Origin of the sequence: Mesorhizobium sp. M0119 (assembly GCF_040322615.1) — a bacterium.
GTDB lineage: Bacteria > Pseudomonadota > Alphaproteobacteria > Rhizobiales > Rhizobiaceae > Mesorhizobium.
The window spans coordinates 55,886-142,955 of record NZ_JAMYTU010000014.1; the positions used below are offsets into that span (position 1 = coordinate 55,886).

89 protein-coding genes and 3 pseudogenes (1 of these 92 only partly in view) are annotated in these 87,070 nt (G+C 62.8%); 35 read left to right on the forward strand and 57 right to left on the reverse strand.

All coding sequences use genetic code 11. The annotated features are described in order from the left end of the window. Positions 1–716: the 5' portion of an NADP-dependent oxidoreductase gene (locus tag NKJ40_RS15585; RefSeq protein ID WP_352466763.1), read on the reverse strand. Its footprint begins 211 nt before the window's first position; 716 of the gene's 927 nt are visible here — the first part of the coding sequence; it begins with the start codon at positions 714–716; its stop codon lies beyond the left edge, outside the window. 91 nt (positions 717–807) lie between these two features. On the opposite strand from NKJ40_RS15585, the gene NKJ40_RS15590 reads away from it, so the two are divergent. After that, positions 808–1,203, forward strand: a complete 396-nt coding sequence (locus tag NKJ40_RS15590) for a winged helix-turn-helix transcriptional regulator (RefSeq protein WP_352466764.1) — start codon at positions 808–810, stop codon at positions 1,201–1,203. A 62-nt stretch (positions 1,204–1,265) separates the two neighbouring features. On the opposite strand, the gene NKJ40_RS15595 is transcribed toward NKJ40_RS15590, so the two are convergent. After that, positions 1,266–1,643, reverse strand: a complete 378-nt coding sequence (locus tag NKJ40_RS15595) for a flagellar export protein FliJ (protein WP_023719275.1) — start codon at positions 1,641–1,643, stop codon at positions 1,266–1,268. Positions 1,644–2,094: 451 nt separating this feature from the next. Between NKJ40_RS15595 and ctrA the strand changes: the two genes are divergently transcribed. After that, entirely contained in the window at positions 2,095–2,790 is a 696-nt protein-coding gene (ctrA, locus tag NKJ40_RS15600; protein ID WP_006203583.1) for a response regulator transcription factor CtrA, read from the forward strand. A 105-nt stretch (positions 2,791–2,895) separates the two neighbouring features. On the opposite strand, the gene NKJ40_RS15605 is transcribed toward ctrA, so the two are convergent. Next, positions 2,896–3,264: a response regulator gene (locus NKJ40_RS15605; protein WP_352466765.1), complete on the reverse strand. Its 369-nt coding sequence runs from the start codon at positions 3,262–3,264 to the stop codon at positions 2,896–2,898. A gap of 238 nt (positions 3,265–3,502) precedes the next feature. Then, on the reverse strand, positions 3,503–4,132 hold the full coding sequence (gene chpT, locus NKJ40_RS15610; RefSeq protein WP_023679558.1) for a histidine phosphotransferase ChpT: 630 nt from the start codon (positions 4,130–4,132) through the stop codon (positions 3,503–3,505). 384 nt (positions 4,133–4,516) lie between these two features. Here chpT and NKJ40_RS15615 point away from each other — a divergent pair, with 384 nt between their 5' ends. Then, positions 4,517–5,053 carry a DUF1134 domain-containing protein gene (locus NKJ40_RS15615; RefSeq protein ID WP_292660010.1) on the forward strand — a complete coding sequence of 179 codons (537 nt, stop codon included), beginning with the start codon at positions 4,517–4,519 and terminating at the stop codon, positions 5,051–5,053. 147 nt (positions 5,054–5,200) lie between these two features. After that, positions 5,201–6,364, forward strand: coding sequence for a coiled-coil domain-containing protein (locus NKJ40_RS15620; protein WP_352466766.1), 1,164 nt, complete (start codon positions 5,201–5,203; stop codon positions 6,362–6,364). A gap of 40 nt (positions 6,365–6,404) precedes the next feature. Here NKJ40_RS15620 and NKJ40_RS15625 read toward each other — a convergent pair whose 3' ends face one another. Further along, positions 6,405–7,202, reverse strand: coding sequence for a TrmH family RNA methyltransferase (locus tag NKJ40_RS15625; RefSeq protein ID WP_352466767.1), 798 nt, complete (start codon positions 7,200–7,202; stop codon positions 6,405–6,407). Positions 7,203–7,517: 315 nt separating this feature from the next. On the opposite strand from NKJ40_RS15625, the gene NKJ40_RS15630 reads away from it, so the two are divergent. Continuing rightward, positions 7,518–8,522: a L,D-transpeptidase gene (locus NKJ40_RS15630; protein ID WP_352466768.1), complete on the forward strand. Its 1,005-nt coding sequence runs from the start codon at positions 7,518–7,520 to the stop codon at positions 8,520–8,522. 55 nt (positions 8,523–8,577) lie between these two features. Here NKJ40_RS15630 and NKJ40_RS15635 read toward each other — a convergent pair whose 3' ends face one another. The 4 genes from NKJ40_RS15635 to NKJ40_RS15650 all read right to left on the reverse strand — a co-directional run bounded on the left by NKJ40_RS15635 (position 8,578) and on the right by NKJ40_RS15650 (position 11,229). Then, complete coding sequence (locus tag NKJ40_RS15635; RefSeq protein ID WP_352466769.1) at positions 8,578–8,916, reverse strand: ArsR/SmtB family transcription factor; 339 nt, start codon at positions 8,914–8,916, stop codon at positions 8,578–8,580. Between the two features lie 173 nt (positions 8,917–9,089). Continuing rightward, entirely contained in the window at positions 9,090–9,896 is an 807-nt protein-coding gene (locus tag NKJ40_RS15640) for a HugZ family pyridoxamine 5'-phosphate oxidase (RefSeq protein ID WP_352466770.1), read from the reverse strand. Next, positions 9,868–10,629: a 3-hydroxyacyl-CoA dehydrogenase gene (locus tag NKJ40_RS15645; protein WP_352466771.1), complete on the reverse strand. Its 762-nt coding sequence runs from the start codon at positions 10,627–10,629 to the stop codon at positions 9,868–9,870. Before NKJ40_RS15645 ends, NKJ40_RS15640 begins: the two co-directional genes overlap by 29 nt. Before the next feature lie 63 nt (positions 10,630–10,692). Next, the gene (locus NKJ40_RS15650) at positions 10,693–11,229 is read right to left on the reverse strand and encodes a GNAT family N-acetyltransferase (protein WP_352466772.1); all 537 of its coding nucleotides are present in this window, start codon (positions 11,227–11,229) and stop codon (positions 10,693–10,695) included. A gap of 270 nt (positions 11,230–11,499) precedes the next feature. Here NKJ40_RS15650 and NKJ40_RS15655 point away from each other — a divergent pair, with 270 nt between their 5' ends. Then, positions 11,500–12,489: a glutathione S-transferase family protein gene (locus NKJ40_RS15655; RefSeq protein WP_352466773.1), complete on the forward strand. Its 990-nt coding sequence runs from the start codon at positions 11,500–11,502 to the stop codon at positions 12,487–12,489. 10 nt (positions 12,490–12,499) lie between these two features. On the opposite strand, the gene NKJ40_RS15660 is transcribed toward NKJ40_RS15655, so the two are convergent. Together NKJ40_RS15660 and NKJ40_RS15665 are read right to left on the reverse strand one after the other, a co-directional pair. Then, positions 12,500–12,973: an ABZJ_00895 family protein gene (locus tag NKJ40_RS15660; RefSeq protein WP_352466774.1), complete on the reverse strand. Its 474-nt coding sequence runs from the start codon at positions 12,971–12,973 to the stop codon at positions 12,500–12,502. An 88-nt stretch (positions 12,974–13,061) separates the two neighbouring features. Then, entirely contained in the window at positions 13,062–13,559 is a 498-nt protein-coding gene (locus NKJ40_RS15665; protein ID WP_352466775.1) for an NUDIX domain-containing protein, read from the reverse strand. Positions 13,560–13,612: 53 nt separating this feature from the next. Between NKJ40_RS15665 and NKJ40_RS15670 the strand changes: the two genes are divergently transcribed. After that, complete coding sequence (locus NKJ40_RS15670) at positions 13,613–14,557, forward strand: metallophosphoesterase family protein (RefSeq protein ID WP_352466840.1); 945 nt, start codon at positions 13,613–13,615, stop codon at positions 14,555–14,557. A 76-nt stretch (positions 14,558–14,633) separates the two neighbouring features. Here NKJ40_RS15670 and NKJ40_RS15675 read toward each other — a convergent pair whose 3' ends face one another. The 4 genes from NKJ40_RS15675 to leuA form a co-directional block, all read right to left on the reverse strand. After that, entirely contained in the window at positions 14,634–15,251 is a 618-nt protein-coding gene (locus NKJ40_RS15675) for a hypothetical protein (protein WP_352466777.1), read from the reverse strand. Between the two features lie 134 nt (positions 15,252–15,385). Continuing rightward, on the reverse strand, positions 15,386–16,189 hold the full coding sequence (locus NKJ40_RS15680) for an alpha/beta fold hydrolase (RefSeq protein WP_352466778.1): 804 nt from the start codon (positions 16,187–16,189) through the stop codon (positions 15,386–15,388). A gap of 208 nt (positions 16,190–16,397) precedes the next feature. Further along, a complete protein-coding gene (locus tag NKJ40_RS15685) occupies positions 16,398–18,188 on the reverse strand; it encodes a tetratricopeptide repeat protein (RefSeq protein ID WP_352466779.1) in 1,791 nt (596 codons plus the stop codon). A 143-nt stretch (positions 18,189–18,331) separates the two neighbouring features. Continuing rightward, positions 18,332–20,068 (reverse strand): 2-isopropylmalate synthase, encoded by a 1,737-nt coding sequence (gene leuA, locus NKJ40_RS15690; protein WP_352466780.1) that lies wholly within the window; start codon positions 20,066–20,068, stop codon positions 18,332–18,334. A 774-nt stretch (positions 20,069–20,842) separates the two neighbouring features. Here leuA and NKJ40_RS15695 point away from each other — a divergent pair. The 3 genes from NKJ40_RS15695 to NKJ40_RS15705 are packed head-to-tail and all read left to right on the forward strand — an operon-like array spanning position 20,843 to position 23,114. Further along, positions 20,843–22,009 carry an ATP-grasp domain-containing protein gene (locus NKJ40_RS15695; protein ID WP_352466781.1) on the forward strand — a complete coding sequence of 389 codons (1,167 nt, stop codon included), beginning with the start codon at positions 20,843–20,845 and terminating at the stop codon, positions 22,007–22,009. Positions 22,010–22,013: 4 nt separating this feature from the next. Next, on the forward strand, positions 22,014–22,790 hold the full coding sequence (locus NKJ40_RS15700; protein WP_352466783.1) for an esterase family protein: 777 nt from the start codon (positions 22,014–22,016) through the stop codon (positions 22,788–22,790). An 18-nt stretch (positions 22,791–22,808) separates the two neighbouring features. Continuing rightward, the gene (locus NKJ40_RS15705) at positions 22,809–23,114 is read left to right on the forward strand and encodes a nuclear transport factor 2-like protein (protein ID WP_352466785.1); all 306 of its coding nucleotides are present in this window, start codon (positions 22,809–22,811) and stop codon (positions 23,112–23,114) included. 26 nt (positions 23,115–23,140) lie between these two features. On the opposite strand, the gene NKJ40_RS15710 is transcribed toward NKJ40_RS15705, so the two are convergent. The 4 genes from NKJ40_RS15710 to NKJ40_RS15725 form a co-directional block, all read right to left on the reverse strand. Beyond that, positions 23,141–24,229: an AbrB family transcriptional regulator gene (locus NKJ40_RS15710; RefSeq protein WP_352466786.1), complete on the reverse strand. Its 1,089-nt coding sequence runs from the start codon at positions 24,227–24,229 to the stop codon at positions 23,141–23,143. 274 nt (positions 24,230–24,503) lie between these two features. Then, on the reverse strand, positions 24,504–24,812 hold the full coding sequence (locus NKJ40_RS15715) for a putative quinol monooxygenase (RefSeq protein WP_352450553.1): 309 nt from the start codon (positions 24,810–24,812) through the stop codon (positions 24,504–24,506). A gap of 49 nt (positions 24,813–24,861) precedes the next feature. Beyond that, positions 24,862–25,659, reverse strand: a complete 798-nt coding sequence (locus tag NKJ40_RS15720; protein WP_352466787.1) for an SDR family NAD(P)-dependent oxidoreductase — start codon at positions 25,657–25,659, stop codon at positions 24,862–24,864. A 72-nt stretch (positions 25,660–25,731) separates the two neighbouring features. Continuing rightward, positions 25,732–26,190, reverse strand: coding sequence for a DsrE family protein (locus tag NKJ40_RS15725; protein WP_352466788.1), 459 nt, complete (start codon positions 26,188–26,190; stop codon positions 25,732–25,734). Between the two features lie 102 nt (positions 26,191–26,292). On the opposite strand from NKJ40_RS15725, the gene NKJ40_RS15730 reads away from it, so the two are divergent. The 3 genes from NKJ40_RS15730 to NKJ40_RS15740 all read left to right on the forward strand — a co-directional run bounded on the left by NKJ40_RS15730 (position 26,293) and on the right by NKJ40_RS15740 (position 28,085). Further along, complete coding sequence (locus NKJ40_RS15730; RefSeq protein WP_352466789.1) at positions 26,293–27,381, forward strand: hypothetical protein; 1,089 nt, start codon at positions 26,293–26,295, stop codon at positions 27,379–27,381. A gap of 75 nt (positions 27,382–27,456) precedes the next feature. Beyond that, the gene (locus NKJ40_RS15735; RefSeq protein WP_352466790.1) at positions 27,457–27,702 is read left to right on the forward strand and encodes an antitoxin; all 246 of its coding nucleotides are present in this window, start codon (positions 27,457–27,459) and stop codon (positions 27,700–27,702) included. Continuing rightward, on the forward strand, positions 27,699–28,085 hold the full coding sequence (locus tag NKJ40_RS15740) for a type II toxin-antitoxin system VapC family toxin (protein ID WP_352466791.1): 387 nt from the start codon (positions 27,699–27,701) through the stop codon (positions 28,083–28,085). The genes NKJ40_RS15735 and NKJ40_RS15740 overlap by 4 nt, the downstream gene beginning before the upstream one ends. A 6-nt stretch (positions 28,086–28,091) precedes the next feature. Here the strand turns inward: NKJ40_RS15740 and NKJ40_RS15745 are convergent, their stop codons facing one another. The 5 genes from NKJ40_RS15745 to NKJ40_RS15765 all read right to left on the reverse strand — a co-directional run bounded on the left by NKJ40_RS15745 (position 28,092) and on the right by NKJ40_RS15765 (position 34,460). Then, the gene (locus tag NKJ40_RS15745; protein WP_352466792.1) at positions 28,092–29,021 is read right to left on the reverse strand and encodes a cation diffusion facilitator family transporter; all 930 of its coding nucleotides are present in this window, start codon (positions 29,019–29,021) and stop codon (positions 28,092–28,094) included. A gap of 32 nt (positions 29,022–29,053) precedes the next feature. After that, complete coding sequence (locus tag NKJ40_RS15750; RefSeq protein WP_352466793.1) at positions 29,054–31,243, reverse strand: anthranilate synthase; 2,190 nt, start codon at positions 31,241–31,243, stop codon at positions 29,054–29,056. A 225-nt stretch (positions 31,244–31,468) separates the two neighbouring features. Continuing rightward, positions 31,469–32,524 (reverse strand): M14 family metallopeptidase, encoded by a 1,056-nt coding sequence (locus NKJ40_RS15755; RefSeq protein WP_352466794.1) that lies wholly within the window; start codon positions 32,522–32,524, stop codon positions 31,469–31,471. A 101-nt stretch (positions 32,525–32,625) separates the two neighbouring features. Further along, positions 32,626–34,002 carry an FAD-containing oxidoreductase gene (locus NKJ40_RS15760; protein ID WP_352466795.1) on the reverse strand — a complete coding sequence of 459 codons (1,377 nt, stop codon included), beginning with the start codon at positions 34,000–34,002 and terminating at the stop codon, positions 32,626–32,628. Then, entirely contained in the window at positions 33,999–34,460 is a 462-nt protein-coding gene (locus NKJ40_RS15765) for a DUF4126 domain-containing protein (protein ID WP_352466796.1), read from the reverse strand. Before NKJ40_RS15765 ends, NKJ40_RS15760 begins: the two co-directional genes overlap by 4 nt. A gap of 148 nt (positions 34,461–34,608) precedes the next feature. Between NKJ40_RS15765 and NKJ40_RS15770 the strand changes: the two genes are divergently transcribed. Continuing rightward, positions 34,609–35,166 carry a sugar O-acetyltransferase gene (locus tag NKJ40_RS15770; RefSeq protein ID WP_352466797.1) on the forward strand — a complete coding sequence of 186 codons (558 nt, stop codon included), beginning with the start codon at positions 34,609–34,611 and terminating at the stop codon, positions 35,164–35,166. Positions 35,167–35,221: 55 nt separating this feature from the next. On the opposite strand, the gene NKJ40_RS15775 is transcribed toward NKJ40_RS15770, so the two are convergent. From NKJ40_RS15775 to NKJ40_RS15785, 3 genes are all read right to left on the reverse strand, one after another. Beyond that, the gene (locus tag NKJ40_RS15775; RefSeq protein WP_352466798.1) at positions 35,222–35,731 is read right to left on the reverse strand and encodes an RES family NAD+ phosphorylase; all 510 of its coding nucleotides are present in this window, start codon (positions 35,729–35,731) and stop codon (positions 35,222–35,224) included. Continuing rightward, positions 35,728–36,213, reverse strand: a complete 486-nt coding sequence (gene parS / locus NKJ40_RS15780) for a type II RES/Xre toxin-antitoxin system antitoxin (RefSeq protein ID WP_352466799.1) — start codon at positions 36,211–36,213, stop codon at positions 35,728–35,730. The genes NKJ40_RS15775 and parS overlap by 4 nt, the downstream gene beginning before the upstream one ends. A 355-nt stretch (positions 36,214–36,568) precedes the next feature. Continuing rightward, positions 36,569–37,558 (reverse strand): helix-turn-helix domain-containing protein, encoded by a 990-nt coding sequence (locus NKJ40_RS15785; protein ID WP_352466800.1) that lies wholly within the window; start codon positions 37,556–37,558, stop codon positions 36,569–36,571. 127 nt (positions 37,559–37,685) lie between these two features. On the opposite strand from NKJ40_RS15785, the gene NKJ40_RS15790 reads away from it, so the two are divergent. Continuing rightward, positions 37,686–38,333: a cysteine hydrolase family protein gene (locus tag NKJ40_RS15790; protein WP_352466801.1), complete on the forward strand. Its 648-nt coding sequence runs from the start codon at positions 37,686–37,688 to the stop codon at positions 38,331–38,333. 72 nt (positions 38,334–38,405) lie between these two features. On the opposite strand, the gene NKJ40_RS15795 is transcribed toward NKJ40_RS15790, so the two are convergent. The 9 genes and pseudogenes from NKJ40_RS15795 to NKJ40_RS15835 form a co-directional block, all read right to left on the reverse strand. Continuing rightward, the gene (locus NKJ40_RS15795) at positions 38,406–40,085 is read right to left on the reverse strand and encodes a formate--tetrahydrofolate ligase (RefSeq protein WP_352466802.1); all 1,680 of its coding nucleotides are present in this window, start codon (positions 40,083–40,085) and stop codon (positions 38,406–38,408) included. 307 nt (positions 40,086–40,392) lie between these two features. After that, positions 40,393–41,518 (reverse strand): annotated as a pseudogene (locus NKJ40_RS15800) (DUF2333 family protein). Positions 41,519–41,533: 15 nt separating this feature from the next. Beyond that, positions 41,534–42,832: a DUF6638 family protein gene (locus tag NKJ40_RS15805; RefSeq protein WP_352466803.1), complete on the reverse strand. Its 1,299-nt coding sequence runs from the start codon at positions 42,830–42,832 to the stop codon at positions 41,534–41,536. Between the two features lie 67 nt (positions 42,833–42,899). Continuing rightward, complete coding sequence (locus NKJ40_RS15810; RefSeq protein WP_352466841.1) at positions 42,900–43,310, reverse strand: endonuclease domain-containing protein; 411 nt, start codon at positions 43,308–43,310, stop codon at positions 42,900–42,902. 69 nt (positions 43,311–43,379) lie between these two features. After that, positions 43,380–45,290, reverse strand: coding sequence for an AAA family ATPase (locus NKJ40_RS15815; protein WP_352466804.1), 1,911 nt, complete (start codon positions 45,288–45,290; stop codon positions 43,380–43,382). Positions 45,291–45,313: 23 nt separating this feature from the next. Further along, complete coding sequence (locus NKJ40_RS15820) at positions 45,314–46,459, reverse strand: hypothetical protein (protein ID WP_352466805.1); 1,146 nt, start codon at positions 46,457–46,459, stop codon at positions 45,314–45,316. 35 nt (positions 46,460–46,494) lie between these two features. Next, positions 46,495–47,583 carry a hypothetical protein gene (locus NKJ40_RS15825; protein ID WP_352450536.1) on the reverse strand — a complete coding sequence of 363 codons (1,089 nt, stop codon included), beginning with the start codon at positions 47,581–47,583 and terminating at the stop codon, positions 46,495–46,497. Positions 47,584–47,799: 216 nt separating this feature from the next. Continuing rightward, positions 47,800–48,189 carry a c-type cytochrome gene (locus NKJ40_RS15830; RefSeq protein WP_352466806.1) on the reverse strand — a complete coding sequence of 130 codons (390 nt, stop codon included), beginning with the start codon at positions 48,187–48,189 and terminating at the stop codon, positions 47,800–47,802. 138 nt (positions 48,190–48,327) lie between these two features. Beyond that, positions 48,328–48,939, reverse strand: a complete 612-nt coding sequence (locus NKJ40_RS15835) for a thymidine kinase (protein WP_352466807.1) — start codon at positions 48,937–48,939, stop codon at positions 48,328–48,330. Positions 48,940–49,175: 236 nt separating this feature from the next. On the opposite strand from NKJ40_RS15835, the gene NKJ40_RS15840 reads away from it, so the two are divergent. The 3 genes from NKJ40_RS15840 (at position 49,176) to choV (ending at position 52,262) form a co-directional block, all read left to right on the forward strand. Further along, entirely contained in the window at positions 49,176–50,111 is a 936-nt protein-coding gene (locus tag NKJ40_RS15840; RefSeq protein WP_352466808.1) for a choline ABC transporter substrate-binding protein, read from the forward strand. Positions 50,112–50,229: 118 nt separating this feature from the next. Beyond that, a complete protein-coding gene (gene choW, locus NKJ40_RS15845) occupies positions 50,230–51,084 on the forward strand; it encodes a choline ABC transporter permease subunit (protein WP_352466809.1) in 855 nt (284 codons plus the stop codon). Further along, a complete protein-coding gene (gene choV, locus NKJ40_RS15850; protein WP_352466810.1) occupies positions 51,081–52,262 on the forward strand; it encodes a choline ABC transporter ATP-binding protein in 1,182 nt (393 codons plus the stop codon). Before choW ends, choV begins: the two co-directional genes overlap by 4 nt. 56 nt (positions 52,263–52,318) lie before the next feature. Here choV and NKJ40_RS15855 read toward each other — a convergent pair whose 3' ends face one another. After that, entirely contained in the window at positions 52,319–53,728 is a 1,410-nt protein-coding gene (locus NKJ40_RS15855) for an ATP-binding protein (protein ID WP_352466811.1), read from the reverse strand. Further along, positions 53,725–54,441, reverse strand: a complete 717-nt coding sequence (locus tag NKJ40_RS15860; protein WP_352466812.1) for a response regulator — start codon at positions 54,439–54,441, stop codon at positions 53,725–53,727. The genes NKJ40_RS15855 and NKJ40_RS15860 overlap by 4 nt, the downstream gene beginning before the upstream one ends. 237 nt (positions 54,442–54,678) lie before the next feature. On the opposite strand from NKJ40_RS15860, the gene NKJ40_RS15865 reads away from it, so the two are divergent. The 3 genes from NKJ40_RS15865 to clpS all read left to right on the forward strand — a co-directional run bounded on the left by NKJ40_RS15865 (position 54,679) and on the right by clpS (position 55,837). Next, positions 54,679–55,023: a hypothetical protein gene (locus NKJ40_RS15865; RefSeq protein WP_023679500.1), complete on the forward strand. Its 345-nt coding sequence runs from the start codon at positions 54,679–54,681 to the stop codon at positions 55,021–55,023. Between the two features lie 36 nt (positions 55,024–55,059). Continuing rightward, entirely contained in the window at positions 55,060–55,275 is a 216-nt protein-coding gene (locus NKJ40_RS15870) for a hypothetical protein (protein WP_352450529.1), read from the forward strand. 256 nt (positions 55,276–55,531) lie between these two features. After that, positions 55,532–55,837 carry an ATP-dependent Clp protease adapter ClpS gene (gene clpS / locus NKJ40_RS15875; protein ID WP_023679498.1) on the forward strand — a complete coding sequence of 102 codons (306 nt, stop codon included), beginning with the start codon at positions 55,532–55,534 and terminating at the stop codon, positions 55,835–55,837. Between the two features lie 40 nt (positions 55,838–55,877). Here the strand turns inward: clpS and NKJ40_RS15880 are convergent, their stop codons facing one another. The 4 genes from NKJ40_RS15880 to NKJ40_RS15895 are packed head-to-tail and all read right to left on the reverse strand — an operon-like array spanning position 55,878 to position 62,706. Then, positions 55,878–57,965 carry a hypothetical protein gene (locus tag NKJ40_RS15880; protein WP_352466813.1) on the reverse strand — a complete coding sequence of 696 codons (2,088 nt, stop codon included), beginning with the start codon at positions 57,963–57,965 and terminating at the stop codon, positions 55,878–55,880. A 3-nt stretch (positions 57,966–57,968) separates the two neighbouring features. Continuing rightward, positions 57,969–60,791 carry a DUF4159 domain-containing protein gene (locus NKJ40_RS15885; protein ID WP_352466814.1) on the reverse strand — a complete coding sequence of 941 codons (2,823 nt, stop codon included), beginning with the start codon at positions 60,789–60,791 and terminating at the stop codon, positions 57,969–57,971. After that, on the reverse strand, positions 60,788–61,702 hold the full coding sequence (locus NKJ40_RS15890; RefSeq protein ID WP_352466815.1) for a DUF58 domain-containing protein: 915 nt from the start codon (positions 61,700–61,702) through the stop codon (positions 60,788–60,790). The genes NKJ40_RS15885 and NKJ40_RS15890 overlap by 4 nt, the downstream gene beginning before the upstream one ends. Then, complete coding sequence (locus tag NKJ40_RS15895) at positions 61,702–62,706, reverse strand: AAA family ATPase (protein WP_352466816.1); 1,005 nt, start codon at positions 62,704–62,706, stop codon at positions 61,702–61,704. Before NKJ40_RS15895 ends, NKJ40_RS15890 begins: the two co-directional genes overlap by 1 nt. 145 nt (positions 62,707–62,851) lie before the next feature. On the opposite strand from NKJ40_RS15895, the gene NKJ40_RS15900 reads away from it, so the two are divergent. The 3 genes from NKJ40_RS15900 to NKJ40_RS15910 are packed head-to-tail and all read left to right on the forward strand — an operon-like array spanning position 62,852 to position 65,392. Next, positions 62,852–63,481, forward strand: a complete 630-nt coding sequence (locus NKJ40_RS15900) for a DUF1285 domain-containing protein (protein ID WP_352466842.1) — start codon at positions 62,852–62,854, stop codon at positions 63,479–63,481. Positions 63,482–63,494: 13 nt separating this feature from the next. Next, a complete protein-coding gene (locus tag NKJ40_RS15905) occupies positions 63,495–64,127 on the forward strand; it encodes a CoA pyrophosphatase (RefSeq protein ID WP_352466843.1) in 633 nt (210 codons plus the stop codon). Further along, positions 64,124–65,392 (forward strand): CCA tRNA nucleotidyltransferase, encoded by a 1,269-nt coding sequence (locus NKJ40_RS15910; protein WP_352466817.1) that lies wholly within the window; start codon positions 64,124–64,126, stop codon positions 65,390–65,392. The genes NKJ40_RS15905 and NKJ40_RS15910 overlap by 4 nt, the downstream gene beginning before the upstream one ends. A 3-nt stretch (positions 65,393–65,395) precedes the next feature. Here NKJ40_RS15910 and NKJ40_RS15915 read toward each other — a convergent pair whose 3' ends face one another. The 3 genes from NKJ40_RS15915 to hemF form a co-directional block, all read right to left on the reverse strand. After that, on the reverse strand, positions 65,396–65,581 hold the full coding sequence (locus NKJ40_RS15915; protein ID WP_292662162.1) for a DUF1059 domain-containing protein: 186 nt from the start codon (positions 65,579–65,581) through the stop codon (positions 65,396–65,398). Between the two features lie 284 nt (positions 65,582–65,865). Then, entirely contained in the window at positions 65,866–66,126 is a 261-nt protein-coding gene (locus NKJ40_RS15920; protein ID WP_023679489.1) for a DUF1344 domain-containing protein, read from the reverse strand. 258 nt (positions 66,127–66,384) lie between these two features. Beyond that, positions 66,385–67,299: an oxygen-dependent coproporphyrinogen oxidase gene (gene hemF, locus NKJ40_RS15925; protein WP_352466818.1), complete on the reverse strand. Its 915-nt coding sequence runs from the start codon at positions 67,297–67,299 to the stop codon at positions 66,385–66,387. A gap of 105 nt (positions 67,300–67,404) precedes the next feature. Between hemF and NKJ40_RS15930 the strand changes: the two genes are divergently transcribed. Next, the gene (locus NKJ40_RS15930; RefSeq protein ID WP_023679487.1) at positions 67,405–67,662 is read left to right on the forward strand and encodes a hypothetical protein; all 258 of its coding nucleotides are present in this window, start codon (positions 67,405–67,407) and stop codon (positions 67,660–67,662) included. On the opposite strand, the gene soxR is transcribed toward NKJ40_RS15930, so the two are convergent. Both soxR and NKJ40_RS15940 read right to left on the reverse strand, forming a co-directional pair. Continuing rightward, positions 67,659–68,105 carry a redox-sensitive transcriptional activator SoxR gene (gene soxR / locus NKJ40_RS15935; RefSeq protein WP_352466819.1) on the reverse strand — a complete coding sequence of 149 codons (447 nt, stop codon included), beginning with the start codon at positions 68,103–68,105 and terminating at the stop codon, positions 67,659–67,661. The genes NKJ40_RS15930 and soxR overlap by 4 nt on opposite strands. A gap of 170 nt (positions 68,106–68,275) precedes the next feature. Then, complete coding sequence (locus NKJ40_RS15940) at positions 68,276–68,734, reverse strand: tRNA (cytidine(34)-2'-O)-methyltransferase (protein ID WP_352466820.1); 459 nt, start codon at positions 68,732–68,734, stop codon at positions 68,276–68,278. 283 nt (positions 68,735–69,017) lie between these two features. Between NKJ40_RS15940 and NKJ40_RS15945 the strand changes: the two genes are divergently transcribed. From NKJ40_RS15945 to NKJ40_RS15960, 4 genes are read left to right on the forward strand one after another with little or no spacing between them, the layout of a single operon-like run. Continuing rightward, positions 69,018–69,560, forward strand: coding sequence for a hypothetical protein (locus tag NKJ40_RS15945; RefSeq protein WP_352466821.1), 543 nt, complete (start codon positions 69,018–69,020; stop codon positions 69,558–69,560). A gap of 26 nt (positions 69,561–69,586) precedes the next feature. Beyond that, the gene (locus NKJ40_RS15950) at positions 69,587–71,476 is read left to right on the forward strand and encodes an ABC transporter ATP-binding protein (protein WP_352466822.1); all 1,890 of its coding nucleotides are present in this window, start codon (positions 69,587–69,589) and stop codon (positions 71,474–71,476) included. Further along, positions 71,473–73,356 (forward strand): ABC transporter ATP-binding protein, encoded by a 1,884-nt coding sequence (locus NKJ40_RS15955; RefSeq protein ID WP_352466823.1) that lies wholly within the window; start codon positions 71,473–71,475, stop codon positions 73,354–73,356. Before NKJ40_RS15950 ends, NKJ40_RS15955 begins: the two co-directional genes overlap by 4 nt. Before the next feature lie 22 nt (positions 73,357–73,378). Beyond that, positions 73,379–73,693 (forward strand): DUF6665 family protein, encoded by a 315-nt coding sequence (locus NKJ40_RS15960; protein ID WP_352466824.1) that lies wholly within the window; start codon positions 73,379–73,381, stop codon positions 73,691–73,693. A 27-nt stretch (positions 73,694–73,720) separates the two neighbouring features. Here the strand turns inward: NKJ40_RS15960 and NKJ40_RS15965 are convergent, their stop codons facing one another. Further along, on the reverse strand, positions 73,721–74,077 hold the full coding sequence (locus tag NKJ40_RS15965; RefSeq protein ID WP_352466825.1) for a cupin domain-containing protein: 357 nt from the start codon (positions 74,075–74,077) through the stop codon (positions 73,721–73,723). Positions 74,078–74,358: 281 nt separating this feature from the next. Here NKJ40_RS15965 and petA point away from each other — a divergent pair, with 281 nt between their 5' ends. From petA to NKJ40_RS15985, 4 genes are all read left to right on the forward strand, one after another. Continuing rightward, entirely contained in the window at positions 74,359–74,919 is a 561-nt protein-coding gene (gene petA, locus NKJ40_RS15970) for a ubiquinol-cytochrome c reductase iron-sulfur subunit (protein WP_352466826.1), read from the forward strand. A gap of 16 nt (positions 74,920–74,935) precedes the next feature. Then, a complete protein-coding gene (locus NKJ40_RS15975) occupies positions 74,936–76,237 on the forward strand; it encodes a cytochrome b (protein ID WP_352466827.1) in 1,302 nt (433 codons plus the stop codon). An 89-nt stretch (positions 76,238–76,326) separates the two neighbouring features. Next, the gene (locus tag NKJ40_RS15980; RefSeq protein ID WP_352466828.1) at positions 76,327–77,199 is read left to right on the forward strand and encodes a cytochrome c1; all 873 of its coding nucleotides are present in this window, start codon (positions 76,327–76,329) and stop codon (positions 77,197–77,199) included. Between the two features lie 214 nt (positions 77,200–77,413). Beyond that, a complete protein-coding gene (locus NKJ40_RS15985; protein WP_254819181.1) occupies positions 77,414–77,959 on the forward strand; it encodes an adenine phosphoribosyltransferase in 546 nt (181 codons plus the stop codon). A gap of 46 nt (positions 77,960–78,005) precedes the next feature. On the opposite strand, the gene NKJ40_RS15990 is transcribed toward NKJ40_RS15985, so the two are convergent. From NKJ40_RS15990 to NKJ40_RS16020, 7 genes are all read right to left on the reverse strand, one after another. Then, positions 78,006–78,476, reverse strand: coding sequence for a MaoC family dehydratase (locus tag NKJ40_RS15990; protein ID WP_352466829.1), 471 nt, complete (start codon positions 78,474–78,476; stop codon positions 78,006–78,008). After that, the gene (locus NKJ40_RS15995; RefSeq protein WP_352466830.1) at positions 78,473–78,934 is read right to left on the reverse strand and encodes a MaoC family dehydratase; all 462 of its coding nucleotides are present in this window, start codon (positions 78,932–78,934) and stop codon (positions 78,473–78,475) included. The genes NKJ40_RS15990 and NKJ40_RS15995 overlap by 4 nt, the downstream gene beginning before the upstream one ends. 135 nt (positions 78,935–79,069) lie before the next feature. Further along, the gene (gene corA, locus NKJ40_RS16000; protein ID WP_352466831.1) at positions 79,070–80,044 is read right to left on the reverse strand and encodes a magnesium/cobalt transporter CorA; all 975 of its coding nucleotides are present in this window, start codon (positions 80,042–80,044) and stop codon (positions 79,070–79,072) included. Between the two features lie 213 nt (positions 80,045–80,257). Then, positions 80,258–81,361 (reverse strand): redox-regulated ATPase YchF, encoded by a 1,104-nt coding sequence (ychF, locus tag NKJ40_RS16005; RefSeq protein WP_352466832.1) that lies wholly within the window; start codon positions 81,359–81,361, stop codon positions 80,258–80,260. 77 nt (positions 81,362–81,438) lie between these two features. Then, positions 81,439–82,002: a hypothetical protein gene (locus tag NKJ40_RS16010; protein ID WP_352466833.1), complete on the reverse strand. Its 564-nt coding sequence runs from the start codon at positions 82,000–82,002 to the stop codon at positions 81,439–81,441. A 3-nt stretch (positions 82,003–82,005) separates the two neighbouring features. Further along, on the reverse strand, positions 82,006–82,740 hold the full coding sequence (gene pth / locus NKJ40_RS16015) for an aminoacyl-tRNA hydrolase (protein ID WP_352466834.1): 735 nt from the start codon (positions 82,738–82,740) through the stop codon (positions 82,006–82,008). 23 nt (positions 82,741–82,763) lie between these two features. Then, the gene (locus NKJ40_RS16020; RefSeq protein ID WP_352466835.1) at positions 82,764–83,408 is read right to left on the reverse strand and encodes a 50S ribosomal protein L25/general stress protein Ctc; all 645 of its coding nucleotides are present in this window, start codon (positions 83,406–83,408) and stop codon (positions 82,764–82,766) included. Between the two features lie 224 nt (positions 83,409–83,632). Between NKJ40_RS16020 and NKJ40_RS16025 the strand changes: the two are divergent. Continuing rightward, positions 83,633–83,719: pseudogene (locus tag NKJ40_RS16025) on the forward strand (alpha/beta fold hydrolase); the annotation flags it as partial. A gap of 58 nt (positions 83,720–83,777) precedes the next feature. On the opposite strand, the gene NKJ40_RS16030 reads toward NKJ40_RS16025, so the two are convergent. Together NKJ40_RS16030 and NKJ40_RS16035 are read right to left on the reverse strand one after the other, a co-directional pair. Next, entirely contained in the window at positions 83,778–84,527 is a 750-nt protein-coding gene (locus tag NKJ40_RS16030; protein WP_352466836.1) for an SDR family oxidoreductase, read from the reverse strand. A 195-nt stretch (positions 84,528–84,722) separates the two neighbouring features. After that, positions 84,723–85,968: pseudogene (locus tag NKJ40_RS16035) on the reverse strand (MFS transporter). Positions 85,969–86,097: 129 nt separating this feature from the next. Between NKJ40_RS16035 and NKJ40_RS16040 the strand changes: the two are divergent. Further along, positions 86,098–86,979, forward strand: coding sequence for an AraC family transcriptional regulator (locus tag NKJ40_RS16040; RefSeq protein WP_502903717.1), 882 nt, complete (start codon positions 86,098–86,100; stop codon positions 86,977–86,979). Positions 86,980–87,070: the final 91 nt, after the last annotated feature.

An 87,070-nucleotide genomic window follows, 5' to 3' on the forward strand; every position in this document is an offset into this window, starting at 1 on the left:
TCGCTGACATCGAGCAGCGACACCAGAACGCCGCCGGCCTTGAGCACTTCCAGCGATTGCTCCGCATGCTCGCCGCCGAACGGGTCCAGAACCAGATCGATGTCGCGGGCCTTCCCGGTGAAATCATCCCTTGTGTAGTCGATCACCTCGTCGGCGCCGAGCGAGCGGACGAAATCGAGCTTTTCCGGGCTCGCGGTTGCGACGACGTAAGCGCCGTGCGCCTTGGCGATCTGCACCGCCAGATGGCCGACGCCGCCGGCTCCGGCGTGGATCAGCACGCGCTTGCCAGGTTCGAGCCGGCCATGGCGGACAAGGCCTTGCCAGGCCGTCAGGCCGGCCAGCGGCAGCGCGGCGGCTTGCGCGTGATCTATGCCTTCAGGTTTCGGCGCAAGCTCATCAGCCGGGACAGCGGCGAGTTCGGCGTAAGCTGCCGCCTGTTTGGGAAAGCGCGTCATGCCGAAGACGGCATCGCCGACCTTGAGGCCGGAGACGCCGGAGCCCAGCGCCTCGACAATTCCCGAAACGTCCCAGCCAAGGACAAAAGGCGGCTCGCCAAGCAGCGGATAGTGGCCGCCCCGCACTGCGCCGTCGACCGGATTGATGCCGGCCGCCTCGATGCGGACGAGCACTTCGCCAGCCTCGGGTGATGGCGCGGGGCGATCGGCAATGACGAGGACGTCGGGTCCGCCGAAGGAATTCTGGATAATGGCACGCATGGAGGCTCTCCTGCTGGTTTGATACGCCACTATCATTTGGATAGTTACATTCTGTTGTCTAGTATGTACCTTTATGATATATACGCAGCTCATGGATAGCGATGATTGTTTCCCTTCTGGTTATGACGCGTTCCGACGAACGTGCCCGTCGCACGCCGTGCTTGAGACGCTCGCCAGCAAATGGGTCTACTTGGTGATCTGTGCGTTGCGCCAGGGCCGGCTCCGCAATGGCGAATTGGCGCGCAAGCTCGAAGGCATCACGCCGAAAATGCTGACGCAGACGCTGCGTATCCTGGAACGCGACGGCCTTGTCCGGCGCGAGGTTTTCCCTGTCATTCCGCCGCGGGTCGAATATGAGCTGACCGAACTTGGCCAGAACCTGGCAGGACTGCTCAATCAGATCAGAGCCTGGTCGGAGCAGCATGTGCCCGACATCAAGAATGCGCGCGCGCGGGCGGCGGAACAGCAAGAAGATCTGGGTGCCTGATGCGGGCACCGTTCGGTGCACAGCAATGGCGCTCGAGCGCGACGTGCGTTAAAGCCTTGTTTTCAGCCGATCATGGCGCTGCGGCCGCCGGCTTCCGTGTCGCGAGCCTTGGTGTCGCGCGATTCGAGCATCTCGGCCTTCGAAAGCTCGGCTTCGGCTTCGCTCAGCAGTGATTCGGCGACATTTCGTTGCTGGGCGAGGTCGCTTTGCGAATTTCTGAGGTTGTCGCGGCGCAGGCGTGCCGCCTTGGCGAAGGTCGGATAGGCAAAATGATTGATGTCGGTGATGCCGGCCTTCTTCTCTTCGGCGGCGATCTGAAGTTCCAGCTCGACGGCCATGCGCTCGAATTCGGCGATCATCATGTCGAGCTGCAGCAGCTGCCGCCGCTTCTCGCTCACCTGAAATTGCTTCAGCCGAACGAGGTTTTCACGTGACTTCATGATTCGGTACTCCCGGAAACGCACACCTGCACATATCGTCCAATTCACCCGGCAAGGCCCAGGCTTCACCCGTTTCCACCGGCTTTCCCGGAACTATGGGAAACAAACTCCTAAAGTTTTTTGCCGGCGGTAACCATTCGTTTACGGGCATTGTTAATCATACGGCTCAGGACTTAAGGGCGGGTAAAAATTCTGCGTCTCGTCGCGAAACCCGGCCAACGAGTCCGAAGAGTCACTTAGTCTGGCTTATTAATGTGCCGCATTAACGGTTTGGGTCTGTGATTCGTTGTTGGATTCAACAAGGTGTAGAAAGGGGTTAAAAAATCTGATACCGTCACGGACGGGGAATTAGGTTTTATTAACCATTCGATGGCAGCCTCTGCTCAGGGCAATCACTGCTCCGGTCCTGGACGGGTCGTGAAATGGTCCGGCAGCAGAAAAGGGGAATGAAATGCGCGTTCTGCTGATAGAAGACGACAGTGCAACCGCACAAAGCATCGAGCTGATGCTGAAATCAGAAAGTTTCAATGTCTATACGACCGACCTTGGTGAAGAGGGCGTCGATCTAGGCAAGCTTTACGATTACGACATCATTCTCCTCGACCTCAATCTCCCCGACATGTCGGGCTATGAAGTTTTGAGAACACTTCGCCTTTCCAAGGTGAAGACGCCGATCCTCATCCTCTCCGGCATGGCCGGCATCGAGGACAAGGTGCGCGGCCTCGGCTTCGGCGCCGACGATTACATGACCAAGCCCTTCCACAAGGACGAACTGGTCGCCCGCATCCATGCCATCGTGCGGCGTTCCAAGGGCCATGCCCAGTCGGTCATCACAACCGGCGACCTGGTGGTCAATCTCGATGCCAAGACCGTTGAAGTCGGTGGCCAGCGCGTCCATCTGACCGGCAAGGAATATCAGATGCTGGAGCTGCTCTCGCTGCGCAAGGGCACCACGCTGACCAAGGAAATGTTCCTCAACCATCTCTATGGCGGCATGGACGAGCCGGAGCTGAAGATCATCGACGTCTTCATCTGCAAGCTGCGCAAGAAGCTCGACGCCGCGTCTGGCGGGCAGAATTACATCGAGACCGTGTGGGGCCGCGGCTATGTGCTGCGTGAGCCTGAAGATATCCGGGTCAGCGCCTGAACCAAGGGCATGATCCCAAAGTGGGCGCCGGTTTTTCGGAAAAGAACCTGGTAAAACAACGAGATAGAGCTCATCCGACTTTCATCGGAATGGAACAGGCTCTGATCAGGCGGCAATCTTCAAGGCGCGGAAGCACTCGAGCAGTTGCGGCCGGTTGAACGGCTTCAGTAGGTAGCCCTGAGCGCCGGCGCGCTTTGCCCGCATGATCGCCCCGACGTCGACCTCGACCAGCGAAATCAAAACTTGCGGCAATACCGGGCTTTCCATGGCGCGCACGCGGCGGATGAGATCCTGCGCCTGCATGTCCGGCAAGGCACCGTCGACGACGATGATATCAGGCATGTCGGCCGCGCACATCTCGATCGCCTCATGGCCGCTGGCGGCTTCGATCACCATCATGCCGGATCCGCCCAGGATACGCCTTGCAACCTTCCTGATGACGCTCGAATTGTCGACGAACATGCAGCGTTTCATTCCCGGACCCTCTTTGCCATGCGGCGAACCGGCAGCGTCGTGGCATCTGCCGGGGAAGATAGGCCGATCTGGTAAAGAAGCCGAAAAGCCGTTAGGTAAAATTTTCCTGAAGATGTTTTAAGCGAAATCTTCTTTCGCAATGCTTCACGCAATCAATCTGAAAGCCGGTCTCACAGATGTTAAGACGACGCCGCAAATATGATTTGGAGAAAATACTTTCCCGGCTCCTAGCAGAACTTCAGACTGCAGAAAGGACGATTTCGTCAGCGGTCGCATGGATCGAAATCGTCATGTTGGCTTCGCGGGCAAGGAGCAGCGTGTAATAGGGCTGCACCGAATGCGCGTCGATCGGCTCTTCCGGCCTGTGGCCGGAATGCAATTCCAGGAATTTGGGCGGCACGCGTAGCATCGGGCCGCTCGCCGCGAGCGCAAAGCGCGGCTCGGTCTCGAGGTTCTCCAGCGTGACCACCAGCCTGCCGCCGCGCGGAATGGCGGCGTTGGCGACGAGGATGAGATTGAGCAGCAGCTTGACCTTGTTCTTGGGCAACAGTGCGCGGGTTCCGTTCCAGATCAGTTCCGGCTTCTCGTTCTTCAGGAAGGCGATGGCCACGGCCTCGGCGTCCCCGGTGTCGATCAGCATGCCGGCGGAACCGGCGGCGCCGAAGGCGATGCGTGCGAATTGCAGGCGGGCGGAGGCGTTTTTGGCGCTTTGGCGGATCAGCTTCATGGCGTCTTCGTCGGCGCCGCCTTCGTCGAGCAGCTCAAGCCCGTTGTTTATGGCGCCGACTGGCGAAATGATGTCGTGGCAGACGCGGCTGCACAGCAGCGCTGCCAGGTCGGGTGCGGAAAGGGTGAAAAGCTCGGCCATCGGCAAAAATCCCTGCAAATTTCACAACACAACGACCGGGCGATCATGATCACGCCTGTCCACACGAATCACGCTCTCTCCCAAGCATTCTGAATACACAGCGCCTGTGCGTGCAGCAACAAATCCAAAATTACGATTGCCGAAAATGGTGTGTTCACGCAGCAGGGTGCTGCGCGGGCGATGCGAAACAGCCTTCGAACCGCCATCTTCATGTGAGAGTTTAATGGTTGAAAAAGGATTACGGCATAGTTTGCCCCTAACAGTCATCCTTAACGGCCGCCAAAGAGCCGTACGGGTGCGAGGCGTCGGCGAAAGTGCTCCCTGACGGAGATTGGAAGCATGGTTTCCCGATTCTACGACCGGACTTTTTTCCGTGTCATCTCAATGACGATCGCCCTGATCGGCCTTGTCGCCTTTTCGGCATCGGCCGCGCGGGCCGACGAATACACCGCACAGGAGATCGTCGATTCCGGTCATAAATTCTTCGGCGCGACATCGGGCGGGCTCGCCACCGTCGTCGAGAAGATTTTCGCCACCTATGGCCTGCCGAACGGCTATCTGCTCGGCGAAGAGGGGTCCGGGGCGCTGATCGGTGGCCTGACCTATGGCGAAGGCACGCTCTACACCAAGAATGCCGGCGATCACAAAGTGTTCTGGCAAGGCCCGTCGCTCGGCTGGGATTTCGGCGGCGAGGGCTCGCGCGTCATGATGCTGGTCTACAATCTCGACGATGTGAGCAGCCTCTATAACCGTTTTGGCGGCGTCGCCGGCTCCGCCTATGTCGTCGCCGGCGTCGGTTTCAACGTGCTGAAGAACAACAATGTGCTGCTTGTGCCGATCCGTACCGGCGTCGGCGCCCGTCTCGGCGTCAATCTCGGCTACCTCAAGCTTACCCAGCGCGCGACCTGGAATCCGTTCTGACCGGCATGACCGAGCCACTGCGATTGGGCCTGTGATCCCGCGGTCCGAGCTTTGCCGCGGCATACTCTTGCCGTGGCGCCGGATTTCCGTCATGCGAAGATGGCAAAGTCGACCTTTGGCGGTTGCCATGCACAACGGATAGTCATCTTGGTCCAGTCGATCCTGTTCTTTGTCCTCGGCTTTCTCTGCGCGGGCTTTCTGGCGCTGATGATTGCCCCGGCCGTGTGGCGGCGGGCGGTGGCGCTGACGCGCAAGCGCGTCGAGGGCTCGATGCCGTTGACGCTTGCCGAGATCCAGGCGGACAAGGATCGCATTCGCGCCGAGTTCGCCGTTTCGGTGCGCCGGCTTGAAATGACCGTCAAGTCATTGCGCGAGAAGGCCGCCGAACAGCTGGTCGAGATCGGCCGCGACCGCGAAGCTCTGAAGGAATTAGCGGCCGAGCGGCAGGACAAGAACCGGGTCGTCGCCGACCTCACAACCAGGGGCGAAGAGCTTCGCAAGCGCGATGAGCAGCTGCAGCAGCTGTCGGAGCGGCTTGCGGAGACCGAGCGCGCGCTCGAAAAGCGCGGGCTCGAACTGCGGAAACTGGAGCACATGTATGACGACGCCAGTTTTTCGTCCAGCAGCCGGCAGATCGAGCTGGTGGCGCGCGAATCCGAGCTGCAGAAGCTGGCAAGCGACATTTCGCTGCTGCGCGGCCAGCGCAAGGAGGCGGACAGGCGCAGCCAGGAATTGGCAGCCGAAAGCAAGGCTTTGCGGGACGCGCTGAAGGCCGAGAAGAAAAGAACCGGCGACCTGGAAAAGAGGGTCGAACGCCTGCTCGCCACGCTGGCCGATCGCGAGGACAGGCTGGAGCGCCGCGAGAAGGAACTGGTGCGCCTTCGCGAAAGGGCGAAAGGCGCTGAAAGGCCGCCTGCGGCGGGTCTTGCCGGCGTGCCAGGCAGTCCGGTCAATGTGGCCGCCAACGGCGACATCGAAAAGACAACCGCCAAGCTCGATGCCGACCGCGAGCGGCTGGAGGCTAGGCTGACATCGCTGGCACGCGAGAACAGACGGCTGAAGACGGATCTTGCTGCCGTCGAAACATCGAGATCGCAGGCCGGAGACGATACCGGCAGCGGCGACGCGGCATTGCGCGAAGAGATGAACGATCTGGCGGCGCAAGTCGTGGCCTTGACGGCAAAGCTCGACGGGCCGGATTCGCCGATCGCCCGGGCGCTTGCAGCGCCTGAGGATACGCGGCCGGGGAGCGGCGGACGCAGCCTTGCCGATCGCGTGCGGGCGCTGCAGAAGGCCGCTTCGACCGACTGAGATTCCGCAGATCCAAGAGCAGGCCCCGACGGCTCTAAATTTAGGCTCCGGAAAAGTGATGCAGCGCGATGGCTGACGCGGCGGCGACGTTCAGGCTGTCGAAACCTTGCGCCATACCGATCCGCAGCGTCTGCAGGCGGGCAAGCAGGCTTTCCGGCAGGCCTTCGCCCTCGGTGCCGAGATAGAGCGCCAGCCGCTCGTTTCTCTTGGCATCGCGAATGTCGATCTGCCCGCGCGGCGACAAGGCGAATTGGCTGAAGCCTTGCCGGTCGAGCATCGCGATGCAGCCGGCGGCATAGGCAAAGCAGGCGAAGGGAATTTTCAAGGCGGCGCCGACCGAGACGCGGATAGCCTTGCGGTACAGCGGATCGCAACAGGTCGGATCGAGAAGCACGGCATCCGCGCCAAAGGCGGCGGCATTGCGGAAGATCGAACCCATATTGTCATGATTGGCGATGCCGACCAGCACCACGATCAGCGTGCGGGCGGGCAGTGCGCCAAGCAAGGCCTCAGCGGAGATGGCCGCACCTTTGCGGCCGATCGCCAATATGCCGCGATGCATGTGGAATCCGGCGATCCTGTCGATGATTTCGCCGGATGCGACATAGATCGGAAGCCCGACAGGCGCCTTGCGCAAGATTTCGTCGAGGCCGGCCAGCCGGTTCTCGAGTACCAGCACCGATTCTGCCTCGAAGCGCCGAGCGGCAAGCAGCGTGTCGAGCACCACCTTGCCTTCGGCGACGAAACGGCCTTGCCGGCCGGCAAGATCTCGCTCCCGGATGTCGAGATAGGCGGCGACGCGGGGATCCTGCGGGTCGTCTATGCGGATCGGATTCATGGCTTCCTCGGCGGACCATGGCGTCGGTCGCGAATCGGGATTCGGTTTCGGAAGGCACGATGCCGGATCCGAAGCTCGGACCGTATCTCAGCGTCCAAATGGATGCACGCCGTTCGAACGGTCAAGCCCAATCAGGTGTATGCCGGGCTCAGATTGGGCCTGCCTGCCTCTTAGCGACAGGGAAATCTAGGTTCCCGCGGCACGGCTCGTCGGCCAAGCCGTTTCAATGCAGAATTTTCGATAGAGCGAAGGAACCGCACGGGGCCATGCCGCGTCATAGAAGCGGGCTCCTGCTGCAGTCCTGGGAGGACATCGATGATCAGGCTCCTCCTCGTCTTTGCCGCCACGCTTGCCCTCGCATGCGGCGTGGCTCGCGCGGCCAAGCTCGATCCAGCCACCGTCAATCAGGCCCAATTCACTGTCGGCGAACCGAAGGGTGTCGATCCGACGCTGCTGAAGGCGCAGATCCTTCTGGATCGCGCCCGCTTCTCGCCGGGCCTGATCGACGGCCGCCTTTCCCAGAACTTCGCCAAGGCCGTTGCCGCGTTTCAGGCGGCAAACGGACTTCCGCCCGATGGCAAGCTCAGTCCACAAACCTGGAGCAAACTCGTCGCAACCTCCGCCAAGCCGGTGCTGGTGACCTATGAGGTGATGCGCAAGGACGTGCGTGGACCTTTCACCAGGCGTATTCCAGCTCGCTTGGAGAGGATGGCCCGCTTGCGGCGGCTCGGCTACCGCAATGCGGTGGAGAGGTTGGCCGAGCGCTTCCATATCAGCGAACAATTGCTGAGAATGCTCAATCCTGGCACCAGCCTCAGGAAACCAGGCAGGACGTTGGTGGTGCCTGATGTCGGCAGGGGCGACCCTCCCGCCGGCGTTGCCGCCGTCGAGATCGACAAGGGCACTCGCCAGGTGCGTGTGCTCGACCGTGCCGGCAAATGGCTGGCGGTCTACCCCGCCTCGATTGGGAGCGAGGAGAAGCCGGCGCCAAGCGGCACGACAGAGGTCAGGCGCGTGGTCCACAACCCTACCTACCACTACGATCCGGACTTCGCTTTCAAGGGGGTCAAAACCAAGCGGCCCTTCACCATCGCTGCCGGGCCGAACAATCCCGTAGGATCGGTCTGGATCGATCTCTCCATCGAAAGCTACGGCATTCACGGCACGCCCGAACCAGGCAAGATCGGCACGACCTTTTCGCATGGCTGCATCCGGTTGACCAATTGGGATGCCGAAGACCTTGCCTCCATGGTGCAGCCGGGCACGAAGGTCGAGTTCAAGGACGAGATGGCGCAGACCGCCGACGAGCGCGTTCAGTAGCAAGGCGGACTTGGCAGCAAAGCGGATTTGGCGGGGCGTTCTCCGCCCCGGCCGCTCAGGTCCCGGCGCGACGCAGCCGGTGAGCCATCTGCGACAGTTCACCTTCGCCGAAAATGCCGTCCAGCATATGCAGCAATTCGCGCACCGCCTCGGATTTGCAGGAATAATAGATCATTTGCCGATCGCGACGGGTCTCGACAAGCTCGGAAGCCCTGAGCTTGGCCAGATGCTGTGACAGGGCGGATTGGCTGAGCGACACCTTCTCCGCTATGGCGCCGACCGACATTTCACCCTCGGCCAGATAGCTCATGATCAACAAACGTTTTTCGTTGCCCATCAGCGTCAGAAACGCAGCCGCGGTTCCGGCGTTGGCGACTAGTTTGTTCGAGACCATAGATCCCCCATGCCTTCTTGCTCATCCGCCGCTATGGGGGCAATAGCGTCGGATTCCATAGACTTTCCCTATAGATGCACGCCAGCGATTCAGCGTCACTCGCAAAGGTAGAACATTTCGCTCAAATCTCAAGGCTTGCTTTCCATGCAAGCCGATTAACTGTGCGGCTGTGATCAATTTGCCGATCGGGCAACCTTTGCCATGTCGACCAGGACAGGCCTGAGGTCGCGTGCCGCTCTCAGCGGCTCGGGGAAGAAAACCCGACAGACATTGTCGCCGGATACGAGATCCATCCCGTCGGCGTCGAACCCGGTGACGATCCAGCCGTCACTCTCGGCCCCGCCGAAATGACTTGCGTAGAGGGCAATCGCATCGAGATGGTCGGCGTTCATGTGGTCGAGTGCCGATTGCTCGCCGGCGGCAAGCTCTTCGACGATCGCTCCCGTCGCGACCAGATCGGTGCGGTCGAGCAGATAGGCCTTGCCGAAGCCGCCGTTCAGGCTGGCGCGCTCCGGTTCGAGCCGGAAGATCGAGAAGTCGCCGAGCCCGGCATAGAGCTTCGCCTTGGGATTGCGGTTGAGGTAGCGCCGCTCGGCGCGGGCGTGTTCGTTCGAGCCGCGTTCGAGCCGCACGGCGCGGCAGACGAGCGTCAATCGCGGATGCGCCAGCGGATCGCCCTTGCCGGGTTCGCCGACGAGCAACGCGCAGCGCGGGTCGGCAAGGATAGCGCCGGTATGGGCGGACAGCATCGACACCAGGATCAATGGCGTGCCGTCGATGTCGGTGGCGACGCCGACCCGGCTGGCCAGCGGCGAACCGGTTCCTGGTTCGAGCACCGCCAGCGCGCCGAAACGGGCGCTGCGGATCAGCGTCTTTGCCAGCCTGATCGCCTCGGCGTCGGTCGCGCGGATCACGTCTTTCCTGGGTTCGTCCAAGGCACCACCGTCGCTTTTATTTCGGCGCCATGCGGATGGCACCATCGAGGCGAATGGTCTCGCCGTTGAGCATCTGGTTCTCGATGATGTGCAAGGCAAGTGCAGCATATTCCGAAGGCTCGCCCAAACGGGAAGGGAAGGGCACCGCGGCGCCGAGCGAATCCTGCACCTCCTGCGGCATGCCGGCCATCATCGGCGTCCTGAAGATGCCGGGCGCGATGGTGCAGACGCGAATACCGGAGCGGGCGAGATCGCGCGCCACCGGCAACGTCATGCCGACGACGCCGGCCTTGGACGCGGAATAGGCCGCCTGGCCGATCTGGCCGTCATAGGCCGCGACCGATGCGGTGCTGACGATGACGCCGCGCTCGCCGCCCTGCAGCGGCTCGAGCCTGGCGGTCCGGTCGGCGACCAGGCGGATCATGTTGAAGGTGCCGATCAGATTGACCTCGATTACCTTGCGGTATTGATCGAGCGGATGCAGTCCGTCCTTGCCGATCGTCTTCATGCCGATAACGATGCCGGCGCAATTGACCAGGATGCGGGGTGCGCCGAGCTTCTCAGCCACTTCCGCGACCGCAGTGGCACCGTTCTCCGCGTCGCTTACGTCGCATCGGACGGCGATGCCGCCGATGGCGGCCGCCACCTTGGCCGCCCGCTCGATACCGAGATCGAGGACGGCAACCCTGGCACCGCCAGCGGCAAGAGCGCGCGCCGTGGCCTCGCCAAGGCCGGAGCCGCCGCCGGTGACGATCGCAATCTGGCCGTTCGGGTTCATCTCGACGTCCTCCTCCGTGCCCAGACTATGCTGCCAAGCCACCGTGCGACAGCACTGGCATGGTCACGCCATCGCGGCGATGTGCTCGGCAATCCTTGCCTGGTCGGCGTGGCAAACCTCGCCCACCAGCCTTGCCACCGCGCCCGGCACGATCTCGTGCGCCAAAAGCCGGTCGGGATCGACCGGACGCGGCATCGAGATATGCCCGCGCGCCAGCCTCCTGAAGCCGAGCGGGCCGTAATAGGGTTCGTCGCCGACCAGCATCACGGCCGGTGCGCCGGCCTTGGCAGCGGCTTCCAGCGCGATTGCCACCAGCCGGCGGCCGATACCGAGATTTTTGAAGGCCGGCCGCACAGCGAGCGGCCCGAGCATCAGCGCGCGGCCGGCACCGGCGGCGATGCGCGTCATCCGCACCGAGGCGACGACGATTGCGCCATCGACGGCCACGAAGGACAAAGCGCGTTCGTGCGGGCCAGCTTGGCGGATCCTGTAGGCGGCAAGCACGAAACGGCCCGGCCCGAAGGCCTCGTCGTTGATGGCTTCGATTTCAGGATCATGCGCCGGAGTTTCCGGCAGGTATTTCACGTCGGCAAGGCTCATGGTCTTTGCGTTCCGGTATACGAGGAAAGGTTTGCTGCAAGCGGCAGCGTTCGCCAGTCAGCGCTTCATCAAGCGCGGGCGCTCTTTCGTCGTCGGTCGAACCGGATCACGGCAAAGTCGAACATGCGGATGTCCGCTAGCACCAATTTTCAGTCGCCGCAATCGGCCGGCGCAATCGACGACGCAGCCGTTGACGATCTGTTCAGCGTCGGTGATTTCCGCGGGGCCGCTTGGTACCCTACATCACGTTGGAACGCGAAAGGATATCTCATGGGATTGCTAGTCGAAGGCCAATGGCAGGACCGCTGGTACGATACCGGGGAGAGCGGCGGCAAATTCGTGCGGGCGCAGTCGCAGTGGCGCGACTGGGTGACCCGCGACGGCGCGCCGGCCGAAGGGCGAAAACGCGGCTTCAAGGCCGAGCCCGGCCGCTATCACCTCTATGTCTCGCTCGCCTGCCCGTGGGCGCATCGGACGCTGATCTTTCGCGTGCTCAAGAAACTCGAGGACGTGATTTCCATCTCGATCGTCCATCATTTCATGGGCGCCGACGGTTGGACGTTCCTGGCCGAGGACGGCGCCACCGGCGACACGCTCTACGGCCTCGATTTCCTGCACCAGATCTACACCAGGGCCGATCCCGGCTATTCGGGCCGGGTCACCGTTCCCGTGCTGTGGGACAAACGCGAGCAGACCATCGTTTCAAACGAATCCTCCGAGATCATCCGGATGCTCGATTCGGCCTTCGACGAATGGGGTGATGCAAAGCTCGATTTCTATCCGCAGCCGCTGCGCGGCGAGATCGATTCGATCAATGCGCTGGTCTATCCCGCGGTCAACAATGGCGTTTACCGTGCCGGCTTCGCCACCACGCAGGCAGCCTACGAAGAGGCATTCGGCGAATTGTTCTCGACGCTCGACATGCTGGAGGACCGCCTGTCAACGCAGCGCTATCTCGTCGGCGGCCGCATCACCGAGGCGGACTGGCGGCTGTTCACGACACTGGTCCGCTTCGACCCGGTCTATGTCGGCCATTTCAAGTGCAATCTGCGCCGCATCGCCGACTATCCGAATCTGTCGAATTACCTGCGCGATCTCTACCAGGTGCCGGGCGTCGCCGGCACGGTGAATTTACACCATATCAAGTCGCATTATTACGGCAGCCACGAGACGATCAACCCGACGCGCATCGTGCCGGTCGGGCCAGAGCTCGACTATTCCGCGCCGCACGACCGCGCGCGATTCAGGAAGGCTGCGTGAGACCGGCGACCTAGCGGAAGGTTTCGGAGTCCATCTTTGCCCTTCTAACGAGTTCAGCTTTCAATATGGTATTTCCAAATCGATTGGAGTAGCCGAGCGACGTTGCCAGGAACGCCACGATGCCGCCGATCATGACGGTCTGGACCGACATCTGGAGCGGGATTGCGCGTAATGATCCCGACAGTAGAATCAGAGCCATTCCCAAAACCATTTCTATCAGGATTGAGAAGCCGACCATTTTCCAGAATTCAGCGTGAGTAAAAAGCCGGACATGTCGCTTTAAAAAAACGAAATATGTCCCGAATGCCGCAACGAATTGTATTAAGAATTGGATGCCTCTTCCAATTCTTTCTAACCTGGATGGATCTACCCCAAGAATCACCGTTGACACTAATGCTGTCGAAAACAATATTATTACATAAATTCCACTGAAAAGTAAGATATATAGTACAATTCTAAATCTATCGTTTTGTGTATGTTCCATTTTTCCCAACCGCTTAGTTATACGTGTCTTGGAGAGCAATGGATGCTGTCATCCTGAATCGAAGCAGCAAGGCTGTTGGAGAGGTGGTCTACCAGTAAGGCGATACCGGATTCCCCTTAAAAACCTCGGCAATCCGCCGCAGCGTCGCCGGCGTCGTTCCCTCGGGCAAGCGGTCGAGCGGGAAGAATCCGGCTTCGGCGATCTCGCGGTCGGGCAGCTTAGGGCTTGGCTGATCGAACTCTTCGACCAGATACAGGCCGACATGGTCGCGGCGGCTGGCGCGGCGGTTGAAATGCAGCGATTTCAGCACCGGCGGTCCGGTCAGCGCGATGTTGCCTTCCTCGAAGACTTCGCGTGTCAGCGCTTCGATCATCGTCTCGCCCAACTCGACGCCACCGCCGGGCAGGTGCCAGCCAGGAACATAGGTGTGGCGGATGAGGAAGACGGAATTGGAGGCTCGGTCGTGGATCAAGCCGCGCGCGCCGAGCGTCATCGGCCGCCGCAGTACGAAGTACAGGTGAAACAGCCTTGCCCTGAGGCCCGGCAAGCCGGTCTGGCGCAGGGCTTGCTCCGGATCCGGCGTCATCGTCCGCGAAACCGTGAGTGGAAAGCCGCGCGCGGCTCGCCTATGAAGAAAAGATGTTCAGGCTCGCGCATATTTCCGATGTCCATCTGGGGCCGCTTCCCGATGTAACCTATCGCGATCTCGCCTCCAAGCGCGTGGTCGGCTATGTCAACTGGCAGCGCAACCGCCGCCGCCACATGCACGACGCCGTCATCGACACGATCGTCGCCGACATGAAGGCCAGCGGGCCGGACCATCTTGCCATCACCGGCGACCTGGTCAATCTGGCGCTCGACGGTGAGATCGAGATGGCCAAGCACTGGCTGGAGACGCTGGGCTCACCCAACGACGTATCGGTGGTGCCGGGAAACCATGATGCCTATGTGCCGGGTGCCTTCGACAAGACCTGCCGGTCCTGGGCGGCATGGATGACCGGCGACGGCGTCAATACGCCGGTCGACCGCAACACCTTTCCGTATCTGCGGGTACGCGGCGATGTTGCGCTGATCGGCGTCTCGACGGCGCGCGCCACGGCTCCCTTCATGGCCAACGGCTTCTTTCTGGAAGGCCAGGCGGAACAGCTGCGCGACATGCTCGACGCCACAGGCACGCGCGGCCTGTTCCGGGTGATCATGATCCACCACCCGCCGGTGCGCGGCGCCGTTTCGCAGAACAAGCGGCTGTTCGGCATCTCGCGTTTTCACAAGGTTCTTCACCGGCACGGCGCCGAGCTTGTGCTGCACGGCCATTCGCATGTGCCGTCGCTCTTCTTCATCGGCGCCCGCAAGACCAAAATCCCGGTGATCGGGGTCGCCGCCGCCGGGCAGGCCCCGGGAAGTTCGCATGCGCCGGCGCAATACAATCTGCTCGAAATCGACGGTGAAAAGGACAATTGGCGGATCAGGCTGACCCGCCGCGGCCTGACCGGGCCGGCATTGCCGCCCAGCGACCTGCAGACGCTGGAGCTTGGCGTCGAGGCCGAGGCGTCGATGGCTAGAGCAATTCCAGGAAAAGTGTGAAACGGTTTTCCGTCCGGAATTGCGTCAAAACAAGGAGATAAAGCGGTTCAGCGTTCCCGTGAAACGCTGAACCGCTCTAGAAGCTGATTTTCATCGCGACGATGCGGTCCCAGAACAGCACGAGCGAAATCGCCAGGCCGACCAGGGCGCCGGCGGCGATCAGGCCGAGGCCCGAGAAGAACGCCGACCAGCCATTGCTGCGCGCAGCGATCTGCAGCGGCGGCTCGGCCTCCGCCACCAGGGCGCGTTTCAGGCCGGCGACGGCCTGCTCGATGCCGCCTTCCATCATTCTCTGGCGTTCGACGACGCGCTCGGCGACATAGCGCGTCACCTGGTCGGCAACGACCTTCATGTCGGTCGACTCAGCGAGGACGACGCGACCGATGCGCGTGTCCTTGAGAAAGCGATAGGTGCGACGGTCGCGTCCCATGGCGACATGGCTGACGGCGTCGATCCACAGCCGTGGTTGCAGGCCGGACGAGACGGCGAAGTCGAAACTGTCCATGTCGGTGGGCACGTCGGCGAAGACCGGCGCGAGTTCGGCGGCAAGCAGATCGAGCCGCATGCGATGCGCTTCGCGCATGTCGACGACGACGTCATCGCGGTCGGCGAAGGCGTTCTTGACGTCGCGAATGGCATCGGACAGTTTTCGCGACTGATCGATCTGGGTGATGTTCTCGCCTGCGTCCTTCATCGGCGTTGCCTCGCGGGGTTTGGTTAACACCGAATTAACACAGCCGCCGGCAAAATGCACTTGCGAGATCGATGGGCCGGCAAGGGTTCGCTGGATGAGCACCAGCGCCGCCGCCGTGCCTGTGCGAAGACCGATCAGCTCGCCGCCGCGGCGAATTCCGGGCGAAGCCGCCTGCTGCGGCGCCGCATATTGCGACGGACGGCCTCGACGACCAGGCCGGGCGCTTCCTCGACCAGCATATGGCCGGCTTCCAGCACGTGGTGCAGATGAAAATGCTTCGGCACGCCGTCCGCCTGGCTGACGGGCAGCATCGCGTCGTCGGTTCCCCAAACAACCATCACCGGCATGTTCAGCGTTTCAAGCCGTTCGCTCGGGATGACGCCTTGCCGATCATCCCTGGTCATTGCGGCTGCAAGCTTGACAAGTGTCCGCAATTGGCCGGGACGCTGCCGCATCCCGTTGAGGAGATCGATCCTATGCAGCGGCGGCCGGCTTTGCGGTCCCGACATGGCGGCTAGACAGGCGCGAATTTCGTCGGTGCCGGCAGCCGCGGCGTAGCGGCGCAGCAGCGGGCCATTGATCTCAGGACCAAGACCGCCCGGTGCCAGCAGCGTCAGCGACGCCATTCTTTCGGGCTCGCTCAATGCCATCAGGGCGGCTACGGCGCCGCCCATCGAATGGCCGACGAGATGGACCCGCTTTATCCCGCGAGCGGAAAGATCCGCAAGGACGGCACGGGCGGCGATCCTGGCCGGACCGCCGCCGGGAAAATCGAGCGACAGCCCGTGACCCGGCAGATCATAGGCCAAGGTCCGCGCGCCGGGCGCCAGAGACGCGGCCACGTCGCGCCAGTCGTCGTGGCAGCCGCCGAAACCATGCAGGAAGGCAATCGTTGTCGGGCCGGTGCCCCGTTCGGCAGCGTAAAGGGATGGGGTCATGCAAACTTTGTGGCTTGGTGCCGGATCAGTCAGGATGCCGGGATCGGTCTTACGCGAGGATCAATCTTTACGGGGGATCAGTCTTATGCGGAGATCTTATGTGGGGATCAGCCGGGCCGGTTCAATGATGTCTGAATTGCGCTTTGGCCGTGCGGATGGCCAGTAAAATTTTCGCGATAAGCTGATGTCGTTCACGCGCCGGGAGACGTCAGCTGGCGCCGCCAAGGCCGGCGGCGCGCAGGGCCTCCACCAGCCGGTTGGTCAGATCGGCGGGATATCTTCGCTCGACGAAGGTTGCGCGCGGATCGGCTGCGAATTTCGGGAATTTGGCGGTCAGTTCCTGCAGCAGCCTGCTCGCCAGCTTCTCGCGGCCGGCAGCCTTGGCGCCGATCAGCCGCGCTGCCAGATAATGCGATTTCATTTCCGTCGTTCGCAAGCCGTCGCTGGCAAGCGTGGCCTTGTTCATGTCGCCCATCATGAACTCTCCGGCGAACAGCCCGTAATCCCACCATGTCGGATGGGCGCTGGCGATGTCCACGGCGTGAGCAAGGATCGGGGTGCCCTCGCTGTACCTGCCGGCGAAAACCAGCCCGTAGCCATAGGCGGCGGCCATTGCGAGATCGTAGGGATTGAGCTCATAGGCCTTGCGCATCCAGCGAATCGATTCCGCGGAATCGCCCATGCGCGAATTGAGATAACCAAGCGCGCGGTGCGCGTAGGGGCTGGTCGGGCCCATCTGGATGGCGCGATGGGCAAACGTCATCGCTTTGTCGATCGTCGCGTCGGCGGGATAGGGATAGTGGTCGGTGACCGCTTCGAGATGCAAGGACGCGAGTTCCGAATAGACGAGCGACGACTTCGCCTCCCGGTTGGCAAGATCTTCGAGGCAGCGGTAGGCGGCTTCGTGCGTCTGGGCGTTCTGGTCGAGATAATATTTGCCGTTGAGCACCAGACACGCCGTCAGCCCGGTCTGGATGCCGCTCTGCTCGATGTAGTTGTAGATCGTGCCCGAGGCGGGAAGAGCCGAGCTCAAAATGCCGGAGATTTGGTCCTCGATGGCAATGTTCGCGCTGTCGCCGGCGGTCAGGTTGCGTGACAGCAGCACGCGGCCGGTCGCCACGCTTTGCAGCTCGAGCATAATGTCGCCGCTGCGCGGCCCGGGCAGGACATCGAACACGAAGCTGGCGGCGTCGGTAAGCGGATCGGGCGGGCTGTCGGCATCACGGCCGATGAAATTGATGGTATCGAAGCCGCTAAGGCCGGCGCGCAGCGATGCAGCGACACGGCGAGCCACATCGCTGTCGGCCTTGATGGCGATGTAGACCTGGGGGAGGGTTTCAACCGGAGGCGCTGCTATGCTGCCGGTCGCCACCGCGGTCTCGACCGCCGTGTCGCCGCCGGTCAGCAATACCACGCTGCCCTGGCGAAGGATCAGCACACCCAGCATGAGGATGACCAGCGCAATCGCCAGCCAGAAGAACTGCAAATGGCGCTGCAGCGAAGGTGCAGCAGGGGCCACGGCTGGAACGCTCAGCAATGCAGCCGGATGTGCCCGGTTGCGGGCATCCTGTGGCGATCCGGGCGGGGCGGTCGCCGCCGCCTCCTCTGTCGCCGGCTGCGGCTTGCCCTCTGCCTCGGCCTCCGCCGGCAAGCGAATGGCGTTGAGTTCGTAGGATGGAACATAGCCGCCGCGCGGAATGGCGATGCGGACCGGTTCGGCAACGCCCTCGTTGGCGAAATACTGCTGCAGCAGGTCGCGCAGCCTGCCGGCCTGCACCCGCACCACCGCATCGGTCGACGGGTCGAAATCGCCGTCCTTGCCGAAGACGTCCATCGCTATGGAGAAGCCCTTGAGCCTATCGGCTTCGCCTGCCTGCTCGCGCTCGACCAGGTAGCGGAGCAGCTTGCGCGCGCGCTCGGATCGTCCGAACGTTTCGCTGGCAAGCAGTCGCTCCAACGTTTCGCGCACTGCGGGGGCGGCAGGCGTGGTATGCTGCAAGTGTCGATCCCTTCGAATTCGGCACAGGTTGAGGTACGATCATATAGCGCTGGCGCCCCCATACAAGCATCTGCTTATGGTGCGATAGCGTACCCACCGGATAAATATCCGGTGGGCTAATGGCGCGAGCCCGGTAGTCTCGGCTAGCCGTCCTTTCGGCCGACGATGCGGTTGGCGGCCGAAACGACGGCTTCGAGCGAGGCGGCGACGATGTTGGTGTTGATGCCGGCGCCGAACAGCTTGCCGCCCGGATGTTCCATCTCGACATAGGAAATGGCCGAGGCATTCGAGCCGCGCTGCATGGAATGCTCGGAATAATCGAGCACCGACATCGGCACCCCGACATGGCGCGACAGCGCATCGACGAAGCCGTCGATCGGGCCGGTGCCGGTGCCTGATATGGTCACCTCCTTGCCTTTGTCGAGGATCACCGCTTCCACAACGCGCCGGCCCTTGACCTCGGTGTCGGGGTAGGTGTGGTGGTCGAGGAACTTCAGCCGCGCGCCGGGCTGGTCGACATAGGTCTCGAGAAAGCGCTCGTAGATGCGCCTGGCCGGCACCTCCTTGCCTTCGGCGTCGGTGATCGCCTGGATGGCCTGGCTGAACTCGATCTGCAGGTTGCGCGGCAGGTTGAGGCCGTAATCCGCATGCAGCACATAGGCGATACCGCCCTTGCCGGACTGCGAGTTGATGCGGATGATAGCTTCATAGCTGCGGCCGACATCGGCCGGGTCGATTGGCAGATAGGGCACCTCCCAGTGCGGCGTGTTGGCCTTGCGCAGCGCCTTCATGCCCTTATTGATGGCGTCCTGGTGCGAGCCGGAAAAGGCGGTGTAGACGAGCTCGCCGACATAAGGATGGCGCTCGGGGATCTTCAGCTGGTTGGAGTATTCGTAGACGTCCTTCATGCGGTTGATGTCGGAGCAGTCGAGCCCGGGGTCGACGCCTTGCGTGTACATGTTGAGCGCCAGCGTGACGATGTCGACATTGCCGGTGCGCTCGCCATTGCCGAACAACGTGCCTTCGACGCGGTCGGCGCCCGCCATCAGGCCGAGCTCGGTGGTGGCGATGCCAGTGCCGCGGTCATTGTGCGGATGCAGCGAGATCAACAGGTTCTCGCGATTGTCGAGGTTGCGGCACATCCACTCGATGCGGTCGGCATAGATGTTGGGCGTCGACATCTCGACCGTGGAGGGCAGGTTGATGATCAGCTTGTTTTCCGCCGTCGGCTTGACGATCTCGGTGACGGCGTTGCAGATCTCCAGCGCCACTTCGAGCTCCGTGCCGGTAAAGCTCTCCGGCGAATATTCGAAACGATAGCCGCCGCCGGCCTTGGCGGCCATGTCGGTGATCATTTTGGCCGCATCGGTGGCGATGCGCTTGATGCCGGCGACGTCCTTCTCGAAGACGACGCGGCGCTGCAATTCGCTGGTCGAGTTGTAGAAATGGACGATCGGGTTGGTGGCGCCCATCAGCGCCTCGAAAGTACGGGTGATCAGTTCCGGCCGGCACTGCACCAGCACCTGCAGCGAGACGTCGGCGGGCACGTTGCCCTGTTCGATGCACCAGCGGGCAAAATCGAAATCGGTCTGCGAGGCCGACGGAAAGCCGATCTCGATCTCCTTGAAGCCCATGTCGAGCAGCAGGGCGAACATGCGCGCCTTGCGTTCCTGGCCCATCGGATCGATCAGCGCCTGGTTGCCGTCGCGCAGGTCGACCGAGCACCAGATCGGCGCCTTGTCGATCACTTTCGAAGGCCAGGTGCGATCGGCAAGGCCGACGGTCGGATAGGGCTGGTATTTGCGGGCGGCGTCCGGCATGCCCCTCGCGGGCTTGGCGGTTTCCTCTACATTCAGACGGATATCTTCTCGTGCGTTCATCGTCGTTTCTCCCGGCGGCTCGCGGATCCAGCTTCAGGCGGATTGGTGGCGAGCGGCGCCTTTACCAGAATTTCGTTCGCTTGATGTGACGTGCCAATTTTGTAACTGGCCAAGGAGCGTGCGCGTGAGCGGCGAATTCGACCGCCGGGCGCTCCTTCAGCGAACCCGGCGATCGCCGATAAGGCCGAGAAGCAGCAGGGTGGAGGCGAGCGCGCGGACGGTCTGGCCGGCAATGCCGGTCGGACGGGACGCAAAAGAGGTGGCGCGCGGGCTCATGGCGGTTTTCATACAGGAGCGGGCAAAGCGAGGCAAGTGGGAGCCTCGCTGTCGCAGAAGCTGCGGATCCAGCCTCAAGACCTGGGTTCCTCGCCCCCGCGAAGCGGGGGAGAGGTGGCCGCAAAGCGGCCGGAGCGGGGGCCTTCGTAGGGCGCAGTCCCCTCTCCGTCTCGGCTTCGCCGAGCCACCTCTCCCCACTTTCATGGGGCGAGGAACCCAAGGTGGAATGAAGGCGCGGCGCCGACATGAAGCGATTTTTCCTGATTACAGCAACTTTGTTCTTGCTTTGTGCCGGCAGCTATGCTACTAATTTGGGTATGGTGCTGATTGGCGCCGAGGACCCGCCGTCGAGGCGGGTTTTTTATTTCACGGTTTTGGCGTCACCTTTCGCGGACCCAGCCGCTCACCTGATCCAGTTGCTCTTCCCCGAGCCCGGCAAATGCGCCAGAGTCCATTGTCGGCGGGGATGCGATGGCTCGCCGCCGGGAGGGATCGTCCATGAACTTCGTGTTCTTCTCACCGCATTTTCCACCCAATGGCGCCGATTTCTGCGACCGGCTGAAGAAGGCCGGCGCCACCGTGCTCGGCATTGGCGACGTGCCGTTCGATGCGCTGGACGGCAAATTGAAGGCAGCCCTTTCGGAATATTACCGCATCGACGACATGGAGGAGTACGAGCCGGTGTTCCGGGCGATCGGCCATTTCATCCACAAATGGGGCCGCGTCGACCGGTTCGAATCGCTCAACGAGCATTGGCTGGAGCTGGAAGCCAATATCCGCACCGACTTCAACATCTTCGGCACCAAGCTCGACTTCGTGAAGAATTTGAAACGCAAGAGCCGCATGCGGGCATTCTTCCGCAAGAGCGGCGTCGAAACCATCCCGCAACGCAAATGCTCCGACCGCGCCGGCGCCATGACCTTCATCCGCCGCGTCGGCTATCCCGTGGTGGTGAAGCCGGATTCCGGCTCCGGCGCCTCGAACACTTTCAAAATCTCCAACGCCGGCGAACTCGACCGGTTCTTCAGGGACAAGCCGGAAGGCGTCAGCTTCGTCATGGAGCAATTCATCGAAGGGCTGGTGGTGACCTATGACGGGCTGGTCAACCGCGACGGCGAGGTGGTGCTGGCCGCCAGCCACCGCTATGACCAGAGCGTCATGGAGGTGGTCAACCGCGACCGCCATATGAGCTATGTCTGTTTTCCCGAGATCAGCCCGGCGGTCGAGGAGGCCGGCAGGAAAATCCTCAAGGCGTTCGACGTGCGCGAGCGCTTCTTCCACATCGAGCTGTTCGAAACCAGGGACGACCGGGTCATCGCGCTGGAGGTCAACATGCGGCCGCCCGGCGCCTGGATGACCGATGCCATCAATTACACCTTCGATATCGATGTCTATGCCGCCTGGGCCGACATGGTGGTCAAGGACGCCGCCGGCGGCCCTTACAGGGGCAAGTATTTCACCGCCTATGCCAGCCGCAAGCGGCACCTCAACTATGTGCACAGCCATGCCGACGTGCTAGCCGCCCATGGCGACATGATCGTCCATCATCACGCCATCGAGGAGGTTTTCAGCCGGGCCATGGGAAACTACGCCTATCAGCTGCGCTCCACGGACCCGAAGGCGCTGCGCCGGGCGGTCGACTACATCCATGCGGAAAAGGCGTGAGGCGATGGACGTTTCCTACCACAAGGGTTTTGGCCGCAACCTCGGCCGCGACATGGAATACAAGCGCTACGGCCATGCCGGCCGACCCGTGGTTGTGTTCCCGACTTCGCAAGGGCGGTTCTACCAGTTCGAGGATTCCGGCGCGGTCTCGGCTCTCGCCGAGTTCGTCGACACCGGTCGCATCCAGTTGTTCACGCTGGACGGCGTCGATGCGGAATCCTTCTTCGACCGCCATGCCGAGCCGGCCCGTCGTATCGCCCGGCATGAAGCGTATTTCCGCTATGTGCGCGAGGAGGCGCTGCCGGAACTCCTGTCTGTCGCAGCCGAGGCCAATGGCGGGCGTACGCTGAAGCCGCTGTTTTGCGGCTGCTCGATGGGCGGCTATCATTCGTCGAATTTCGTCTTCCGCTTTCCGGAACTGGCCAGCGGCGTCATCGCGCTGTCGGGGGTTTACTCGACCCACGATTTCTTCGGCAGCGCGCTCGACGGACAGATTTTCTTCAACTCGCCGCTCGACTACCTGCCGGGTATCGTCGATCCGGGGCTGCTTGTCAGGCTGAAGGCGCTGCGGCTGATCTTCTGCTGCGGGCAGGGTGCCTGGGAGGAACGGATGCTGGCCGATACGCAGGCGCTGGAACAGATCCTGCGCGACAAGTCGATTCCGGCCTGGGTCGACTATTGGGGCGGCGATGTCGCCCATGACTGGCCGTGGTGGCACAAGCAACTGGTCTATTTCTTCGCCCGCTGGCTGGACGACGATCTGATGCACCGGCTGGATTAGTCCACCTGGAGGAAGGAAATGACCACGCCCGATGCCATCCGCCGCTTTGTCGAAGCTACCAATGCCGGCGACACCAAAGCTTTCCTCGAGACGTTCACGGCCGATGCCTTTCTGAGCGACTGGGGCAGGTCGTTCCGGGGCTGCGACCAGATTGCGCGCTGGAACCAGTCGGACAATATCGGCGTGCAGTCCAGGCTCCGCATCCTCGGCATCGCAGCAGCGGACGGCACCTGCCGCGTTGCATCGCCGTCGAAGGCAACGGTTTCAACGGCGAGGGCGATATGGTCTTCACGCTGGACGGCGAGCGTATATCGAGCCTGGTGATCAGCTGACGCGCTGCCGGCTGGTCTTTACTCCCGCAGGCTTCTCGCCACCAGCCGCGCCACGCTTGGGCCGACCAGAAGCACGATCAGGAAGCGTGCCGATTGTAGCGCCATGACGAAGGATAGGTCGACATGCTGCGCGGCGGCGGCGATGATGGCGACGCTCTCCATGCCGCCGGGGCTGGTTGCCAGATAGGCGGTCAGCGGATCGATGCCGAGCAGGCGGCTGATCAGAAAGGCGAGGCCGCCGCAAAAGACGATCAGGGCAATGATCGAGCCGACGATCTGCGGCAGCGCGCGGGCCGCGTGGCGCAAAATGGCCCTGGTGAAATTCAGGCCGATGCTCCAGCCGATCATCGTATAGCTCAAGGCGAGCAGCCAGGGTGGCAACTGCATGGTCACGCCGAGCCCGAGATGGATCACGGTGCCAAAAATGAAGGTGCCGAGGAAGAACGGCGACGGCAGCCGGAAAAGCTTTCCGGCGAGGCCGCCGACCAGCGCCACGCCGAATGTTGCGGCCAAGCCTTGCGTGTCGACCGGTGGGAACCAGACGATGGCCGGCACCTCGATGCCTGAGGTGTCGACCCAAAGCTTGGCCACCAGGGCTGCCGTCATCGAGACGCAGATGACGCGCAGATATAGCATGAAGGCGACGAGGCGCTGGTCGGCGCCGAAGGCACCGGCCATCAGCACCATGGCGGTGGCGGCGCCCGGCGAAGAGCCCCAGACCGCGGTGGTGCCGGGCAGGATGCGCCAGCGGCTGATTAGCCAGCCGAGCAGGCTGGATGCCGCGACCGTTGCCATCACGACGCCGAGGAACAGCGGCCATTCCCTGTAGAAGACGGGAAAGATATCGGCCGAGATCGAACTGGCGACCAGGCAGCCGACGACCGCCTGGGCTGAGCCGAACAGAACCCGCGGCACGCGCACCGTGGCGCCGTTGGTGCCGGCGGCGATGGCAGCCAGCATCGGTCCGATCAAGAGCGCGGCGGGCAGGGCGGCGAGTTCCAGCGCGCCGGCAAACAGCACCGAGACCACCACCAGGACCGGCCACTGCCAAGCCTTGTGGATCCGCGCCAGGTGCTCGATGGCCGGCGGGTTCGGGGAAGAATCCATAGATCGGCTCTTAGACCGGTCGCAGAAAAATGCGAACTTTTTTTGCGGGGGAAAGTGGCGGTGGGTGGTAATGGCACCAACCATCCGTAGCGATCCTTCGCGCCCCCCTCTGTCCTGCCGGACATCTCCCCCTCTAGTGGGGAGATTGGCAGCTTCACCGACAGCGCTCTTCTTTGGAGGTTTGGCGAAGGCCGAAATGACATTCAATCTCCCCACTTGAGGGGGAGATGGCCGGCAGGCCAGAGGGGGGGCGCTGTCCCGCCGGCCTCTCCCTCTATCCCGCCTTCACCGCCGGCAAGCCGAACCCGCCAACAGGATGCGTTTCCACCTGGAACTCGAAGCCGGCGATGATCGGCCGTGCCTTGGCGATTGCCGCCTGGACTTCGGGGAGCTGCAGCGAAGCCTTGTGGCTTTCGGCGTCGGTCCACACTTCGGTCACCCAGATCGCGTCGGCATCGGCCGGGTCGGTGGCGATGATGTAGTTCAGGCAGCCGGGCATGGCGCCGGTGCTGGCGAGCAGGATATCCATCATTGCGTCACGCTGGCCGCGCATCGCCCGCATCTTGCCGATCAGTCCGTACATTCGCTTTGCTCCGTTGAGATGACGCAACCAGGAGTATGCAGTTCGTCGTCTACGGCATCAACTGGCCGCCATTGACCTCGATCACCTGGCCGATGATGTAGCCGCTCAGCAGATCGGAGGAGAGGAACAGATAGGCGCCGACGCACTCCTCGGCGGTGCCGGCGCGGCCCTGCGGGACGGTGGCGATCATGCCTTTCATCTGGTCGTCGGTCGAGTAGCGCTCGTGGAAAGGTGTCGCGATCGTGCCGGGCGCCACCGCGTTGACGCGGATGTTGAAACCGATCAGCTCCTTGGCCATGCCGCGCGTGACGTTGGAGACGAAGGCCTTGGCCGAGCCGTAAAGGCCGGCGCCGCCACCGGCGCCATTGCGCGCGGCGATCGAGGAGGTGTTGACGATGAAGCCGCCCTGCCGCTTCAGCCATGGGATTGCCTTGCGCGAAGCTGTCAGCACCGAACGTGCGTTGAGGTCCATCACTGCGTCGTAATGCGCCTCGGTCTGCTCGGCATAGGGCACGCGGCCGAGCATGCCGCCGGCATTGTTGACGAGGCCGTCGAGCCGGCCGAAATGTTGCGCACTGTCCTCGACGACGCGCTCGACATCGGCGGGGACCGAGAAATCGCCCTGGGTGAGGAACACGTCGCCGCCGCCGTTGCGAATGGTCGCGGCCAGGTTTTCGGCAGCCGTGCGGCTCGAATTGTAATGCAGCGCGACGCGGCATTTCTGCGCGGCGTAGGCAAGTGCAAGCGCCGCGCCGATGCCGGTCGAGGCGCCGGTGACCAGGACCGCCTTTCCGGCAAGGTCGGGGATGACCAGAGAGGGGCTGACAAGGGTGGTGGTGGCTGGCACGTCTATTCCTCCGGGGGACTCTGCCTGCTCTTCGTAGGCCCTCGCAGTCCTCGCGTTCAAGTCCGTAAAAGCCTATGGCCTGAGATAGGCGTAGCCCTGGCGTTGCAATTCGGCGAGCTTGACGACGCCACCCCGGTCGGCTGCATGGAAGCCGTCGAGCAGGTCGGCCAGGCCGATATCCATGCCGTGCATGGTGTTGGCGCAAGCGTGCGGGCTGAGCCCGTCCTGGACAAGGCCGGCGAACCGCCCGGAAATGGCGGCGGATATGCCCTTCGACTTGAAGGCGGCAAGTGCTGGCCCGTGCACGACAAGCGCGATGTCGACCTTGCCGTCGGTGCCTTCGAAGTGGTTCCTGATGTTGCCGAGCACGAAATTGACCTTGTCGAGGTCGCTGAGGTGATAGGCGACCTTTTGCCTTTCCTCTTCGGCAGCCACCGGCTTGACTTCACTAGCTGCGGCCTTGATGGGGCGCAGCCCGAAAAGCCCGGCGGCCCCGGCAAAACCGACGCGGAAAATATCGCGGCGTCGCATGGCTTCATCTCCCATTTATCCGGCCGGCGCAAATTGCGTGGCCTCGGCCTCGATCCTAACATAAGTTGACGCCACGTCTTGTCGGGGCAGGGGGGAGCCAGCATGATATCAAGGACCGTGATGGGCGCCGGAGTTGGGGTTGCCTTGCTTGCCGCCGTCGCCGGCGCTGCTTTCGCCGACGACACACTCAAACTCACCGAGCTCAGCCCCGACGGCAAGGACGCCTGCTTCGGCCGCGTCTACGACGCCGCGCATCTCAAGTCACATCCACACCAGAAGGTGACGCGCATCTTCTTCTATTACGGCCGCGATCCGGTCAGCCGGCCGAACGAGGAGCCAAGCGCCGGCATCGATTCCTCCTACAATGGCTTCATGGCGACGACGGTACGCGGCGCCGAGGCGCCGGAGTGGCTCGGCGGCTGGTGCAGTCATGAGTCGGAGGACGGCAAGACCGGCCCGATCCGTTGCGGCATGGACTGCGATCGCACCATGGCTTCGCTGAAGGTCGACGACAAAGGCCGGCTGATCGTCTCGGACGTGCAGCCCGATCTCTATCTCGACGCCGGATCGGAAGACGAGCTCGGCAAGGCGGAGTACGAAAGGCAGGCGCTGGGCAAGGACGACAACGGCTTCAGGCTCGACCCGATGCCGGCCACCACCTGCAAGGCGGAGTTCGCGCGCATCGACCCGATCGACCCGGCCCTTGGCTCGCCATTGCGCGAGCGACTGAAGCCGGACCAGGCCTTCTGCTACGGACGCGACTACGACGCCGCGCATCTCGGCGCGCATCCAGATCAGCTGACCCAGTCGATCAGGGTTTTCCGCGGACCGGTCGAGCTGGCGTCTTTCGCCAAGGAGGGCGATCCGGCCAATTGGCCAAGCGGCGCCGATATCGCCGTTTCGGTTACCACGCGGCAGAAATCGGCCAAGGTCACGCAGCTCTACAACTGCCAGGGCGAGGGCGACCAGTGGCGCTGCGCGGCGAGCGCGAAGACGGGTGGTGCCTCCTGCGATATCGCGCAAAAGGAGGTCTTCCTTCGCCGCGGCGCCAACGGCACGATGATGCTGGCCAACCCGAACAGTGGCCTGCCGATCGTCGATCTGTGCTCGAAGGCGGCGGAAGGCGATACCAGCTCCGACGACAAGGTCTACCGGCTGGAGCCGATGCCGCAGGCCGCCTGCGGGCCTTGAAATTTGGTCGGCCATCTTGTCATCTATGGGGAGGGTATATATCTTTGCCATATATCATTCGATGAGCTGAGCGCGATGGAAAAGGCAAAGGTATTCTGGTCAGGCCGCTCGCAGGCGGTTCGCCTGCCAAAGGAATTCCGCTTCGAAACCGATGAGGTTTCGATTCGCCGCCATGGCCAAGGTATCATTCTCGAACCCCTTGCGCAGGACTGGGCTTGGCTCGACAAGGTGATCGGTCCGCTCGACGACGACTTCGCCGAGGCAGCGCTGGAACGTCCGGCTGAGCAGGATCGACCGGCTTTGGACGAGGCCTTCGAGTGATCTATCTGCTTGACACCAATGCCGTCATTGCCGTTATGAAGGGCGATGCGGACCTGCTGGCGCGGCTCACGTCTCACAGCCCGCAGGATTTCGCAATGTCGGCGATTGTAGTGCACGAACTCTACTATGGCGCTCAAAAGAGTCAGCGAAAGACCGACAATCTGTCGCGTATCGAAGCACTCCAGTTCCCGGTTCTCGAATTCGATCGGGAAGATGCAAGGCATGCCGGCGAGATACGGGCAACGCTTGCGACGTCCGGAACCCCGATTGGTCCCTATGATGCGTTGATTGGCGCGCAGGCGCGTGCCCGAAATCTCACGCTGATCACCCGCAATGTACGGGAATTTGAACGGATCAAAGATCTCGCAATCGAGACGTGGTGAATTGCTTCACGCGAAGGGCACGGCGGTCGTGCCCTTGGGCAGTTTCGCCTCGTCGTCGGGCTCGACATGGATGATGACACGGACGGAAGGGATCTCTGCCTGCAGCGCGTCCTCGATGCGGTCGCAAATGACGTGGCTGGCGCCGACCGACATGTCGGCGTCGACGACCAGATGGAACTCGATGAAGGTGGCGCGGCCGGCGATGCGCGTCTTCAGGTCGTGGACCTCGAGCGCGCCCTTGCAATTGGCCGAGATGATGTCGCGGATGCGGATATGTTCCTGCGTGTCGACGGCGCGGTCCATCAGCCCGTTCATCGACGAGCCGATGACGTGCCAGCCCTGCCACAGAATGTTAAGCGCCACGATCACGGCAAGAGCTGGATCGAGAACCTGCCAGCCGGTCAGCACGGCGCCGACCAGGCCGATGAAGACACCGACCGAGGTCGCCACGTCGGTCATGATGTGCCTGCCGTCGGCGACGAGAGCCGGCGATTTTTCACTCCGTCCGGTGCGGATCAGCGTCAAGGCCCAGACGGCGTTGATGACCGTTGCGACGCCGTTGACGGCAAGGCCGGTCCATGGCTGTTCCAGCGGGGCCGGATGCTGCCATGACCACCAGACCTCGTTGAGGATCAGCAAGGCGGCAAGCACGATCAGCACGCCTTCCAGGACGGCCGAGAAATACTCGGCCTTATGGTGGCCGAACGGATGGTCCTGGTCGGCCGGCTTGTAGCTGACCTGGATTGCCCAATAGGCGGCTGCCGAGGCAATGACGTTGACGATCGATTCCAGCGCGTCCGAATAAAGCGCAACCGAGCCGGTGATGTACCAGGCGGCCAGCTTCAGGCCGAGCACGACGAAGGCGACAACGATCGACCAGAAGGCGAGGCTGGCGACCTTCTGCCTGGCGGCGGCCTTGATTTCTGCCGCGGTCATTGGGGAAAAGATCCCAACACTGAGCCCTCGAATTAAGCGGCCTTTTCCTTGGCCTTGCGCGGCAGGTGCGCGACGATGTTCTCGATGATGCGCATGCCGGCATTGTGGCCGAGCGTCATGATCGATTCCGGGTGGAACTGCACAGCGGCGATCGGCTCCTTGCGGTGCTCGAAGGCCATGATGATGCCGTCTTCGGTCTCGGCGGTGACGACAAAACCATCGGGCAGCCGCACCGGATCGGCGAAGATCGAATGGTAGCGGCCGACCGTCACCTCCTTGGGCAAGCCGGAGAAGATGATGCCCGGCTTCGACACGCGGATGCGCGACGGCTTACCATGCATCGGGATGTGCAATTGGCGCAGCTCGCCGCCATAAGCCTCGGCCAGCGCCTGCAGCCCGAGGCAGACGCCGAAGATCGGCAGGTCGCGCGCACGGGCCCGCTTGATGGTAGCGGCGCAGTCGAAGTCCTTCGGTGTGCCGGGGCCGGGCGACAGCACGACCAGGTTTGGCTTCAGCCGGTCGAAGATCTCGTCCGGCACCGGTGTGCGCACCGTCGAGACATTGGCGCCGGTCTGGCGGAAATAGTTGGCGAGCGTATGGACGAAACTGTCCTCGTGATCGACCAGCAGGATGTTGACGCCGTCGCCGACACGCGCGGTGCTGCGTTCGGTGCTGGCGGCATTGCCTAATTTGGCGTCGCGGATGGCGGAGAGCATGGCGGATGCCTTCAATTCGGTTTCGGCTTCTTCTTCCTCGGGGATGCTGTCGAAGAGCAGCGTGGCGCCGGCGCGCACCTCGGCGATACCGTCCTTGATGCGGATGGTGCGAAGTGTCAGGCCGGTGTTCATGTCACCGTTGAAGTTGACCATGCCGATCGCCCCGCCATACCAGGCGCGCGGGCTCTTCTCGTTCTGCTCGATGAAGCGCATGGCCCATAATTTCGGCGCGCCGGTAACGGTGACCGCCCAGGCATGCGACAGAAAGGCGTCGAAAGCGTCCATGCCTTCGCGCAGCCGTCCCTCAATGTGGTCGACGGTGTGGATCAGGCGTGAATACATCTCGATCTGGCGGCGGCCGATGACGCGCACCGAGCCCGGCTCGCAGACCCTCGACTTGTCGTTGCGGTCGACGTCCGAACACATGGTGAGTTCGGATTCGTCCTTCTTCGAATTGAGCAGCTTCAGGATCTGCTCGCTGTCGGAGATGGCATCGTCGCCGCGCTTGATGGTACCGGAGATCGGGCAGGTCTCGACGCGGCGGCCGTTGACGCGCACGAACATTTCCGGCGAGGCGCCGATCAGATATTCGCCCTCGCCGAGATTGATGAAGAAGGAATAGGGCGAAGGGTTGATGCTCTTCAGCTTGCGGGAAATCTCGGAGGGCTGGGTTTCGCAGCGTTCGTAGAACATCTGCCCCGGCACCACTTCGAACAAGTCGCCGCGCTCAAAGCTCTTCATCGCCTTGCGCACCAGCTTGGCATATTCGCCGGGCTCGTGGTCGCCGCGCGGCGGGATGCGGTCGGCGGTCATGAACGGCTCGACGATTTCGTCGCGCGGCAGGCCTTCGGTCGAGAAGCCATCGCCGGAATAGTCGTAGCGGTCGGTCCAGGCCTTGGTCGAATAATGGTCGACGACGAGGATCTCGTCGGGCAGGAACAGCACGAGATCGCGCTGGCTTGGCTTGCGCTCGAGCTTGTAGTCGACCGGATCGAACTGGAAGGCGAGGTCGTAGCCGAAGGCGCCATAGAGGCCGAGATTGGCGTCTTCCTCGGTCTTGAACAAAGCGGTGATGGCGCGCAGCACGGTGAAGACGGAGGGAACGCGGCTGCGTTCCTCTTCGGTGAAGACACGGCCGGGCTTGGCGACCTCGAGGCGGATGAGTTTGTTGGACGTCTCGGCGATCGTGACATCGTCAAGGCCGGAAAGCACCGTGCCGATCACCGGCAAAAGCACCTCGCCGCGGCGGTTCAGCGCCTCGATGCGCATGGCGCGGCCGCGTGCCGAGATCACTACGGGCGGATCGATGATGGCGGTGTCCCAGCGCGTATAGCGGCCGGGATATTCGTAATTCGAGGAAAACACGGCGCCGCGGCGCGAATTCAGGCCATCGACATAGCCGTCGATCGCCCCTTCATATGGCCGGTCATGGCGCTGGCGGGTAATCGCCACGCCACCCGCGGTGACGAAGCGCTCGGCGCCATTCTCCAGAATTTTCGTCGTCATTGCCGTCTCCATCAGCGTCTTTGGGGCAACGGACCCGGGAATGGCTTGAAAAAACAAATGGCCGCCCGGACATTCCGCTGCGGCCACCCTCTATTGTCACGCGAACGCGTTCGAACAGGCCGCTGTCAGCGAGCCCACCACCAAATGGTCTTGATCGAACGCATATTCATGGCGATTCCCATAGCGGCGATTGGGCGGCCGCGCAACTGGATTCAATGAAGGCCCTCAGTCCTCCAGCGTCCCCGACCTTGCATCGGCGCTCTTCCTGTCGCCGACCAGCTTCAAGAGGTCTTCGCCGGCGCGGATGATGCGGCGGGAACGCCGTGTCAGGATGAGGCCCGCCTGCGGCGCCAACACGTCCGTGCGGCCGTCGGGCTCACCCGGCGCGTGGACGATGGTGGCAAGGCGCGCACCCTTGGCTACCCGGTCGCCCGGCTTCACGTCGTAGAGGATCGCGCCCGAGCGGGGCGCCGGCATCATCTCGATGTTTTCGATCGGCGCGACGAGCCCTACGAAGCTGCCAGGCGCGGGCAGCGCCTGATCCCGGATGATGCCGCGCGCCACCAGCAGCTGGTAGAGCCCTTCGGCGTCGGCGCAGGCGAGGGCGCCGTCGACATCGAGTATGCCGCGATATTCGACCGTGGTGGCGACGCGCCGGTCCAGGCGCGCGACGTCGGCTTGGACGTTCTGATACGGCATGATCGAGGCGCCTTCGAAGGTGCCGTCGGGGTCTTCATCCCACAGCATCACCGCATCGACGCCCATGGCCGCCGCACAATCCGCCATGACCGGCCACAGGCTGGTGTGGACGTAGAGATAGGCGAGGCCTTCATCGTCGCAATGCAGGTCGAGCACGATGTCGTGGCCGATGGAGAGCTGCAGCAACCGGACCTTAAGCCGCTGATCGGCCGTGCCAAGCGTGGTGTCCGGCAACAGCATCATGTCCGGCGCGGCCAGCAGCGGAAAGCCGCGGTTGAAGTTGGTGCGCGTGCCCAAGTGAAAACGGCCCTGGTGCTCGCCGAAATGATACTGGGCGCGGCCGATGGGATTGGCTTGGGGCACGACGGTGATATTGCCTCTGATGCGGCCTTCCGCTTCGGCTTTTCCGAGCATCGGCATCAGCGCGTCGATGGCGACGACACCCGGCAGTTCGCCGGCATGCAGAGCCGCCTGCAGATAGGCTGAGGGTGCTGCCTTGTCCGTTCCGGTGAAGCGGAAGACGGGGAATTCGTAGGAAACGCCTTCGCTGTCGCCGGCGATGCGTTCGATGGATTTCTGCATAGGATGCCTCCGGGAGAAGAGGCGGAACACATGCCCTTTTGCCGATGGGCTGTCGATTGGTCCAGCCGGCGCCGCTATGGGCGCACGATTCTCCCCGGCCGTCACACCAGCGGCTTGAGTTCCTGGGCGATGGTCGGCAGAAGCTCAGAGACGTTCGGGTGGATGTGCACGGCGCGCGCCAGCGTGCTGACCGGCGCCTTGGCATACATCAGGTCGAGCACGCAGTGCACCGCTTCATCGCCGCCCGGGCCGAGCACCGAACAGCCGAGGATCTCCTTGGTGTCGGCATCGACCAGGATCTTCATGAAACCTTGCGTCTCACCTTTTTCGACGGCACGGCTGACACGCGTCATTGGCCGCTGGCCGACCAGGGCGCGGCGACCGGATTTCCTAACCGCGGCTTCGGTCATGCCGCAGCGGCCGAGCGGTGGGTCGATATAGAGCGCGTAGGCCTCGATGCGGTCGCTGACCTTGCGCGGATCGTTGTCAAGCAGGTTGGCGGCGACGATCTCGTAGTCGTTGTACGAGGTGTGGGTGAAGGCGCCCTTGCCGTTGCAGTCGCCCATCGCCCAGATGCCGGGCACGCTGGTGCGCAGCTGGTCGTCGACGACGATGAAGCCGCGTTTGTCGACCTCAACGCCGGCTTTGTCGAGGCCGAGATCGTCGGTGTTTGGCGTGCGGCCCAGCGCCAGCAGCACATGCGAGCCGACCGCAGCCGCCTTGCCTGGCGAGAAGGTCACGGCGATTTCGTTGCCTCGCCTGGCGAAGCGGATGTCGTCGGCGCCGAGGTGGACGGCAATGGCCTCGTTTTCGAGGATCGACAAAATGGCGTCCGAGACATCCTCGTCCTCGCGGCCGATCAGACGCGGGCTCTTTTCGATGACCGTGACTTCGGAACCGAAGCGACGGAACATCTGCGCGAATTCGAGCGAGACATAGCTGCCGCCGACAACGACGAGATGGCGCGGCAGCACGTCGAGATCCATCATCGACGAGTTGGTGAGGTAGGATACGTCGTTGACGCCGGGCAGGTCCGGCACCGAGGCGCGGCCACCGGTGTTGAGGAATATCCTTTCGGCGCTCAGCAGATCGTCGCCGACGCGCACCGTATTGGCGGTCACGAAGCGCGCATGGCCGCGATAGAGCGTGCATTTGTCCATGCCGGCAATCCAGTCTTCGAGATTGCCGCGTGCGTCGTTGGAGACCTTGTCCTTGCGCGCCTTGATCGCCTTGTAGTTGACGCCGACGGGACCGGAGAGCGTCACCCCGTAGTCCGCGGCGGAGCGGGCGAGATGCGCGGCATAGGCGCTTGCCACCATCGTTTTGGTCGGCGTGCAGCCGGTGTTGACGCAAGTGCCGCCGACCAGCTTTCGCTCGATCAGCGCCACGCTCATGCCGGCCGCATTCAGCCGGCCGGCGAGCGGTGGGCCGGCCTGCCCGGCACCGATGATGATGGCGTCGAATGTCTTTGCCGTCATGCCACCGCCGCCACGATCAGAAGCCCGCCGACGATCGCCACCGCGTCCTCGATGAAGGCGGCGGGCGGGTCCTTGCCGAAGACGGTGGCCAAGCGTTTACGCGCCTCGGCGCCGCCCAGCGTGCCGATCACCGCGCCGACGGCGCCGGCGATCAGGCCGCCGATAGTGGCGCCGCCGGTCGCTCCGATCACCGCGCCGGTGAAAGCGCCCAGGACGATGCGCGTCCCGAATTGCTGCGGCACCTTGCGGCTCGGCGCCGATGGCAGCTGGTCAGTGACCAGTTCGGCGATGGCCAGGATGGTGAAGATGCCGACGGCGATCCAGTGGCCCATGAAGCTCGCCCAGGTGCCGGCGACCGGCAACCAGCCAAGCCAGGCGCCCCAGGCGACCGCGGCGGGCGCAGTCATGGCGCGAAGCCCGGCAACTATGCCAATCAGGAGTGCAAGAGTATACAGCATGATTGATCCCCTCGATGGCCGGCCTGGGACAGGTCCGAGAGGGCAGGCTACCATAGGTCCGATATTTGACCAGAGGTGGTGTCGCCGCCGGCGCTTCCGTATTTTCACCATTTGTGCTTTGGCAAAGATTGAGACTGGAGTTGCGGCCATGACGGGGAGCGAACGCACGAAAATGGCGGCGGGCGAGTGGTATTGCTGCCTCGATCCGGAACTGGAGGCGCTGCGCATCACGGCGCGCGACGCGGTGTTCGAGCACTACAGCCTGCCGCCCCGGCAGCGTGGCGATATCGGGCCTGGATTGCGGGCGCTGCTCGGCGCTGCGGGCGAGGGCGCCCGGATCGAAGCGCCGTTCCACTGTGCCTATGGCTTCAACATCTTCCTCGGCGACCGCGTTTTTCTCAATGCCGGCTGCACCATTCTCGATACGGCGCCAGTGCGCATCGGCAAGGGAACGCTGCTCGGCCCCAATGTGCAGATCTATTGCGCCGAGCACCACAAGGAGGCTGCCGGGCGACGGGCAGGGCTGGAGATCGCCAGGCCGGTCGAGATCGGCGACAGTGCCTGGATCGGCGGCGGTGCCGTCATCCTCGGCGGGGTCAGGATCGGCGATGGCGCCATCGTCGGCGCCGGTGCTGTGGTGACGCGCGACGTCGCGGCGAACACCACGGTGGTTGGCAATCCGGCACGGATAATCAGGAACAGCTGAGCACCGTGCTTCTGTCCCGGTCATGTCCTCGTTCTGATGGACATGGGCGGCTGTGTCACTTGGCCGGAGGTGGATGCAACCGTGTGTCGAGCGCAAACGCCTCCTGGGTCTTCATGGCGTATGCCCCTCTGGCGAGGCTCGCGTCGAAGATCAGGTTCCAGCTATGCTGCGATACGGCGCTCGGAATCACAACGAACCGGTGCCGTTGCAGAAGATCGTCGCCAAACGCCTGTTGTCCGGAGCTCGGAATGCCCGGGCGCAACCAGTTGGGGTTGGGCACGGCGGCGGGGTCGACGATATGCACATCCGCGACATCGCTGACGATTGCTGCCGTCATGACATGTGCAATCGTGTCGAGCGCCCTGAAGCCCTTATGGACCGCAACTTCGAGGATCGCAGTCGACGGATCGATTGAGCAGTAGACGGCGCGCACGCCCTTGCTGTTCCAGCGTCCGCCCACCCTGTATGCGCCCTCGCCACTATCCCATGTAGGCGCAAACGCGGCTTGATCGAGGCGCCATCCGATGAGGTCGGAGCCACCAAGCGCCGCCGGCAGCGGCGTCATGCATAAACGCCATATTCAAGCCGTTCCAGATAGTCTTCTACAAGCTCGATTCCCGCCGGCGTCGCCAGAAGGTCGATTGGACGACGCTGGTCGAGCCCAATCGCCGGGCGCTCCAGCCATTGCTCTGCCTCCGCCTGCGAACCGAACACGTCGGTAGCTTTCGACAGGATCTCCGCGAACTTCCAGGTTCGTCCGCTCTGGTCCTGACTGAGAGGCTTGGAAGGAGCATCCTTGCGGCGCTGGTAGGTGCGCAGGCTCATGCCGACGGCCTTCTCCAGCGAATCGGTCTTCTGGATGAAGACGAGTTGCCCGATAAGATGGTCCAGCGCTGAAGCCGGCAGGCCGTGCAGAAGCAGCTCGTGGGCATCCAAAGCGCTGCTGAGGCGCCTTGCCAGAATGCGGCTGCCGCCTAGCAATCTCGCCACCTTCTGCAGTTCATTGTTTTTTGCTGCTGGCGCAGCCTTTTCCAATGCTATCGCCACGGCAGGCCTCTTCGCGTCATCTGTCGCTTTAATATATGACAGATGACGCAGAGCCTTTCAAGGACGACAGGATCGAGAGCAGGCAATCGCTTCGAGAAAAAAGATAGCCTATAATTCAGGCCAGATGCCAGTTCGACGTCGGCGCCGCCCCTCATCTGCCTGCCGGCATCTTCTCCCCGTATAGTGACGGGGAGAAGGGGCTGGCCGCAACCTCCGCACCCTTTCTCTAACGCTGGTGATTGGCGAAATCCTTTGCGATTTCTCCCCGTCACTATACGGGGAGAAATGCCCGGCAGGGCAATGAGGGCAGCGCAAACCCGAAGCGATTGCCCTGGAATCGAGCGCGAGCCGAATTTCACCTCGGCATGTGCGCCACGCGCTCCTCCTGAGCACTCTTCGAGAATTCGCGCCGGTACTGCGCCGGCGAGGTCCTGAGCCGCGCCGCGAAATGCTGGCGCAGTGAGGTAGCGCTGCCGAAGCCAGCCTCGAAGGCAACCGTGTCCATTGATTTTTCCGTTGCTTCCAGCAGCCGCTGCGCCAGCTGGACGCGCTGGTCGGTCAGCCAGTCACCGAAACTGGTGCCGATCGTTTTCTGGAAACGGCGCGTGAACGTCCGGCGGGTGAGGCCGGCGTGACCGGCAACGCTGTCCAGACTGTGCGGTTCACCCAACGTTTTGCGCACCGTTTCGAGAGCCTGGGTAAAGCGGTCCGCATTGCCGGTCCTGGCGATGGGACGTTCGATGAATTGAGCCTGCCCGCCCTGCCTGTGCGGAGAAAGCACGATCTGCCTGGCGAGGCGAAGTGCCGCCTCCGCGCCGTAACGAGCCCGTACGACGTGCAAGCAGCAGTCGAGCCCAGCGGCGACGCCGGCGGATGTCACGACATCGCCATTGTCGATGTAGAGCACTTCCGGTTCGACGAGGATGTCGGGATAGAGTTCCTGCAGCTGATCCGCGTAGGCCCAGTGCGTCGCCGCTCGCCGCCCCGAAAGCAGTCCGGTCGCCGCGACAGCGAACGTTCCCAGGCACAGTCCGACGATCAGCGCGCCGCGCCGATGCGCGCCAAGCAACGCATCGATCAATGCCGCTGGAGGCGCGCTCCCGAGATCCTTCCAGCTTGGCACGATGACGATGTCGGCGTCATCGAGCGCGGAAAGCCCGTGCGGGACGCTGATGGTCAGCCCGGCATCGGTGCGGATCGGCCCGTCCTCAATCGCGCAGACCCGGAAGTCGAAGCGCGGCAGGCCGAGCGTCGTGCGATCCGCGCCGAACACGAGACACGGCACGGAGAGATGAAACGGGCTGATGCCATCGAAGGCGATGGCGGCAACGGCAGGATCGGTCATGGCAGCACCAACAGGAGTAACAGCTAATTGTCCCAATTCTTTCGAATAATGTCAATCGGGACACTTTTTGCCATCCGGTGCCGAGCCTATCGTCCACCCATCAATGTCCAACGGGAAAGGAAAACCCATGTCGCAACCAGCCAAAGGCAAAGCTCCACGCCGCGCCCTCATCGTTATCGACGTTCAGAACGACTATGATGGCGGCAACCTCGCCATCCAGCATCCGCCCTTCGGCGACAGCGTCGTCAATGTAGCGCGAGCGATGGACGCGGCCACCGAGGCAGGCGTCAAGGTGGTGGTCATCAAACAGTTGGCGCCGGAAACCTCACCGGTCTTCGCCAAGGGCAGCCATGGCGCCGAGTTGCACCCGGAAATCGCCAGGCGAAACCGCGACCACTACATCGAAAAGAACTTGCCCAGCGCCTTCACCGGCACAGACCTCGAGGAGTGGCTGCGCGCCAACTCTATCGATACGATCACGGTCATTGGCTACATGACGCATAATTGCGATCTGTCGACGGTCATCCACGCCGTGCATATGGGCTTTGAGGTGGAGTTCCTGTCGGACGCAACGGGGTCATTGCCGTACGCCAACAGCGCCGGTTACGCTTCGGGGGAGGAAATCCATCGCGTGGTGACGATCGTCCTGCAGTCGCGCTTCGCGGCCGTTCTCAAAACCGCCGAGTGGATCGATTGCCTGAAGACCGGCGTTGTGCCCCAGCACGACACACCCTATGCCTCCAACCAGCGCGCGCTGGCGCGAAGCGCGGCTTAGGAGACTATTGCGAACAGGCAGAAGGGCGCCGCAGCGTTGCGGCGCCCTTTGCCGTTCAAGCTTTGATTATCCCTAGAACAGGCCTTCGATCTGGCCCATTTCGTTCAGGAAAATCTTTTCCGAGGATGGCGCTTTGGGCAGGCCGGGCATGGTCATCACCTCGCCGCAGATGATGACGACGAAGCCGGCGCCGGCAGACAGCCTGACCTCGCGCACCGGCACGGTGTGGCCGGTCGGCGCGCCGCGCAGATTCGGATCGGTGGAGAAGGAATATTGCGTCTTGGCCATGCAGACCGGCAAATGACCGTAGCCGGCGTGCTCCCAGGCGTGGAGTTGGTCGCGCACCGATTTGTCGGCGATCGCTTCGGAACCGCGATAGATGCGCTGGACGATGGTGTTGATCTTCTCGAACAGCGGCATGGCGTCGGGATAGAGCGGGGCGAATTGCGACGCGCCGGATTCGGCCAACGCCACGACTCTTTTGGCCAGTTCCTCGATGCCGGCCGATCCCTGAGCCCAGTGCTTGCACAGGATCGCCTCTTCGCCCATCGAGGCGACGTAGTCCTTCATCGCCTGGATCTCGGCCTCGGTGTCGGAGTAGAAATGGTTGATAGCGACCACGGCCGGCACACCGAACTGGCGGATGTTCTCGATGTGGCGGCCGAGATTCGCACATCCCTTTTTCACCGCCTCGACGTTCTCCTTGCCGAGGTCCTCCTTCTTGACGCCGCCATTCATCTTCATGGCGCGAACCGTGGCGACGATGACTGCCGCTGCCGGCCTAAGGCCGGCCTTGCGGCATTTGATGTCGAAGAACTTTTCGGCACCGAGATCGGCGCCGAAACCGGCTTCGGTGACGACGTAATCGGCAAGCTTCAGCGCTGTCGTGGTGGCAACGACGGAGTTGCAGCCATGCGCGATGTTGGCGAAGGGGCCGCCATGGACGAAAGCCGGATTGTTCTCCAGTGTCTGCACGAGATTGGGCTGCATGGCATCCTTCAAGAGTACGGCCATTGCGCCGTCGGCCTTGAGGTCGCGGGCATAGACGGCCGACTTGTCGCGGCGATAGGCGACGATGATGTCGCCGAGGCGCTTTTCCAGGTCCTTCAGGTCGGTCGACAGGCACAGAATGGCCATGACTTCCGAGGCGACTGTGATGTCGAAACCGGCCTCGCGTGGGAAACCGTTGGCGACGCCTCCGAGCGAACAGATGATCTCGCGCAGCGACCGGTCGTTCATGTCCATGACACGGCGCCAGACGACACGGCGGGTGTCGATGCCGAGCTCGTTGCCCCAATAGATGTGGTTGTCGATCAGCGCCGACAGCAAGTTATGGGCGGTGGTGATGGCATGGAAATCGCCGGTGAAGTGGAGGTTCATGTCCTCCATCGGCACGACCTGCGCGTAGCCGCCGCCAGCGGCACCGCCCTTGACGCCGAAATTCGGTCCGAGCGAAGCCTCGCGGATGCAGACGATGGCCTTCTTGCCGATGCGGTTGAGGCCGTCGCCCAAGCCCACCGTCGTCGTCGTCTTGCCTTCGCCGGCCGGTGTCGGGTTGATGGCGGTAACGAGGATCAGCTTGCCGTCCTTGTTGCCCTTCACCGACTTGATGAACTCGGCCGAGATCTTCGCCTTGTCGTGGCCGTAGGGCAAAAGATGTTCGCTCGGAATGCCGATCTTCTGGCCGATCTCCTGGATCTGCTTCTTCCTGGCGCCGCGCGCGATCTCGATGTCGGACTTCACTTCGGCCATGGACGGCTTCCCTCTGAATTGGACGGATTTGACTAGTATGGTCGCAAGAACAGCCCGGCATTGCAGGCGCAGGCATGTTCTACCTCTGTCGCTGCCGCGGCGTCAACTTTCATGCAACTATGTTTCCTGCGAAGAAAATATCTCTGCGCCCGGCTGCGCTGCTACAGGTTCTTTTTGCGCCGGTTGCAGCGCCGTATAGAAGCCAGAGCAGGCGCGGTTCCGCCGTCTCAAAACAGCCGCCTAATACGCGAAAAGCGACAGAAGCAACGGCGCAAATTCACCAGCGCCGGCTGTGCGGCACGATCCGCTACTGTGTCAGCACGTAGCTGATCTCGACCATGTTCGAGCGCACCCTCAGTATGTAAAAACCCATCGTCGTCAGGTGTGTCGGCAACAGCCAGCCGTCCTCGCGGCCATTGGCGATGATGAAGGGCTGGATGCGCAGCGCCGAGACGAATTGCGCGTCCATCGTATCCCACAGGTTCTGCAGGTGCTTTTCCTTGATGACGTCCTCGAAGTCGGCCTGTGCGCCCTTCATCAGCCCGTAATAGGCATAGAGCTGGCCATAGGCGAACCAGAAGCGGTCGTCGGCGCGAGTGTCGAACCAGCCATTATTGTGGTTTTCGGCACGCTCCTTGAGGATCGCCGAGGTCGAACCGATATCGGACGAAATGCGGTCGATATACTGCTTGAGATTGTCGGCGCGGGCATCGAACGTCGCCTGGCAGGCTGCGAGGCGGGCGTTGAAGGAACGCAGCTTGCGCACCGCGTCGCGATAATAGCTCGGCGTCGGCGTCTTGGGCCCGAACGGGTTCAAGCCGAAATACCAGGTTTCCTCATCGAACTGCAGATTGCCGCGGGCGTCCTGCAGGTCGGCGTCGATCTGCGAGGTGGTGCGGACGCGGCCGAGATTATCGGCAAGCTCGGTCGCCGTGCGCCGCACCGCCTGGTTGATGCCGCGCTGGAACGAAGCCTTGTTGTCCATGAACGGCGTGTGGTCCCAGTCGATGCCGAACAGACCGAGCTTGTAGAGGATCATCGACGACACCCAGGCATTCTGGTTGACGTTGAAGTCGGTCAGGTCGGCAGCAACCTGGGCAATGGCTGAATTTCCGCAGGTCTTGGCCGTGTCGGTGCCGGCGCCGGCGGAAACCTGTTCACCGGCGGAGCTGTTGCGTTTTTCGAACGTGTATTTTGTCGACGTAATTCGGGTCGAAATTGTTCCACCACTGGGTGGCGTAGAAGAAATTGACGTAGAGGCCGATCAGCATGAGGACAGCCAGGCCGAGCACCGCCTTCAGGATCCAGCCGCGTTGCGTGTACCAGCGCCCCGCCCACAGGAACGGCCACAGGATCGCACCGATGAGCAGGCCGATGCCGCGGCCAATCCACTGGAAAATCCGGGTGAAGAAATTCACAATCGGATCAAGCATGGCGATGTCACCCCCTCAGTCAGTCAAGCCGTAGAGGCGTGTGCGAAACGCCACCTTGTCCTTCAAATATGTGGTTTTCAGAACGTCCACAACATGCGATCGCCAAGCGTCGCTGAAGCCGTCATAATCCCTGTAGAAGCCCGGCTTGTTGAAGACGTAACGCGAAACGAAGTCCTGCGGCACGAAGTCCGAGATCAGCTGGTTGGTCAGCCAGGCGTCGGGATGGTCCGGCTTGGCGCGGATGACCAGGAAGCGCTGCTGCGGGAACACATCCTCGATCTTGAGATGGCCGAGTTGGGCGATTTCGCGCTTGGCGGCGTTGAGGAAGGGAAAATTGCCGTCCCTGGTGATCAGATCGGCGTGGCCGTGGATCCAGGTCTGCAGCCAGACCTTATCGACGTCGGTCAGATTGCGGTCGGGCTCGGCGTCGCGGATCAGCGCGCGCACCACCATTTCGGCGCGATGCTCGAGATAACCTGAGGTTTCGATCCATGAGGCGCGCGGCAACTCGATGCGGCCGGTCGAGGCGAGGAACTTGAATACCTTGTCGGCGTCGTGGATCGAAAGGTAGCTCACCTGCCAGGGCCGCGAACGGCGGAAACCCGGCGCTGCCGGGTCGCTGATCACCGTCGTCACGTCCGGATCGACGAACACATAGAGACCGCCGAAATGGCTGGTCCAGTAGGCGTTGTGGCGGAAGATCACCTGGTCCGGCACCAGCGCATTCTCGCGGATGTCGCCGCAGATCTTCGCCAGCTCGACCATGTGGGCCAGCATGGCGTTGTCGCGCCAGGCATCCGGCTCCTGCTTCAGCCGGTCGACCAGCTTGCCGAGTTCGGCGGCCTTGCCGAGCACATCCTCGGCCGACAGCACCTTGAATTCGACCTGGTTGATCGACAGCAGGTCCTCGATGTCGTCGACCTTGGGAACCGAATCCTCGATCTCGCCGTAGATGACGTCCTTGATCGTCAGCGCATCGATGGCGCGCTGGTTCTTGGACATGAATTCGTACATCAGCAGCGAGGTGTTGGAGAAAGCCGTGTGCACCACCGGCAGGTCGATCTGCGACGGCGTCAGGATGATAAAGCGGCGGTTGACCTCGTTAGGATCGAGGTAGCTGTAGTCGCCGCATTCCTCGGCGACCTGCGGCGAGAAGCCAGTGCGATCGATCTCGAAGCTTTTCAACTTGGTCGGCTTCAAGCCGAACGCGACCATCGCCTTGTTGTAGCGCTGGATCAGGTGCGGCTCGTCGATCGTCAGCAGCCGGCCGTAGATCAGCTCGTTGTCGCGCAAAAGGTCAGGTTTCTTGGCCATTATTCCTTCTCCCCGTTCACGGGGAGAAGGTGCCCGAAGGGCGGATGAGGGGCGGCGCAGACGCTCATCATCTTTCACCCAACGGTGACGAGGGCAGAAATTTCGCGTCGACAGCAATCATTTTCTGATTGAGCCGACCATCCAGGGCCGCAACGATCGTATCCAGCACGCTCTTGCGGGCCGTTAGAACATCCGCGTGCCAAACCCTCAACACCGACCAACCGTTCCTGTTCATGGTCTCATCCCTGTATCGATCCCGAGATCGATTTACGTGTTGACTTCCATCGACTTCCACAACCAGATTGGCTTCGCGGCAGGCGAAGTCGGCGAAATAGGGACCGATCGGTAGTTGGCGAACAAACTTGTGGCCGTTCAATCGTCGCCCGCGCAGTTCGTGCCATAGCCATTCCTCAGCATCATTCTCGACTTTTCGAAGCTGCCTGGCCCTCGCCACCTTCTGCTCGTTTCCACTACGCACAGCGCTGCCCCTCATCCGCCCTTCGGGCACCTTCTCCCCGTGAACGGGGAGAAGGGAGAAGCGCCAGGCTCACGCATTCCACAGCCCTTTCTTCTTCATCTCCTCGATCTCACGCACCGCACGCTCCCGCAGACGGGTGTCGCGGATCATCTTGGTCACCGCCGCATCGTCGGACTTGTCGGAATAGCGGAATTCGGAATCCGCGTAGCGGTTGATCTCCTGCATGACCATGTCCATCGAGAATGGCCCGCGCAGTTCCTCGATCATGGCTTTCTTGTCGTCGTAACCCTTGTGCATGAAGGCTTCCGGCTTTTCGAACCATTCGTCGGGCAATTCGATGTCCATGGCGCGCATCTTGATGGCGTCGGTGACGTTCTTGATGGCGCGGCCGGTAAAGCGCGGCTCGGCATCCTTGATCATGTGCAGATAAGTGCCGATGTCGGCCATCGTCTTCGGCGCGCCGTTTTCCTTCATGTAGCGCTCATAGACCTTCATCAACCCGTCTTCCTGCGGCTTCTCATGCTCCTCGTAAGCTTCCATCACGGCGCGCTGGATCTCTTGCGCCGCATAGAGCTTGTGGTCGCCGAGCGGGATCTTGTGGTTCTTGCCGGCGAGCAGGACGAAGATGTCGATGTAGTCGTCGCGGCTCTGCGGGCCGTCGACCAGCCAGCGGGCACCGGCGCGCTGGCGCAGCGCGTCGTCGACATTTTCGGGATAGTTGGAGAACATGCCGAAGGAGCAGTTGCCGCGCACCACGGTCGCTGCACCTCCAAAGGCGTCCATAAGCACACCGGTGATTTCCTGCTGGCCGGCCGAGGCGCGATCGTCGGAGCGACGTGCCGCCACCTGGTCGATATCGTCGATGGTGCCGAAGCCGATGACGCGCGGGTTCAGCACATTGTTGATGAACTGGCGGCAGTTCTGGCCGGACTTGCCCTGGTAGGAGGAGATCTGGTCGACGCCGAAATTCTCGTAGGCGAAGGGATAGCCGGCGACCTGGCAGTAGCCGTTGAGGAGGCCGGCGATCATCTGGATCAGCGTCGTCTTGCCGGTGCCGGGCGCGCCGTCGCCGATGAAAGTAAACAGGAAGCCGCCGAGCTCGACGAACGGGTTCAGCTCGCGTTCGAAATCGTAGGCCATCAGCATCTTGGCAAGCTTGACCGACTGGTACTTGGCGATGTGGTTGCCGACGACCTCTTCCGGTTTTTTGAAGGTCATCACCAGCGGCTTTGCCCGCTTACCCGGCGCGACGTCGAAACCGTCAAGGGTAAAATCGTCGACGTCGATGCGGATATGCGCGTTCTCGAACGGACCGATGCCGTCGAAGCGGCCCTTTCGCGCCAACAGCCCGTCGATGGCGACGCGGGCAAAGGCGCGGGCGCGGGTCATCAGGTCGGCATCGTCCTTCGAACCTGCTATCGCCCTGTCGAGCCCGGCCACGATCGACTTCACCGCATCCTGTGGCGTGTCGAACAGAAAGTCCGGCTCGGGCGTGTCGTTCGGCGCCTCGCCGTCGCTGTCGATCAGCTGGAACAAATAGGAGGCAAGGCTGAAGGCGGAGATGTAGGCAGAGGCCGACAGCAGCTTCTTGAAGGTGGCAGCTTCATCGCCTTCGAGCGGCGCGCGGGCGTTTTTCGCCTGCAGGCTTTCGAGGTCCGAGCCCTCGGCGAAGACATCCGATATGGCCAGCGCTATCGCTGTGCCGCGCCGGGCGCGAAACAACAGCGTGTGCTGCGGGATGGTCAGCAACTGGTCGTCGGAATGGACGGCGGCGACGGTTTTGGCGAGCTCGACCTCGCGCGTGCGGCGCACCGAGCCGACCGAGACGGTCGAGACGAAGCGGCGGTTGGTGCCGGCAAGCGCGGTGCCGGACTCGCGCGACGGGTCTTCCAGCACGACGATGCGGGTGATGAAGCTCTGCGCAGTGGCGCGGTGCTTTTCAATTGCTGCTTCCGGGATGGTGGTCAGGCCGGTGTCCATGGAGGATGCTCCGCGATTTGACGTCAGACGTCGCTGATGACCTGCCCTTTGGACAGGATGTGGACCTTGTAGCCCGAAAAGATCTTCTGCGCCTCGCCGGCGGCATAGAGCGCCTGATAGGCCTCGTGCGGGATCAGCGCATGGTTCTCATAGCTCGACACGCCTTGCCGCGCGGCCTCGAGATCGTCGGTATTGATGAAGAATTCCTGCGTCGTCTTTTCGCTCGAAAACAGCCCCTTGCGGCCTGGCTTTTCGGCCTTGGAAAAGATCTCCTGGATGGTCCAGGTCAGCAGCCAGGCGTTTTCCGGCTTGCGGACCTTGGCCAGCACTTCGCTCACCGTCGAATTGTTGTCGGTAATCCCTGCAGAATAGAACGGGCCGAGCACGACGCGACGCAGCTGCTTGGGATGCAGCGGCTCGAAATCCTTGTCGAGGTTGACCGCGATGGTCGCCGGCGACAGCGCGTAGCCGGAATTCTTCTCAGTAAAATCGTCAAAACGGTGGGCAAGCTCGGGATTGAGCAAGCCGTCGACCGGCAGCGGAATGTCGACCCTCTCATTAAGTTTGCCGCTGGAGTCGACAAGCTGCCGGATCATGTCGTCCGAGGAATCCTCGACCGTCACCATATAGACAAGCGGCAGGTTGGCGCTGCCGTCGAAGCAGGCCCAGTGGACCAGATAATAGGGCCGCAACGTCTTCGGATTGACCGATACCTTGACCGTCTGGGCCAGCGTGAACGGGCCGAAGGTGGTCTCGCTCTTGACATCCTCGAGGTAAAGCCGCTCGGCCATCGACTTCTGCAGCGCTTCGGGGAATTCCTTGTGGCGCAGGATGAAGTCCGCCATTTCCTCGCGCAGCTCGACGGCCAGCGGGAGATTGGCGAGGCGCGCATCGGCCTGGAGCCGGTCGTTCTCCAACTCGAGCAGGTTCTGGAAGACCGGGAAACCGCTTTCGGCGCGCGAGATGCGGAACGTCTCGGTGAAGCCCAGCCGGTTGCGCCAGCACGAGAATGACTTGTCGAGCCGCGCAATATATTCGGCGACGACCTTGGCGACGATGCCGTGCCGGTAGAGCGGCGAGCGATCGTCGCGCATGAACACTTCGAGGCCGCCAAGTGCCGCCGCGATCGCCGAGAAATAGCGCGCCGCGGCTTCGTTTTCGGGGGTCATGGCGCCAGCCCTTGGGAGCAGTGCACGTGCAGCAATTACGACTGAACGTAATTTGCCGAATTGTGCTTCTTCATCACATCGTCGAAGCGGCGGGCGAAGGCATCGTCGGCGAGCTTCTTGCGGCGCTGGATGTCGGCGGTGGCGACCATGTTCTTCTCATGCATTTCAAGCAGATCGCCGATGTGCTTTTGCGAGGCGGCACCGATGCCGGCCATGGTCTCTTCGGCGGTGTTGTCGACCTGGCTGCCCAGCGTGTTGATCTTGTGGGCGACATCCTGCTGGGCGGCGGTCTTCAGCGAATCTTCCAGCGCCTTGTACAGAACGATGCGCTGCTCGGTATCGATGGTCAGCTTGTTGATCAGCGTCGATTGCGCCGCGATCTGGTTGTTGAGCGAATCGACGAAGGTCTGGAACATCGAGGTATAGCGCTCCAGCGTCTGGCTTTCGGCCAGCAATTCCTGCTCCTTGGCCTGCTTCTCGTTGTATTCCGTGGCCAGTTTCGAGCGTTCGCCTTCAAGCTGCGTGCGCTCCTTCTGGCTGGTCGAGGCGGCGATCTTGTTCTCGATGTCGAGCAGCATCGGGTTGAGTTCCTCGATGCGCTTCTGCACGGTCTCGAGATTGGACATGGTGGTCTTGCGGCGCTCGATCACCTGCGACAGGCTGGCCTCGGAGGTCTTGTAGCGGGTGTCGAGAACCTGCTTCTGCGCCTTGAGGATGCCGACGATTGTGTCGGATTTCGCCAGCAGCTCCTGCAAATTGCCGGCCAGCGACATGTTGCGGACGCGGTCGGTGCGCAGGCGCTGCTTGCGCTGGCTGGAGAAGACACCGACGAAATTTTCCCAGCCGGTGTAGTTCTTCATGCTCTCGAATTCGGCGCCGAAGACGTTGGTGGCGTCCTCGAGGCCGATGATCAGGTCGGCGATATTGCCTTCCATCACCTTCTGCTGCTTCAGCACATCCTCGATGCGGGCATTCTCGATGTCGAAATTGGCGTCCCCGATCTTCTTGTCGGCGGTGGCGAGCGTGTCGAGCACGGTACCGGACTGCTCGATCTTGGTGCGCATGTCCTCCACGACCTGCTTGGTCTTGGCAATCTCGGCATCGAAATTCTGCAATGTCGCCATTGGGGCCTCCCGCTTCGGCATCGGTTTCGTGTCGCAAACCGCCGCGAATATATGTGCCGGGTTTGGCGAATGAAAGACGGAAGACATGGGATTACAGGAAAACAAAAGAATTTCAGGAGGCCGACTGCAGGATAGTCAGGCAATGATTACGGTGTAACTGCCGGCCGGCTTGGCACCGCTTCCAACCGCGGCTGGACTTTTGCTCGGGAGCGACGCTCAGGGCTTGGGATCGGCCTTGAGGTAGGCGATGACGTTGGCGATGTCGTCGTCGCTGGTCAGGCCGGAGAAGGCCATTTTGTTGCCGGGGACCTTCTGCCGCGGCGCGCGCAGGTATTCGGCAAGGTTTGCTTCGTCCCAGACCAAGCCGGCGGCGCCGGCGTCCTTCATCCCCTGCGAGTAGCGCCTGAGATAACTGTCCGCGGTGCCGGCGGTCCGGCCGACGACACCCAGCAGATGCGGGCCGACCTTGTCGCGGTCGCTCGTTGCCTCGTGACAGGCCATGCATCTGTTGAAGACTTTCTTGCCGAGAGCGGCATCGCCGTCGGCATGCGCGGCAAGAGCGCCGGCGATGAGGAAAGCAGCGGCAGACGAAATGGCTCGAAGCATAAGAACTCCCCGACGGCTCTGGCTGCGGATCAAAATAGGCGGCACGCTTAACAAACGCCGCATGATGGCGGAAACGATTGCTGTTTCAAGCTGTTCGGCGTGCGCCAAATCAAGGCCGGATGAAACAAATAGCGCTGGTCAGGTTTTGGTGAAGCCGATGAAATCGTCGGGCACGGCGCGGCCCATTTCTTCTTCCCAATGGCGGCGGCAGAGCGAGACATAGACGTCCTTGCCGATCGCCACCTGTTCGCCCTGTTTCGCCACTTTGCCGTCGGCGCCGAGGCGTACCACCATCGTCGCCTTGCGGCCGCAACGGCAGATGGTGCGCACCTCGCGCAGGTCGTCGGCGATCGCCAGCAGGGCGCGCGAGCCGGAAAACAGCTTGCCTTGGAAATCGGTGCGCAGGCCGTAGCACATGACAGGGATGTTCAGCCGGTCGGCGATGCGGGCGAGTTGCCAGACTTGCTCCTCTTCTAGGAATTGCGCCTCGTCGACGAAGACGCAATGGACCGTGGCGTGGTCGTGATGCTCGGCGACCCGGGCAAACAGATCGTCGCCGTCGCGGAACATCTCGGCTTCCGTCTCCAGGCCGATGCGCGACGAGATCAGCCCGGTATCGCCCTTGCGGTAGTGGCCGGCGATGAACAGCATCGTCGTCATGCCGCGCTCGCGGTAATTGTACGAGGCCTGCAACAGCATCGTCGTCTTGCCGGCATTCATCGTCGCGTAGTGGAAGTACAGTTTGGCCATGCCGTCCTTTTAAGCCGAGTTGCAACAAAGCGGGGAGGGGGAGCGCCTACATTCCACCGGGAAAAGGCGACTTCCATCCGGAAAGCGGCGGGCGTGTCGCTGATCGGCCAGCCTGCGCCGTTGTTCGTGATTGCCTTAGTGCTTGAAACCGCAGCAGAATGATGTTTGGCTGACGTGACAAGGCGGAGATAAAACCGTCGCTTCACTTCACCGAGAACTGAAATGGGAGAATTTTCATGTCGCGTATGAGTTCATTCGTCGCCGGCCTCGGCCTGGCGGCTTTTCTATCCACGACTGGGGCCTTCGCCGGCGATCCGGAAAGCTGCAAGACGGTGCGTCTCTCCGATGTCGGCTGGACCGACATCCAGGCGACCACCGGCGTCGCCTCGGTGCTGCTCACGGCGCTCGGCTACGAGCCGCAGGTGATCCAGCTTTCGGTGCCGGTGACCTATGCGTCCCTGAAGAACAAAGATCTCGACGTGTTCCTCGGAAACTGGATGCCGTCGATGACCAACGACATCAAGGACTATACCGCCGAAGGCTCGGTCGAGACCGTCAGCGAAAATCTCAGCGGTGCCGGCTACGGTATCGTCGTTCCGACCTATGTTGCCGATGCCGGTGTCAAGACGTTGACCGATCTCGGCAAGTTCAAGGACAAGTTCGACGGCAAGATCTACGGCATCGAGGCCGGCAATGACGGCAACCGCATCATCCTCGACATGATCAAGGATCCGAAAACCAATCTCGAAGGCTTCGAACTGGTCGAATCTTCCGAGGCCGGCATGCTCACCCAGGCCGAGCAGTCGATGAAGAACAATGAATGGATTGCCTTCCTCGGCTGGACGCCGCATCCGGTGATGGGCGCCATGAAGATCACCTATCTCGACGGGATGGGCGATAGCGGCTTCGGCGCTGCGACTGTGCATACCAACGTACGCAAGGGTTACACAACCGAGTGCCCTAATGTCGGCAAGTTCATCACCAACCTGAAATTCAATCTGGACATGGAAGGCGAGATGATGGACGCGATCCTGAAGGGCGGCGACGCCAATACGGTCGCGACCGACTGGCTGAAGAAGCATCCGGACGCGGTCGCTCCCTGGATCGCCGGCGTCACCACCTTCGACGGCGGCGATGCGGCAGCAGCGGTGAAAACAGCGCTCGGAAGCTGACCCGACCATCTGGCATGACGAGACAAGGGGCAGCCACGGTAGAAATGGCTGCCCTTTTTCATATCCTGTGACAAGATGACCGTCCGGCAAAGGACGGCGCCGGCAGAAGAGGGGCTAGATGGATCCGATCTCCAAATTCCTGGTCAGTTACAAGATTCCCATTGGGGCATGGGGGAAGGCGTTTTTCGGCTTTCTCACCGACAATTTCGACACCGTCTTCAGGGCTTTTTCCAACAGCCTCAACTTTCTGCTCGACGGCATCGTCGACGGACTGCTGTTGCTGCCGCCGGTTCTGCTGATCGCCCTGATCGCTTTGCTCGCCTATTTCCTGCAGCGTTCGAAAGGCCTGGCCCTCGCGGTGTTCATCGGACTGCTGTTCATTCTGAACCAGAACCTGTGGAAGCAGACGGTGGAGACGCTGGTGCTGGTCGTTGCCGCGGCCGCCGTCTCGATGGCTATCGGCGTGCCGCTCGGCATCTGGGCCGCGCACAAGCCGAAAGTCTATCGCGTCATGCTGCCGGTGCTCGACCTGATGCAGACGCTGCCGACCTTCGTCTACCTGATCCCGGTGCTGACCCTGTTCGGCCTCGGCAACGCGCCCGGCCTGATCGTCACCATCATCTTCGTCATTCCGACCTCGGTTCGGCTCACGCATCTCGGCGTCACCTCGGTGCCGAAATCGATCGTGGAGGCGGGTGAGGCGTTCGGCGCCACCAAGCGCCAGCTGCTGTGGAAGGTCGAGCTGCCTTCGGCGCTGCCGACCATCATGGCTGGACTGACCCAGTCGATCATGCTGTCGCTGTCGATGGTGGTGTTCGCCGCCCTGATCGGCGCCGGCGGGCTCGGTACAGAAATCAACCGGGCGCTCGGTTCGCGCCGGATCGACCTCGGGCTTGAGGCAGGTCTGGCCATCGTCGTGCTCGCCATAGTGCTCGACCGGATGACGCGCATCGGCGTGGGAGGCAAGAAATGACCGTCGCCGTCGATTTCAGAAATGTCGACATCGTCTTTGGCGCCGACCAGGCCGGCTCGCTGGCGCTGATCGACAGTGGTGCAACCCGTGCCGAGATCCTCGAACAGACTGGCAACGTGCTGGGCTGCGCCGGCGCCAGCCTCACCGTGAACGAGGGCGAGATCTCGGTGCTGATGGGGCTTTCCGGCTCCGGCAAATCGACGCTGCTCAGAGCCGTCAACCGGCTGAACGTCGTCTCGCGCGGTCAGGTGCTGGTCAAGGACGGCGACGGTACGGTCGACGTCGTCACCTGCGACGAGGCGACGCTTCGTCGGCTGCGGCAGAAGCAGGTGGCAATGGTGTTCCAGCAGTTCGGCCTGCTGCCGTGGCGCACCGTGGAGGAGAATGTCGGCCTTGGCCTCGAGCTCGCCGGGGTACCCGAAGCCGAGCGCAAGGAGCGGGTGAACAGGCAGCTGAAGCTGGTCCATCTCGACCAGTGGTCGAAAAAGTATGCGCATGAGCTTTCCGGCGGCATGCAGCAGCGCGTCGGCCTGGCGCGCGCCTTTGCCACCGAGGCGCCGATCCTGTTGATGGACGAGCCGTTCTCGGCGCTCGATCCGCTGATCCGGACCAAGCTGCAGGACGAGTTGCTGCAGCTCCAGGCCGAGCTGAAGAAGACCATCATCTTCGTCAGCCATGACCTCGAGGAGGCGCTGAAGATCGGCACCCATATCACCATCATGGAAGGTGGGCGCATCGTGCAGACCGGCGCGCCGGAAGACATCGTGCTGCGGCCCGCCAACGATTATGTCCGCGACTTCATCGCCAATGTGAACCCGCTTTCGGTGCTGACCGCCTGGAACGTCATGCGCGACCGCCGCGACCTCGAACACGGCGAGAACGGCTGGGTGTGGCTCGACCGGCGCAAGACGACGCGGTTCAAGATCGACGAGCATGGGCTGGTGGCGGCGGCCGAGCGCGACGGCAAGCCGGCGGTATGGGTGTCCTGCGCCGATGTCGAAGCCCAGCCGGAGGAGACGGCGCAGGTATTCTGGGCCAATCCCGGCACGTCGCTGAAAACCGTGATGCTGGCCATGCATCGCTCGCAGACCGCACCGGTGGCGCTGTTCGACGACCAGTCACGCTTCGTCGGCGCCATCGGCGTCAGGGATGTGCTGAGCGCGGTGCTGCGAAGATAGTTTTTCTCCTTGGGAGAGAACGAAGACCAAACGTCGGCTTAGCCCGATACCGCAAGCTAAACCGCCAGCGGCAGGCGCAGCTCGGTCAGCAGGCCGCCATCGGGATGGTTGGACAGGCTGACTTCGCCGCCGGCGCTACGGGCGATGTTGCGGGCGATGGTCAAGCCGAGGCCGAGGCCGCCGGTCTGGCGGTTGCGCGATTGTTCCAGGCGCACGAACGAGCCGAACACGGCGTCGAGCTCGGCCTGCGGTATGCCCGGACCCTCGTCGCGGATCGCCAGCGTGATGATCCTGCCCGATTGACGCAGGCTGAGATGCGCCTTCTTGCCGTAGGTCACCGCGTTCTGGACGAGGTTGGTGACGCAGCGCCGGAGCGCGACCGGCCGCGCGACGCAGATCAGGCCGCGCGAGCGCGCATCGTCATTGTCGAAGGAGACCTCGTCGAAGCCGTCGGCGATCGATACCACCAGCGACCAGAAATCGATCCTCTCGCTCTGTTCCTCGGTCACCTCGAAAGTGGCGAAGTCGATAACCGAGCTGGCAATACCTTCGATGTCGGCGAGGTCGTGCGCCAGTGCGGCGCGCACGGACGAATTCCTCAGCAGTTCGAGGCGCAGCCGCATCCTGGTCAGCGGCGTGCGCAGGTCGTGCGCCAGTGCGGCCGCAAGATGCTCGCGGTCCTCGACATAGGCGCGCAGCCTCGCCTGCATGGCATTGACCGCCTTTGCCGCGGTACGCACCTCGCGGCTGCCGCTCTCGGCGATCGGCGGGCTCTTCAGGTCCTCGCCGATCCGCTTCACCGCGGTCTCCATCATCCGGTAGGGCGCCGTCAGCCGGCGCAGCGACCAGATCGAGGAAGCCACCACCAGCCCGGCGATCAAGGCATAGAGCGGCAGGCTGTCGAAGCTCAGTATCGGCCCGGCCGGTGTGTTCGGCTCGGTGAAGTTCAGCCATTGGCCGTCGGCAAAGCGAAGCGAGGCGGTCAGCTTGTCGCTCTGGGCGAAATCGGCCGCCAGCACCAGCAGGTCGCGCTCGACCTGGCCGATATCGGGACCGGCGACCGTCCCACCGGGAGCGTCGGCTTCGTGCGTTGCCGGGTCGCGGCGGACCCGCGCGTCGGTGATGCCGAACTTCGATAGCCGGCCGACCAATATGTCCTCCAATTCGGCCAGCTCGTCGTCGCCGGCTATCGAGGAAGTAACAGCGGGCGTGCCGGAGACGGTGAGCGCATAAGTGGCGTTGAACAGGCCGGAGGCCGTCCCCTTGCGCTGTTCGGGGGTGGCGTCATGCATCAGCTGTACCAGCGAGAAGGCGCGGTCGTTGAGCCGATAGAGATCTACGACGTCATTGGCGGCGGCACGGTCGCGCGAAACGATGTAGAGGGTCGCGATCTGGCTGATCAGCAGGCCGGCGATGACGATGAGCAGCACCCAGACCGGCAGCGTTTGCGGCAGAATGCGTCTCATTCGGAGGTCGTCTCAGGCAGGAACTGGTAGCCGCCGCTGCGCACGGTCAGGATCAGCTTCGGCGTTTTCGGGTCGTCCTCCATCTTGCGCCGCAGCCGGCTGACCAGAATGTCGACGCTGCGGTCGAAGCTGTAGCCGCTGTCGCCGCCGGACAGCTCAATGAGCTGCTCGCGGCTCAGCACGCGCTGCGCGCTCTTGACGAAGGTCTGCAGCAGATTGAATTCGGCCATCGTCAGCTCGATCCTGACGTCGCCGGGCGCCATCAGCCGGCGGCGCGAACAGTCCATCGTCCAGCCGGCGAAATGGTAGATCTGCCGCGAGGCGGCGCGTCGCGGTTCGGCGGCGCCATTGCGTCTCAAGACGGCCCGGATGCGTGCGAGCAGCTCGCGCGGATCGAAGGGTTTCGGCACGTAGTCGTCGGCGCCCATCTCCAGGCCGACGACGCGGTCGGTGGTCTCGGTGACCGCGGTCAGCATGATGATCGGTGTCGAATAATTGGCGCGCAACTCGCGGCAGAGCTCCAGCCCGCTCCTGCCGGGCAGCATGACGTCCAGAACGATCAGGTCGACCTGGGCGCGGCGCAGCACGGTCTCCATCTCGGTGCCGTCGGCGGCGACCGATGTATGCAGCCCTCGCTTCTGGAAGAATTCCTGAAGCAGGTCGCGAATGCCCTTGTCGTCGTCGACGATCAGTATGTGGGGGTCGGATTTCACAGGGAACCTGTCATTTGTGGATAGCCCAAGCCGTGCTTCGCCCGTCAGCCAGACGATAGAATTCAGGCCATAAGTTGGCCAGTGGAGATCGGCGGCTCGATCCGGGCTGCCCAGAAACAATCCAGAAACAAAATTCTACAATCCGGAAAAACTACCGAAAAAAATCAAAGGCATAAGTGGTGCCGTGGCGGTCAGGTCATCGGCTGCGACACGCGTTACGGGATTACGGACAGACCAATGCAAAGGTTCTCGATCAGTCTGATGGGTGCGTTGCTTTCCATTTCGCTCGTCACGGCCGCGGTCGAACATGCCGATGCAAAACTGGCCGATGCGAAGGTAGCCAATGCAAAGGCGGCCGATGCAAAGGTGGCGACCACCCGCAGCGAGCGTTGCATCGATCTGAACCGCCAGTTTGACGAAGCCCTCGAAACCCATGCCGCGGCAACGCAGGTCACCGCGGCGAAAGCACTTCAAAGAAAGGGAAACCGGTTCTGCGCCAACAAGAAACAGGCACAGGGAATCCGGATGCTCGCGAACGCTTTGAAGCTGCTTGGAGTGACACCGATCGATCCCGTTCAGTGACACTCAATCCGATCTGCACAAAAAGGAAGTGAAGCCATGAAAAAGTCCCTCCTCTCCGCCCTCGGTCTCGCCATCGCGCTGGCCGTCTCGATGCCGGTTCTCGGCGCCAGCAGCGCCAATGCCGCGACCACCACCCCGGCTGCGACGACAACGACGACTGCTGCGCCGGCCAAGGCCGTGAAGAAGGTCGCTGCCAAGAAGACCGTCAAGAAGCACAAGAAGCACGCGGTCAAGGCAGCTCCGAAGGCCTGATCACGCGACATCTTTTTACCCTACGAGAAGACCGCTCCAGTTGCGATTTGCCTGGAGCGGTCATCTTTTGTTGGCGTGCAGACAGTACGGCCAGTCCCGGCCCACACCGCCAGTTGATCGCCAGCCGGCAGTTCCCAAATAGACACGGACTTTGAACTGCGCCCCGCCGGGAAGCCGATCGCGCGCGGTTGAATGGACGACCGCTTTTGCTCATGTCAAAATGACCGCAAAGCTGTCGTACGCAATTGCCGGTCCAATGCCTGAAATCACGACAAAACCCCGTACCAGCACGAAGCCGAAGGTCGAACGGCCGAAGCTCTACAAGGTCATCCTGGTCAATGACGATTTCACGCCGCGCGAGTTCGTCGTGACGGTGCTGAAGGCCGAGTTCAAGCTCAGTGAAGACCAGGCGCATAGGATAATGATCACTGCGCACCGGCGAGGCGTCTGCGTTGTCGCCGTCTTCACCAGGGATGTCGCCGAGACTAAGGCGGCGCGGGCAACCGATGCCGGCAAGGCCAAGGGCTACCCGCTGATGTTCACGACGGAGCCGGAGGAGTAGGGCTCCTCCCCCGCCCCGTTTGCAGGGAGAGAGAAGGGAACTACCGCCCTTCGCGGTACCACATCGAGCCCATCGCCAGAAGCAGCAGGCCGAGGCCGAGGAAGCCGCCGAACAGCGGCACGCGCGAGACGGCCTTGAGCACGCTGTCGTCGGTGGTGCGCAGCCCGATCCAGTCATTGCCGGAGGCAGCGCCCGAGGAACGGACCGGAACGATCGAGGGTAGCGTGACCGTGCTGGTGAGAGTGCCAAGTGCCGAGGCCGGCGCCAGCCGGCGAACGCTGCCGCCAGTTGCCTCAGCCGGTGGTTTCAGCCGGTTTTCGGTGGAGACGACGTCGGTGAATTCCGGCGCGTTGACCGGCCCGACATGGGCCAATGCCGTCAGGTCGCCATTGCCGACCTGATAGAGACCGATTTCGCTGGTCTCGACGCTGCCGAGGAAGACGCCTGGCTCGGACTTCTCAAGCCTGACGATCAGTGCCTTGCCGGACGGCGTGATGACTTGCGCCGGGCCGGGATCGTCACTCATCGTCTGGCGGCGGATCTCCAGCACCATGCCGCGGCCGTCGGCGGTCAGCCGCTCCTCCTCGAGTTCGGGCTCCTTCATCAGCCAGTGGGCGATGCGCCGGTAGAGTTGGACATGCGGCCCGCCGCCCTCGAAGCCGCGCGCCCACAGCCAGCCCTGGTCGGACAGAAGCATGCCGACGCGGCCTTCGCCCTTGCGGTCGAGCAGCAGCAGCGGCCGGTTGTCGGCGCCCTTCATCACCACCTCGCCCTCGGGGTTCTCGACGCCGATGGTGCGGAACCAGCGGCTCCAGTGCGGCGGCTCGGTCGCCGAGCCATCAAGCCCGCGCGTTACTGGATGACGCTGGCCGGTATCGGTGAGGCGCGGATAGAAGGCCTTGTCGATGACCTCGCCGGTCGGCATTGCCGGCAGCGCCGACATCAGCGGCGTGCGGGCGATCGAGCTTTCGCCGGCGTATTCGGGGCCTGCCGCGATTAGCAGCGCGCCGCCTTTTTCGACATATTCGGAGATGTAGTCGTAATAGAGGATCGGCAGCACGTCGCGGTGCTGATAGCGGTCGAAGATAATCAGGTCGAAATCCTTGATCTTCTCGACGAACAACTCGCGCGTCGGGAAGGCGATCAGCGACAATTCGTTGATCGGCGTACCGTCCTGCTTTTCCGGTGGGCGCAGGATGGTGAAGTGCACGAGGTCGACCGAAGCGTCGGATTTCAGCAAATTGCGCCAGGTGCGCTCGCCTGCATGCGGTTCGCCGGAAACAAGCAGCACGCGCAGATTTTCGCGGATGCCGTCGATCAGCGCGATGGCGCGGTTGTTGGTGTCGGTAAGTTCGCCCGGCTCGTGGTTGATGGCGAGTTCGACGATGTTGCGCCCGGCGTTGGGAATGGTCACCTGCAGCGGCATCGCCTGGCCGATGTTGGCGTGCTCGACCGATACCTGCTCGCCATTGACCGATACGCGGACGTCGACCGGGCCGGTTTCGTTGTTGGTGGCAATGACGCGATAGGTCATGTCGAGCGGCTTGCCGACGAGGCCGAAACGCGGCGCATTCTCGAAGCGGATGCGGCGGTCTTTTTCATGGTCGTTGCCGGTAATCAGCGCATGCAGCGGGGCATTGAAGTCGGGCGCGCCGGGTGGCGCGTCATGGACCTCGCCATCGGTAATCATGATGGCGCCGCCAATGCGCGACGGCGGCACCTCGCGGAAAGCATTTTCGAGCGAGGAAAACAACCGCGTCTCGGTGCGCTCGTCGGCGGCTTCGGACTTGCCGGCTTCGATGACACGGACGTCGAACTGCTTGAAGCGGCCTAGACGCTGCTGAAGCCCGGCCAATGCCGTGTCGGTCTGCTTGGTGCGGTCGCCGATATCCTGGCTCTGACTGCGGTCGACGACGACGGCGACGATGCTTTTCAGTGGCTCGCGTTCTTCGTCGAGGAACACCGGATTGAGCAGCGCCGCAGCCAGAGCAATCAGGGCTGCCAGGCGGAAGACCGCGCCGCGCTGGCGAAACCAAACGCCGACCAGCGCCAGCAGCAGCAGCGGCACCACAACCGCTGCGAGCAGCGGCCAGATGATGAGCGGTTCGAAGGCGAGTGACCAGTTCATGGTCTATTGCCCCAGCCGTTCGAGCAGCACCGGGACGTGCACCTGGTCGGATTTGTAGTTGCCGGTCAGCATGTACATCATGATGTTGACGCCGGCGCGCAGCGCATAGATGCGCTGCATCGGATCCGACGGCACGGTCGGCAATAGCGGGTCGCCATTCTCGTCGACGGCCCAGGCGCCGGCGAAATCATTGGCGGTGATCATGATCGGCGAAACGCCGTCGCCGGTGCGCACCGGGCGGTTCTCGGTGTTGCTGGCTTCAAGCGATGCCTCGACCCAAAGCGGGCTGCCGGCAAAACGGCCGGGAAACTCCGGAAGGATGTAGAAGGATTTGGTCAGCACGTGGTCCGACGGCACCGGTTCCAGCGGTGGCACGTTGAGGTTGCCGAGGATGTCGCGCAGCCGCTCCGTTGCCGGGCTGGTCGAATCCGCACCAATGCCATTGGCGAACTGGTCGCGGGTGTCGAACAAGACAGTTCCGCCCTGCTGCATGTAGGCGTCGATGCGGGCGATGGCGGCCTCGCTGGGCATCGGGGCCGAGGGATCGATCGGCCAGTAGATCAGCGGATAGAAGGACAGTTCGTCCTTCGAAATGTCGACGCCGGCCGGTGCTCCGGGTTCGAGCGCGGTTTTTTCGATGAGGAAGCGGGTCAGGCCTTCGAGCCCGGCGCGGCTGATCGAATCGACACCCGGCTCGCCGGTCAGCACGTAGGCGATCCGGGTCTTTGAAATGTCCCCGATCGCCTCCGTATCTCCCGGTTTGGCGTCATCGGCGCGCGCGACGTCCGCGTGGCCAATCAAGGCGCCGAGCGCAATCAGCAGGACGGCTGCCGTCGCCGCAGCGCCGGCACGGCGCGGCCGGCGCGACAACAGGCCGCCCATCCAGAATACGGCAAGCGTGTCGAGCACCATCAGCACCAGGGCCGCCGTGACCAGCGGACCTTTGAGGTTGCGCTGCTCGTCGAAGGCATACTGGATGGTGGTGACCGGCACGGTGATTTCAGGCCGGGCCAGCGGCGTGAATGCGCTGTCGCCAACGAGCAGATTGTGAGCGAACACTCCCGTCTCGGAGCCGTAGAGGCCGGGCGGGTTTTCCAGCGTCACCGGCAGCGGGCCGGCGCCGGGCACCAGCGGCCTGGCATCCGGCGTCGGCGGCACCAGCGTGCCGTCGGCGGCGATCATGCGATAGGGTGCCAGCGACGTGGCGGCGGCCTCGGCATTGGCGACCGCCGCGCCCTGGTTGCGCGACAGTTGCACGATGCGCCGCAGCATCTCGACGAAGCTGCCGGAGATCGGCAGGTTGGACCACGTCGCCTCGGGGGTGACGTGGAACAGCACGAGGGTGCCCTTGTCCTTCTTCATCCCGGTCACCAGCGGCGTACCGTCGGCAAGCGTGGCCCAGGTGCGCTCGACGATGTCGGGCGTCGGTTCGGCCAGCACCTGCCTGGTGACGGTGACCTCGGTGGGCGGCGCGAGGTCGGCGAAGGGGCCGGTTTTCGGGAATTCAGTGACCGGCTGCGGTGCCGTCCATGACAGCGCGCCGCCAAGCGATCGCTCGCCGGTACGCAGCCGGACCGGCAGCAGATCGTCGTCATTGCCGGCAGCCGCCAGCCGCGAACCGGCAAAACGCACCAGCGTGCCGCCCTTGTCGACCCAGTCGACCAGCCTTCGCCGTGCCTGTTCCGGAATGGTGCCGACATCGGCCATGACGATCATCGCCGGTTTCTGGTCGAGCAGTTGCGGGATGGCATCGGCGAGATCGACGCTCGACGGCTCGACGAGATCGGCGAAAGGCTGCAGGGCGCGGCGGATGTAGTAGAGCGGCGACAGCAGCGGTTGCGCCTGGTCGGCCTCGGCCTGCGACAGCAGCCCGACGCGGCGGCGTTTTGAGCTCTCATCGAGCACGCGGACGGCACCGGCCTGGCGCTCGCCATCGAGCGCGATGTAGGCGAAGTCGTTACGCAGTTCGAACGGGACCGCCATCGTGCTGGTGGCGGTGGTTCCGCCCGGGGCGAAGGTCAGCGTCGCGTCGGCGATGCGGCGGCCCTTGTCGTCGAAGGCGCCGGCCGTCACCTGTGCAGGTGCCGGATCGCCCGGTGCGCGGATAGCGGTCAGGGCGAAGCCGTCGACCTGGTTGTCGGCGCCGGTCAGGCCGGTCAGCGACAGCCGGTCGGAGACGGCCCAGACGACGCGTGCCGCATTCTTCGACAACAGCGTGTTGAAGGCGGCTTCGTCGCCTTGCGCCGCCAAGCCATCGGCGAGCACTGCGACGCTGGCGCCCGGCAGCGACTCCAAGGCTGACGCGACGCGGGCGTAGACGGCGGGGCGGTCGGTCGGGATCGGCCGCGGCTTTGCCGCGCGCAGCCGGTCGAGCGCGGCAGCGGCATCGAAGGGACCGATCTCGGCATTCGGCTTCTCGGCAGTGAAAGCGATGAGCACCGGCACGCCGTTCGAATTGGCATCGGCGATCAGCCGCTCGGCGGTGGCGACGCGTTTGCCCCAGTCGGCGGCACTTGCCCAGTCATTGTCGATCACCAGCGCCAAGGCGGCGCCCTCGGCCGGCAGCTTTTCGCGCGGGTTGAAGACGGGTTCGGCAAGTGCTGCCACGATAAGCGCGGCCATCAGCAGCCTGAGCAGCGTCAGCCACCAAGGGCTCTGCTGCGGCGTTTCTTCGCGCCTCAGCACACGGGCGAGAATCCTGAGCGGCGGAAACACTTCGGTTTGCGGCCTGGGCGGGGTCAGGCGCAGAAGCCACCAGATCACCGGCAGCGCCAGCAGGCCCCACAGCACCATCGGCGCCCCGAAAGAGAGAGGCAGCCAACTCATGCGCGGGCCCTCCCGGCAAAGCTGCCCTCGGCGGTCATCGCCATATGGATGCGCACCAGCGCCTCGGAGGCAAGGCGATCGGTATGATTGACGGTAAAGCTCCAGCCAAGCCGTTTGCACCAGGCGGCCAGTTCCTGGCGGCGGGCGGCATAAAGCAGGCGATATTCCTCGCCCAGCATTTCGGCGCGGCCGGCGGTCAGCTTGTCACCGGTCTCAGGATCGGTGAATTCGGTGCGCCCGGCATAGGGGAAGCTTTCCTCGGCCGGATCGGCGACCTCGATCAGATGTGCGCGCACGCCGTGGCGGGCGAGCACGTCCAGCCAGGCCATGGTGTCCTCGACCGGGTCGAGGAAATCGCTGACGAGGACGATGTCGCAGAAGCGGCGAATGCCGGACAGGTCGGGCTTTGCCGGCAGGTCGGCGGCGTGCATCAGTTGCGCCGCGATGCGCTCGGCCCCATTGCGGGCGGTGAACGGGTCGGTCAGGCCCGGCCAGGCAATGCGCTCGCCGCTGCGCGACAAAAGCTCGGCCATGGCCAGCGCCAGCACCAGGGCGCGCGATTCCTTGGAAACGCTGGCTCCGGTCGATTTGTAGAGCATGGAGGGCGAGGGGTCGGCCCACAGCCACACCGTATGGGCGGCCTCCCATTCACGGTCGCGGACATAGGTGTGGTCGTCGCGAGCGGAACGGCGCCAGTCGATGCGCGAGGAATCGCCTTCGACATAGGGCCGGAACTGCCAGAAATTCTCGCCGATGCCGCGCTTGCGGCGGCCATGCCAGCCGGCAATTACCGTGTTGACGATGCGGCGCGCCTCGACCAGCAGGTCCGGCACCAACGAAGCCCGCAACCGGCCTCTGGCGAGCGCATCGCGCGTCGCTGCCGGTGCCTGCGCTTCACCGATGCGCGCCATCAAATCCCTTTCGCGAGCTTCGCCACAATATCGCGAACCGTGGTGCCCTCGGCGCGGGCGGCGAAGGTCAGCGCCATGCGGTGCTGCAGCACCGGCTCGGCCAGCGCGCGGACGTCGTCGACCGACGGCGCCAACCGGCCGTCATAGAGGGCGCGGGCGCGGGCGCACAGCGTCAGCGCCTGACTGGCGCGCGGGCCTGGGCCCCAGGCGACGTGCTTGTCGGTATCGGCGTTGCCCTGGCCGGGGCGCGCCGAACGCACCAGCTTGAGGATCGCCTCGACGACGCTTTCAGGCACCGGCATGCGGCGGATGAGCGTCTGGATGTCCTTCAGCCGCGCCGGCTGCAGCACGTTTTCAGCCTTGGCATCCTCGATACCGGTGGTTTCCAGCAGGATGCGGCGCTCCGCCTCGATCTCGGGGTAGAGGATGTCGACCTGCATCAGGAAGCGGTCGAGCTGCGCTTCCGGCAGCGGATAGGTGCCTTCCTGCTCCAGCGGGTTCTGCGTCGCGAGAACATGGAACGGTGACGGGAGGTCATGGCGCACGCCGGCAATGGTGACGTGGTATTCCTGCATCGACTGCAGCAGCGCCGACTGGGTACGGGGCGAGGCGCGGTTGATCTCGTCGGCCATCAGCAGTTGCGCAAAGATCGGCCCGGAAATGAAGCGGAACGAACGCTTGCCGAATTCATCTTGCTCCATCACTTCTGAGCCGAGAATGTCGGATGGCATCAGGTCGGGCGTGAACTGGATGCGGCGCGAATCGAGGCCGAGCACGATGCCCAGCGTTTCGACCAGCTTGGTCTTGGCGAGGCCGGGCACGCCGACCAGCAGTGCATGGCCGCCGGCCAGCAATGCAACCAGCGTGCGCTCGACGACACTTTCCTGGCCGAAGATGACCCGGCCGACGCCGTCGCGGATTCTCGAAATGTCGGCCAGCGCCTTCTCGGCCTGTGCCACCATGTCCTTTTCGCTGATCGGGCTTTCCTTGATCATAACGCTCATGCAGCATCGATCCTTCTGGTTGGAAATACCGCTTGGCACCTTGGGTGCCGCAGAATGCCGCGATTCGGCCTCGCATGGCGCCTGCAATGAACTTAAATCACAGACTTAGGCTGACAAGCGGAACAACAGTGACTATTTCGTGACCATGACGGAAGCCGCCGACCATCGTGAAGAGAGCCTGACGGCCGCGACCGAGGCGCGCGGGCTGGAGGCGCTGGTCTCGCGCGCGACGCGCGCCGGCAAGGGGCAGGCGCCGGTGGAACGCTGGAATCCGGCGTTTTGCGGCGATCTCGACATGGAGATCAAGCAGGATGGCACCTGGTTCTATCTGGGAACGCCGATCGGCCGGATGCCGCTGGTGCAGCTTTTTTCCTCGGTGCTGCGCAAGGACGAGGACGGTAGGACCTACCTGGTGACGCCGGTGGAAAAGGTCGGGATCCGCGTTGCCGACGCGCCCTTCATTGCCGTCGAGATGGACGTGTCGGGCGCCGGCGACGGACAAATCATCACCTTTCGCACCAATGTCGGCGACGTGGTCGAGGCTGGGGCGGGGCACCCGCTGCGCTTCGTCGATGAGGACGAGACAGGTGGCCTGAAGCCCTACGTGCTGGTGCGCGGGCGGCTGGAGGCGCTGGTGGCGCGGCCGGTGATGTACGAGCTGGTCGAGCACGGCGAAGAGATCGACATCGATGGCAAGACGACGTTTGCCGTCCGTTCCAAAGGCGAGGTCTATCCAATCATGCCGGCTGAGAAACTGAAACGGCTGAGCGCATGATGGACCGCCTATGATGGATCAGGTGACGCCGTTGCCGTTTTCCGCTGCCGGGTTTCGCCAGCGCGTCGCGGAGCAGCCGCTGGCGCATGCCGGCGACGATTTTGGCGACCACCGCTTCAATCCGGGCCATCCCAGGCTGAAGCTGGCCAAGGCGCTGCGCGATGCCGCCGTGCTGATCCCGGTGATCGATCATGGCCATGAAGCCACGGTCCTTTTGACCAGGCGGGCGGAAAAGCTGCGCAACCATTCGGGGCAGGTGGCTTTCCCCGGCGGAACCATCGATCCAACCGATGCGAGCCCGGAAGCGGCGGCATTGCGCGAGACATTCGAGGAGATCGGTCTCGATAGGGATTACATCGAGATCATCGGCCGTCTGCCGGACTACGTCTCCGGCAGCGGCTATCGCATCGCCCCGGTGCTCGGGATTGTGCGGCCCGGTTTCAGCCTGACGCTGAATTCGGACGAGGTCGATGCCGTCTTCGAGGTGCCGCTGGGCTTTCTGATGGAGCCCGCCAACCACACCAGAGACAGTCGCATGTGGAACGACCTCGAATGGTTCTTTTACGAGATGCCCTATGGCGGCCAGCGCATCTGGGGCGTCACCGCGGGCATCATCCGAACGCTTTATGAAAGGCTCTATTCGTGAGCAATCCGGTGTCGATCGCGGGCAAGGCCGGCTGGCTCGGCGAAAGCCACCTGCAGCGCCTGCTCGCCGCGCTGACTGATGGCGGCGAGGAGGCACGCGTCGCCGGCGGTGCCGTGCGCAACGCGCTTATCGGACAGCCTGTCGCCGACATCGACATTGCCACCACCACGGTGCCTGAGGAAACCATCCGGCGCGCCGAGGCGGCGGGCTTCAAGACGGTTCCGACCGGCATCGAGCATGGCACCATCACCGCGGTCGCCCACGGCAAGGCCTATGAGGTCACCACGCTGCGTGCCGATATCGAAACCGACGGCCGGCGCGCCAAAGTGTCGTTCGGCCGCGACTGGAAAGCCGACGCTGAGCGGCGCGATTTCACCATCAATGCACTCTATGCCGAAGCTGACGGAACGGTCGTCGATCTGGTCGGCGGTATCGCCGATATCGAAGCGCGGCGGCTGCGCTTCATCGGCGATCCGGAAGCGCGCATCCGCGAGGATTATCTGCGCATCCTGCGTTTCTTCCGTTTCTTCGCCTGGTATGGCGACGGCAGGCCGGATGCCGAAGGATTGAAGGCTTGCGCCCGGCTGAAGCCGGGGCTCGACCAGCTCTCGGTCGAGCGTGTCTGGTGGGAATTGAAGAAATTGCTGTCAGCGCCAGATCCGTCGCGGGCGCTGCTGTGGATGCGCCAGGCCGGCGTTCTGACCGCCGTTTTGCCGGAAAGCGAGAAATGGGGCATCGATGCGATCCATGGGCTGATCAAGACCGAGAAGGATCTGGCCTGGGCGCCGGACCCGCTGCTCAGGCTGGAAGCCATCGTGCCGCCGGATGCCGCGCGCATGAAAACGCTTGCCGAGAGATTGAGACTTTCCGTGAGCGAGGCAAGCCGCCTGCGGCATTGGGCGATCACGGCTGCCGTCGATCCGAAAACGACCGAAGGAGAGTTGGCGAAAAGGCTTTATTTTGGCGACCGCCAAGGCTTTGTCGATCGGTTGCGGCTGTCGCTCGCTTCCGCTCGTGCCCGCGCGGTCGAAGACAATGACGCACTGCTCGAAGCCGGCGGCTTCTCGCGCCTGCTTGCCTTCGCCGCAAAATGGCAAAACCCTGTTTTTCCGCTCAAGGGCGCCGATCTGACGACACTTGGCGCATCACCGGGGCCGAAGCTTGGTGCAACGTTGAAAAATCTCGAAAAGGAATGGGTCGAGTCCGGTTTTGCGCTTGATCGCGGCGCGCTGCTCAAGCGCGCCGCAGAGGCACTCGAATCCTAACCGTCACGCTGCGTCGCGAGCCTTTTCGATGCGCGAGCGGATCGCCTCGATCATCGTCTCGCGGATCACCGTCTCGCCGTGCGTCTCGCGCAGATGCTCGACGGCACGGCGCATGACCTCAGCCTCCTCCTCGGCGCGTGTGTGCCACTCGCAGCCGGGTACGAGCGACCCGCAATGGAATTCCTTCATCGGCTTCTCCTCATTTCCTCCTTGGAGCGCCGCGCCGCGCAATGACACGGTAGCTCCAGACCTTTGACCTCGCACATGATCCGGAACCGGATTCCGGTATCGGGATTACACGCTGGCCGGCTAAGCATAACACGATCGAACGGTTTTGGTTGCCTTAGAGCGCCGCGCGTCCAAGCTGACACGCGGCCCCCTAGTGATCGGGTTGCGAAAAGGCGGAGCCGCGCTGCTCCGCCCTCTTACGCTACCCAGGACGCAAGACCTCGTCTTGCTTCAGCGGGCAGGCATCACTTCACGATCTTGACCGCCTCGGCAATTTTGTCCTTGCCGCTCATATCCCACGTGACGCGGACCTTTTCGCCGACCTTCAGGCCAGGATCCTTGAAGGTCTGGGGCAACGTAAAGGTGGCTCCGTTATCCAGAACCAGGCTCATCGCCGTTCCATCAAAGCTTTTGATCGTGCCGGTGGTGTGCTTGACCGCAGCGAATGCGGCAGTACCAGAGGCGAGAACGGCAGCGGCGGCTGCAGTCATAATAAGCTTGCGCATGGCATGCTCTCCTGGAAAATGCGGGCACCCGCTTGGGAAAGGTGCCCCATTCGATCATGGGCCGTCCGGTCACGTCGGGTCGCGGATCTCGGGAGTAAAGAACCGCCGGCGTTTCCCGGCCCGACGCGACAAATAACCCAACCTTTTCAATAGAATATTAGACGAAAAAGATATTTTCTGGCGCGCGTTGCGCCACATTCGCCGTCAAATTCTGGGGATTTGGACCCGATTGCGGCTCACGTTGCGCTCACCGAGATTTTACGGCCATTTCACCTCAGGCGGCAGGCTGGACAGGATCGACGCGACATTGCCGCCGGTCTTCAGCCCGAAGATGGTGCCGCGATCGTGAAGCAAGTTGAATTCGACATAGCGGCCGCGGCGGATGAGCTGCTCGTCACGGTCGCCATCGGTCCAGTTGTCATTGAAGTTGGCGCGCACCAGATGTCCGTAGACGACGAGAAAAGATCGCCCGACGTCCTGGACGAAGTTGAAATCGGCGTCCCAGCCGCCTTTGTCCTCGCCCGAATGCAGCCAGTCGAAGAAGATACCGCCGGTACCGCGTGGCTCGTCGCGGTGCGGCAGATAGAAGTACTCGTCGCACCAAGCCTTGAATTTCGCGTAGTCGGCGATCGCCGCGTTCTTCTCGCAGGCAAATTGCATCGCCCTGTGGAAGGCGATCGTGTCGGGGTCGTCCTGGCTGCGGCGGCGGTCGAGCACCGGTGTCAGGTCGGCGCCGCCCCCGAACCACTGGCGCGAGGTGACGACCATGCGCGTGTTCATATGCACGGCCGGCACGTTGGGGTTCCACGGATGGGCGATCAGCGAGATGCCGCTCGCCCAGAAGGACGGGTCCTCTTCGGCGCCCGGCATCTGCTTCCTGAATTCGGGCGAGAACTCGCCATGGACGGTCGAGGTGTGGACGCCGACCTTCTCGAAGACGCGGCCGTGCATCATCGACATGATGCCGCCGCCGCCCTTGCCGGCCTCGCGTTGCCACGGCGTCTTTTCGAAGCGACCGGGCGACCAGCTGGCCTGCGGCCCGTGCAGGTCCTGCTCGATCTGCTCGAAGCTGGCGCAGATGCGCTCGCGCAACGTCTCGAACCACAGCCGTGCCTTCATCTTCTTCTGTTCGATGTCGGCTGGCAGCCCCGCCGGTATCTCGGGTCGTTGCAAATCCTGTCTCCGGTTGCGGGGCGTACCCCGACAAATGACTCGTCTTTTCCGGCCGCGATCCCTAATCTCTTAGGTGCAAGGGTCAAGTGGGAATGGAGTTCTTTCGTGCGCACCCCGGCAAGACCGCCGCTGGATGGCCTGAAGAAGAGGCTCGACCGTTCACGCGCCGAGAACGCGCGCATGCCGCGCGACGGATTTCTGCGCGAGACCTTCGTGCTGCCGCGCTCCGATGCTCGTCTCAAGGCGAAGGAATGGTTCGAGCGCTTTCCCAAGCAGGCCTATTGGACCGAGATCGAGAGCTGGTTCGAGCGGCCGGGCGACGTCATCGAATTCACCATCAGGCGGCTGCCGGCGGCGGATTAACGCTCGATCAGCAAACGTCTCGCTCCCGGCCCCCGGGTGCTCAGCCGGTCGCCCTTGTTCCGCAGCGGGCATTTGTCGATCGACATGCAGCCGCAGCCGATGCAGTCGGTCAGGCCATCGCGCAGCTTCTTGAGCTGGGCAATCTTCTGGTCGAGCTCGTCGCGCCAAGCCGTCGAAAGCAGGTTCCAATCCTCGCGCGTCGGCGTTCGGCCTTCGGGCAATGATCGAAGTGCGGCGCCGATCTCGGCCAGCGAAATGCCGACCTCCTGCGCTACCTTGATGATCGCCACACGTCGCAGCACGTCGCGGCCGTAACGCCGTTGGTTGCCTGATGTGCGGTGGCTGCGGATCAGCCCGCGTGCTTCGTAGAAATGCAGCGCCGACACCGCCACGCCGCTGCGCGTGGCCACTTGGCCGACTGTTAATTCCGTTGCCGCAGCCATCTCCGATTTTCCGCTTGACCTCAAGTTAAGTTGAGCTTGTAGCGAAGAAGCCTCGAAGATGCAAACGGCAGGAGAAGGCGATGTGCGTCTGGATGAGAATGACCGGAGAGGACGCAGTGTTGCGTGAGGACGACGCCTTAGTCGCTGCGGCCGGCGATCACGTACACATCCTAGCGGAGCTGCCGGATCGCCTCGGCCGCCACCATCGCAACGGAAAGCGCGACGTTGATGCTGCGCGCGCCGGGCTGCATCGGGATGATCAGTCGCGCATCCGCCGCCTCGTGGACGGCATCCGGCACGCCTGCGGATTCGCGGCCGAACAGGAGAATGTCATCGGTGGCGAAGACGAAATCCGTGTAGGCGACAGCGGCTTTGGTCGACAGCAGCACCAGCCGCCGCTTGCCAAGTTTGCGCCAGTCCTCGAAGGCGTGCCAGTCGACATGCCGGGTGAGCGCCGCCATTTCGAGGTAGTCCATTCCGGCCCGTTTCAGCGCCCGGTCACTGAGCGGGAACCCCGCCGGTTCGACGATGTCGACGCCGAGACCGAGGCAAGCGGCGAAGCGCAGGATTGTCCCGGTGTTGCCGGCGATATCAGGCTGGTAGAGCGCGATGCGGAGACGGTCGTTCATTTCCGCGTCTTTCTAATAAGTGGCAGATCAGCCACAGAGCTCTCGCGGTTTTGGAAATTCCTGGACTGGCGGGTGGTCATTTTCTGCGAAGTCGGTTATACGGCCAGCATTGTCAACCCGAACCGATGGAGGGGTAATTCATGATGGCCATGCACATCCACCACCCCTCTCGTGGGCTTACCAGCCCGACGGCGGATTCGGCACGACGCTTCTCCTGACTTTCTAGACTTCAATCGCACCGATTCCCGCCGAAACCTTTTTCGGCCTTTGAAGGAATCCTGCGATGTTTTTCAAGCTGTGGAAGGGGCTGAACGCCCCACCTGAACACACTTCGACCGATGTGACCTTTGCCGCGCTGCGCGTGCCCGCGGCCTGGGTTGGTTCACCCTTCTATCTGCATCTTCAACTGGAGGACGGACCGATGTTCGATCCCTGTAGAATACCCGGCTCAAGAAGCCTGCACGAGCGCAAGACTGCGACCTGGGCGCTTTTGATCGGCGAGACCTACTCGTCAGCGGTTCACGCCGAGACCCGCCAGCGCCCGCATCGCGGCATGCTGCCGGACGTCGATTTCTCGCGCGCCGTTCCGGACCATAGCCGGCCGTCGCTGGTGCGCCGGATCATCAGGCTGATCCGGCCTGGTGCAAAAACCGGCGCGAAAATCCGGATCGTCAAAACGTCGTCAGCATCGTCAAACGAGACTGTCGGCGAAAGGCCCGCGACAACCTATATAGCGCGAAGCAGGACCGGCGAGGCGGACGATTCCGTATCGCCGGTCCTTGACGCCATGCGGTCTGGGCACCTCGTCCGTTCCCGTGCCGCGTGAGCGGAACCAATATTGTGAGCATCACTATGTTTAGCTGGTTTGAAAAAAGGCTCGATCCGTTCCCTGCCAAGGAGCCGGTCGAGCCGCCAAGGACACTGATCGCCTTCTGCGTGCATTATACGCGCGGCGCGTGGCCCTACATCGCTCTCGATGCGGTGCTGGTGACGGCCATCGCGCTTGCCGAGGTGTGGATGTTCGGCTTCATGGGCCGGATCGTCGACTGGCTGTCGGCGCAGAATCGCGAGACGTTCCTGCAGACCGAGAGCTTGAAGCTGGCCGGCATGGCCTTCATCGTGGTTTTCGCGCTGCCGGCGACGGTCTGGTTCCATTCGCTGCTCAACCAGCAGACGCTGATGGGCAACTATCCGATGCGCATCCGCTGGCAGGTGCATCGCTATCTGCTCAAGCAGTCGATGAGCTTCTATCAGGACGAGTTCGCCGGACGCATCGCGACCAAGCTGATGCAGACGGCGCTCGCGGTGCGCGAATGCGTCATCAAGCTCATCGACGTCCTCAATTATATCGTCGTCTATTTTCTTGGCATGCTGTTCATCGTCGGCTCGGCAGACTGGCGGCTGGCTGCGCCGCTTACCGCCTGGCTTGCCGGATATGTCCTGCTGTTGCGCTATTTCATCCCGCGGCTGGGCAAGGTCGGCGAGGAGCAGGCCAATGCGCGCTCAACCATGACCGGCCGGGTCGTCGACAGCTACTCCAATATCCAGACGGTCAAGCTGTTCTCGCATGCGCGGCGCGAGGCATCCTTCGCCAAGGACGGTATGGCCGGCTTTCTCGACACGGTTTACCGATCGATGCGGTTGGTGACGCAGCTCTACGGCCTGCTCTACGTCCTGAATTCGCTGCTGTTGTTTTCGGTCACCGCAATCTCGCTATGGCTGTGGCTCGGCCAAGCCGTGACGATCGGCGCGGTCGCCCTGGTCATCGGCCTCGTGCTTCGGCTCTGGGGCATGTCGCAATGGATCATGTGGGAGATGTCCACGCTGTTCGAGAATATCGGCACGGTGCAGGACGGCATCGCCTCGATCTCGCTGCCGCGCCTCGTCGAAGACCGGCCTGGCGCCAAGGATATTGCCGTGACCAAGGGGGAGATCCGTTTTGAGGACATCCGCTTCCACTACGGCAAGCAGAAGGGCGTGATCGAAAGCCTGTCGCTGACGATGAAGCCGGGCGAGAAGGTCGGCATCGTCGGCCGTTCGGGTGCCGGCAAGTCGACGCTGGTCAATCTTCTGTTGCGCTTCTACGACCTCGAAAGCGGCAAGATCCTGATCGACGGCCAGGACATCGCGGCGGTGGCGCAGGACTCGCTGCGCGCCCAGATCGGCATGGTCACGCAGGACACCTCGCTGCTGCATCGCTCGGTACGCGAGAATATCCTCTATGGCCGGCCGGACGCCAGCAACGAGATGCTGATCGAGGCGGCGCGGCGCGCCGAGGCGCTGGATTTCATTGCTGGATTGTCGGATTCGAGCGGCCGCAAGGGTTTCGACGCGCATGTCGGCGATCGCGGCGTCAAATTGTCCGGCGGCCAGCGGCAACGCATTGCCATTGCCCGCGTCATGCTGAAGGACGCGCCGATTCTCATTCTCGACGAGGCGACGTCCGCGCTCGATTCCGAGGCCGAGGCGGCCATCCAAGAGAACCTCTACAAGCTCATGCAAGGCAAGACCGTCATCGCCATTGCGCACCGGCTGTCGACGATCGCAGCCATGGACCGCCTCGTCGTCATGGACAAAGGCCGCGTCATCGAGGAAGGTTCGCATGTGGAACTCGTTGCCATAGGCGGGCTCTACGCCCAGCTTTGGCAGCGCCAGTCGGGCGGCTTCCTGCTCGACGACGGCCCCTCTGTCAACGATGCAGCCGCCAACGATGCACTCGCCAAGGGTGAAGCCGCCGAATGATGACTGCCATCTACCGCTGGTTCGAGAACTGGGTCTATCCATTCCGGGAGCCCGCGGACCTTCGGCCACCTGCCGGCGTCAGGGGTTTCCTCTGGCACTATGTCGGGCAGGCGAAGATCGCCTTCTTCGCCATGCTGGTGATCGGCGGCATCGCGCCGCTGGTCGAAGCCGGATTGTTCTATTTCGTCGGGCGGCTGGTCGACATCCTCGACCAGCTTCCAGGCGAACGCAGCTGGCACGCGCTGTGGACTGCCGCCGGCCCGGAACTTGTCTTCATGATTGCCGTGGTGCTGGTCATCCGCACCATCGTCGTCGGCCTGTCGGCGCTGGTTGACGAGCAGACGATCACGCCGGGTTTCTACAATCTGGTGCGCTGGCAGGCGCATCGCCATGTCTCGCGCCAATCCTACGCCTTCTTCCAGAACGACTTTGCCGGACGTATCGCGACCAAGGTCTGGCAGGCGGGACAGGCGACCGGCGATCTGATGGAAAGCTTCATCGAGGTCGTCTGGTTCATGGTCGTCTATACGGTGACGACGCTGGCGCTGGTCGCCGGGCTCGACCTCCGGCTGGCGGTGCTGGTGGTGATCTGGATTACCGCCTTCGGCCTGCTGGCCAGACGCTATGTGCCGGCGATCCGCAAGCATGCCGAAGCCACCGCCGAAGCCGGCTCGATGATCACCGGCCGCATCGTCGATTCCTATTCGAACGTGCAGACGCTGAAGCTGTTCTCGGCCGATGGCGACGACCGCTATATCAGGAACGGCTTCGACATCTATCTCGACGCGCTGCGCCCGTTCACCCGCCGGCTGACCGGCGTGCGCATGGCGCTGACGATGCTGTCGGGCATCATGATCACGGCGATCGCCTGCTTTGCCGTTTATCTCTGGGTCGAGGGCTCGATCACGGTCGGCGCCGTCGCCTTCACGCTGTCGTTGGTGTTGCGGCTGAACATGCTGCTCGGCCGGCTGATGATGCAGCTCAACAGCATATTGCGGAACCTCGGCGTGCTGGAAAACTCCAAGGCGCTGATCTCGCAGCCGCTCGGCCTGACCGATGCACCGGACGCGAAAGAGCTTGTCATCGGCGGCGGCCGCATCGACGTAAGCAACGTCGAGTTCCACTACGGCAAAGGGTTCGGCGTGCTCAACGGCATCGACTTGGTGGTGCGGTCGGGCGAAAAGGTCGGGCTGGTCGGACCGTCCGGCGCCGGCAAGACGACCTTGGTCAATCTGATCCTGCGCCTCTACGATCTTGAGAGCGGCAAGATCGCCATTGACGGGCAGGACGTTGCCAGGGTCACGCAGAACTCGCTGCGCGCCAATATCGGCGTTGTTAGCCAGGATACGGCACTTTTCCACCGCTCGCTGCGCGACAACATCAAGCTCGGCATGCCGGAAGCGACCGACGCCGAGGTGGTCGCGGCAGCGGAGAAGGCCGAGGCGCACGAGTTCATCCTCGGTCTGCGCGACAATCGCGATCGTATTGGCTATGAGGCCTATGTCGGCGAGCGCGGCGTCAAGCTCTCCGGCGGCCAGCGCCAGCGCGTGGCGATCGCCCGCGTCTTCCTCAAGGATGCACCGATCCTGGTGCTCGATGAGGCGACCTCGGCGCTCGATTCCGACATCGAGGCGGCGATCCAGGAAAATCTGGCAAGGCTGATGGAAGGCAAGACGGTCATCGCCATCGCGCATCGGCTGTCGACCATTGCGGCACTCGACCGGCTGGTGGTGCTCGACGAGGGCCGCATCGTCGAGCAAGGCACGCATGACGAGTTGGTCGGGCTCGACGGGCTCTATGCAAGGCTGTGGAAGCGGCAGTCCGGCGGCTTCCTGTTCAACGAGGAGAGCGCGCTGGCCGAGACCCGGCCGGCGGAGTAGTTTCTAAAAACCGGAGTAGACCATGGCGGTGAGAATGCCATCGAATTTCGGACGGTCCGGCGCGCAGGAGAGCGCGTTGGACCTGCTTGGCCATGAAATCCTCGGCGAGAAGGCGGCCGCGCTCGGCCGCGCCGGCCGGCGCGTCGAGGAAACATTGACGAGGCTGCGCGAGAATTGCGACAGCGACGATCGAGCCCGGCTGCTCAGGGATGCAGCCGAAGCGGTGCACGGGTATTTCATCCAGCGCGAACTCTGCGGCCTGCGCAAGCACGACGCGGTGATCCGGGAATACAACATTCCCAAGGCCGTGCTGGCCAGGCTCGGCGCCAGCGCATGATCCGAACCGGAACTGGTTTGGGAAGCGTTATTCCAGCCACTCGGTGATGAAGCTGCCGTTCTCGTGTATGTCGGTGGTTTCCAGCGGGCCTGGCCCGAGATTGGTGAATTTGTGCGGCGTGTTCGGCGGTACGACCAGGATCTGGCCGGCTGTGGCCTCGATCTGCCGGTCGCCGACGGTGAACAGACCGGTCCCGGTCCGGATGATAAAAATCTCGCAATAGGGATGGCTGTGCAGCCTGGGGCCGCCGCCGATCTCGGGCAGATGGTTGAAGATCAGGCAGCTGCGGGAGCCGTAAGCTCCGCCTTGCAGCTCGCCCTGCCAGTGGTCGGGCCAGCGGTCGGGCGCTTCGGCCCATTTGTCGCGGTCTATGACATGCGCCATAGGCCGAGGATAAACCGGGCCAGCGCCAGCTGTCGAGGCGAACGCAGCCATTTGGTTTTGCTGCTGTTTTCCAATCGTTCCGCCGTGCGAATTACGCCCCCGCGACAATCTGCCCTTGTGCCTTCACCCGTCTGGACAAAAACAGGCTTCACGCATAAACCCAAGTCCCAAATGCCGGAGGAATTCGCTAGCCTGCTCGCCATGCGCTGTCGGGCCGGCGCGATTGAGCGGGGAACAAGGCTCGGCCGCCGGCACGGAAGAGGCGAAAGGATCAGGCACCCGTGAGCGCAACCGACACCCAGGATCCCAACCGTCGTGATTTTCTCTACATCGCCACCGGCATGGCCGCAGTGGTCGGCGCGGGCGCCGTTGCCTGGCCGTTCATCGACCAGATGCGCCCGGATGCTTCGACGCTGGCCCTCGCCTCGGTCGAGGTCGACGTCTCTTCGCTGACGCCGGGAATGTCGCTCGTCGTGAAGTGGCGCGGCAGGCCGGTGGTCGTGCGCAACCGCACCGAAAAAGAGATGAAGGACGGCGAGGCGGTCAATCTCGCCGAGCTCAAGGATCCAATCGCCCGCAACGCCAACCTGCCGGCCGACGCGCCGGCAACCGACGCCAACCGAACCACGCCGGGCAAGGAAGCCTGGATGGTGATGGTCCAGGTCTGCACCCATCTCGGCTGCATCCCGCTCGGCCAGGAAGGCGATTTCGGCGGCTGGTTCTGCCCATGCCACGGTTCCGTATACGATACTGCCGGCCGCATCCGGAAGGGGCCGGCGCCGGAGAACATGGCGGTACCGGTGTTCCAATTCGTTTCCGACACCAAGATCCGTATCGGCTGAGGCAGGGGATATTTCCATGAGCGAGGGACACTCGACCTATACGCCCAAGACCGGCATCGGACGCTGGTTCGATTCGCGCATGCCGCTGCCGCGGCTGGTCTATGACAGCTTCATCGCCTATCCGGTGCCGCGCAATCTAAACTATGCCTGGACCTTCGGCGGCATCCTTGCGCTCATGCTGGCGGCGCAGATCCTGACCGGTATCGTGCTGGCCATGCACTATGCGGCCGACAGCACTCTCGCCTTCGATTCGGTCGAGAAGATCATGCGCGACGTGAATTCGGGCTGGCTGCTGCGCTACCTGCATTCGAACGGCGCGTCGTTCTTCTTCGTCGCCGTCTACATCCATATCTTCCGTGGCCTCTACTACGGCTCCTACAAGGCGCCGCGCGAGCTGCTGTGGATCCTCGGCTGCATCATCTACCTGCTGATGATGGCGACCGGGTTCATGGGCTATGTGCTGCCCTGGGGACAGATGTCGTTCTGGGGCGCTACCGTCATCACCGGCTTCTTCACCGCCATACCGCTGGTCGGCGACTGGATCCAGCAACTTTTGCTCGGCGGGTTCGCGGTCGACAATCCGACGCTGAACCGCTTCTTTGCGCTGCATTACCTTTTGCCGTTTATGATCGCCGGCGTCGTCGTGCTGCACATCTGGGCGCTTCACGTCGTCGGCCAGAACAATCCGACCGGCATCGAGGTCAAATCGAAGACCGACACGCTCGCCTTCACGCCTTACGCGACCATCAAGGACGGGTTCGGCATGATCGTGTTCCTGTTCGTCTTCGCCTATTTCGTGTTCTACCTGCCGAACTATCTCGGCCATCCGGACAATTACACCGTGGCCAACCCGCTGAAGACGCCGGCCCACATCGTCCCGGAATGGTACTTCCTGCCGTTCTACGCGATCCTGCGCGCCATCACTTTCAATATCGGGCCGATCAACTCCAAACTTGGCGGCGTGCTCTGCCTTTTCGGGGCGATCGTCATGCTGTTCCTGGTGCCGTGGCTCGACACCTCAAAGGTGCGCTCGGCGGTCTACCGGCCCTGGTATAAGCTGTTCTTCTGGCTGTTCGTAGCCGATTCCATCCTGCTGGGCTGGCTGGGCTCGCAGCCGGCCGAGGGCAGCTATGTGTTCATGGCGCAGATGGCGACGTTGTTCTACTTCGCCTTCTTCCTGGTAGCGCTGCCGGTGCTCGGGCTGATCGAAAAGCCGCGGCGGCTGCCGAATTCGATCACCGAGGCGGTGCTCGAGAAGAACAAGGGCGGCGGTGGACATCCTGCCGGCGCCACGGCCGCGCCGGAAACCAAGGGCTGAGCATGATTCCGAAAAGTGGAAACCGGTACTCGGACAAGGTCATGCTCGAGACGGTGACAGCGCGTCAGAGAATCTCAAGGGGATTTGGCATGAAGAAGATTCTCACCTCGCTGGCGCTGCTTGGCCTTGTGGCCGCGGGCATTGGGGTCGCGGGCACTGGAGCCAACGCCCAGGAAGAGGCGCACAATGAGGCGGCGCCGACGCATTTCCCGATACACGAACCGAAGGAAATGGATTGGAGCTTCGCCGGGCCGTTCGGCACCTATGACAAGGCGCAGCTGCAGCGCGGGCTGAAGGTCTATAAGGAAGTCTGCTCGGCCTGCCATTCGATGAATTTGGTGGCGTTCCGTACACTGGAGGGCCTTGGCTATTCGGATGCGCAGATCAAGACGCTGGCGGCCGAATATACGATCCATGACGGACCGAACGATGCCGGCGACATGTTCGATCGTTCCGGCAAGCCGTCCGACCATTTCCCAGCGCCGTTCCCCAATGCGGAAGCGGCGGCGGCGGCAAATGGCGGCGCAGCACCGCCCGACATGTCGCTGTTGGCCAAGGCGCGCGGCATCGAGCGCGGCTTCCCGCGCTTCGTGTTCGATATCTTTACCCAGTATGCCCAGGGCGGTCCCGACTATATCCACTCGCTGCTGACCGGCTACGACCAGCAACCGCCGGCGGGCATGGTCATACCGGAAGGTACGCACTACAATCCGTACTTCCTGTCCGGCGTGTCGCTGAAGATGCCGAAGCCGCTCTCCGACGGCCAGGTTACTTATGATGACGGCGCGCCGCAGACGGTCGACCAGTATTCGCGCGACGTGTCGGCCTTCCTGATGTGGGCCGCCGAGCCGCATCTCGAGGACCGCAAGAAGACCGGCTTTCGTGTACTGGTCTTCCTGCTGCTGTTCGGCGCCCTGGTCTACCTGACCAAGCGCAAGGTGTGGGCCGGAGTGGCGCACTGAACCCTGCGACATACGAGAGTGCGAGGGCGTCGAAAGGCGCCCTTTTCATTGCAGGCATATTCGATTCATCGCAGCCGGCGCGGAGCGGGCCCTTTGCCGGACAATTTTCCGTCAGGCGTCACATGGCGGTAGCCGGACTTAGCTGCGCCGGGTTACGATTGGCCAATTCCTTTCACGTCTTTAGCCGAATCTGAATGGCCCGGAGAGCCGCTTGATGAAGTCCTCGCTCGAAGAGACGCTGCTTGCGGCGATCCGCACCATTCCGGATTATCCCAAGCCGGGCATCCTGTTTCGCGACATCACCACGCTGCTCGGCAATGCGCGGGCCTTCCGCCGCGCTATCGACGAACTGGTGCATCCCTATGCCGGCCTCAAGATCGACAAGATCGCCGGCATCGAGGCGCGCGGCTTCATCCTCGGCGGCGCCATCGCCCACCAGCTCTCGGCCGGCTTCGTGCCGATCCGCAAGAAGGGCAAGTTGCCTTACGAGACGGTGCGCGTCGCCTACAGCCTGGAATACGGGCTGGACGAGATGGAGATGCACAAGGACGGTGTTTCTCCAGGCGAGAAGGTAATCCTCGTCGACGATTTGATCGCCACCGGCGGCACGGCCGAGGCGGCTGTCAAGCTATTGCGGCAGATCGGCGCCGACATCCTCGCCGCCTGCTTCGTCATCGATCTGCCGGACCTTGGCGGCCGAGAGAGGTTAGAGGCGCTCGGCGTGCCGGTGAGGACGCTGATCGGGTTTGAGGGGCATTGAGCGTTTCTTCCTTCTCCCGTTCTGTGGGAGAAGGGAAGAACTCCGCTCACTCCACCTTCACCAGCACGGCACTTTCGAATTCCATGACCTTGTCACCGGTCGAATCGAAGGCCTCTGAGCGGAGCGTCAGCAGCCGCCAGCCCGGTCGCGAGGCAATGGGGCGATGGGCCAGCGCGGTGCGGGTGAAAGTCACGGTTTCCCCGGCATAGACAGGTTTGGGCCATTTGAGGTTCTTGAAGCCGGGCGAGGGGCCGAATTCCGGCACCGGCCCAGGGCCGGGCCAGCGGGCGACCTCTGCCTCAATGCCAGCCTCGAGGTTCAATTTCATCCAGGTGGCGGCGGTGTGCCAGCCCGAGGCGCAGAGCCCGCCGAATATGCTGTTCCTTGCCGCCTCTTCGTCGATATGGAATATCTGCGGGTCGTATTTGCGGGCGAAAGCCTTGATCGACTCCGGTTCGAATTGATGCGAACCGAGCGTGACGGTGATACCGATGCAGAAGAATTCGTCGAGGCTCACGCACTGCCCTCGCGGGTGAGGAACATGACGGTGTTTTCGAGCTCGAAAACACCTTCGCCGCGCTGGTTGAACAACTCGCTGCGCATGGTCACCAGGCCAAGCCGGGGCTTCGATCTGGACAGTCGCTTGGCAAGGACCGTGGTGCTGCCGCTCAACAGGTCGCCGGCCAGGACTGGCCGTTTCCATTTGACCTGGTCGACGCCCGGCGCGCCCTGGGAGGTCGAGTCGAGCAGGAAGGCATCGCACAGCATGCGCATGAACATGGCGCAGGTGTGCCAGCCCGAAGCCGCCAGCCCGCCGAGGATACTGGCCTTGCCCGCGGCCTCGTCGAGATGCATCGGCTGGGCATCGAATTCGCCGGCGAATTCTATGATTTCGGCGGCACTTACCAGCTTGGTGCCGAGGTCGAGCGAAGCGCCCTCGACAAAATCCTCATAAGCCCAGGTCTTTGCGGTCATGGTCTGGAAATCCGGTTCAGGATTGTACAATCGCTACGGGTCGGGGTCCCGGATGCAGGCAGGGCGGCATTTGGTCAAGCAATTTCTACTGCGCCAGCCCGCTGCGCCCAAGCCGCAGCGGAGGTATTGATGACCCTATAGCCAGCCGCGGCGGCGGAAATACCAGAAGGGCAGGATTGCCGAAAGCACCATCATGCCGATGGCGAAGGGATAGCCAAAGTGCCATTTGAGCTCGGGAATGATATCGAAATTCATGCCGTAGATCGAAGCGACAAGCGTCGGCGGCAGGAAGATGACAGCGGCGACGGAGAAGATCTTGATGATGGCGTTCTGCTCGATCGAGATCATGCCGAGCGTCGCGTCGAGCAGGAAGCTGATCTTCTGCGACAGGAACGTGGCGTGGTCGGCGAGCGACAGCACGTCGCGCGACAAGGTCTTGATGCGGGCGCGGGTATCCTTGCTCATCCTGGTTTGCGTGGAGGCATGGGCGAGAAACCCGGCAAGGCGCTGCAGCGAGATCAGGCTGTCGCGGATCGAGGAGGCGAGGTCCTCCTTGCGGCCAATGCCTTTCAACAACTCCTGGAAGTCGCGGTTGCGCTTGGAAACCTTGGTCGAGCGTGCCTGGAAGATGTCGCGCGAGATCGCCTCGACGTCGCGGCCGGCGCGCTCCAGAATGTCGGCGAGGCGGTCGACGATCGCCTCCAGTAGTCCGATCAGGATGGTGTCGCCGCTGGTGCAACCGGTCGCCACCTTCTCGGCGCGTAGCGGAAAGGTCTTAAACGCCTTCGGTTCGTGGTACCGCACGGTGATCAGCCTGCTGCCGGCGAGCACGAAGGTAACCGGCGACATCAACGGATCGTCCACCTCGGTCTGCGCAGGCAGAATGGCGGTCATGAAGTAGGCGCCGTCCTCGACGTAGAGACGGCTCGAGATCTCGATCTCCTCCATCTCTTCGCGGGTCGGAACGGCGATGCCGAGCCAAGTCTCAATTGTCGTCTCTTCTTCCTTTGTCGGGTTGAAGAGGTCGACCCAGACGACAGTGTCGCTGTTTTGCAGGAGATCGTCGACGAGGCGCAGGCGATCATTGTCGACGACGAAGGCCTTGATCATCGCCGGGTCTCCCTTGCTGTTGCCAAAGAGCGTTCGTTTGGAGGGGGCGTCAGTCAGATCGCACGGACACGGGCGGGTGAGGCGCGAGGCCGGTGAGAGGCCCCTTAGACCCCGCACGACGGCCCGTCAAGCAGCGCAAGAGGCACTGCGACACCCTGCTTGAAGTTTGTCATCGAGCGACGGCAATGGTCGCCACGGGGCTCCCTCGCCGGGTCAGGTGTTGAACTTGAACAGCATGATGTCACCGTCCTGGACGACATACTCCTTGCCTTCGTCGCGCGCCTTGCCGGCCTCCTTGGCCGCCACTTCGCCGCCCAGCCTGACGAAGTCGTCATAGGCGATGGTCTGGGCGCGGATGAAGCCGCGCTCGAAATCGGTGTGGATGACGCCTGCCGCCTGCGGCGCCTTGGCACCCTTGTGCACGGTCCAGGCGCGTGTCTCCTTCGGCCCGACGGTAAAGTAGGTGATGAGCTGGAGCAGCTCGTAGCCGGCGCGGATGACCTTGTTCAGGCCGGGTTCGTCCAGACCGAGCGTTGCCAGGAATTCCATTTCCTCGTCGTCCGAGAGCTGGGCGACCTCGGCCTCGATCGCCGCGGAAATCACGACGGTGCGGGCACCTTGCGCGGCGGCCATTTTCTCGACCGCCCTGGTATGCGCGTTACCGGTGGCGGCGTCGGCTTCCGCGACGTTGCAGACGTAAAGCACCGGGTGTGAGGTCAAGAGATTCAGCCCCTGCAGGATGCGCAGATCCTCAGCCGATATGCCGTTGAGCAGGATGCGGGCGGGCTTGCCGGCCTGCAGCAGTTCAAGCGCCGCTTCCATCATCGGAAGTACGGTCGCTGCTTCCTTGTCCTTGCCGGCGGCACGCTTGCGGATCTGCACGATGCGGCGATCGAGGCTGTCGAGGTCGGCAAGCATCAATTCGGTCTCGACGGTCTCGGCATCGGCGACAGGATCGATGCGGCCCTCGACATGAGTAATGTCGTCATCCTCGAAGCAGCGCAGCACATGGACGATGGCGTCGACCTCACGGATGTTGGCGAGGAACTGGTTGCCAAGCCCTTCGCCTTTCGAGGCGCCACGCACGAGACCGGCAATGTCGACGAACGAGATGCGGGTCGGGATGATCTCCTTCGACTTGCCGATCGCGGCGATCTTCTGCAGGCGCGGGTCGGGCACCGCCACCTCGCCGGTGTTCGGTTCGATGGTGCAGAACGGATAATTGGCGGCCTGCGCCGCCGCCGTCCTGGTCAGCGCATTGAAGAGCGTCGACTTGCCGACATTGGGCAAGCCGACGATGCCGCATTTGAAACCCATTTTTGTCTGGTCCTATCGGGAAATCGAAATTTGATCAGGGCTATGGGCGAAAGCGCCGATGATCGTCAAGGAGCAATTCAATTCAGACGCTGCGCGATGTCATCGGTGCCTATCGCCAACGCGCGAACGCCGGACCTGCTCAGTATTTGCAGGAGATGCCAGAACGCGTCGACCTCGGCGGTTCCGAAATCGATCGTCAGTTGCCCGTCGAGCAATTGCACACTGTGGATGATGTTTCCGACGGTCTCCGATGTTTCACGCTCGCCATCGATATCGAACCAACCGCGAAACCATTCGTCGAAGAGATCGCCGTCGAGCTCATTTACGGGGAATTTTAAATGAACCTCGTCCCATTTGAACGGTGAGACGAGGACATCCATTCCACCAATCCCGGCGTGAATATCCGGAGAGAATTTCACATAGGTTTCGCTATTGATGAATTGTGGATTTGGCTGTCCGTCATTGCCGACGAAATCAACCGCGATGAGATTTCGATAGAACGAATCGACATTCGAAAACTTGATCTCGGTTGCATGCGACCCTTGGCCGTTGCGAGCAAGTTCGCCGGCAGCAGCGACGAAATAATCAACATACTTCTGTCTGATGAGGCGGACCAATTCCTGAACGTCATCCAGATCCATGGCTCAGTCCTTGCCGCCAAAAAGCTTCTTCAGCATAGCCGCCATCGGGCCGGTTTCGGGCAGCTTGGCCGCCGGCTGCTGCGGCCGCGCCTGGCGGACGTGGCTTTGTGCCGTTGGCGCCTTGGGCGCCTTGGGCGGCGGGCGGTCGTCGTCGCCTGTCGGCGTGAGCTTGTCGCGCAAGGCCAGCGTCACGCGATTCATGAACGAATTGTCGTCGCCCTTGGCAAGCAATCCGGCACCATCGGCGATTGCGTCGAGCAGTACGTCCAGCCATTCGCGGTCGCCTTTGGCGAAATCGCCGAGCACATGGCCATGCACCATTTCCTTCACGCCGGGGTGGCCGACGCCGATGCGCACACGGCGAAAATCCTTGCCGACGTGCTGGTCGAGCGAGCGGATGCCGTTGTGGCCGCCGGAACCGCCACCGACCTTGACCCGCACCTTGCCGGCGGCAAGGTCGATCTCGTCATAGAAGACAGTCAGTGCCGAAGGGTCGAGCTTGTAGAAGCGTAAGGCTTCGCCGACCGCCTGGCCGGACAGGTTCATGAAGGTCTGCGGCTTGATCAGGATCACCTTTTCGCCGGCAAGCGTGCCTTCGGCGATCAGGCTCTGGAATTTCTTCGACCAGGGCGAAAAGGAATGGCGGCGGGCGATCGCGTCCGCCGCCATGAAGCCGACATTGTGCCGGTTGTTGGCGTATTTCGCGCCCGGATTGCCGAGGCCTGCAAAGACAAGCATCGTCGCCTCCGGGCGGGAAGGGGTTACTTCTCTTCGGCGGCAGGAGCCGCTTCGGGCTCAGCCGCTTCAGTCGTCTCTTCCGCGGCCTCCGGCTTCATCGCCGAGGAGCCGGCAATGGTCGCGATGGTGAAGTCGCGGTCGGAGATCACCGGCTTGACGCCGGCCGGCAAGGTGACGGCCGAAATGTGGATCGAATCGCCGATATCCGTGCCGGTGAGATCGATGGTGATGAAATCCGGGATCGCATTGGCCGGGCAGTGGAACTCGACCTCGTGGCGCACGATGTTGAGCACGCCGCCGCGCTTGATGCCGGGTGACTTGTCTTCATTGATGAAGTGCACGGGCACATCGACATTGACTTCGGTGTCCTTGCCGATGCGCAGGAAATCGACATGGACCGGGAAATCCTTGACCGGGTCGAGCTGGAAGTCCTTGGGCAGAACCTGGATCTTGTTGCCGTCGACATCGATCGTGGCGACCGTGGTCAGAAACCCGCCGCCATGGATCTTGTAGTAGATGTCCTTGTAGGTCAGCGCAATCGCCAGGGGAGGCTGCTTGTCGCCGTAAATCACTGCAGGCACTTTACCGTTGCGGCGAACTGCACGGGCGGACCCCTTACCGACCTGTTCGCGCGCTTCGGCCTTGAGCTCGTAAGTATCGTGGCTCATGGCATTTCCTTTCGCGTTGTTCTGGAGCGTTCGCGGCCGGCAACGTGCCGGGGCCGTAAACGTCGAAAGCCGACATAGCTAACGCATGACCTGGTCCGAAAACCGGAATCCACTTTTCGGGATCATGCGGAGAGGCGGCCTTCCGCCGCGTTGCCTCCAAGGGTGTCTACGCGGGTGGCGGCTCTATAGCGGAAGGCGGCGCGAGGTGCAAGTCATGGCAGGCACAGGTCTACAAGGGTTTCCCCGATGGCATGGCGACCACCCATGCCGATGTCATCAACGCCGACCTGCTGGCCTTCTTCAGGGCGTAAGGCCTTTCAGGACGTAACAAAAAACACCCGGGTGTTCTTGTGTCAGGTCGTGCCGATGTCAGGCGATGCTCAAGCCGCCATCGATCAGCATTTCCGCACCGACCATGAACGGGCATTCGTCCGAAGCAAGAAAGACCACTGCGTTGGCAATTTCCTCGGCGGTTCCGAAACGACGGGCAGGCACCAGGCCGACCACAGCTTTCGCGCGCGCCTTCGCCGCTTCGGGGTCCAGCCCAAGTTTGTCGTTGAGCGGCGTGTCGATCGGACCCGGGCTGATCACATTGGCGCGAATACCGCGTTCTATCAGTTCGCCCGAGAGCGTCCGGGCGAGCGAAATCATGCCGGCCTTGGCCAGCGCATAGACGTGCGTTCCAGCCATTCCCATATGTGCGTTGACCGAGCCGCTGAGGATGATCGACGACGGGTTCGAAAACAGCGGAACGAGCGCCTTGACCAGGAAGTACGGCCCCTTGAGGTCGACATCGATGCTCCTGTCAAACGCGGCCTCGGTCCAGTCGCCAAGCGGGCGCAGGTCGGCGATACCGGCATTGAGGAAGAGAGCGTCGAGCTTGCCGAAGGTTTCCTCGATCCGCCGCGCTATGTCGTTCTGGGCAGCAGCATCTCCGGCGTCGGCGGCAATGACAAGCACATCACTGCCGAGCATGGTGCGCGCCTCCTCGAGACGGCTCGCATTGGTTCCCGTGATAGCGACGCGCGCACCTTCCTCGATGAAACGTCGCGCCGTCACCAGGCCGATGCCGCTGGTGCCGCCGGTAATCAATGCGGCCTTGCCTTTTAGTCTGGACATAAGCGAATTGCCTTTCTCAGCGCGGAGCATCAGGGCTGAGCCCGGTATGTTCAACTTGAAGGCGTTGCTGACCAAAATTTTGCCTTCAGGGGTGACCCTCTCTAACAGGCTTTTCACCCGGCGTATGGTGAAGGAATCATCGAGGGCGCGGCAACTGCCGCGCCCTCGTATCAATTCCGAAAGATGAACTGATTTTTAGCTGGCCGCCGCCTCCACCTTCCTCACTTCCTTCATGTTAGGCAGGAGGACCGTCAGTAGCCCGAGTAGCGGCAAATACGAGCAGACCTGGAAGACGAAATCGATGCCTTTCATGTCGGCGACGACGCCAAGCACGGCGGCCGCGATGCCGCCCATGCCGAAGGCGAAGCCGAAGAAGATGCCGGCGATCATGCCGACCCGGCCGGGCACCAGCTCCTGGGCGAAGACGACGATGTTCGAGAAGGCCGAGGACAAGATCAGGCCGATCAGCACGGTCAGCACCATCGTCCACTCGAAATTGGCGTAGGGCATGGCCAGCGTGAAGGGCAGCACGCCGACGATCGAGAACCAGATCATCGCCTTCTGTCCGTAGCGGTCGCCGAACGGACCGCCGAGCAGGATTCCCAGGGCCGAGGCGCCGAGGAACAGGAACAACATGACTTGCGACATCTGCACCGAAACGCCGAATTTATGGATGGCATAGAAGGTGTAGTAGCTGGACAGGCTGGCGATGTAGGCGTTCTTGGTCAGCACCAGCAAGGTCAGCACCGCCAGCGCGCCTATCACCTTGTGGCGTGGGAAGGGTGAGACGAAGCTTGCCGCCTTACGGCTGCCGAGTGCTGCGCGCAGGCGGCTGTACCAGCCGCCGACCTGCCACAGCACGATAATGCCGATCAACGAGCCGCCGGCAAACCACGCGATGCTGGTCTGGCCGAAGGGCACGACGATGAAGGCTGCCAGCAGCGGCCCCATCGCCTGGCCGAAATTGCCGCCGACCTGGAACAGCGACTGTGCAAGACCGAACCGGCCGCCGGAGGCGAAGCGGGCGATGCGCGAGGATTCCGGGTGGAAGATCGCCGAGCCGATGCCGATCAGCGAGGCGCCGATGAGGAGCAGCGAGTAATGTCCGGCATAGGCCAGCACGATCAGCCCGATCAACGAGGACGCCATGCCGGTAGGGCAGCGAATAGGGCATCGGCCGCTTGTCGGTGATCATACCGATCACAGGCTGCAGCAGGGATGCCGTCACCTGGAAGGTGAAAGTCAGAAGGCCGATCTGCCAGAAATCGAGACCGTAATTGTCCTTCAGCAGCGGATAGGTCGCCGACAGCAGCGACTGCATGATGTCGTTGATACAATGGCAGAAACTCACCGCCAGGATAACGGTGAAGGCCGTCGCCTGAGCTGAAATGTGGCTGGCCGCTGCCGGCTTGGCGTCGGCGGTTGCTGTGGTATCGGTCAAGGCAGGCTCCGTGGTCTTTTTGGCGGGCGCTCCCGCAGTCGGTCTTATGGGCCGGCTGCCTTATACGTTGCTTGTCACGCGACTTCTTTCGTGGTTTGGTCCAATAGTTTCGCAAGTGGGCCATAGCCGATGCCGCATGGCAGGGAAATGTTCAGAGCGGGCGACACCGATCTCGGGCTGTTGCATGAGCGTCGCTGGCAATGGCTGGAGCAGGTCGTCGGGCCGGCAGTGGCGCTGCCGACCGAATATCCGGACGGCTACCATGTGCCACGCCACTATCACAGCCGCAGCCAGTTGCTGCACGCGCTGGTCGGTGTCGTGCTGGTAACGACGCGGCATGGGCGCTGGATGGTGCCCCCCGACCACGCGATGTGGATCCCCGCCGGCACCGAACATTCGGTCGAGATGCTGGGCGACGTCAGCATGCGGTCCGTCTATGTGATGCCGGAGGCCATTCCCGGCCTGCCGGACGGGTTGCGTGTCGTCGGCATCACTGACCTGATGCACAGCCTGATCGTGGAATCGGAAAAGCTGCCGCAGGGCGCCGAGCTGGAGGGGCGGGGTGGGCTGATCATGAAGCTCCTGCTGCACGAAATCCCGAACCTGCCGGAACGGCCACTCGGACTGCCGTTCCCGTCCGACGCAAGGCTGGCAGCGCTGTGCCGGCGCTTCGTCTCGGCACCGTCACCGCATGCGACGATCGATGAATGGGCCGCTATCGTCGGCATGAGCCGCCGCTCTTTCACCCGCGCGTTCCACCGCCAGACTGGATTGTCGCTGTCGACCTGGCGCCAGCAGGCCTGCCTGTTCGCCGCGCTGCCGCGGCTGGCCGACGGCGAACCGATCACAAGGGTGGCGCTCGATCTCGGCTATGACAGCGTGCCGGCCTTCATCACCATGTTCAAGCGCATGCTGGGAGCCTCGCCACGCGGTTATATGCGCGGCGCCCGTGATGCTGGTGAAGGTGTGCGGCGGATAAGCGGCCCGGCTCGGCCTGAGTCGCAGCCCTAAAGTATCCGTTTTGATCAAGGGGTTTTAGGGGCCCATTTTCGCTGCGCCTTGAGGAGAGCGTTTGCGAGGATGATGAGCTTTCGCATCAATG

Bases quoted from the DNA above. Each gene is read 5' to 3' on its own strand.
- NKJ40_RS15590 (WP_352466764.1), top strand. From the start codon at position 808: ATGGATAGCGATGATTGTTTCCCTTCTGGTTATGACGCGTTCCGACGA.
- NKJ40_RS15595 (WP_023719275.1), bottom strand. From the start codon at position 1,643: ATGAAGTCACGTGAAAACCTCGTTCGGCTGAAGCAATTTCAGGTGAGC.
- ctrA (WP_006203583.1), top strand. From the start codon at position 2,095: ATGCGCGTTCTGCTGATAGAAGACGACAGTGCAACCGCACAAAGCATC.
- NKJ40_RS15605 (WP_352466765.1), bottom strand. From the start codon at position 3,264: ATGAAACGCTGCATGTTCGTCGACAATTCGAGCGTCATCAGGAAGGTT.
- chpT (WP_023679558.1), bottom strand. From the start codon at position 4,132: ATGGCCGAGCTTTTCACCCTTTCCGCACCCGACCTGGCAGCGCTGCTG.
- NKJ40_RS15615 (WP_292660010.1), top strand. From the start codon at position 4,517: ATGACGATCGCCCTGATCGGCCTTGTCGCCTTTTCGGCATCGGCCGCG.
- NKJ40_RS15625 (WP_352466767.1), bottom strand. From the start codon at position 7,202: ATGAATCCGATCCGCATAGACGACCCGCAGGATCCCCGCGTCGCCGCC.
- NKJ40_RS15630 (WP_352466768.1), top strand. From the start codon at position 7,518: ATGATCAGGCTCCTCCTCGTCTTTGCCGCCACGCTTGCCCTCGCATGC.
- NKJ40_RS15635 (WP_352466769.1), bottom strand. From the start codon at position 8,916: ATGGTCTCGAACAAACTAGTCGCCAACGCCGGAACCGCGGCTGCGTTT.
- NKJ40_RS15640 (WP_352466770.1), bottom strand. From the start codon at position 9,896: ATGGTGCCATCCGCATGGCGCCGAAATAAAAGCGACGGTGGTGCCTTG.
- NKJ40_RS15645 (WP_352466771.1), bottom strand. From the start codon at position 10,629: ATGAACCCGAACGGCCAGATTGCGATCGTCACCGGCGGCGGCTCCGGC.
- NKJ40_RS15650 (WP_352466772.1), bottom strand. From the start codon at position 11,229: ATGAGCCTTGCCGACGTGAAATACCTGCCGGAAACTCCGGCGCATGAT.
- NKJ40_RS15655 (WP_352466773.1), top strand. From the start codon at position 11,500: ATGGGATTGCTAGTCGAAGGCCAATGGCAGGACCGCTGGTACGATACC.
- NKJ40_RS15660 (WP_352466774.1), bottom strand. From the start codon at position 12,973: ATGGAACATACACAAAACGATAGATTTAGAATTGTACTATATATCTTA.
- NKJ40_RS15665 (WP_352466775.1), bottom strand. From the start codon at position 13,559: ATGACGCCGGATCCGGAGCAAGCCCTGCGCCAGACCGGCTTGCCGGGC.
- NKJ40_RS15670 (WP_352466840.1), top strand. From the start codon at position 13,613: ATGTTCAGGCTCGCGCATATTTCCGATGTCCATCTGGGGCCGCTTCCC.
- NKJ40_RS15675 (WP_352466777.1), bottom strand. From the start codon at position 15,251: ATGAAGGACGCAGGCGAGAACATCACCCAGATCGATCAGTCGCGAAAA.
- NKJ40_RS15680 (WP_352466778.1), bottom strand. From the start codon at position 16,189: ATGACCCCATCCCTTTACGCTGCCGAACGGGGCACCGGCCCGACAACG.
- leuA (WP_352466780.1), bottom strand. From the start codon at position 20,068: ATGAACGCACGAGAAGATATCCGTCTGAATGTAGAGGAAACCGCCAAG.
- NKJ40_RS15695 (WP_352466781.1), top strand. From the start codon at position 20,843: ATGAACTTCGTGTTCTTCTCACCGCATTTTCCACCCAATGGCGCCGAT.
- NKJ40_RS15700 (WP_352466783.1), top strand. From the start codon at position 22,014: ATGGACGTTTCCTACCACAAGGGTTTTGGCCGCAACCTCGGCCGCGAC.
- NKJ40_RS15705 (WP_352466785.1), top strand. From the start codon at position 22,809: ATGACCACGCCCGATGCCATCCGCCGCTTTGTCGAAGCTACCAATGCC.
- NKJ40_RS15710 (WP_352466786.1), bottom strand. From the start codon at position 24,229: ATGGATTCTTCCCCGAACCCGCCGGCCATCGAGCACCTGGCGCGGATC.
- NKJ40_RS15715 (WP_352450553.1), bottom strand. From the start codon at position 24,812: ATGTACGGACTGATCGGCAAGATGCGGGCGATGCGCGGCCAGCGTGAC.
- NKJ40_RS15725 (WP_352466788.1), bottom strand. From the start codon at position 26,190: ATGCGACGCCGCGATATTTTCCGCGTCGGTTTTGCCGGGGCCGCCGGG.
- NKJ40_RS15730 (WP_352466789.1), top strand. From the start codon at position 26,293: ATGATATCAAGGACCGTGATGGGCGCCGGAGTTGGGGTTGCCTTGCTT.
- NKJ40_RS15735 (WP_352466790.1), top strand. From the start codon at position 27,457: ATGGAAAAGGCAAAGGTATTCTGGTCAGGCCGCTCGCAGGCGGTTCGC.
- NKJ40_RS15745 (WP_352466792.1), bottom strand. From the start codon at position 29,021: ATGACCGCGGCAGAAATCAAGGCCGCCGCCAGGCAGAAGGTCGCCAGC.
- NKJ40_RS15750 (WP_352466793.1), bottom strand. From the start codon at position 31,243: ATGACGACGAAAATTCTGGAGAATGGCGCCGAGCGCTTCGTCACCGCG.
- NKJ40_RS15755 (WP_352466794.1), bottom strand. From the start codon at position 32,524: ATGCAGAAATCCATCGAACGCATCGCCGGCGACAGCGAAGGCGTTTCC.
- NKJ40_RS15760 (WP_352466795.1), bottom strand. From the start codon at position 34,002: ATGACGGCAAAGACATTCGACGCCATCATCATCGGTGCCGGGCAGGCC.
- NKJ40_RS15765 (WP_352466796.1), bottom strand. From the start codon at position 34,460: ATGCTGTATACTCTTGCACTCCTGATTGGCATAGTTGCCGGGCTTCGC.
- NKJ40_RS15770 (WP_352466797.1), top strand. From the start codon at position 34,609: ATGACGGGGAGCGAACGCACGAAAATGGCGGCGGGCGAGTGGTATTGC.
- NKJ40_RS15775 (WP_352466798.1), bottom strand. From the start codon at position 35,731: ATGACGCCGCTGCCGGCGGCGCTTGGTGGCTCCGACCTCATCGGATGG.
- NKJ40_RS15785 (WP_352466800.1), bottom strand. From the start codon at position 37,558: ATGACCGATCCTGCCGTTGCCGCCATCGCCTTCGATGGCATCAGCCCG.
- NKJ40_RS15790 (WP_352466801.1), top strand. From the start codon at position 37,686: ATGTCGCAACCAGCCAAAGGCAAAGCTCCACGCCGCGCCCTCATCGTT.
- NKJ40_RS15795 (WP_352466802.1), bottom strand. From the start codon at position 40,085: ATGGCCGAAGTGAAGTCCGACATCGAGATCGCGCGCGGCGCCAGGAAG.
- NKJ40_RS15805 (WP_352466803.1), bottom strand. From the start codon at position 42,832: ATGGCCAAGAAACCTGACCTTTTGCGCGACAACGAGCTGATCTACGGC.
- NKJ40_RS15815 (WP_352466804.1), bottom strand. From the start codon at position 45,290: ATGGACACCGGCCTGACCACCATCCCGGAAGCAGCAATTGAAAAGCAC.
- NKJ40_RS15820 (WP_352466805.1), bottom strand. From the start codon at position 46,459: ATGACCCCCGAAAACGAAGCCGCGGCGCGCTATTTCTCGGCGATCGCG.
- NKJ40_RS15825 (WP_352450536.1), bottom strand. From the start codon at position 47,583: ATGGCGACATTGCAGAATTTCGATGCCGAGATTGCCAAGACCAAGCAG.
- NKJ40_RS15830 (WP_352466806.1), bottom strand. From the start codon at position 48,189: ATGCTTCGAGCCATTTCGTCTGCCGCTGCTTTCCTCATCGCCGGCGCT.
- NKJ40_RS15835 (WP_352466807.1), bottom strand. From the start codon at position 48,939: ATGGCCAAACTGTACTTCCACTACGCGACGATGAATGCCGGCAAGACG.
- NKJ40_RS15840 (WP_352466808.1), top strand. From the start codon at position 49,176: ATGTCGCGTATGAGTTCATTCGTCGCCGGCCTCGGCCTGGCGGCTTTT.
- choW (WP_352466809.1), top strand. From the start codon at position 50,230: ATGGATCCGATCTCCAAATTCCTGGTCAGTTACAAGATTCCCATTGGG.
- choV (WP_352466810.1), top strand. From the start codon at position 51,081: ATGACCGTCGCCGTCGATTTCAGAAATGTCGACATCGTCTTTGGCGCC.
- NKJ40_RS15855 (WP_352466811.1), bottom strand. From the start codon at position 53,728: ATGAGACGCATTCTGCCGCAAACGCTGCCGGTCTGGGTGCTGCTCATC.
- NKJ40_RS15865 (WP_023679500.1), top strand. From the start codon at position 54,679: ATGCAAAGGTTCTCGATCAGTCTGATGGGTGCGTTGCTTTCCATTTCG.
- NKJ40_RS15870 (WP_352450529.1), top strand. From the start codon at position 55,060: ATGAAAAAGTCCCTCCTCTCCGCCCTCGGTCTCGCCATCGCGCTGGCC.
- clpS (WP_023679498.1), top strand. From the start codon at position 55,532: ATGCCTGAAATCACGACAAAACCCCGTACCAGCACGAAGCCGAAGGTC.
- NKJ40_RS15880 (WP_352466813.1), bottom strand. From the start codon at position 57,965: ATGAACTGGTCACTCGCCTTCGAACCGCTCATCATCTGGCCGCTGCTC.
- NKJ40_RS15885 (WP_352466814.1), bottom strand. From the start codon at position 60,791: ATGAGTTGGCTGCCTCTCTCTTTCGGGGCGCCGATGGTGCTGTGGGGC.
- NKJ40_RS15890 (WP_352466815.1), bottom strand. From the start codon at position 61,702: ATGGCGCGCATCGGTGAAGCGCAGGCACCGGCAGCGACGCGCGATGCG.
- NKJ40_RS15895 (WP_352466816.1), bottom strand. From the start codon at position 62,706: ATGAGCGTTATGATCAAGGAAAGCCCGATCAGCGAAAAGGACATGGTG.
- NKJ40_RS15900 (WP_352466842.1), top strand. From the start codon at position 62,852: ATGACGGAAGCCGCCGACCATCGTGAAGAGAGCCTGACGGCCGCGACC.
- NKJ40_RS15905 (WP_352466843.1), top strand. From the start codon at position 63,495: ATGGATCAGGTGACGCCGTTGCCGTTTTCCGCTGCCGGGTTTCGCCAG.
- NKJ40_RS15915 (WP_292662162.1), bottom strand. From the start codon at position 65,581: ATGAAGGAATTCCATTGCGGGTCGCTCGTACCCGGCTGCGAGTGGCAC.
- NKJ40_RS15920 (WP_023679489.1), bottom strand. From the start codon at position 66,126: ATGCGCAAGCTTATTATGACTGCAGCCGCCGCTGCCGTTCTCGCCTCT.
- soxR (WP_352466819.1), bottom strand. From the start codon at position 68,105: ATGGCTGCGGCAACGGAATTAACAGTCGGCCAAGTGGCCACGCGCAGC.
- NKJ40_RS15940 (WP_352466820.1), bottom strand. From the start codon at position 68,734: ATGAACGACCGTCTCCGCATCGCGCTCTACCAGCCTGATATCGCCGGC.
- NKJ40_RS15945 (WP_352466821.1), top strand. From the start codon at position 69,018: ATGTTTTTCAAGCTGTGGAAGGGGCTGAACGCCCCACCTGAACACACT.
- NKJ40_RS15950 (WP_352466822.1), top strand. From the start codon at position 69,587: ATGTTTAGCTGGTTTGAAAAAAGGCTCGATCCGTTCCCTGCCAAGGAG.
- NKJ40_RS15955 (WP_352466823.1), top strand. From the start codon at position 71,473: ATGATGACTGCCATCTACCGCTGGTTCGAGAACTGGGTCTATCCATTC.
- NKJ40_RS15960 (WP_352466824.1), top strand. From the start codon at position 73,379: ATGGCGGTGAGAATGCCATCGAATTTCGGACGGTCCGGCGCGCAGGAG.
- NKJ40_RS15965 (WP_352466825.1), bottom strand. From the start codon at position 74,077: ATGGCGCATGTCATAGACCGCGACAAATGGGCCGAAGCGCCCGACCGC.
- NKJ40_RS15975 (WP_352466827.1), top strand. From the start codon at position 74,936: ATGAGCGAGGGACACTCGACCTATACGCCCAAGACCGGCATCGGACGC.
- NKJ40_RS15980 (WP_352466828.1), top strand. From the start codon at position 76,327: ATGAAGAAGATTCTCACCTCGCTGGCGCTGCTTGGCCTTGTGGCCGCG.
- NKJ40_RS15985 (WP_254819181.1), top strand. From the start codon at position 77,414: ATGAAGTCCTCGCTCGAAGAGACGCTGCTTGCGGCGATCCGCACCATT.
- NKJ40_RS15995 (WP_352466830.1), bottom strand. From the start codon at position 78,934: ATGACCGCAAAGACCTGGGCTTATGAGGATTTTGTCGAGGGCGCTTCG.
- corA (WP_352466831.1), bottom strand. From the start codon at position 80,044: ATGATCAAGGCCTTCGTCGTCGACAATGATCGCCTGCGCCTCGTCGAC.
- ychF (WP_352466832.1), bottom strand. From the start codon at position 81,361: ATGGGTTTCAAATGCGGCATCGTCGGCTTGCCCAATGTCGGCAAGTCG.
- NKJ40_RS16010 (WP_352466833.1), bottom strand. From the start codon at position 82,002: ATGGATCTGGATGACGTTCAGGAATTGGTCCGCCTCATCAGACAGAAG.
- pth (WP_352466834.1), bottom strand. From the start codon at position 82,740: ATGCTTGTCTTTGCAGGCCTCGGCAATCCGGGCGCGAAATACGCCAAC.
- NKJ40_RS16020 (WP_352466835.1), bottom strand. From the start codon at position 83,408: ATGAGCCACGATACTTACGAGCTCAAGGCCGAAGCGCGCGAACAGGTC.
- NKJ40_RS16030 (WP_352466836.1), bottom strand. From the start codon at position 84,527: ATGTCCAGACTAAAAGGCAAGGCCGCATTGATTACCGGCGGCACCAGC.
- NKJ40_RS16040 (WP_502903717.1), top strand. From the start codon at position 86,098: ATGCCGCATGGCAGGGAAATGTTCAGAGCGGGCGACACCGATCTCGGG.